The following is a 113101-nucleotide window of genomic DNA, read 5'->3' on the forward strand; positions in this document are numbered from 1 at the left end:
GGTCTCGAGAATGCAACGACGGGGGTTATCTTCACTCGGCTTTGAAAGATCGCGTATTCCGACGGTCCGGTGAGAACAAATTCGACCTTCCCGGCTCGTAGCGCCTCGCCTGCCACGGTTCTGTTGTTAACCGGAAAAAATTGCACGTCGAGACCAGTCACCTCGGAGAGGGTTTCCCGGAACTTACCGAACTGTCTCTGCAGTTCCTCCAGTCCGTCAATGTCGGTGGCCGCCAACCGGACGGTTTGTGCGTCGGCAGGGCTCGCAACGGCGGCTAGACCAAGCAAATTGAGGCCGATCGCGATCGCGAGATTTCGGAGAGTGTTGGCTTTCATAACGGGACCTCTGTTGGTCTGGGTAAGTGAGCAGTAATTTGTTCGAGGCAGAAGAAACGCTGTTGGTGTTACAGGTTTGCGTACTGTTGATGACAGGCCATCGACGAATTCGGTACAAGTTCGGAATACGTACGCCTGGCACAGTAAAGTCTGGTGGCCCGGCAGTCGTCGCCTCGAGCGAGAATTGAGTAACTCCAGGGCAGCGAGATGACTCCGGATATTACCGTCTGTCGCCGTCACCTGCGGCATAGCCGAGGAATTCTCGCTCGCCGGCGAACTTTGCGTACATATCGATATTGCCGCCGCGCATCCATCCGCTGATATCGGTATTTAAAAGCTCTGGCGGCTCGATCGTCCGAGCAGACCACCGCTCACCTGAAATCCTCAATTCGGTCAGTCCAACCCTGCGCCGCCCGTTGAATAGGTTGGGCCTCCAGTCGAAGGTCATGTCAGTCGCGAAGGAGAGCGAGGGCACCCATATGTTTGCAACGCCTTCGATGGTTTTCAACCGGCTCTCATGCAGGTGGCCCGAAATCTGCAAATCGATTTGCCCGGCTTGTAGATACGAGAGGAGGAGATGCCGAGTCTCCGGGAACCAGAAGTGCTGCCCGATCGGAGCTTCACCCCATGCGTCATGGCAAAATGGCTTATGGTATATAGTAGCAACACGACGTGATCCTCTGGTCTCAATAGCGGATCTGAGAAACCGCTTCTGTGTCTCCTCTTCTGCAAGGCCGGAGCCGCAAAGCAGGCTGTTCAGACCGATGAAGCGCCATCCGCCAACATCGTGAGACCAAAAATCATCGCCGAGAATATCCTTATAGATTTTCAGCCGCTCCGCGGTGATAACGGCTTCGCCTCGAAGATCAGGAAGATTGTTGCCGACGTCGTGGTTGCCGGGGACGGCCAGCCACTGGCAAGGAAGACGATCTAGTTGCTTCTTTGCAAATGCTAGGTCATCGCGGTGATGCGACCCATCTAGTGCGATGTCACCCGCCACCAGGATCAACGCCGGAGGCTTTTCACCCAGACGTTCAAGGGTGACTTCCCAGTTAAAATGGAAAAACGGTCGCGCACGAGATAAGTGCATGTCCGATATTAAGACGATTTCGGTGGCTTCTGTCACGTTTGGAGGCTTCCTGTATTAACGTTCTACCCGCGCGTCCCGGCAAGAAAGCTAACCCCCGGCGCGGTTCTTAAATTCCGCGGCCGCCAGCTCGGGCTTATCGGTTATCACACCGTCAATCCCGAGCTCGTAAATCTGCTGAAGTGCTTGCGTGTCGCTCGCCGTTTTGAAACTCGACAGAGGGGCCGCAACCGCGAGCGTTCCGAAACCGGCATTGCGGATGGCCTGAATTATCTTTGGGCTATAGTCTTTCGGAAGAACCCGGATCCACATCGCGCCCAGTCCTTTCGCGACGTCCAAACAATCGCCGCCTTCGGGAAAGAACGTGCCGATCGCCGCCTCCCCCGAGCGCTGCCTGATCAGCTGCCCTATCTCGGGGGTGTAGGCCGAGAACAGGGATCGATTGAGGGCGCCCCGCCGAATGACTTGCGGAACAATGACATCGAGATCGGAGGCGGAAGCCTGTTTGACATCAGCGATGACCGGGACACCACGCGTCAGATCCAGAAAATCCGAAAAGCGCAAGAGCGCGGGAAACAGGGTTCGGGCCTCTTCCAAAGTGAGCTCTGCTATACTGGATTCAGCACCTGCAACGCGGAGCAGATTGTCGTCATGGAGACAGACCGCCTGCCCATCCGCGGTAACATGAATGTCGGTCTCGAGCGCATCCGCGCCGCCAGCCATCGCTCGCCGAAAAGACTCGCGCGTATTTTCCAGGGCGACGTTCGGCGTTCCACGATGCCCGATGACAAGGGGTCGACCCAGGGAAGCGAAACGACTGGTGCTCCACAACGACATCGAAATTCTCCTGATTAGGCCACCGCTGACTCGGGATGACGATTGCGCAACGAGAAAGCCGCTACATTGACCAGTCGATCGGCAACAGCATCACGGACGTCCGGATCGTGGAAGATACCCAGTATCGCGACGCCCGCTTCTTTCTTCTCCCGGATCAGATCGATGACGACTTGCCGATTCCGTGCATCCAGAGATGCGCTCGGTTCATCGAGCAAGAGCAAGGGATGGTCGGTGATGAAACCGCGCGCGATATTGATCCGCTGTTGCTCACCGCCGGAAAAGGTCGCGGGAGGCAGCCCCCACAGAGAGTCTGGAACATTCAATCGCAATAGGAGAGTTTCGGCGCGCTCTGCTGCGGCCCTCGAACCAACTCCATTGGCGATAAGTGGCTCGGCAACGAGATCTCGGGCCGAGACCCGCGGCACCACGCGAAGAAATTGGCTGACATAGCCAATTGTCCGGCGCCGAACCTGCTTCATCGTCATTGGATCGGCCGTGGCGATGTCGATAGCCGTCTCACCGTGCTCAACGACGATATGGCCCATCTCGGTACCATAGGTGCCATATATCATCTTTAGAACGGAACTCTTGCCGGCGCCCGAGGGGCCGTTCAGCACTACGCATTCACCCTTGGCAACGCGGAAGGACAGATCGGAGATGACCGGAATGCGGATGCCACCCCGCAGGTGCATGACGAACTGCTTGCCGATGTTTGTAACATTGAGAACGGCCATTGGATCAAACCTGCAAGACGGACGAAACGAGAAGTTGCGTATAGGCCTGACGGGGATCCTCGAGGACACGATCCGTCAGGCCAGTTTCGATCACGCGGCCGGATTGCATCACCATCAGGCGATCCGACAGCAATCGAGCGACGCCGAGATCGTGCGTCACAATCACAGCGGCCAGATTGAACTCGCGGACGAGGCGACGGAGAAGATCGAGCAGCTTTGCCTGAACCGAGACATCGAGACCGCCCGTGGGCTCGTCCATCAGAACGAGTTGTGGATGGGTCACAAGACCCCGGGCAATCTGCAAGCGTTGCTGCATGCCGCCCGAGAATGTTTGCGGCAGATCATCGACGCGTATTGGGTCAATCTCAACGTTCCTGAGCCACTCCAGCGCGACGGTGCGCAAGGACCCGTAATGGCGGTTACCGCTCGTCATCAGCGGCTCCGAAATATTGCCGCCCGCGCTGACATCAAGCCGCAAGCCATCCCTTGGATTTTGGTGGATCAGGGATAATATCGAAGGAAGAAGCTGCTCACGCTCCGCCTCTTCCATGCGCCAGAGATCACGGTGGCCCAAGCCGGGTACTGCAACGGTGACGGTTCCGGTGTCGGGCGGCAGCGTTCCCGCAAGACATTTGAGCAGCGTCGATTTGCCGGATCCACTCTCGCCGACAATCCCCAGCACCTCGCCTCGGTGCAAGGAGAAGGAGATGTTCCGGCAGGCCGCCATACGGCCGAAGGTCTTGCTGAGACCTTCAACTTTCAAAATTTGCTCGGCAAAACCGGTCATCGGGACGCCCTCCCTGAACGGCGGTCGTTGCAATAGGACGTATCGGAGCAGATAAACTGGGTGCTGCCCTGATCATCGAGGAGAACTTCGTCCAGGTAACTGTCTCCGGCACCGCAGAGTGCGCAGCGTTCCTGCCACGTCTGCACCTCGAAGGGGTAATCCTCGAAATCCAGGCTACGGACATCCGTAAAGGGCGGAATCGCGTAGATACGTCGTTCCCGGCCAGCGCCGAAAAGGGCCAGCGCCCGGCTGCGGTGTAGCTTGGGATTGTCGAATTTCGGAATCGGTGAGGGCGAGGCGAGATAGCGGCCATGAACGCGCACGGGGTAATCGTGCGACATCGCGATGTGGCCATAGCGCGCGATGTCTTCATAAAGCCGCACCTGCATGAGCCCGTAGCGCGCAAAGGCGTGCAGCTTGCGGGCCTGTGCCTCCGAGGGAGTCAAGCGCCGCAATGGTTCCGGCTGCGGCACCTGCATGACCAGGATCTGATCGTCGCTGAGGGGATGCTCGGGAATTCGATGTCGGCTTTGAATGATCGTGGCCTCGGTAGTATGTTCCGTGGTGGCGACGCTGGATACCCGCGCAAAAAAGCGCCGGATGGAGACCGCATTGGTTGTGTCGTCGGCACCCTGGTCGATGACCTTGAGACGGTCGGAGAGGCCGATGATGCTCGCGGTCACCTGGATGCCGCCGGTGCCCCAGCCGGGTGGGAGGGGCACCTCACGGTCGCCGAAGGGCACCTGATAGCCGGGAATGGAAACGGCTTTCAGGATCGCGCGACGGATCATCCGCTTCGTCTGTTCGTCCAGGAAACCGAAGCTGTAATCTTCGTCCTCGTCGTTGAGTGCAAGATCATCGAGCATCTTCGTTCTCCATCCCTGCCGCCCGTTCTGCGCGCGTGTTGTAATCTTCGCGAAGTTGCCGAAGCAGTTGGAGCTCGGCTTGGAAATCCACGTAGTGTGGAAGTTTAAGGTGTTGGACCAGTCCTGAGGCTGCGACGCAATCCGAATGCGACAGGACGAACTCCTCATCCTGGGCGGGGAAGCGCCGTTCCTCGCCGAATTCTGCGCCGCGAAGCGCCCGGTCTACGACAGCGACCGACAGAGCCTTGCGTTCGCAATGCCCGAACAGCAATCCGTAGCCGCGGGTGTAATGCGGAAGGGTATCAGGCTTACCGACGGTCATATGGATCGTCCGGCACTCCGTGACCCGCACAGTGCCGATGCCGATGTCGAGATCGATTTCGGGTATCTCCATCACGACCGAAACGTCTCCGTGCCTCATTTCGGCGACGTAGGGATGGTTTCTGCCGTAGCCACGCATCGTCGAGTAGCAGAGGGCCATCAAGAAGCCTTCATCGCCGCGGACCAGGTTTTGAAGCCTCTGGTCGCGCGTTGAGGGAAATTTCAACGGCTCGCGCGTGAGATCGGCCACTCCGGAGCTATCGTCTGGAAGTTCCTCTTCGACGACATCCGTCCGGGACAGGAAGCCCGCATCATGGCGCAGATGCATGTCGTCCGATGTAAAGTCGGTCGACAGAGGCAGGCCATCCTCGTCTTCGGCTTCCTGCAGCAGCGAAAAGTCGAGCAGCCTATGGGTATAGTCGTACGTTGGCCCGAGGAATTGTCCGCCAGGAATATCCTTATGCGTGGTCGAAATGCGCCGCCGAACGATCATCGCCGCTGTGTCGAGCGGTCGAGTATAACCGAAGCGACGCATCGTCGTGCGGTACGCCCGCAGCAGATAGATCGCTTCGATAAGGTCGCCTTCCGCTTGCTTTATGGCGAGGGCAGCAAGCGTCGGGTCGTAAAGTGAGCCCTCATTCATCACCCGGTCGACCGCCAGGGAGAGTTGCTCGCGAATCTGGTCGACGGACAGTTCGGCAATCCTAGGGTCGCCGCGACGCCGCTTCGACAGGAGACGATGTGAGGCATCGATCGCCTTCTCTCCGCCTTTGATAGAGGTCATCATGAGAAAGTCGCCTTAATCGTACGGGGAAGACCGATGACAGATCGATCGTCGGCCAGGATGACATCGACACCGATCGGGTAGCTTGCCGCATTCTCGTTCCAGCGATGCCAGAACCAGCTCGGCAGACCAGCTGGTGTGACGGAGATGCTGGTTTCGATACCCGGGCCCGCCAAGGACACGGTGCTTCCGCCGGTGAGGGACGGCACTTGAAGAACCAGGGTCGCCGAGCGATCTGGATAAGCCGCATCGCCGTATGAAAACAGACGAAAATCGGTGAGGTTCTGCGGGCTTCCAATGATACCGAAGGCCGCCTGCTTGGGATCGGAGACGACGCGCGCGCCGGTGTGGAATCGCAAATAGCGCAATACAGCTTCTGTCGCGAGCGTAGCATCGAGCCAAACCGGAGTGGTATCGTCGAGAAGCGTGAGCGCAATTGCGCTCAGCGTCGGGCCTAATGGCTGAGGAGATGCCGGGGGCACAGGCAGCTCTACGATGGTCCCAGGCCGCGAGGTCGCGGAGAGCAGAGCCCGAAAGGCTTGCTGAGCCTCGTGAATCGGATTGCGGAACGGCGCGGAAATGACTTCGGAGTTCATTGGTCGTCTCCGCCGCGTGACAGCATGGTGAATTCGACCTTGCTGCTTCGGGTTTCCCTGACGATGTCCTGATGGCGGCGCCTTTTCCCTTCGGCAAGGCTGGCGATGCAGTGCGCGACGACATCCTGCCCGGTCGTTTTCTCATGCTGAAGCATCGCATCAAACAAAGCTGCCAAGGCGGCATGACGTTTGTTGCGTCCCATGACGTATGAAATGCCGATCTCGCCGGTGCCAATCTGCACGGTGCAGCGCGTCACAGTGACGTCGCCGAGATTGAACTGGGCCCCCGTACCGCTTGCCCTCCCGCGGATCATCGCCGAACCATATTCAGGCCGGCGGATCCACTGGAATGGCGGATGGGGAAGAGCCCGCCAATGGCTCTCGATCTCTGTCACGGGCGATTCAGCGAGCAGGGTCATCCATTCCGCTCTGGAGAAAGAGAGCTCGACGGCCGCAGCGGATTGGTCGTGCCGGGGAACGGAGCCGACGGTCATAGGATCTGACCTCCCGCCACCCAGACACTGCGAACGACCGGCGCCGCATTGACCTCGGCGACACGCAACAGATCCGCCCGTCGGCCAACGGCCACCTCTCCACGATCGGCCAAGCCGAAGAGTTCGGCTGGTCGCTTGCTGCCCATCGCAACTGCGTTGGCGAGACCGGGGCCATGCGGATCAGAGGCAAGCCGCCACAAGGCGTGGAGCAAGCTCGACGGGATATAGTCGGAGCAAACGATATCGATGAGACCCTCTTCGGCAAGGAGCTTGCCCGAGACATTGCCGATATGGGAGCGCCCTGCAACAATGTTTGGCGCGCCGATAATAGTCACCATTCCAGCCGCACGAGCCGCCTTGGCCGCTTCCAAAGTGATCGGAAATTCCGAAATCGAGAGTCCGAATTCTTTACTCTCGGCAATATGCGCTGCCGTAGTGTCGTCGTGGCTGGCAAGCGGGATCCTGTGCAGCCTGCAGAGCTCCACGAGCCTCCTGCGATTGTCTTCTGTGCAGTCGCTCGTGGTCGGAACGGCCGCGATTTCGGCCTCAATCACGGCATCGGCTACGCCTTTGCGGCGTTCCAGGCGCCGAAAGCGCTCGGCGTCTCGGCGGGCGCTGTCGTCCATGATCGTCACGAACCGCAACCGTGTATCATTGATATAGTCGGTGAACAGGTCAATCAGATCATTCTCGCGCGCATCACAGCGCAAGTGCAGCAAATGGTCGATCTTCAGCAGTCCCGCCTTGCGTGCTTCGCGCAGCCCGTCGATCATTAGCGGTAAGAGCTTGCGGCGGTCCGGATTGCCGACGGCGCCAACGATGAGCGAATCGAATACGGTCGTTGTGCCACTGGCGCAAAGGACGACGTCATGCGTCATCACGGCATTGACCGGATTCCAGAAGACGCCGCCACGCGGCATGATCTGCTTTTCCAGATGATCCGTGTGGACATCGACGAGACCGGGGAGTAGGTAGTCTCCGTCAAAATCGATCGAGCCCGGCGCGTGCGAGTGGGTGCGATCTAAGTCGGAGATGGTCCCGTTCTGAATGCAGACTGTCCCGAGAAACACCTCATGTCCCGTCACGATCCGGGCATTCGTGATCACTGTCTCCACGTTTGTACGCCGCATAGACGTCTGTTTCGGCGCCCGCTCTTTGAGCTGAAGTTCTGTCATTTTGGCTACCCTCGGTTCGGCTGAGCGACAGCTATGGGCGCTGAATGATGGTTCGGCGACAGTATCATGACAGTTGAGCAACGAAATCTGGACGTTTCTCCGATTCGTCCCTTGAGGACCCTTCCTATCCGGCTTCGATGCCTTGACACGGATCTCGCGACTGGCGCTCATTAGCCGTTGTGAATGTGTTTCACCCGATGCTCCGACAGGCAGGCTACGATGGCGTCCCCCGTTTCGGAAAAACCCACTCTGCACGACAGGCGAGGCGCTATTACCCTTTGGCAGATCGTTGCTAACGTGATCGAGAAAGATATCAAGGCGGGGCGATATAAGCCGGGAGATCGCTTGCCAACCGAGTTTGAACTTGCGGCACTATTCAATGTGCATCGCAACACGGTGAGACGCGCCATGACTGTGTTGCGCGAACGAGAGTTGTTACGGATCGAGCAAGGCCGCGGAACCTTTGTCAAGGAACGACTGGTCCGCCATCACTTGGGACCCAAAACCCGTCTGAGTGCTGCCTTACGGGATATCGAAAGGGTGGGAGAGCGTCGCTTCATCGGTACTCAGCGTGTGCGGGTCACCAAGGATCTCGCACGCGACCTGCGAGTTGCGCGGAACCGCTTTGCCCGCCGTGTCGATACGCTGACCGTCGTCGACAACATCGTGGTAGCAGCTGCGTCGAGCTATTTTCCCCTGCCGCGTTTTGAAGGGATTGAGAAGCTCATCGCAGAAACAGGAAGTTTCAGCGAGTCCTGGAAGCAGCTCGGCGTCCCCGATTACCATCGTTGTGAATCGCGGATTTCCGCCATAGCCTTGTCCAAGGCCGACGCAGAGTTGCTTGCGATGCCCCGGTCCCATCCAGCGATTTTCATCACGAACATCAACGTTGATGGCGATGGCGTGCCTATCGGCGTCTCACACACACGGATTGCGCCTCAGCATATGGAGCTCGTCGTTCGTTTCGATTGATGCATGTACGTTTGGACGAAATGTACAATATCCGTCAGGGTATCGTCGTCATCGTGACACCGATCCTTTGCAAGTTCGCGGTGCAGCCATCAACACAATTTGATGGTTCCGGCTGCCGGTTGGCACTCCATCACATCGGAGATTCCATGATGCGCAAATGGCCATATCTCGCGGCTGCAGCACTAATTCCCTTCGGAGCGCGCGCGGGTTCGGGAAGCCCTCTATATGGGTCAGTCCTACGACGTTAGGGGCCGGTTGAACGAAATCACCGTACCTTTGCCTCGTCATTTCAGGTGAAGATGACTGGATCTGCCCGCCGCATCTCTCTAGGGAACTTGCCAACGGGATGTCGGATGCGACCCTGCTTCTGATCCCGGGCTGCGATCATTATCCCATTATGCGAAACGCGAGATCGTTTTGGGTGCGATCCGCAATTTCCTGTCACAGGTGGAGGCGTAGGTACGAATCCCAGATTTGTACCGCTTCTGTCGCCGAATTGTCACCCAGCTGACGCGGATCTGTAGCGCTCAAGCCTTCTTGGTTATCCGCAAATTGGTTGGGCGGGGCTCAACCGCGCCGACAGGCAAAGTCAGAATATAGGGTTAGAACATGAGTGGAATTTCGATCGACCACATCAGGAAATCCTTCGGCCCGACATCTGTTCTGCGCGATGTCTCGTTGACGGTTGCGGATGGTGAGTTCCTGACGCTGCTCGGCCCCTCCGGCTGCGGGAAGTCGACGCTGCTGCGGATCCTGGCCGGGCTCGAGGTGCAGACCGGCGGCTCAGTGGCCATCGGCGAGCGGGCGGTGGACGGCCTCCGGCCGAAGCAGCGCGACGTGGCGATGGTGTTCCAGTCCTACGCCCTCTACCCGCATCTGACGGTGGCTGCCAACATGGCGCTGCCGCTGACGATGCGCCGGCTCTCGGCCCTCCAGAGGCTGCCGGGGCTCGGCCGCCTCGTGCCCGGAACCGCCCGGATCGCCGCCGAGATCGACCGCGAGGTCACCCGCACGGCCAAGTCCCTCGGCATCGGCCACCTGCTCGCGCGCAAGCCCGGCCAGCTCTCCGGCGGCCAGCGCCAGCGCGTCGCGGTCGGCCGCGCCATGGTGCGCCATCCGGCCGTGTTCCTGATGGACGAGCCGCTGTCCAACCTCGACGCCAAGCTGCGGGTGCAGATGCGGGCCGAGATCAAGGAGCTGCACCAGCGCCTCGGCGTCACCTTCGTCTACGTCACCCATGACCAGGCCGAGGCCATGACGCTGTCGGACCGGGTCGCGGTGATGCTCGACGGCGAGCTGCTGCAGGTCGCCCCACCGCAGCAGATCTACGCCGATCCGGAAGACCGGCGCGTGGCCGAGTTCATCGGCTCGCCCAAGATCAACCTGCTCGAGGCGGTGGTGCGGGAGAAGGGCCTGGTCGACGTGGCCGGCACGGTGCTGGCCGTCGACGGCAGCCGCGAACCCGGCTCGGCGCTGACCCTGGGCATCCGCCCGGAAGCCTTCCATCTCGCCGATCACGGCGGGCCCGGGGTGATCACCGGGGCGGTTCGGCTGGTCGAGCATATGGGCTCCGACCTTTACGTGCATCTCGACGTGCCAGGGACTGATCATCCCGTCATTGCACGTCTGCTCGCCGAACGGGCGCCGCAGATCGCGCCCGGCCAGACGCTGCATGTCGGCATCCGGCCGGACCGGATCCTGCTCTTCACCCGCAGCGGCCAGCGCGTGCGCGGCGAAGCGGCGTCCAGCGGGGCGTCCGTCACGCCGATCCGGGAGCGCGCCCGATGAGCAAGCCTCTTGCCCTCTCCGGCGCTTCCAACGAGCCGCCCGCGACCGGTGGCGCTCGATCGGTCCTATCTCCAGTCATCTCAGCCGCCCGCAGGCGTGCACTTATGGAAGCCCTGGCGGCCTGGATGCTGGCCGGCCCGGCGCTGGTGCTGCTGGTCGGCCTGTTCTTCCTGCCGGTCTTCGCCGTCGTGGGCATCGCGCTCACCGACTGGCAGTTCGGCGCCAGGACCTTGTCCTTCGTCGGCTTGGCCAACTTCCACGAGGTCTTCGGCGACGCGGGCTTTCGCGCCTCCTTCCTCAACACCCTCGTCTATGTCGCCCTCGTGGTGCCCGGCACCATCGTCCTCGGGCTTATGTGTCGCGCTGCTGATCGAAAGCGGCCAGTCCTGCCGCGCCTTCTACCGCGCCATCCATTTCCTGCCCTTCATGGCGACGCTCACCGCCATGGCGATCGCCTGGGAGGCGCTGCTGCATCCCACCATCGGCCTCGTCAACCAGAGCTTGGCCAGCCTCGGGATCCCGACCGCCAACTGGCTGCGTGACGAGACCACCGTGCTGCCGGTGCTGGCCGTGATCGGCATCTGGCAGAACCTCGGCTATGCCATGGTGCTGTTCCTCGCCGGGCTGAAGGCGATCCCGCAGGACCTCTACGACGCCGCCGACATCGACGGCGCCGATCGCTGGCTCGACCGGCTCACCACCGTCACCCTGCCGATGCTGGGACCCGTGTCGATGTTCGTGTTCATCGTCGTGGCGCTCAGAGCCTTCGAGACCTTCGACACGGTGCAGATCCTCACCCAGGGCGGGCCGGGCCATGCCTCCGAGATGCTGCTGTTCACGCTCTACCGCGAGAGCTTTGAGTATCTGCGCACCGGCTATGGTGCTGCGGTGGCCGTGGTCTTCCTCGTCATTGTCGTCGCCCTGACGCTGATCCAGGCTCGGGTCATGGACAAGAAGGTGCACTACCAATGAGCCGCCTCTCACCGCCCTCGGCCATCCTGCGCCATGCCGTGCTGCTCGTCACCGGTGCGCTGATCCTGATCCCGTTCGTCTGGATGGTGTCGCTCTCGCTCAAGCCGCCGGGCGAGATCTTCCGCGCCTCGTTCAGCGTCTGGCCCGAGCAGTTCTTCGGGCTCGAGAACTACACCAAGGCGCTGACCACGGCGCCGCTGCCGCGCTACATGCTCAACGGGGTGTTTGTCTGTGCCCTGATCGTGGCGCTGCAGGTGCTGGTCTGCGCGCCGGCGGCCTATGCCCTGGCCAAGCTCGACTTTCCCGGCCGGAGCCTGCTGTTTGCCCTGGTGCTGGTGGCCCTCATCCTGCCGCATGAGGTGTTGTCGCTGCCGCTGTTCATCCTCGGCTACCAGATCGGCATCCTCAACACCTATGCGGCATTGATCTTCCCGTATGTGGTGTCGCCGTTTGGCATCTTCCTGTTCCGGCAGTTCTTCAAGACCATTCCCGACGACGTGGTCCATGCCGCCCGCCTCGACGGGCTCTCCGAGCTGGCGATCGTGTGGCGGATCATGGTGCCGATGGCGCTTCCCGCCATCATCGCGTTTGCGATCTTCTCGGTGGTGGGCCACTGGAACAGCCTGTTCTGGCCGCTGATCGCGGTGCGCGAGCAAAAGCTCATGCCGCCGCCGCTCGGCATCATGGCGTTCAAGAACGAGGAGGCCGGCAACGATTACGGCCCGCTGATGGCCGCCTCCACCCTGGTGGTCGCGCCCCTCATCGTCGCCTTCCTCTCCGCCCAGCGCTGGTTCGTCGAAGGCCTCACCGGCGGAGCGGTCAAATGAGAAACGCCGAACAATCCGATCCGGGACCGGTCGCAACGGTCTCCCTATGTCAGTCTGGCGAGCCTCGCTACGCGATCTACTACAGCCCACCCGCAGAGCATCCCTTGACGCAAGCGGCTGAAGCTTGGCTGGGACGGAGCGCTTTCCGGTCTAACGATGATGTCCCCATTCGCATCGAGGACGAGATCAAGTTTGCCACGAGCGAGCCGCGCCGCTATGGTTTCCACGCGACCTTGAAGCCGCCGTTCCGCCTGGCCAAGGGCCGGAAGGTCGAAGAGCTTGAGCAGGCTCTCTCACGCTTCGCCAAGGATCGCGGGCCATGTCCGCTCGGCCGGCTTCAGCTTAGCGTGATGCGAGGCTTTTTTGCCCTTGTGCCGATGGATCCGATCCCGAGACTCCAGGCCTTCGCGTCCTCGATCGTCGAGACCTTCGATCCTTTCCGGGCGCCATTCAACGAGGCGGAGCTGCAGCGCCGCTTGACCGATCGGCTCGACGACGCCGAGACGACATATCTGGTGCGCTGGGGCTATCCTTATGTGTTTGATTGCTTCCGTTTCCATATGACGCTCACCAACAGGATTGCGCCCGACCGGCAGGCCGATGTCCGCGCGCGGCTACAAAAGCGGTTCGGCGCTCTGCTGGCCGAAGATTATCGCATCGACGCGTTGACGCTGTTCGAGCAGGCGCGACCGGATGCGGACTTCGTCGTCCGCGCGCGCTTCGCAATAGGGCAGGGGACTGTCACATGAGCGTGACAACACAGCGAAGAGGCCGGCTTGTCTTGGTCGTCGGGGCGAGCGGCGCGGGAAAGGACAGTCTGATCGATTACGCCAGGCAGCGCCTGAGCCATGAGAGCCGGATCCAGTTCGTCCGTCGAACCATCACCCGTCCGCCGTCGGTCGGCGAAGACCACGTGCCGATGGACGCCGATGGGTTTCGAAACAGCGTCGAGCATGGCGCATTCGCGCTCCATTGGGACGCGCATGGACTGCATTACGGACTGCCCGTCGTGATCAATGACTGGCTTTCGCAAGGTCATGTGGTCGTCGCCAACGGATCTCGCGCCATCTTACCGGAAGCACGCCGCCACTATCCGGATCTGCAGATCATCAACATCGTCGCATCACCAGAGATCCTCGCAAAACGCCTGGAAGCTCGGGGCCGCGAGGAAAGCGCATCCAGGCAGGCCCGCCTGGCGCGAAGCGTCCAGATCGACGCCAACGTCAAAGATGCGATCACAATCGATAACTCCGGAGAACTCTCCATCGCCGGAGATCAGCTGGTCAGCACTCTCGCGCCCGGTGTCAGTTCATTTGTAGGTTGAGGACACGTTAGATATGGCACTGAACGCCACCTTCGACCTGAATATTGATCTCGATCAAGATGGTCGTTTCGATGGTTATCTCCATGTAAAGACCGCGACCGAGCGTTCGCCGTTCGGTTGGTCGATGATCCCCGTGACCTCGGTGCGCAATGGAGCGGGACCATGCGCAATCATCATGGGCGGATGTCACGGCGATGAGTACGAGGGGCAGCTGGTATCCCGCTCCCTTCTTGCGGACATCCGACCTGAAGATGTGACGGGTCAACTCATCATTCTTCCTGCGGCAAATGCTCCAGCCGTCCAAGCCGGAACAAGGTTCTCCCCGGTCGATGGGAGCAACCTCAATGGTGTTTTTCCAGGCCGGGTCGATGGCACGCCGACGGAACGCATTGCGTGCTTTATTGAAACGGTATTGCTGCCTCGCGCAAGTGTCATGGTCGACATTCACTCAGGCGGGAAGCCGGTGGATTATGTCCCATCGACAATGATTTCCGGAGTGCTTGACGGTGAGAGAAAGCGCGAGCTGGTCGAATTGGTAAAGTCGTTCGGACTGCCGGTCGCGTTCTTCGTCGATAAGGCCGACTATTCACCATCGAGTGTCCTCGGCGCTTGCGACCGTGCAGGAGTCTTCAACATTTCAGTAGAGGTGGGCGGTGGAGGTTCAGTGAGCTGGCCGGCATTGGATATGGTTCGCAATGCTCTGCTCCGCCTGCTCAACCACCTGGGAATCATCCAGCAACAGTCGCATCAACAACCGCAACAGGTTTGCTTCTTGCGCAGGCTGCCGGTCAGCGCGACGGTCTGCTCGCCAGCAACCGGGTTGTTCGAGCCGCGCGTCGAACTGGGAAGCTACGTTGAAGCAAACCAATTAGCCGGATTCGTGCACAGCATAGAGATGCCGTGGTCCAAACCAATTCCTGTCAATTTCAAAGACGCCGGGTTCGTGTTGTGTCGCCGTTTTCCGGTCGAGACACGCGCTGGAGATGGCCTGTTTAAATTGGCGGTACCGGCCGAACTATGAGCATTTCGGGAAGCATCGTGATGGATAGCGCCAAATGCGTTTCGGGTGATTCTCTGATGCTTGGTGCCAGATCGAGAGACTCGCGCATTGCGGTCAAACAACCCCGGCGCATCTCTGGCGGGGCCGGTTCGGAAAATCTTCTAACATACACGGAGCGGCGTATCGATGCATATCACTCGTAGAAAACTACTCATGGCGGGAACAGCCTCGACCGTCGCCCTCGCGGCGCCCGGAATTCTCAGGGCCTCCGACAAGCTTACCGTCACACTTAGCCAGGGTGTGCCATCCTACCAGACGCTGCTTGCCGAACTGAGCGCGCAGTTCAAAGCCGAAAACCCGTCCATGGCTGTCAAATTCGTAGCCGACGGCGAGAACTGGGATCCGCTTCTCAACAACACGCTTCGCGCCTCGATGGTGGGCGCTCTTCCGGATGGCACCTGGCAGTCGCTGACTTACGCTGGCATTCTTGCCAATCGCAAGATTGCCCAACCGCTCAACGAGGTTTTTGGCAACGATAGCAAAAATCTCGAGGCCATGGGGCTGTCGAAGCCAATGATCGACGCGACAACGGTGGCTGGCAATGTCTATTGCCTGCCCTATGGTACGACCGTTCCGATCGTCTATTGCAACATGGATCTGCTCCGTAAGGCCGGCTATGCCAAGCCGCAACCGCCGAGCACCTGGGAAGAGATCTACGAGATCGGCACCAAGGTCGCCGAGATGGGCGACAACGTCAACGGCGGCTATATCGAATATACCTCGACCAACGCGTGGATCTTCCAAAACCTGTTGGCGTCCTATGGCGGATCCATGATGAATGACGCCAAGACCGCAATCGCCTTCGACGGAGCGGAAGGGCGGCAGGCGCTCGAAACGCTTTATCGGTTCGGCGACATCAACAAAACCGATATGACGATGGAGCAGGCGCGACAGGCATTTAAAGCCGGCGCAACAGCCATGCATATCCAGTCTGCGAGCGGTACGACGTCAGCGGCTAAAGCGGCGGCCGGTCGCTTCGAACTCGCCGTTTCGCAGTTTCCGGTAGCGAACCCGAACGGTCGCCTGGTTGGCGCTGGTCACGGTTTCTTCATGTTCACGAAGGATCCGGCGAAGCAAAAGGTCGTCTGGGAATTCATGAAGTTCGCAGTCCGCCAACAGGGTCAGATGATCCTCGCCAAGAACTCGGGCTATATGCCGATCAACTTGCTGGCCCTCAACGATCCAGCCTTTTTCGACGAGTATTTCAAAATCAATCCCTTCCATCGACCAGCTGTTGAGCGTCTGGCGATCACCGGAGATCAATTCTCATTCCCGAGCGACAATACGGTTAAGATCGTTCAGATGATGGCCGACGAGATGCGCGATGTCGTCACGCGCCGAACCAAACCTGAAGCGGCCTTGGAGCGGATGGCCACGCAGACCCACAAATTGCTTGGAAGGACTTCGAAATGAACAGGCGCCTCCTGTTGATCGTTGGTGCCGTCGGCTTTCTGGCTTGCGCCACCTCATCCGATGCCGAACCGATCACACTCCATCTGACCCACGCTTTTCCCAGCCGGGACAGCCTTTTCCTGAGACCCATCGCCGAGCGGTTCATGCAGGACAATCCCGACATCAAGATCGAACTGGAAGCCAATGCCACAGACTGTCCGGCTCTTTTGCAGCAGTTGCTCCGCGATGCCGTCACGGGTGCATTGCCCGATGTCGTTTCCTCGGTCTGCTACACGGACATGCCTGCTCTAGCCGAGCGCGGCATTCTGACGCCGCTCGACAACCTCATCTCAGGTGACTCGGGCTGGAAGGATGTGGGTGTTGAACCGGGCTCTCTGGCTACCACCACCTGGAAGGGGCATGTCGTCGCGATCCCGCAGTCCGTGTCCGCCAGCATCGCCTACTACAACATGAGCCTGATCCGGAAGGTGCGACCGGACCTGAACAGCCTCGAGCTGTCGTGGGATGACATTCTCTCCATCGCGGCCGATCTGCGCAGGACTGAACCTGGGATCATACCGCTGTTCTTCGAATACTATGCGGACAGCTACAACTGGTCGTTCAACTCCCTTGTCGCCAGTCATGACGGGGACGTGTTCACCGCGGACGGCAAGATCGGCTTCGATTCCCAGGCGGGTCGAGACGCCCTGAAGCTGATGCAGCGGTTCGGTCAGGCCGGCATGGTCGATATGACGGCCGAGCAGGCCCGACAGGCATTTGCCTCCGGGAGGATTGGAATCTATTTCGCCTCGAATTCGAGATTGAACACATTGACGGCCAACGCAGGTCCGACGCTGGATATTCGGACCGGTCCATTTCCGCAGTCCGCCAAGGATGGTCGATTGGCATCGGGAGGTGGCGGCATGGCGATCACGACCAAGGACCCGGCCAAGATCGCGGCCGCCTGGAAATTCCTGAAGTTTGCTTCTGGCCCGGAAGCACAGACTCTGATCGTCAAGGCCACCGGCTTGACGCCGGTCAATACCGTCGCCGTACAGGACCTCTCCTATCTTGGCGAGTACTATAATGCCAATCCGAACGCTCGTCCTGCCATCGAGCAGCTGCCGCGGATCAAGATTCAAAACCTCTATCCGGGTCAGAACGGTCCCCGGATCACCACCGTCATCCGCGATTACCTGCAGAGTGTCGTAAATCTCAAGCAGACCCCAGAAGAGGTGATGCCCGAGATGGTACGCGACGTCACGAAACTCCTCCCGAAATCCTAACGCTCGCCATCCGCGTCGTCGCGCCGCTGGCACCGCGGGAGGGCGCGGCAACACCTCAATGAAAGAAAGAAATCTATCATGGTTCTGGAAACCTATTCCCGCCAGGAGCTTCTGCAGTCGATCGATGGCGCGGACGAGGGTCACTTCGTTGCCGAACTCGAAACCGGTTATCTTTCGCTCAGCCGCAACCGCCAGTACTTCAAGGGCTATTGCTTCTTCGCCGCCAAATGCAAGGCGCGCGAGCTGCACGACATGCCTATGGATATTCGCGCGCGTCATCTCGTCGAAATGGCGATGGTCACGGAAGCCGTACAGCTTGCGTTCAACGCCAAGAAGATGAATGTCGCCTTCTTCGGGAATTCCTTTGCTCACGTTCACTGGAATATCGTGCCGCGTTACGGCACCGATCCGCTTCCGGAAGACTCGATCTGGACCATCGACCGAGCGCTGATTGAATCGCATTTCCTCTCGGAGGAAGAGTTGTCGAACGTGAAAGCCACTCTGCGGGCGGCTCTGTCAAAACTTTCTGAGCGCGATCAGATTCCGGTCTCCTTCGCTTAAATCGGCAATTCCAAAGAAGCAGCGGGCCGTCGTCAAATGGCGGAGACAGCGAGATGAGCAGCGAGGAGCGACCGAAGCTGACGCTCTGGCGGCGCGTCCAGCAGGACATCGAACAACAAATCCGCGACGGACACCTGCCGCCGGGGACGCGTCTGCCCACCGAGGGCCAGCTTGCTGCCTCCTTTGATGTGCACCGGCATACGGTCCGGCGCGCCATGGCCCGGCTCAAGGAGAAAGAACTCGTCACCGTCGTCCACGGCAAGGGCGCCTATGTGGCGGATTACCAGATCTGCTACCGCGTCGGCCGCGCAACACGCATGACCAACGCGATCCTGCGCACGGGTCGGAGCGCGCAACGGCGGGTATTGTCGAGCACCGAAATGCAGGCCGGCAAGCGGCTGGCGGCCCTGCTCTCGCTGCCCGTGGGGCATCCGATCTGCCGTGTCCGAACCTTGCGGGTGATCGATGAGCAGCCGGTCTCCTTGACCACCTATTTCTATCCGCTGCCGCGCTTCTCCGGCATCGGCCGCTCGATCGCCGAGACCGGATCGGTGTCCGAGGCGTTGAGCCGCTACGGCGTCACCCAGATGCTGCGCAACGACATGCAGATCCGCGCGTCACTGCCGTCGGTGCAGGAAGCGAGGACCTTGCGGATCGGGCGCAGCAAGCCGCTGGTCGAGCTGCTCAGCGTCAGCCTTGATGCCAGCGGCGTGCCGGTCCAGCACGTCCACGGCAAGATCGTGTCGGAACGCCTCGATGTCGTGGTCTCACTGAATGACTAGGGGGTGACGCCCGCGGCATCGCCCCTTTCCAACAGGCTCAGGTCTGTCGGTCGACCCCTTACTCCATGGTGACGATCACCGGATAGTGGTCGGAGCCCTCGGCGTCGTAGCGCACCTCGGCGGCGGCGACGCGTTCGGCGAGGCTTTCGCTGATGAAGCAATAGTCGATGCGGCGGGACCGGTCACCGCTGGTCGCGCCTTCCACCTCGCCTCGACCGATGCCGGCCTGCTCGTCATGGCCGGCGGCGACCCAGGCGTCGACGAAGCCACCGAGCCGCGGCACGCGGGTCCAGCGGTTGCCGGTGGCGCCGGCGATGGCACTGTACGCCTCCCCGCTCGGTAGCAGATTGAGGTCCCCTAGCAGCACCGCATTCTCGGGCACTGGTGCGAGCGCCGGCTCGGAGGCGAAGCTCGCATCCTTGGGGTGCGTGCCGCTGAGCGGTGTGCCTTCGCGTTGCGCGCGGTGGTGGATGTCGAGCATGAACTCCAGCTGCAATTTGCGCTGCGGCTCGGACAGATGGCACAGATGAGTGTTGTAGACACGGAGCGGCCCGAGCGGCGTGTCGAGGCTCACCTCGATGAGCGCCTTCTGGATGTCGAGCTTGGGATCCGACGCGCCATATTTCGGCAGCGGGAAGTTGCGCACCGTCAGGATCGGATAGCGCGACAGGATGATGTTGCCGGAGCGGCGGCGCCGGCCGCGCACCACCGCGCCTGTCACGGCATCGCGCTTGACCACCTCGACGCCGGGACCATAGGCAAGGTCATGCTCGGGCATCAGCTCGCGGATCAGCTCGACCTGGTCGACATTGCCGGAGCGGTCCCAGTAGCTGTCCACCTCCTGCAGGCCGATGATGTCGACCTCGCGCACGGCGTCAAGCGCGCGGACGAGATCGCAGCGGCCGTCGCGTCCGACCCCGAAATGAATGTTGTAGGTCGCTAATTTCATGGGCGTTGCTCCTCATGCAGGTGTCCGGAAAGGCGTGTCGGTTTCAGTGGCCAGCGGGCTCGGCGTCGGGCCGGCCGGGAAGGCGCCGGTGGCCGGTGACGGCCTCGCAACGGCGGAGCGCGTCCAGCCCGATCTGTCGGTGTGAGGAGTTCGCCCGGCTCCTCGCGAAGGCGTTTGATCTCCTCCCAGCCGCAGGCGCAGCCAGCCGACGCGCCGCCAGCCGCGCAGGTTCGGGCGTCCTTCGCCGAGCATGTCGGAGACGAGAATGGTCGTCGACACCATCGGAATCTCCCTGCTTGGAGGCTTGCCTTCAGAAGACCCGGCGGCCTTCGGACCAGACGCCGCGCAGCGCCGGCTGCCCGTCGATCATCGCGACGTGGAGCAGATCGGCGCGGCGGCCGGGCGCGAGGGCACCACGGTCCTCAAGCCCGAAGGTCTCGGCCGGCCGGGCGCTGACCAGCGCCGTCGCCTCGGGCAGGGGCATGCCGGCCTCCGCGAGCAGGAAGACGGCGCGCAGGAGGCTGGAGGGGATGTAGTCCGAGCACAGGATCTGCACCGCGCCGGCCCTGGTGCGCTCGCGCATCGACAGGAAGCCCTTGTGCGAACGGCCGAACACCACGTTCGGCGCCCCGGCGATCAGCGTCATGCGCGCGGCGCTCGCCGCGTCCATGGCCTCCGGCGTCACCGGGAACTCGGAGATGGTCATGCCGAGCTCCTGCGCCTCGTCAATGTGCCAGGCGCGGGTGTCGTCATGGCTGGCGCAGGCGATGCCGCGCGCGCCGAAGGCCTCCACCAGCGCCCGCCGCCGCGCGCGCAGATTGGCGGCGCCGTCGGCGTTGCTCTCCTCTTCGAGGGCCGCCAGGCGGGCCCCGTCCTCGACGCCGCGCGTGCCCATCACGAAGCGGAAGCGCTCGCGGTCGCGCGGTGCGCTGTCTTCCATGAGGGTGCCGAAGACGAGCTGGGGATCGTCGAGATAAGGCGCGATCACGTCGACGATGTCGGTGCGCGGCACTTCGCAGCGTAGATGCAGCCGATGGTCGGCGCGCAGCAGCCCGTACTGGCGTGCCGCGTCGAGGCCCTCGATCATCATCGGCAGTGCCTTGAGCCGGTCCGGCTTGCCCATGGCGCCGACCACCAGCGAGTCGAACACCGTGGTGATGCCGGCGGCGATGACGAGCGCATCATGCGCCAGCACCGCCGAGACCGGATCCCAGAACACGCCCGGCCGGGCTACGATATGCTTCTCCAGATTGTCGGTGTGGACGTCGATGAAGCCGGGCAGCAGGTAGTCGCCATCGAGGTCGAGGCCAGCCCCGGCCTCCGCCCGCGTGCCCTCGGCGATCACCGCGATCCGCCCCTCTTCCACCGTGAGCGCGCCGGCGACGACGGTCTCGCGCGTCACGATGCGGGCGTTGCGGATCGTCCAGCGTGGAGCGATGGCAAAGGACGAGAAGCGGTCTTCGATGGAAGTCTCAAGCATGGTGCAGCAACCGAAGAGAGGGAGTGGAGGAGAAGCGAGGCGCCGGATCAGCGGGCGCAGTCATAGCTGCTGGCAGGGATCCAGAAGGACATCTTGATCCCGGGACGGGCGGCTTCGAACTCCCCGGCGATGCGCTCCAGGACCGGCTTGCAGTTGTTCGGATAGGCGTAGAACACCTGAAGCGTGGTCTGCGCCCAGGCTGCCGGTCCGAAGACCGCCGTGCCAATCAGCCACGCGGCGACGGCCAGCGCCGTTCTGAGACCCGGAATGCACATGCGCTTTCTCCTCATCGTTGAATGTCGGCGTCCGTTGGATGCCCACCGGATGTGACAATTGAGTGAAGACATGCACGGCGACGCGCAGATCACTGCGCGAGTGGTTGGTGTTTCGCGCATCGGAGCCGAAGGTGAACGGTGGGCGCGAAGGTTTGGCGGCTCGGGCCGCTTGCTTCCATGGCGCAACACGGCGTGGATGATGCGCGCAGTCATCCTCAGCCGCAGGCGAAACTGTCAAGCGACTGTCATCGCCGCGGTGCCAACTGCCCGACGACAGCCCATGCCTTTCGGGGGACAGGGTACCCTTTGGCGAGCCCGATGCCGGGCCGCGTAGTCGCGGGAGAGTGGAGATGACATCCTTGAACCTGAAGGGAGCCGGCAGGGCTCTGGTGGCGGGCGCGCTGCTCGGCTCGCTCGGGGCGGGGCCGGGCCATGCCGAAGACGTCAAGCTCGAGGTCGCCTTCGCGGTACCCCATCACCGGCAGATGTATGACGAGTCGACGCCGCTGTTCGAGACAGCCCATCCCGGCATCAAGCTGCGCTTCCTCACACCGGCGGTCGACTACGACGCGCTGGCGCAGGACACGCTGCGCCAGTCCATCGCCGGCTCCCTGCCGGACGTGATGTTCCACGGCTATGCCCGCGTGAAGCTGATGGCCGAGCGTGGCCTCGCCGTGCCGCTCGACGACATGCTCGCCGCCGATGGCGGCCCCGAGGCTCTGGGCTATGCGCCCGCCAGCCTCGATGCCTGCCGCTATCAGGGCAAGCTCTATGGCATTCCGTTCACCACCTCGATGCCGATCGTCTATTTCAACGCTGATCTGGTACGCAAGGCGGGCAGCGATCCCGACCATCTGCCGTCCGACTGGGCGGGCATCCTCGAACTCGGGCGCAAGATCGACGGGCTCGACGGGCCGATCCAGGGCGCGGTGTTCGACTACAAGGGCAATGGCAACTGGTCCTTCCTGGCCCTGCTCTCGAGCCTCGGTACGGAGCCGATGAACGCCCAGGAGACCCGGCTCAACTTCGACAATGCCCAGACGCTGCGCGCGCTCCAGATTATCCACGACTTCGGGCGGAGCGGACAGGTCGACATGACTCGCAACCAGTGGCGCCAAGCCTATGCATCCGGCACGCTCGGCATCTTCGTCAACACCAGCAGCATCCTGACCGAATATCAAAAGCAGATCGGCGATCGCTTGGAGATCCGCACCATGCCCTTCCCGCTGGAAAGCAAGGATGGCCGGGTGCCGGTCGGCGGGGCCTGCGTAATGATGTTTGCCAAGGCCCCGGCCCACCAGCGCGCGGCCTGGAACTACCTCAAATTCATGACCGGCCCCGTGGCCCAGACCATCGTGGTCAAGTTCACCGGCTACATGCCGAACAACCTCAAGGCGCTCGAGGATCCGACGCTGCTGGGCGAGTACTACCGCGACAATCCCTTGCAGCTGACCGCCGTGAAGCAGCTTCCCGTCGCCACCGCCTGGTACTCGTTCCCGGGCGACAACGGCGTGCGCATCTCGAAGGAGATCGAGGAGGTCCTCAACCGGCTCGGCACGCTGAAGATCACCCCGGCGCAGGCGCAGCAGGAGCTGATCGACCGCGTCTCGCCGCTGCTGCCGCATTGAGGCCCGGACCCATGTCGCACACCACGCGCATCTGCTTCGGCTGGCGGCCAGGAAATTCCCTGCCGCGGCCGGAAATTGCCGGCCTCCCCGCCGGCGGCCTGCCGCGCTCCGCCGATCCGACCTACGGCGCCCTGGCGCGCGATTTCCGTCGTACCGGCAATAAGGGCTACATTGTCGTCGGCGAGGCGACGGCGCGGCTGTTCGCCTGCGATCGCGAGGCGAGCGCCTTCGTCGACCTGCCCGCGCTGGCAGGCCAGCGCGGCATCCCGGCGCTGGCCGAGGCTGTCAGCCGCGCCTTCGACATGATCGTGCTGCCCACCGCCTACGAGATCGCGCCCGGCCGGGATTTCGAGCCGCTGGTGAGATTGTTGGAACGGCTCGACGTGCCGGTCGTGACGCTGGGTCTCGGCATGAACGATGATGGGCTAGCGATGGAGGATCTTCATCCGAGCCTGCGCCAATTGCTGAGCTGGCTCAATACTCATGCGGCCCTCTTTGGCGTGAGAGCCGACAGGACGGCGGCATGGCTGCATGACAACGGATTGCGGCGCGCGGTCGCGCTGGGCTGTCCGAGCTTGCATCTCTATCCCGACGCGATCGCACGGTTGCAACCGCTCCAATCCTCGCCGGCACAGCTGCGCATCGCCACTGGCGGCTATGTCCTGCGTGACCACGACCGCGCCGCTGCGCTCAGCGCCCTGCTGGACGGGCAGAACGTCAGCTATTTCGTGCAGGATGAGATTTTTCATCCCGGATTGTTCGCCGAGGACGATATCATCAGTGACGACACACGCGGCATCCTGCGGAAGGAAAAGGTCGAGCAGGCGATAACGGATTGGGGTGGCTTTTCGCCGAGCTTCAACCGCTATTTCTATTTCGACGCGCTCGATACCTGGCGCCAAGCCATGGCGGGCCATGACGTCTTCATCGGCGACCGCTTCCATGGTGGCACCGTGGCGCTGCAGGTCGGGTTGCCGACAGTGATGTTCACGCGCGATGTGCGCGCCGACGAACTCTCGCGCTTTTACGGCATTCCGCAGGCTGGACTTGGTGTGGATGGCTCGAAGGCTCTAGCGACACTGATCGCCGAGGCGCTGAGCGCGGAATCGCTCGCCAGGTTCAAGGCGACCTTCGCGCAGCGTGATGTGGCGTTCTGGGACGCGATGGCCAGCGTTGGCCTCATTCAGGCGGCTCCGCGGGCAGCGGCCGCATAAAGCTCGTACCAGTCTCCACCTCGTCTGCAGATCTGGCGCACGCCCGCGCGTAGAACCGTGGGCAGGCCCCGTGCGGCGCGCATTTGCCGCCAGTGAGGTGAAGCAACCGCAGGAAGTCGACGATCGTGTCCGAGACGACCTCCGTATCCCAAACCAGCAGCCGACGTGACCCGGCCTTCGTCCCGAGTGGCTGGACCGCCGGAGCTGGATCTCCACCTTGGCGCTTGCCCTTTCGCCTAAATCGACGCGCTATGGGAGGCGCTCCCTGGCAAGTCAACCATCACCTGGCTAAAGGGGCCGCAGCACGGCGCCGCCATGGTGCGCGGGCGCCCCGGTGGCACGGCTGCGAAGTTCAATCTGGAGGAGATGACGGTCACACGCTGCGTCGCGGAGTTCTCAACCGGCGAGATCGGCGTCGCCTATGTGGTGGGGCGCAGCCGCCGACACGCCGCGCTCGCTGCGGTGTTCGACGCGATGCTGCAGCGGTAAGAAAAGACGAACGGTCCGATCCGCCGAGGCATCGAGCGTCTCGGCTACGGGATCGTCGAACGTCGCCGCCGTGCCGCCGCCGAAGCGGCGCGAGCAAGGTCGACTTCAACATGCTGGTGCAGGGAGCGGGGGCATTACGGCAGCCGATGCCCTGCTGGCAGCGCCATTCTGCAGGCTCTCTGGCATTGTCACAGCAACGGCTGACGGGTCAGATCGATGTGCAGTAGGGTCGGGGCGTGCAGCCCATCTCATATGTGCGCCACCAGTTCCCGCCCGAGATCACCCGGCACGCGATCTGGCTCTATCTGCGGTTCACCCTCAGCGGGCTCCCCTCCACGTTATAGCCCCAGGCCGACAAAGTCGCTCAGAACCAACTTGTTAAAAAAGGTGGGGAGTCCCATCAGCTCTTGTTCCGCCCCAACTTAGAATGTAGTGATAGCGGTCCCTTAGCGCTTTAAGACACCCGATCTATTCCAATCAGATTGCGCCCAACCGCGCATCGCAGCGGGGCCTGTGTGACGTTTACTCTGGTTCGAGAGCGACGCTAGCCATGTCGCGAAAACAGCGTTGCACATGATGGCGTCGTCCATCCCCGTTGACGGATGGCAACCTCTCGTAGCCGATGTACATAGGCATCCATCGGAATGCCTCCGCCGCTGGCGAAGTGCCGGGTGCCGGATCCTTGTGGCATCGGCTGCTGCAACGACGGGACGCACGCCGCCTCCGGGGAGACTGGCAGGATGGCCTGCTCACCGTGGAACGGGTTCTCACAGCCTGCAACCCGACCACTGATACACCTGATCCTCAATGCATGGTGCGAGGCCAGTGGCCGCCGCGCCGGTGGCCCGCGCGGGACAGAAGCCGACCCGCACAAAAGCGGTCGGACGCAAGACAGTTCGGTCCCGCCTGGCCCCCGCTGCGCCAAAAGCGAACACGCCTGCGGCACCGCCGGTACGGCAGATACGGGAACCGGCACGGCCGGCAAGACGTCCCTTTCCGGTGAGCCGATTGCGCAAACTCAGCCCCTCGACGATTCCACGCCTCAACAGGCGTCGAGGCGAATCCGGGGTCCCAAGGCCGTGAACGGCCAGCATCAGTGGCCAACGCGCAAGCCTGAGATCGAACTGACCCCGGACGGATTCGTAAAGTGGTAGAAATGATCCCGAAGCACCGGAACCAGGAGTGCCTGGAGCCTCTGAACACGGTGAGACAAACTCCTCCAAGCTTGGATGGGAGCGGCCAGATCCCCATATTATTGATCCGGCTTGGGCGATCTTGAACTACGCGGCATAACGGAAAGATGGATGCCCGAAGTAGCTGCGGATCCGGTCGGGCAACTTGGCGAGCCGGCGCATGTTGCTGATGACGGTGCATTTGAGTTCGGGCTTGCTGCGAGCGGGCGGCTTGCGGGTCACGGCTTGCTTCAGGTCGGCGTTCAGACCCTCGTCCGGGTTGAGCTCGGGGCTGTAGGGAGGCAGCTAGAAGACCTCGATCTGCTCCGTGCGCTCAGCCAACCAATCCTGCACCGCCCGGGCCCGATGGACCGGCAGATTGTCCCAGATCAGAAACACCTTGCCGTTGGCCTCCTGGATGAGCCGGCCGAGAAAGCGGATCAGGCTCGCGGCCTTGAGCGCACCATCGAGCACCATCCAGCGTAGCTCGCCCTTGTTGGTCAGAGCCGAGATCAGGCCCAGTCCTGCGCGCTTGTGACAGGGATGCACGACAGGCGTTCGGCCGCGTGGGGCGAAGCTGCGGCCGCGAACATCGTCGGAGCGCAGGCCGGTCTCGTCACCCCAGAAGATCATACCCTTCTCCTTTCTGGCTTGCGCTGCAATGGCCGGATAGTCCTGCCGCAGCCAGCGCCGCACGGCTTTCGATGACTGCTCGTAGGCGCGTCGGAGCGGCTTCTGGGCCGTGAAGCCCCAACGCGCCAGATAGGTGCCGATGGTGCGCACCGCCAGCCGGACCCCACAATGCCGCTCGATCAGCATCCGCACCGCCGCCCGGCTCCACAAGGCGAAGGGCAGACCGAGTTCGTCGGGCGTGTGCCGGCTGATCAGAGCGCGAACCTGCGCTTCCTGCTGAGGCTCGAGAAACCGTCCCGTGCCGGGTGCCGGGCCCCGCGGCCCACTGGCCAATCCCGCCAGGCCCTGCTCGGTGAAGCGGCGGCAGATATCGAACACGCCGGTCCGGGTCAGGCCCACCTGCGCGGCAATGGCCTTATAAGTCAGGCCGCTCTCACGCAGGCCGACGACCTGCCGGCGACGCTCCTCTTGCGCGGCTGCTGGCAACTTGCGCATGTCCACATGTTTCATCCCGCCGAACTGGATCGAATGGCCCTCGATTTCAAGACCACCCAAGCCGGATCAATAAGCCTATGTCGCACAAGGGATCTTCGCCGCGCACCCTCAACCTGTTCGAGTGCACGCTGACGGTACCGACACCTCGGTCCGAACCGGCGCCTGGCTCGGCCGAGCTGGGGGAGCTTGCCGATCTGTCTGATGCCCAACTGGCCAAGCAACTTGGCCAACTCATGGATGAACTGCAGCGCCGGATGAAGGCGGGCAGGGGAAGCCGGCCTGAGTTGAAGGCGGCGGTCAGAAATGCTCGCGTATTCCTTGAGCGCCACAATCCACACCGATCAAAACAACGGGTCAAGTCTTCACGATCCGGCACGATCTCATCCCCATTGCAGGAGGGGCAACGCAAAGCGGTGCGGGCCGCTCTTCTGGCGGGGGTGCGCCGGCACAAGTCGCGAAGCACTTCGGCCTGCCGCTTGCCGCCATCCGCAAGGTGCTCGCGGAGACCGTGTAGGCTTCCGGGTCGAGTGGGCGCGCTAACCTGCGTCACATCCGAGCATCCGTTCCTCAGCCTCATTGAGAGCCGCTGACTTCTCATCAGAAAGGCCAAGAGAAGGGCCCAGGTTCGAATCCTTCCGTACCCACAAGATTTGACGATAAAATCAATAGCGTTGCAGGTTTGACGCTGGCGGCCTTTAGCCTCTTCAGGGTTGCAGTAACGGCTAGGGTAACGCGCGAGCTGACTCTTCGATGGCGCTGTCGGCGACCGACGCCCGCATTGAGGACGAGGGAAAGAACTACTACGGCACCGACGACGAGGAGAACGGCAATGGCAATCATAGTCGGCCAGCCAATTCGGGCTTTCCGAGCCAAGTGCTCTGCCGCCTCGCGTCGCTTCTGATCGAGCGCCACATCCGTCTCGTTGTGTTCGTAGACCATTGCCGCCCCATCAGGATGAGGCATCTCCAGCCAGCTTCGCCAAGTGCGCTCCTATCTCCAGTTTACGGCCGGCTCGGACTAAGGGGGCGGCCCTAGGACTTAAGACCTGGGCTTTATCGAGGTACGTCATGCGGCTGATCTTGGAGTCGCCGGAGCGAACACCCTCGCGTTGCATAAGCGTCATCAGATGCTGGTACCCTCCTCCCGTGGCTTGGACCGCAGCACACTCCAATCGACTTAGCCGCTCACATTGCGTTTGCGCGAGGGGCTTTTTCATCGGTGTGGTCTCCATTCTCCTCTGGAAGAGACGCCGGAGAAGAGCCGAGATCGGTATCGGAGAAAATCGATGGCCCCGCGCCTCAAGAACGCCTGTGAGTAACGACGTTCAATTTGTAGCGGGTGATACTCATCTCTCCAGGCCGACGAGGTGACGAGGGTGTCGCGCCAAAGAGGATCTCCGCACAGAATGCGGCGCCAGCCACAATGATTGCAGCAAACAAGTACGGTTACCAATCGGGAAAAGGGCGATCATGCCCACTGTAGCCGCTCATCATGAGCGGGCCAAGGCTCCCACTCTGAAGCTTATCCGCACAACACCTCAATCTCCAGCGCCACCTCATCTCCCGCAGGACCTCCGTCTCTTCAGAGCGGAGGCGGCGGAGCAACGGCAGACGGCCACCGGTGCCGCCCAACTGACACCGCTCTTCAGCCCATTTGCTGCTCTGCCTTCCATTCCCGCGACAACGCCCGCTCATTTATGCAACAAGGCCATTGACAGCATCTCCTTGCTCTTTTCTTGTTCCAACTTATCTCTTGATGCTGGTACGATGTACCGTTTGCACGCTGAGCAGGACTGATTTTTCTACATGAACAAGCAATCGAAGCTGGATGTGGATCATCAAAGAGATGTTCTTCTGCTCATTAATGCACGGATGCCATCGCTGCCGAGTGCCCTACAGCGCATAGGCAAATACGTGATCGAAAACTCAGATATCGTCGTCCGGGAGACGATCAACGATCTGAGCGCTGTTACGGAGACCGGGCCCGCGACCATCATACGCTTTTGTCGGGTGTTAGGATTTTCAGGCTTGAAGGAATTCAAGCTCGCGCTTGCGGCAAATCTTGCACGTCAAAATATCTACTCAGAAGAAGGCAAGATACCTCCTAAGCAGTTCTCCGACGTGCTTGCGGACAACATCGTTCAAGCAACACGAGAGACACAATCAGTTCTGGATGAGGCATCTGTTCGGCGTTTGGCGGATGCCATGGTGAGTGCGCGACGCATCGACATCTACGGTGCTGGTGCATCTGGATTCGTGGCGAGCTATCTCTCATTCCGTCTGTTACGGATCGGCCTCCCTGCGCATGCCGTGAGTGATCCAACTCTTGCAGCGTATGTATCTACCGGTCTCTCACACGATGCCGTCGTTATCGCGATTTCGGAATCTGGTCTTACAAAAGACACCGTCCAATCGCTCCGCATGGCCAAAGTTGCTGGTGCGACTACGGCAGCCATCACCAATCACAAAGATGCTCCGATCTCTAAATGGGCGGATGTCCTGATTCTCACCTCGGCAGTGAGGTCGCCCTTGACTGGCTCAAAACTAACGATCGCCTTTACTCATTTGATGGCAATCGAGACGCTCGTTGCCATTCTAACAGACAAACTAGGCTTGCTTCATATTGAGGCCGACGGGGCTTAGACACCGAAACCATCGCCTGGTTTGACTTCACCGCCCCTCGGGTCAGTCCCTCGAGGAACCCGCGCTGGCCCGCGGGCGGCGATGCTGCGGGGCGCGACCACGACAGTTGAAGTGGCCACCAGTGGGCCATTGTCGTTGCCGGCCTCCCCGTTCTTGAACCCATGATGCCGAGCGGCGGCGGCATCAGCGCCTAGTCGCGCACCGCCATCAGCGGCCAGAACAGGCTGTTCCAGTGAGAAACCACCGAAAAGATGCCGAAGGCGATGATCGCCGGCAGCGCCATCGGCAACATGATCTTCGGCCTTTTCCGATGCACCGCGATCCCTCTCCCTGATCGCTGGCGGCTGTCGCGAAATGGACTTTTATTCCACTTCTATGTCACATGCCTGAAACAAAAATCCTCTATCAATCAGGCATCCGCCGTTAGCGGCAGCCGTCCGGCCCCCACGTTCACTTGGAAGGATCTTCAATGCGCATGCGACCAATTGTTCTGATTGTAGGCTTGTCCGCCTGCCTCTTTGGATCTGTCGCCCATGCCGAAACAACACTAAACGTGCTCTACGCGATCCCGAGCAACTTCAAAGACATCCAAGAGAAGATCGCCGCCAAGTTTCAGGAGGAGCATCCTGACATCAAAATTGTATTTCGGGCTCCTCCGAACACCTATGACGAAGCCACCGCACAGGTTCTCCGTTCCTCTCTGATCGGGGATCAGCCTGATGTGTATTTCAATGGAATCAATCAGGTTAGGATCGTCGCGGATCGTGGAAAGGCGGTCCCGATTAGCGCGTTTGCAGACAAGACGGAGCTCGATAATCTTGGTTACCTAGCGTCCATGACATCGCTCGGTGACGTTGAAGGGAAATCCTATGGTCTTCCTTTCGCGATCTCGACACCTGTCCTTTATGTCAATGAGGATTTGCTCACAGCCGCGGGTCGAACCATTAACGATTTCCCCACGAACTGGGAAGGGATCATTGACCTGGGTAGGCGGATTGCCTCTACGTCCCCCGGCAAAACGGGTTTCCTTTTCGGTTACAACACCTCCGGAAACTGGCTTTATCAGGCGCTTGTCACCAGCCATGGTGGCCGGATGGGTGCAGAAAACGGATGTAAGGCGATCTTCGACGACGAGCACGGAACATGGGCCCTCGCCATGCTCGAGCGCTTCACCAAAGCGGGAATGCCCGACATGGGTTGGCAACAGGGCCGACAGGCCTTCGCCGCGGGAGAGATCGGCATCTACGCGGAATCCAGTGCGTCGGTAGCGCTCATGGAGCGGAACGTCGCCGGAAAATTCAAGATGCGTACGATGCCCTTTCCGCTCGCATCCGGTCAAGGCTCGCTTCCCGCCGGCGGCAGTATCGCGATGATATTGGCAGTCAATAAGGACAAGCAAAGAGCCGCTTGGGAGTATGTGAAATTCGCGACTGGGCCGATCGGACAGACAATCATGGCGAACGGCACTGGATATGCACCCGGCAACCGAAAGGCGACGGATGATCCCGCCCTTTTGGGAGGATTTTATGACGCAAGGCCAAACCTCGCTACCGGCGTCAAGCAACTACCGCTGATGACCGGATGGTATAACTGGGCCGGTTCAAACGCCGTCAAAATCGTTGATGTCATCCAGAACCACATCAATGACGTCGCCGCGGGACGAAAGACCGCAGCGGAAACCATGCCTCGCATGAAGCGCGATGTCGATGCTCTGCTCCAAAACTGCCCCTGATCGAAGGCAGCAACGCTTCTGTGCTTGATCTCCGAAGCCGATAAGGGAAGGTCCTCGTCGGCTGTTCCAATTTCTCTTACGCGCTTCGTTCGAATTCGGTCGATGGAGAGTGCGAGCGCAAGCTGATGAGTAAATGCAATTCCACGACACCCAAACCATTCCAAAATTTGCCCAGTAACCCCGAACTGATTGTATGGGACTGCGACGGCGTGCTGATCGATTCAGAATATCTCGCCGCTACCGTGTACTGCCATTATCTCCGTGACCTGGGTCTGGAAATCGAGCCTCACAAGCTGTTTGAGCGATTTCCAGGTGCTGCCGATCGCGCTTTGCTAGCAGGATTGGAACAAGTACTTGGTGTGGCACTCCCACGCGATTTTCTCCGAAACGTTCATAGGGGCGTGGTCACTCGATACATGGCGGATCTGCAACCAATGCCAGGCGCTCTCGATGCGTTGAGGAATGTTTCCAAACAGAGGCGAATGTGTGTCGCGTCAAATAGCGCACCGGCGCTTCTGTATACCGGATTGCTGGCGATTGACGCATTCGAGCTTTTCTACCCAGCCATCTTCAGTGCGGCCGACGTGCAAAGAGGCAAGCCTGCTCCTGATCTTTTTCTTTTTGCTGCCCAACGCATGGCAGTCGCACCCTCAAGTTGTCTCGTGATTGAAGATAGCGCTACGGGCGTCGAGGCAGCAGTAAAAGCCGGCATGTCGGTAATCGGCTATTGCCGGCCGGAAAGACGAAGCTCTGATCATCAAAACAGGCTGCTCAACGCCGGAGCGCATGCAATCGTCTATGACCTGCGAGAAATTCCGCTTTTCTTGTCCTGAGATAGGTTCTGTCACCAGTTGCGCGATCGGTTCAAGGGCAGCGACATCTCACTCACAGTAAAGGACCATCACCATGTCTGTGTTACGTATTGCCGTCATTGCCGACATTCATGCTGGAGAGACGCGCTCGAACATTCAAAGCGAACAGGCTCCCCAGCTTCTCGAGAATTTTGTGAGCGAAGCCAATGCGCGGTCGGTTGAGCTTATAGTTTCGCTCGGAGACAACATAAACGCTGCTAGCGCTGATGAAGACCGGAGGTATTTACAGAGGGTTGCGAAGATCTTTTCGAGATCTGCGGCGCCAGTTGTTTCCGTCTTTGGGAACAACGAGCTGAAGTTCCTTGGACGAAGCGAAACTGCTCGAATATTGGATTGTACACTGGACTCCGAGATCAGAGACGCCAGTGGCTGGAGCTTGATATTTTGGCGACCCGACTGCGAGCTGTCGCTAACCAAGGGGCTTATTCTGTCTGATGACGATCTTGCTTGGCTCGATGATGCTCTAAGCAAGGCCAAGTTCCCTGCTGTACTGTTTGTGCATGCCCCCATTGACGACCATTCGATGGTTGGGAACTATTACTTTGAAAATCATAAGGACCTCGCAACTTACACGAACGGTCGTGCAGCTCGGGCTCTGCTTGAGCAGAGCGGCAAAGTTGTCCTGGTTCTGTCCGGCCATACCCATTGGCACGCATGCTCCACCATCGGCGGGATTCACTATCGGACGATTCCGTCGCTCACGGATACGTTCGAACATTCGGGAGAGGCATCGGAAGCCTGGGCGATACTTGACCTCACTACTCAAACTATCGCGCTTGAGGTGTTTGGTCGCGAACCCATGCGTTGGTCGGTGCCAGTGAGAGCCCAAGAAGCGCGTTGGCGCGCTCCCATGAGCCGCTCCGATTTCGACAATCGGATGCAGACGCTTTGGTCCAAATCGAAGGATCCGCAATGATGGAGTCGCTCTCGATCAAACAAGTTGCAAAGTCGTTTGGCGCGACTCCTGTGTTGCGTGACGTGTCCCTTGAGATTGCGGACGGGGAGTTTCTGACGCTGCTTGGACCATCAGGTTGCGGGAAGTCCACACTCTTGCGAATAATTGCCGGACTGGAAACGCAGGACAGCGGTTCGGTCGCAATTGGCGTGCGGGCGGTGGACGGCCTGCGGCCGAAGCAGCGCGACGTGGCGATGGTGTTCCAGTCCTACGCGCTCTATCCGCACATGACGGTTGCCGCCAACATGGCGCTGCCGCTGCGGATGCGCCGGCTCTCGGCCGTCCAGAGGCTGCCGCTGCTCGGCCGCTGGCTGCCGGGCACGAAGACAACGGCCGCGGAGATCGACGCGGAGGTCACCCGCACCGCCAAGTCCCTCGGCATCGGCCACCTGCTGGCGAGAAAGCCCGGCCAGCTCTCCGGCGGCCAGCGCCAGCGTGTTGCCGTCGGCCGCGCCATGGTGCGCCATCCGGCCGTGTTCCTGATGGACGAGCCCCTGTCCAATCTCGACGCCAAGCTCCGGGTGCAGATGCGGGCCGAGATCAAGGAGCTGCACCAGCGGCTCGGCGTCACCTTCGTCTATGTCACCCACGACCAGGCCGAGGCCATGACGCTGTCCGACCGGGTCGCGGTGATGCTCGACGGCGAGCTGCTGCAGGTTGCGCCGCCGCAGCAGATCTACACCGATCCGGACGACCGGCGGGTGGCCGAGTTCATCGGCTCGCCGAAGATCAACCTGCTCGAGGCGGTGGTGCGGGAACGAGGCCTGGTCGACGTGGCAGGCACGGTGCTCGCCGTCGACCTCACCCGGGAACCAGGATCGCCGCTCACGCTCGGCATCCGTCCGGAAGCCTTCCATCTCACTGACCACGGCGGGCCGGGGGCGCTCACCGGGGCGGTCCGGCTGGTCGAGCACATGGGCTCCGACCTGTACGTGCATCTCGATGTTCCAGGGACTGATCATCCGGTGATCGCCCGGCTGCTCACTGAGCGGGCGCCGCAGATCGCGCCCGGCCAGACGCTGCATGTCGGCATCCGGCCGGAGCGCGTGCTCCTGTTCACGCGCACTGGGCAACGGCTGCGGGGGGAAGCGGCGTCCAGCGGGGCCTCCGTCACGCCGATCCGGGAGTGGGCCCGATGAGCAAGCCTCTTGCCCTTTCCGGCCCGTCCGGCGAGCCGCCCGCGACCAGTGGCGTTCGATCATTCCCCTCCGCCGCCACCTCACCGGCCCGCCGGCGGGCCATGATGGAAGCGCTGGCGGCGTGGATGCTGGCTGGCCCGGCGCTGGTCCTGCTCGTGGGCCTGTTCTTCCTGCCGGTCTTCGCCGTCTTGGGCATCGCGCTCACCGACTGGCAGTTCGGTGCAAGCTCGCTCGCCTTCGTCGGATTCGGCAACTTCCGCGAGGTCTTCGTCGATGAGGGCTTCCGGGCCTCGCTGGTCAACACCGTCGGCTATGTCGCCCTCGTCGTGCCTGGCACCATCCTCCTCGGCTTAGGCGTCGCGCTGCTGATCGAAAGCGGCCAGTCGTGCCGCGCCTTCTACCGCGCCATCCACTTCCTGCCCTTCATGGCCACGCTGACCGCCATGGCGATCGCCTGGGAGGCGCTGCTGCATCCGACCATCGGCCTCGTCAACCAGAGCTTGGCCAGCCTCGGGATCCCGACCGCCAACTGGCTGCGTGACGAGACCACCGTGCTGCCGGTGCTGGCGGTGATCGGCATCTGGCAGAACCTCGGCTACGCCATGGTGCTGTTTCTCGCCGGGCTGAAGGCGATCCCGCAGGACCTCTATGACGCCGCCGCCATCGACGGCGCCGATCTCTGGCTCGACCGGCTGCGCACGGTCACGCTGCCGATGCTCGGACCCGTCACCATGTTCGTCTTCATCGTCGTGGCGCTGCGCGCCTTCGAGACCTTCGACACGGTGCAGATCCTCACGCAAGGCGGGCCGGGGCATGCCTCCGAGATGCTGCTCTACACCCTCTACCGCGAGAGCTTCGAATACCTGCGCACCGGCTATGGCGCCTCAGTTGCCGTGGTCTTCCTCGTCATCGTCGTCGCGCTGACGCTGATCCAGGCCCGCGTCATGGACAAGAAGGTTCACTACCAATGAGCATATCCAAACTTGCACCGCCATCCGCCATCTTCCGCCACGCAGCCCTTCTGATCACCGGCGCGCTGATCCTGATCCCCTTCGTCTGGATGGTGAGCCTGTCGATCAAGCCGCCGGGCGAGATCTTCCGCGCCTCCTTCTCGTTCTGGCCGCAGCAGTTCTACGGCATCGAGAACTACACCAAGGCGCTGACGAGTTCGCCGCTGCCGCGGTTTATGCTGAACGGCGTCATCGTCTGCGCCGCAATTCTGGCGCTGCAGATCGCCGTTTGCGCGCCGGCCGCCTATGCGCTGGCCAAGCTCAACTTTCCCAGTCGCAATCTCCTCTTCGCACTCGTGCTGATCGCGCTCCTCCTGCCGCACGAAGTGCTGGCGCTCCCGCTCTTTATCGTCGGCTATAAACTGGGGATTCTCAACACTTATGCGGCGCTGGTCTTTCCCTATGTCGTCTCGCCGTTTGGCATCTTCCTGTTCCGGCAGTTCTTCAAGACCATTCCCGACGATGTCGTGCACGCCGCCCGCCTCGACGGCTTATCGGAACTGGCGATCGTCTGGAAGATCATGGTGCCGATGGCGCTGCCGGCCACCATCGCCTTCGGGATCTTCTCGGTCGTATCCCACTGGAACAGCCTGTTCTGGCCGCTGATTGCGGTGCGCGACCCGTCCCTGATGCCGCCGCCGCTCGGCATCCTGATCTTCAAGAACGAGGAGGCCGGCAACGACTATGGCCCGCTCATGGCCGCCGCCACACTCGTGGTCGCGCCGCTCATCATCGCCTTCCTCGCCGCCCAACGCTGGTTCGTCGAAGGCCTCACAGGTGGAGCCGTCAAATGAGGTGCGCCGAAGTCGCAGGATTGCAGTTCCAGCCAGTCCCGAATGCGCGTCCGCAGCCGGGCCCGCAAGTCCGCTATGTAATCTATCGTACGCCACTGGCAAGTCGTCCGCTCAAACAGGCCGCCGAAGCCTGGTTGGTCAATGCCCAATGTTGTGCGCGCGGCTACTTGGAGAAAAAATGCAACCGTATCGACCGGTACGCAAGATCGAACTTGAACCGCGAGTGACAGGCCAGACTCGCAAAAATCTTCAGGTGATTTCGTGGAAATGGTGAGCCGGAGTTCGTTACTATCTACTGACGCCGTGGTCGTAACCGGAGCCGCTCAAGGTTTGGGACGAGGCATCGCGCTTCATCTAGCCGGAAGGTGTGCCGGACTTATTCTGTGGGATGTCCTGGCTAGCCCTCTAGAGAAAACCGCAGAGGATTGCCGCGCGCGGGGGGCGCGAGTCCTCACACGCGTTGTTGATATAGGTGAAGAGAAACAGATTCACACTGCTGTAGAAGCTATCTCGGCAGAGTTAGGCGATGTTTTCGGCCTTGTTAACAACGCTGGTATCTTTCCTCGTATTTCAGTCCTTAATAGCACCACGGAGTTGTGGGAAAAAGTTCTACGGGTCAACCTGTTGGGTTACTACCTAACCGCAAGGATGCTCGCGCCGGGCATGCTGCGCGCGGGTCGTGGGGCGATAGTAAATGTTGGTTCCACTGCCGCCTTCCGTGGGCATCCACAAGGTGCGCATTACGCAGCGTCGAAGGCGGGAGTAGTTTCTTTTACCAAGACCCTCGCGTTAGAACTCGCACCGACGGTGCGCGTGAACTGCGTGAATCCCGGCTTGTCGGATACCGCTCAGCCCCGCATCGCAATGAGTGAGGATGACATTTGCGAAGCCATTCAAAACATACCAATGGGACGTATTGGTCAGCCGGACGATGTCGCGCGGGTGGTGGGCTTTTTTCTAGGTCCAGATGCTTCCTTCATAACCGGTCAATCCATAGGGGTGAACGGGGGCGCTTGGATGATGCCATAAATGGACGGTCATTGACCACCATCATTGCAACGCGCAGAATTATACACTTCGTTGCAGCGCTGTTTCGATCTCGCGAGTACTTGGTCGACGAGCTACGGACAAGCAGACGCCGGCTCGACACTTGTATAAAGGGCCAGACATCTTTGGTTGCCGAGTGGGCTGGAACGGTCACGTGTGAAGGCTCATCTGTACGTCTCAATTAAGAATTTAATCGCTAACAACGGAATGCGATGAGCCTGCTATGCACCAAAGGACCAATTAGGGGACGAACGGTAATATCGCCGACGTTAAGGACCAGTGATACTCGACATGGAGCTCGCGAAACGGATGGCAGAGGAGCGGTTTGTGCCGTCCGGGATCGCCTCAATGGCCGATCGCGTAGCCTTGTCGGCGCGGTCCTGCAAAGCCGCGGATACGAATGAAAGATCTTGAAAGCCGGAAACCTCGAGAAATTCAGAGAGCTTCCGCGCATAGACCGCATGGGCGGCCACTTGAGTGTAAAAATCACCCAGTACTTGCTGGAGCTTGGTCGGGGGGATCCGTATCCCCTCTTCGAAGACTTCCCGGCAATCAGCCGAGAAAAGTGCGCCGCCGATATCGGGAAGATGGGCCATGGAGCCCGAAAATCCGACCAGACGATCGCCGTGGAAGATGGGGGCGAGCATGGCCAGGTCGATAAGATGCCCAGCCGTCAACCAAGGGTCGTTGGTAACGGTGCAGTCGCCAGGCTCCCACTCATCGAGCGGTATTTCCGCAAGGCAGGCCTGGAGGGTTCTTGGAAGAATACCGACGAACGAGGGAGTGCCGACATTGGTATCAGCGATGTTTGCTCCCGTGGGATCCATGAGAACGACCGTGAAGGCGTTGGACTCGCGCACGACCGTGGAGAAAGCGGTCCGAAGAAACGCGACGGCCGCCTCATCTACCACCGAAACCAGACGGTTCCACAGAATTTCGAGTTCGATTGGATCGAAGTCGCTGGGAACTTTCATGGGGAACTCCTGGAGCACCTGAGCGCGCCGAAAAAGGCTTCAAGGCGTTGCACCTCGTCACGAAGCTCGACGAGATGAGCCACAGTGGCTCTCGCGCCGCGGGCTCCGAGAAAGAAGTAATGCCCCCCTGGCAAATGTCTGGTCAGCCGCCGCGGAGCACCGACAACGCAGTCGCGCAGCCGTACCCAATCATGGGCAGAGAGACGCAACGGCGCTAACTTGGGCAGGACGTTGTGTAAAAGGCCCTTGACCGTGATGCTTCCCCAGACCACCTCATCCGAGAATGCGTGTATATAGTCCCGCGCATCCACTGGAATGATTGCCGCGCATATCGGATAGTCGTCGCCCGAAAAGACGCGTGCCACGCGAAGCGCATGAGAAAGGTCTTGCGGCGGCTCGCCATCGAAATACGGGTCAAGCTCGGGCCCCCACAGTCTCGGGGGGGCGTTCGTGCGATAAAGATCCCGGAAGACTTCCGGCTCGATGATGGTTTGCCCTTCCACTTCCGCAATCGCGCGAAGCTCTTCCAGCCAGCGCTCGTCTCGCGTGGACCCATCCCGGGTTCCAACCGAAAGATTCCAGAGCCCATTCGCCAGAAGGCTCTCGGGTGGCTTCCCCACGCCGTCGAGGCGCGGAAAAGGTGGAGTTGCGCTGAGCGAGACGAAACATTCGAGCGCGTGGTTGCGACGGTGCAACGCGTGGGTGAGGGCGAAAACCAGCTTGCCGCCCATGCTCCAGCCACAGGCGATAATTGGACGCCTGCCAGCTTCGCCGACTGCCTCCGCAACAAGCTCCGCGAGCGCCGATGCCCATTCCTCCAGCTTGAGGTCTGGCTTTGGTGCGGGAAACACTGGGTGATCCCCAGGATAACTCGCGGTGAGTAGACCCCATCCCTGCTCCTCGAGCCAGTAGTCAAGAAAGTCGCTTCTACGGCCTTGTGGATGACCATAAACAATACGAGCGAGCACCCCCCCGCCGGTCAGGAAGACAACGAGTGGCTTCATCGGATCGCCGAGGCGAGCATAAGAGAGGACAGGAATACCTAAGCAATCGTGTCGATGCTCTCTGGGAAACAGTTGTTGCAGTTCAGATTGGGAAACCATGGCGTCGTCCGTTGGTGCTTTCTAAATATCGATTGAAGTGGGTGTGGTCAGACAGGAATGCATCGAACCGTCAGCTGCGATGCGGAGCCACTCGCCAGGCTCGAGGAGCAGAACCTCGGGTACGGTCTCCCCTTTTACCCTGGCGTCGTCCACGCAACGCATGAATGCCCGCACCAATTCATCGTCCAGGCTTGTGTAATGACACGGCAAAACGGTGTTCAACCCCAACCATTGAGCCGCAAGGACTCCTTCGCGGGGAGAAAGGTCTGTCGTGAGTTTTTTGCCGGGAGCGTTGGAAGGTATACCTGCCGGGTTCGCGATCCCGAGGGATCCGATCGTCGGACGGTACAACTTGCCCTGCAATTTCATCTCATAGAACAGGGATGTGTCGCCCGGATGATACCACCGGATGTTTTCATTCAGGTCGAGGAGAAAGGCCAATGGAATGCCAGAGACAAAGGAGCCGTCGGGCAGGGTTGTAAAAGAGCAATGGCGGCATTCGAGGGTTTGCACTTCGAAACCGGCGACCTCCAGTCGCATACCCCATGCTGTCACGCGGATCTGCGATGCCGGAACTCCATGGGCTTCAAGATATGCGCGAACCTCGCCCCCGCAAATCACGGGGGCTCCGGACTTGAGCGCAATCCGGGCCGTGTCGCCAAGATGGTCCTTGGCGGCATGGGTCACCATGATGAGATCGACCCGATCGAATTCCTCGGGTACGACAGGGCACGCCGGATTGCCGGTCAAAAATGGATCGAGCAGCACCCGACGGCCGTCTTGAGTAATCATTTCGTAGGCCGCGACACCCAGGAAACGCACCTGTAGGAAAGGACCTTCCGTCATTTCAATCACCTCGGCAGGAGATTCTGAACATCGCGTTGCATCTTCGGGAGAGCCTCCTCCGGGGGCAGACGCTGAGTTACGACATCCTGAAGAATTGACTTGATCACTTCAGTAATCCGCAACGCGTTCTCGCCGGGGAATGAGTACCATTCCGCAGCTCGAGCCGAAGCGTTCACGGAGACGAGCCTCGGGTCGTCGGGTTTAGCCTCTTTGAGGGGACCAGCGGCGCCCAATCGATTGCCCGGCAAGTAACCTGTTGCTTCGAATACTTCCGCCTGCACCTGCGGGCTCGCCATGTATTTCATGAACGCCAAGGCCGCTTCTTGCCGTTCCGGATCCTTGCTGAGCAACATCATGCAATTGCCACCTGCGGGGAGGCGGCCGTTTTCGGAGACCGGAAACGGCGCCGTCCGCACCTGGAAGTTGGCCTGCTTCATCAAATTCTTCAGGAAGCCGCTCGACGTCACGAGTATCCCGACGGAACCGGCAGAAAAGCCCTGGGAAGCTTGCGTGCGCGGCATATCGACCTGACCAGCCTTGCCGAACATCTGGATGACTTTGAGAGCTCGTTTGCCTTCCGCGCCGTCGAACTCAATCTTTCGATCATCGGCCGACATCATGTGCCCGCCCTGGGCATTGACCAAAGCCATGAAGGTCCAGTTGCCGGCCGACGTATAGTCGAAGAACCCGCCGATCCGGTTGTTGCCGGTGGCGGTGATTTTCCCTGCAAGTTCGGCGATCTTTTCCCATGTGTCAGGGAAATGGTCCGGGTCTCCCCCCGCGGCTTTCACCAAGTCCGGGTTATAGTAGATGATCGGGACCGATACGACAAAAGGGAGACCGTATGATTTACCGTCATGTCGGCAGAGGTCATTCGAGGTCGGTTTGTAGTTTTGCTGAATCCAGTCAGTGTCTCCTGCAAGAACCGGTTCAAGTGGGATTGGCAGACCGCGCTGCACCGTCAACCTGGAGCGATTGTATCCTTGGAAGATGATGTCCGGTGCACGGCCTACAATGCTGTCCTGAAGCAGACGCTTTGTAAGGTCGTCGTAGTCTGTGGCCGGGGATTGAAGGACCAGATTGATATCCGGATGTGCCTTTTCGAAGGGCTCGATAATTTGCTCGGGAAATGAGCCTTTGACATAGAGGATGTTTATGGACGCTGCCTCAGCAGTGGTCGCTGTGAGGGCCAACAGGGGAAGGAGGAAACGTAGGGCTCGATAGGACATTTCATTAACTCCGGGTTGAATGAAGTAGGGAAGCAGGCTCATTTACGCGCCTCATTTCCCAGAATGGGTTTTACGAGAGGTTCAGGCGAGCATTGTCTCCTTGACGAACTTCGCGGCATCGGCAATTGCCGTGACAGCGCGGGGCACCATTCGCGTCCGTCCGCCGAAGCCGTGGACCAAACCATAGTATCGGCGCACCAGGGCCCGCCCGCCTTCTGCGGTAACACGTTCTGCAAGCGCCAGCTGTTCGTCCCTGAGGACATCGAGTTCAGCGACACCGAGCCACATTGGCGGAAGGCCGGCGAGAGACGCCGCTCTGAGCGGAGAGATGTACGGATCGGAGGGTTGGGCACCATTGGCGACGTAGTGAGCGGCATAGCCAAGAAGCCGCTGTGTGGAATTGCCGTAACGGCCATCACCAAAGGCCCGGTGGCTTGGCGTGTCGAAGTCCGTGCACTGAAACCAGCCGTAAAACAGCACAAGCCCGCTCGGCCCAGGCAAGCCGTCGTCACGACATTTGAGGGCGGCGGCAAGAGAAAGATTTGCGCCCGCCGACCCTCCCCCTAAAAAGACATGTTCCGCGTCGAGATTCCACGTGGCCGCTGACTTTCGGCACCACTGCATTGCCGTGAGCACGTCAGAAAGGGCGGCCGGATACGGATTTTCCGGTGCCAGTCGATAGTCCAGCGACAGGACCGCGAAGCCGGACTTTTCTGCTAGATGACGACACGTGCAGGCGTCAGAAGCGATAGACCCCCGGCACCAGCCGCCACCATGAAGATAGATGAGCACAGGAGTATTCTGCTGCGCTGGGCGATATAGCCGTGCCGCTATCGTGCGATCGGAAGAGGGAATCTCCAGATCATCGACATGGGCGATGTCGGGCGATCCCTCGCTCCAAAATCCGGCGAGCTGCGTTTGCTGCCGGCGATTGTCCTCGAGTGTTTTAGCGGGGCCGCCGGCGCAACGCTGCAATTCCTCCTGCTTGGCCATGGCCGCCGCCATGTCGGCATCGAGCGCGGGATCGTTCGCGTCTGGCACAAAATCAAAGTCCGGCCAATTTCGCTGGTCTCGTTCGTCGTGGTTGGATTTTCGGCTGGTCATGACGTCCAATCCTTCCCAAGCACGAAGACGCAGTCGCCGAGGCCCGTCCTTGCGGGAATCCGCCGGCACAGGATGACGCCACCGGATTTGGCGATCACCGGCTGCGGCTCACGCCAAGGCGCTGTCGTGAAATGAATGAGGCCAGTCGTCTGGCCCGCCTCGACCCGGTCGCCAAGGCCAACAAAAGGCTCAAACAGGCCGCGCTCGCTGGTTTCGGCGTAGATGTAATCCCAGCTTGGAACACGCTTGAGCAACCTGCAGTCGAGCGGCGGCCGCTCCGTCAGCGGCCTCCTCGTTACGCCGACGTGATGAAGGAGCCGCATCACCCCATGCTCCGCGATATCGATGGCCGCGCGGGATACGCCGCCGCCGCCGCCGAGCTCTGTCGAAAGATGCTGCACGTTTTGGCGCCGGCAGGCGCCGATCAGTGCGCGGTTACCGCCGGTAGAATGCTCGATGATCATCCCGGTTGGCATGCCGAATGCGCGAAGGAGATCGAGAGCATCGCCCATGCGATCGGGATCGGACGGGCGTGCGACCACTGCGCAGGGTAAGTACTCGATGCTGAGACTGCCAGAATGCAGGTCGAATGCGTAGTCAACGCGCGTCAGCAATTCGCTTTCGATCAGATGGGCAATCATCGAGGTGGGGTCGCCATCCGGATCACCGGGAAATTTGCGGTTCAGGTTTCCATCATCGAGAGGTGAATTGCGGCGGTCGGCGCGAACGGCCGGAGCATTGGCTCCTGGAAGAATGATGATCCGGCCACGAACGTCCTCGGCTCGCAACTCGCGGATCAGCTTCATCAGGATGATTTGGCCTTCGTATTCGTTGCCATGGCTGCCTGCCATCAGCAGGACACCGGGGCCTTCGCCATTGCGAATGGTGACCACGGGGATGGCCTCGAAACTGTAGCCGACATCGTCTCCGGATCGGTCGTGTACGGCGAGAGGCAGCCGGAAATATCCAATCTGCTTGCCTTCGGCGTCCAGGTCGAGGTCAGTCCAGATCTTCGTGTTTGGCGTTGTATCCATGTCCGCTACTCAGCAATTGTAGGCTTGGGTGATCGCATCCAAGCCGCGTTCAAAGGTGGCCCGATCACGGGCGGTGCCTGTCCCGAAACGGATCGCATTTGGCGGTGTGACATCACCAAAGGCATAGGTGGCGCTGGGACTGATATTGACCCCCAGGGAGCCCAGCATTTCAACGAACTTTTCCGCCGGGCGTTCTTCCGGAAGATTAAGCCAGACATGCAGGCATTCAGGCATGGTACGGAGATCGGCACCCGTAAAGCGGGCTGAAACAAGGGCCTGTCGTTCGCGCGTTTCTGTGCGCACAGCATCGATAATGCGGGTAGCTCCGTCGCCCTCGATCAGTCTGGATGCAACGGCTGCGTTAATCGGCGCGCACATCCAGTAGGTCGCGCGTACCCCGGGCCAGAACAGCTTAGGTACATCCTCTGCTTTGGGCGCAACGAGATAGGCAACCTTCAGTGCGGCTGCCATGGATTTGGCAGTGCCGAGAATGTACCAGGAAAGTTCCGGTGCGAAAGACGAGAGCGGCGGGGGAATGTCACGCGGCAAGAGACTATAGATGTCGTCCTCAATGATCGCGACGTTGTAGCGACGGCAGATATCAGCAATTGCTTGTCGCCGTTCGACGCTCATTATTGCTGTTGTAGGGTTCTGGAGGGTGGGAAGGGCATAATAGGCGGAAGGCGCATCCTTACGGCAGATCGCCTCGAAGGCCTCCAGTTCAATCCCCTCATGGTCCATCGGCACTGCGCTCAGGCGAAAGCCGAACATATCGGCGAACTGGTGCATCGTCGGATAGCTCAACGCTTCAATAGCAAGGCAGCCGCCTTTACCGACGAGGCTATACAGAAGCATGGACAAGATGCTTTGCGTCCCATTGGCGACAACCACCCGATCCGCAGGCGGAATCTCCGGGAGCCGCAGAGCCGCAAATCTCGCGCCGGCGGTCCGGTCGCGTTCCGAACCGCAGAATTGGTGAGCGCCTATCAGAGAATTTGGGGATCCCTCAGCCAGAACTTGGGCGATCGCGGCGCGGTAGATATCGTCGAAAACATGGGGCACGTGCGGGGGCAGGTTTCCACTCATATTGATTGGATTCATGTCAATCGTCCTAGCGATTCTAATCATTGGCGTTGTCTGGAGGATGAAGCAGCTGACTCTCTGAAAGATAACGGCAGTACTGCAGTTGTATTGCAGACTGTTCCGCTTCTCACTGTCGCGTCTACTGAAGACACGGGGGGCAATCGCGCCTCCCCCGAATGAGGTTACCGACGAAGTAGCTTTTTTGTTTCGTCGACCATATAGGCCATAGCCTTTTCTGGAGTGGTCTGGCCGGTGATGAGCTGACGCTGAACTTCGATCATTGAGTCGAAAATCTTGACCGAGTTATTTTCGGGGAATGCATACCAGTCGACCACGCGATCAAGCTGTTCGAGCGAGGCTTTCTGCAACGGATGCGCGTCAAAGAAATCGCTGAGTTCGCCGCCGGCTTTCACCACCTTCTTGTTGACGGGCATATATCCGGAGTTCTCGACCAGAATCTTCTGGCCAGCCCCGCTCGCCATGAACTTGAAGAACTGCCAGACTTGCTTCTGCTTCTCGGGGTCGTCGGTCAGCATCATCAGCCCGATACCGGCTCCTGGAATCACACCGCTATCGGTCAAGACTGGTAGAGGCTTGATGTCGAAGTCGAAGTTTCCAGCGGCCTCCTTCACGACCCCGGGAATACCAGAAGCGGTGCGGACATTGATGCCAAGGGTGCCGGCACTGAACGCCTGTCTTGCCTGTGCAAACGACATATTGGCGGAACCGGAGCGACCAAATTCGGCGATAAGCTCGAGGGCTTTCATGCCCGCTTCGCTATCGAACATAATCGTTGAGTCATCGGGGCTCATCATGCGCCCGCCATACCCCATCAGGAAAGTCTGGAACATCCAGGCCGAGGTGGCATCATATTCAAGGTTGATTCCTACGATGTCCTTCCTTAGCCCGTGAATGGCTTTGGAAATTTTGAATATTTCTGGCCATGTATTCGGAAAGTTGTCTGGATCATAACCGGCAGCCTTAACGAGATCACGGTTGATGTACAGCACCGGGATTGTAGTTGCAAATGGGATAGCGTAAATATTCCCGTTTACAGAGACGGTTTCCTTCATCGCGGCAGGAAGACCGAGAGCTTCCCATCCGCCATCCGCTTCGATGAATTTGTCGAGCGGCTGCGCCAACTTTCTGCTGGTAAGAAGCTTGGTGTAGTTCACGGCCTGCTGAACGAAATCGGGCTTTTCTCCGACGATTGCCTGGCGCAGCAAACTTTGAATGGCGGGCTCCCAATTGTCGCCCTGCGGGACTTGCTGTACATCGACGCTCGGGAAACGAGCTTCGAATTCGGCTTCCGCGGAATTGTTGACGCCTCTGATTGCCGCAGATGACACGCTTCCAAAATGGATAACCTTGCCCTTTGCGTAGCTTGGCTGTCCCGCAACTCCAACTAGCGTCAGAGCCGTCAAGCCTGAGAGGAGTTCTCTTCTGTTAAGTTCCATGACCAGCTCCTTGGTTCATCTGTTCGTTCGCTTCGATCCGCATCAATTAAGGGGTCGCTATAAGGTCACTTCACGGCTCCACCTGTGAGGCCTTCGACGAACCAGCGTTGGGCGGCGAGGAAGGCGATGATGAGCGGCGCGACCACGAGTGTGGCGGCGGCCATGAGCGGGCCATAGTCGTTGCCGGCCTCCTCGTTCTTGAAGATCAGGATGCCGAGCGGCGGCGGCATCAGGGACGGGTCGCGCACCGCAATCAGCGGCCAGAACAGGCTGTTCCAGTGGGATACGACCGAGAAGATCCCGAAGGCGATGGTGGCCGGCAGCGCCATCGGCACCATGATCTTCCAGACGATCGCCAGTTCCGATAAGCCGTCGAGGCGGGCGGCGTGCACGACATCGTCGGGAATGGTCTTGAAGAACTGCCGGAACAGGAAGATGCCAAACGGCGAGACGACATAGGGAAAGACCAGCGCCGCATAAGTGTTGAGAATCCCCAGTTTATAGCCGACGATAAAGAGCGGGAGCGCCAGCACTTCGTGCGGCAGGAGGAGCGCGATCAGCACGAGTGCGAAGAGGAGATTGCGACTGGGAAAGTTGAGCTTGGCCAGCGCATAGGCGGCCGGCGCGCAAACGGCGATCTGCAGCGCCAGAATTGCGGCGCAGACGATGACGCCGTTCAGCATAAACCGCGGCAGCGGCGAACTCGTCAGCGCCTTGGTGTAGTTCTCGATGCCGTAGAACTGCTGCGGCCAGAACGAGAAGGAGGCGCGGAAGATCTCGCCCGGCGGCTTGATCGACAGGCTCACCATCCAGACGAAGGGGATCAGGATCAGCGCGCCGGTGATCAGAAGGGCTGCGTGGCGGAAGATGGCGGATGGCGGTGCAAGTTTGGATATGCTCATTGGTAGTGAACCTTCTTGTCCATGACGCGGGCCTGGATCAGCGTCAGCGCGACGACGATGACGAGGAAGACCACGGCAACTGAGGCGCCATAGCCGGTGCGCAGGTATTCGAAGCTCTCGCGGTAGAGGGTGTAGAGCAGCATCTCGGAGGCATGCCCCGGCCCGCCTTGCGTGAGGATCTGCACCGTGTCGAAGGTCTCGAAGGCGCGCAGCGCCACGACGATGAAGACGAACATGGTGACGGGTCCGAGCATCGGCAGCGTGACCGTGCGCAGCCGGTCGAGCCAGAGATCGGCGCCGTCGATGGCGGCGGCGTCATAGAGGTCCTGCGGGATCGCCTTCAGCCCGGCGAGAAACAGCACCATGGCGTAGCCGAGGTTCTGCCAGATGCCGATCACCGCCAGCACCGGCAGCACGGTGGTCTCGTCACGCAGCCAGTTGGCGGTCGGGATCCCGAGGCTGGCCAAGCTCTGGTTGACGAGGCCGATGGTCGGATGCAGCAGCGCCTCCCAGGCGATCGCCATGGCGGTCAGCGTGGCCATGAAGGGCAGGAAGTGGATGGCGCGGTAGAAGGCGCGGCACGACTGGCCGCTTTCGATCAGCAGCGCGACGCCTAAGCCGAGGAGGATGGTGCCAGGCACGACGAGGGCGACATAGCCGACGGTGTTGACCAGCGAGGCCCGGAAGCCCTCATCGACGAAGACCTCGCGGAAGTTGCCGAATCCGACGAAGGCGAGCGAGCTTGCACCGAACTGCCAGTCGGTGAGCGCGATGCCCAAGACGGCGAAGACCGGCAGGAAGAACAGGCCCACGAGCAGGACCAGCGCCGGGCCAGCCAGCATCCACGCCGCCAGCGCTTCCATCATGGCCCGCCGGCGGGCCGGTGAGGTGGCGGCGGAGGGGAATGATCGAACGCCACTGGTCGCGGGCGGCTCGCCGGACGGGCCGGAAAGGGCAAGAGGCTTGCTCATCGGGCCCACTCCCGGATCGGCGTGACGGAGGCCCCGCTGGACGCCGCTTCCCCCCGCAGCCGTTGCCCAGTGCGCGTGAACAGGAGCACGCGCTCCGGCCGGATGCCGACATGCAGCGTCTGGCCGGGCGCGATCTGCGGCGCCCGCTCAGTGAGCAGCCGGGCGATCACCGGATGATCAGTCCCTGGAACATCGAGATGCACGTACAGGTCGGAGCCCATGTGCTCGACCAGCCGGACCGCCCCGGTGAGCGCCCCCGGCCCGCCGTGGTCAGTGAGATGGAAGGCTTCCGGACGGATGCCGAGCGTGAGCGGCGATCCTGGTTCCCGGGTGAGGTCGACGGCGAGCACCGTGCCTGCCACGTCGACCAGGCCTCGTTCCCGCACCACCGCCTCGAGCAGGTTGATCTTCGGCGAGCCGATGAACTCGGCCACCCGCCGGTCGTCCGGATCGGTGTAGATCTGCTGCGGCGGCGCAACCTGCAGCAGCTCGCCGTCGAGCATCACCGCGACCCGGTCGGACAGCGTCATGGCCTCGGCCTGGTCGTGGGTGACATAGACGAAGGTGACGCCGAGCCGCTGGTGCAGCTCCTTGATCTCGGCCCGCATCTGCACCCGGAGCTTGGCGTCGAGATTGGACAGGGGCTCGTCCATCAGGAACACGGCCGGATGGCGCACCATGGCGCGGCCGACGGCAACACGCTGGCGCTGGCCGCCGGAGAGCTGGCCGGGCTTTCTCGCCAGCAGGTGGCCGATGCCGAGGGACTTGGCGGTGCGGGTGACCTCCGCGTCGATCTCCGCGGCCGTTGTCTTCGTGCCCGGCAGCCAGCGGCCGAGCAGCGGCAGCCTCTGGACGGCCGAGAGCCGGCGCATCCGCAGCGGCAGCGCCATGTTGGCGGCAACCGTCATGTGCGGATAGAGCGCGTAGGACTGGAACACCATCGCCACGTCGCGCTGCTTCGGCCGCAGGCCGTCCACCGCCCGCACGCCAATTGCGACCGAACCGCTGTCCTGCGTTTCCAGTCCGGCAATTATTCGCAAGAGTGTGGACTTCCCGCAACCTGATGGTCCAAGCAGCGTCAGAAACTCCCCGTCCGCAATCTCAAGGGACACGTCACGCAACACAGGAGTCGCGCCAAAATTTTTGATGATACGATCAAGGGTAATGCTGGCCATATCGGATCCTCACGCCTGCATCTGTCTGGCGGCGACTGCTGCCTGGGACCCGGCCCAGCCACCATCTAGGTAACTTGTGGATCCCACCTGCACACGCCGCAGGGCCTGCGAATAGCCACCGATAGTTGCCTCGAAAATTTCCGTTTTGATCTCGGTTACGATCGGCCACTCGCCGTCCATCGCTTCGAACAGAACCCGACCGCTCATGGTGGCAGGAGGGATGATGCCAAGGAGATGAAGGATGGTTGGGGCAAAGTCGCAGATATTAGTCGGTGTTAGCGAAACGAATCCTGATCCGCGGAACGCCGGGCCTGCCACAATGCCCACTGCAGCAAGTTCCTTGGGATGCAGCCCGCCGTGGACGCCGAGACCCGGCCGGCGGTCATTGTCGTAAAAGGTGCCGCCAACGAGACCAAACGGGTCGACGCTGTCGTCTGCGCGGAAAGCAAAATAGACATCCGGGGTGCGGGCGTGGTCGGCGAAGACGAGATGAGTGCCGAGGCTGCCAGGTGCAATACCCTCGACCTCGTTCCTGGGAGCGGTGAACACCGGCCCGCACCACGGCTGTGCGGTGACAACTTCAACAAGCTGCGCCAATCTCACTGGCGACCGCTCTGACAGATAGAGTGCACCAACTTGGCCGGGGACGACGACCACGTCGATACCGACATCCGGCGCAGTTCCAGGCGAGAAGCCGGCACGGCACAAACTGTCGGCCACGGACACGCGGGTGTGGGCGGTGATGTGGCCGTGGTCGGAAGCGATGATGATCTGGACGCCAGCATCCTTGCCTTCTGCTTCCCACCAGTCGATCAATCGTCCGAGTTGGCGATCGCAGAACGCGATGACCTCACGCGTCTTGGAAGCACCGGTGCCGTTGAGGTGAGAGCAGGTGTCCGGCTCGCCGTAGGACAGGATCGTCACGTCAGGCTTAAGCCTCGGCCATAAGAGGTCCAAGAAGGTGGACGTAATCAATGCCTGGGCCTCGATATCCGGCTCGCCCTTGGGAGGAACAGGCGGGAGAACGCCGAAACGCGCTTCGACCTCGGCCAGCATATCATTGGGTGTGCACGCTTCCCTGAAATGACCGGAAAGCCGGACGTGGCCAAATTGCTCCGCTTTGTGGTGGAAAAGACGTGTTGTGCCGGGCGTGTTCGTGGCGAGCACCGCGAGGCTTCGACCGTTCGCCGCAAGGATCTCGCCCAGTGTTGGGGCCGACATCAGTCGCCCGCCGCTTTCGCGGTTCAACTCATCCAAAAGCACGGCATTGGAAGTATCGATATAGCGCGGCGGGGTCGTGGCGCGGTCGACATATTTGTTGCCTACCATGCCGTGACGGCTCGCTGTAGTGCCGGTCACTAGGCTTGGAAAGGCCGATCGCGTCTCACTCGGATAGATCGTCCGATGCTGCGCCAGCGTCACGCCGGCATTCTGCAATCGGCAGATATTGGGCGTCAGTTTCCGGTCAATGAGGTCTGGTCGGAGCCCATCAAAGCTGACCAGCAAAAATCGAGGCATGATATCTCCCTTCAATGGTTCACTCGGTTGCCTGCGTCGGCAATCTGTTGTAGTAGACTAGACTAGTCGTAGCGTAGAGGCAGTGACGTTTTTATGACAAGAGAAAAAGCATCGTTCGTGGCTCCTAAAGGCGAGAAAGGTTGAGAATGGCAAACGCAGGAGTGACGCTATGGCGCCAAATCAGCGAAGCTTTGGCCTCCGAGATCGAGGAAGAGGTGCTCATGCCGGGGGACAGATTGCCCTCCAGCGCTGAGTTGGGCACGCGGTTCGGCGTCAACAGACTTACGGTTCTGAAAGCCATCAGCCATCTCCAAAGTGAGGGACTTGTACGAACCGAACGCGGCGGCGGTATCTATGTTGAGAAGATTATTCCCTACCGCATGGGTGCACGCACCCGATTTGAGGAAAATCTTCTTGAACAAAATCGCAGCCCAAGCCGCGAGATCCTGTCCGTCGAGCAAAGGCGCGCGTCGAAGCGCATCGCCTCGGCGCTGCAAATCAAGACCGGAGATCCGGTGGTGCTCGTCGTACTCGTGACTGCAGCAGATGGTCTTCCTGTGAGTTATAATCAAAACTTCTTCCCCCAGTCCCGTTTGCCCGAGATCTATGACAGCTTTCATCGGCTATCCGGCACCAGCCGGACCGATATCTCCACCAGAGCAATCCTGGCCTCCCACGGTGTCAGCGACTTCCGCCGCCGGTCGATCCGTATCAGAGGTCGAACACCGACTCCGAGTGAGGTCGCACATTTGCGAATGGCTCCATCCGAGACAGTATTTGAAGTAGAAGTGAACAATGTTGACGCCCAAAACGTCCCCGTTGTTCACGGCATCACGGCGTTCTGTAGCACACGGGTGGAGTTCGTGATGGAACTCGACGAGTGACTGGAACTGTGACCTTGATCAGGATTCACGCTTCAAACTGAAACGTAAAGCACATTATTCTAACATAACCGTCGGTCATGCTAACATGCGTCGCTTGCCGCCTCTACATGCCCTCCGCGCCTTCGAAGCTGCCGCCCGCCATCAGAGCGTGACGAAAGCTGCCGAGGAACTTGGCGTTTCTCACAGTGCGGTGAGTCAGCACATTCGGACACTGGAAGATCACTTCGGGCAGCTCCTGTTCAAACGGGATGGGCGCCGGCTTGAGCTCACAGACAGTGCAAGGCTGTTTCTCGAGGACGTGAGTTCAGCCTTCGATCGGATTTGTTTATCGGCAGAACATCTGCGGACAGGAGGCGTATCAACGATCACAGTGAATGCGACGCCGTCGTTCGCAATGCGCTGGCTGATACCGAGATCCTCAAGATACCAAATCGAGAATCCGCATGTCCGAGTGGTTGTCGAAACGTCCCAAGATGACGGCATAGACCATCTGACGAAATCCTATGACTTCGTATTCCGTCGCGGACCTATGCAGAAGATCGACCATGATTGCCGCAAGGTGATCGACGACGCCGCCACAGCATTGCTTTCTCCAAGCACTGCACCGAGTCCAGCTTCTCCCGAAGAACTACGCCACTCGATCCTACTGCACATTAAATCGCGGCCGCACGCTTGGCGGCAGTGGTTCGGCGTATGTGGGATCGTAATCGACGCGCCCTCTGTTGGACCATTTTATGATCATTTTTTCTTATCTCTTCAGGCTGCTATAAACGGTCTGGGAGTGGCTCTAGGGCCGCTGTGCCTCGTCGAGGACGACATTCGCGACAATCGTCTAGTCGCTCCGTTTCGGGAGTGGGTCCTTTCTGGGCCAGGCTTTCACGTCATGTACCCCCAGGCCGTAGTTCGTAGCCGGCATCACCGAGCGTTCCTTGAGGCATTGGTTGAGGAAGGCAGGCGGCAGACGGAAATCGTCGCGGCCGCTTCGTTAGCTTGAGTTACATGAATGTAAGGATTTCATACTGGTCTGAAACCGATCCGCTGACCAATATGCGGACAGCAAGTGCGCGGAATTCACTGAGCGACGAAGTTGTCCAGCGGAGTCCGGAGTTTCATTCAGAGAGCCAGTATGAAAATTGTAGCCATCATACCCGTGGAGGAAATTTCCGCCTTCAGAAGATGGATCAGGTCAAGACCGACGAAAAGCCATTCCCGAAATAGGAGATGCCATGCGGCTGACACCCGCTGCCAATAGGGTAGCTGTCGTCTTCGCAGCCATGCCCTGCGGACTGAGTGCTTTTCTTATGGCCCAAAATATAACCGTTCGGTGGAGCTCTCCGCGCTCGGTCACCTTATCAACTGCGCTGGGAATACCCACGGTTTTGGCATGGCTGACGCTCGTTAAGACCTAAGCAAGGTAACACGTGCTGCGACTCAGGGACGAAGAAATGGATGAACCTCGACAGTCAGAAACGAACCCGGTGAACAACGACGCCGAGATAGTGGCTGTTCTCGCTCGTCTCGGTTTGTATGCCGCGTGGGAGAGAAGTCCCGATCGTTGGCGGGAGGCTTACCAGTTCGGTCGCATGCATGCGGAGCGGCTGGACACGCGCCCCTCTACCACCCACGAATTAATGAGGGGAAAGTAATGAGCGCGCGCCAAGACGAGTTGGCATTCATGCCGATGATTGCTGTTCGAGATGCAATCGCAAACGGCGACTTATGCCCCCTGAACTACGTGGATCATCTTCTTGTTCGGATCGAGGAGCTAGACCAGTCGATCCATTCGTTCGTAGCCTGTGACGCCGACCGGGCTCGAGAACGAGCACGGCATCTTCGAGATACGCGTAAGCGTTCTGAAGGGCATTCGTCAATCGGGCGACTGTTTGGCGTTCCGTATGCCGTCAAGGATATCATCGATGTGAAAGGATACCCGACCACGGCCCAGTCGCGGATTATGCCCGCGGTACCAGCTTCTACCAACGCCCCCGTGATCGATAGGCTGGACGCCTCCGGCGGCGTTTGTCTCGGCAAACTTACCTTGTACGAATTTGCGATAGGAGGCAGTCCGGAGTTCGATCTTCCATGGCCCCCCGCCAGAAACCCGTGGAATCTGGAATATATGGCTGGCTCATCATCGAGCGGTTCCGGCGCGGCTCTTGCTGCAGGCCTCGTTCCACTCACCATCGGAACCGACACGGGCGGCTCAATTCGCAGTCCTTCGATGATGAACGGAGTTGTTGGTCTAAAACCCACGCATGGAAGTCTCGACATGAGCGGTGTGTTTCCGCTTGCGCCATCAATGGACACTGTCGGGCCGATGGCCAGATCTGTTGCGGATATATTCGAAGCGTTTGCCGTCATGACGAATACGAGCGCAAAAGGCGAAAAGCTCCGCATTCTAGAAAAGTTCAACCTTGGTATAGTGCGCCATTTCCACGAAACAGACCTTACGTGCGACATATCGGTTTCTGATGCGATAGAAAAATGCGCTGATGCTGCCAACTCAGCTGGTTGGACTATCAATGACGTCAACCTGTCGCCGTTACGCAGTTTTGACTCTGCGGGTAGGGTGACGATGATCTCTGAAGCGTTCACGATTCATAAGGATTGGCTCTCAGAGAAGCCCGACCTTTACGGCGTGAATGCGGCAGAGTTTCTAATGAGCGGCGCGTTCATTTCAGCGGAAGAGTACCTGCGTGCTCAAAATGTCCGTCGCCGTTTGACGCAAGAGGTTGAAGAGGCACTTGAACAGCATGACGCCCTGCTAACAGCCGTAAGTACACTTCCACCTTGCCGAATAGACGATCCGAACGCATTGCAGCGATTGGCCGCGGCGGCAGTGCGCATACCCGCCAACGTTACAGGACATCCGGCCGTCGCTATACCGACCGGATTGTCAGGCGATGGTCTCCCCATCGGCGTACAGCTTATCGGTCGCAAACACGACGAGCGGAAACTTTTGCGCATCGCAGCCGACATGGAGCAAATGCTGGGTTTCACCTCAACACACCCTTATCCGAACAGAAGACGACGCTGACTTGAAATCAACATGGCAAGAACCGCTCTCTGGACGTGCTGAGGCCGAACGGATCGTAAACCTTCGTCCCTGACGCGCATGATGGTCTGGCGGCTGGTTGCGAACTTTCTCGCGGTGGCCGAAATGCTCATCCCCGTAGACAGATTCTCGCGCCCTTCCTGTTTTTGTTTTCACTAGGGGCTGAAGTGATCTTCCCCCGAATGTGTGATACTGCTGGCGAATTGATCATGCTGGGATGGGCGCCATCATGAGCCTGGTGAATGCGGATTGCCGTGTTCGTGCGAGCGGCGTGCCAGCGAACCAAGCCCCTAGCCGGATGAGGTTCATGGCTGCCGCCGTCAGCACGTGTTGCAGATGCGTTTTGGCGAGACCGATGTAGCGGGCGCGGCGCAGGTGCAGAGATCGAACTCCTGCCGAGATCGTTCCCTCAATCCCGGCGCGCTGCTGGTAGTCCCGTGCGAAGGTTGACTGGGCTTCACGGGTCCGAGCGGCTTCGAGCGCCTCGTGTTCCTCTCGCAGTCGTAGTGTGAGAAGGCGCCGGGCACTGCGGGTGCACTGCCGTTTTAACGGACACGGCCGACAATCGCTTGTCGAGAAGCGAACTTTGGGTGCGGTCCGCCCCTGGTGGTAATCGGGCCCCCAACTTCGGCTCTCGTGTCCGGCCGGGCAGATGGCCATCTCCCGATCCCAGTCGAGGAGGAAGTCCTGCACCGTGAACCCCTCGCCTGACCGGGCCTGCCACCGGTAGTCCTTGGGAGCCGGCCCGAGAAGCGTGACGCCCTTCTTCCGGCTGGCGACAAGTTGGTCGGCCGCGACATAGCCGGCATCGGCCAGATGGGTCTCGGGCAGCAGGCCCTTGGCTTCGAGCGCCGCATGGATGTCGTCGAGAGCGTCGCGATCAACGACGGGTGCCGGCGTGGTCTCCACATGCGTGATCAAGTATGGTCCGCCATCGTCACACGTCTCAGTCAGGTGCACCTTGTAACCGATCCAGATCGTCGACTGCTTCTTGGCGTAGTGCACCTCCGGATCATACGGTGAAGCGACCATCAGTAGCGAGGGTGGAAACCCCTCCTGTTCCGTCCGCCATCGCACCAGGGGAGGAGCCTTAGGTTCGGCGGTCAGGGCATCGCCCATGATGGAGAAATTCTGGACCCAGGCCTGCCGCAGCAACTCAACCGCCGGGATTTGCCGCAGCCATATCGGCGCATGAGGAGCCATGATGGCAGCAAGCAAGTGATGACCATCGCGACCGATCTGCTCGGCATGGGCTCGCCGCTTCGCCTCGCCTTGCGGCACTTCATGATCGCCAGCCCGCCGGTCATATCGCTCCAGCCAAGCAGGATCGGCCTCAGCGCGCAGCCACTCGGGGGCCGCTATCGCCTAGGCATTCAGGGCAGCCCGCATCGTCTCGGTCACGCATTCGAGACGGTTCAGGAAGCGGACGGCTCCGAGCACATGGGTGGAGTCGGTGCGCTGCCGGCCCCGGGCGTTCAGTAGCTTCAGGTCACGGCACAGCGCTAACAGCGTGTCGAGCAGATGCTCCTCCGCGCCTCCTGCCACGAGACGGCCGCGGAACTCGCTTAGAACCGAAGCGTCGAAGCCAGGATTGCTCAGTTCCAGGCCGAGCAGATACTTCCAGTCGATGCGCCCTCGGACAGCATCGGCCGCCCGCCGGTCAGACAGGTTCTCGGCGAACTGGAGCAGGGTCACCAGCGCCAGCCGCCACGGGCATTCCGCCGGTTGCCCGCAACGGGCGAAGAGGGGTGCGAACTGGGCGTCGGTAAAAATCGTCCCAAGTTGGTCGCGCAAGCGTAGATAGGCATTGCCCTGGGGAAAGGCCGCATGGGCGACGGTTGCGGTCGATGCTGGGACATCACCACTCAATGTCGGGTGGAGCGACATGGAAACCTCCAGATCTGGACCCAAGCCCCTTACAGCCTGAACGCGGAGCCCACCTCACCCGCTCCAACGCATTCGCCAGCAGTATCGAATGTGTGGCTCTCCCGCACTTTGCGTGGGAGAGTCGCAGTAATGTGGCCTGATCCGTCCGATTTCTATCTGCAAAGCGGCGCATGAACTCGCTTTCGCTCATTCCCGGTTGCCGGATTCGCCACGTCGCTCCTTTTGGCCAGGTTGCCCTTGTTGTCGCAGTCGAGAGGCGTGCTCCCCATGATCGCTGCCCTGCATGCCGGCACATAAGTGGGAGCGTCCACAGCTCCTATGTCCGCCTGCATGTCCATGTGCTGCGTTTCTACTGCCGCAATCAGGCTTGCTCGAAGCAAACCTTCACGGAGCCTCTGCCGCGTCTTCTCAAGCCTTATGCCCGACGCACCCAGCGACTGGCGAAGGCACAGGGGCGGATCGGCATCGCGTTGGGAGGTGAACATGGCGCCAGGCTCCTCGTGCATCTCGCCATGCCAGCCATTGCCGACACCCTCCTGCGCCTCGTTCGCGACCAATCGCTTCACGCGCGCCGACCGCGCATTGTCGGCGTCGACGACTGGGTGATGAAGAAAGGCTGCACCTACGGCTCCATTCTGATCGACCTGGAGCGCCGGAGACCGATTGAGCTCCTGCCAAACCGAACCGCAGCAACATTCTCAGCCTGGCCCCGGCGCTACCCTGATATCGAGATCATCGCCCGCGACCGCTCCAGTGAATACGCCCGTGGCGCGGCCACGGCCTCTAAGGCCATCCAGGTGGCGGACCGTTGGCATCTCCTGTTGAATGCTCGATACTAGCTGGTCGAGCGCTGGCTGGCGGGAGCCATGTCCGGTTGCGGCGTCTGCCCGTCATCGAGCAACCACCTGTCGCCTCGGCAGGAAGAGTCCGTGCCTACCCCCGTACTTGAGCTGAGGAGGCCGCCAGTGTCGATAGCCGAGCCGGTTGGCAGACTCTCTACGAAAAGGTCCGGCAGCGACATGCTGGTGGAGAGAGGCTGTTGGCGATCAGCCGCACGATGGGCTTGGCGCGCAGCACGGTGAGGAAGTTCGCCCAGGCCGAGAGCTTTCCCGAGCGTGCCGTGCGACAACCGGGGCCGAGTATCCTTGACCCGTTTCTCCCTCACCTCCATGCTCGCTTGGCCGCGGGACACGAGAATGCCACCGCCGTCTGGCGCGAGCTACGGGATCTCGGCTTCGCCGGGTTACCCAAGCAGGTCTATCGCTGGATGGCCGAGCATTGCTCCCTCGCTCCAAAATCCGGCGAGCTGCGTTTGCTGCCGGCGATTGTCCTCGAGTGTTTTAGCGGGGCCGCCGGCGCAACGCTGCAATTCCTCCTGCTTGGCCATGGCCGCCGCCATGTCGGCATCGAGCGCGGGATCGTTCGCGTCTGGCACAAAATCAAAGTCCGGCCAATTTCGCTGGTCTCGTTCGTCGTGGTTGGATTTTCGGCTGGTCATGACGTCCAATCCTTCCCAAGCACGAAGACGCAGTCGCCGAGGCCCGTCCTTGCGGGAATCCGCCGGCACAGGATGACGCCACCGGATTTGGCGATCACCGGCTGCGGCTCACGCCAAGGCGCTGTCGTGAAATGAATGAGGCCAGTCGTCTGGCCCGCCTCGACCCGGTCGCCAAGGCCAACAAAAGGCTCAAACAGGCCGCGCTCGCTGGTTTCGGCGTAGATGTAATCCCAGCTTGGAACACGCTTGAGCAACCTGCAGTCGAGCGGCGGCCGCTCCGTCAGCGGCCTCCTCGTTACGCCGACGTGATGAAGGAGCCGCATCACCCCATGCTCCGCGATATCGATGGCCGCGCGGGATACGCCGCCGCCGCCGCCGAGCTCTGTCGAAAGATGCTGCACGTTTTGGCGCCGGCAGGCGCCGATCAGTGCGCGGTTACCGCCGGTAGAATGCTCGATGATCATCCCGGTTGGCATGCCGAATGCGCGAAGGAGATCGAGAGCATCGCCCATGCGATCGGGATCGGACGGGCGTGCGACCACTGCGCAGGGTAAGTACTCGATGCTGAGACTGCCAGAATGCAGGTCGAATGCGTAGTCAACGCGCGTCAGCAATTCGCTTTCGATCAGATGGGCAATCATCGAGGTGGGGTCGCCATCCGGATCACCGGGAAATTTGCGGTTCAGGTTTCCATCATCGAGAGGTGAATTGCGGCGGTCGGCGCGAACGGCCGGAGCATTGGCTCCTGGAAGAATGATGATCCGGCCACGAACGTCCTCGGCTCGCAACTCGCGGATCAGCTTCATCAGGATGATTTGGCCTTCGTATTCGTTGCCATGGCTGCCTGCCATCAGCAGGACACCGGGGCCTTCGCCATTGCGAATGGTGACCACGGGGATGGCCTCGAAACTGTAGCCGACATCGTCTCCGGATCGGTCGTGTACGGCGAGAGGCAGCCGGAAATATCCAATCTGCTTGCCTTCGGCGTCCAGGTCGAGGTCAGTCCAGATCTTCGTGTTTGGCGTTGTATCCATGTCCGCTACTCAGCAATTGTAGGCTTGGGTGATCGCATCCAAGCCGCGTTCAAAGGTGGCCCGATCGCGGGCGGTGCCTGTCCCGAAACGGATCGCATTGGAAGTATCGATATAGCGCGGCGGGGTCGTGGCGCGGTCGACATATTTGTTGCCTACCATGCCGTGACGGCTCGCTGTAGTGCCGGTCACTAGGCTTGGAAAGGCCGATCGCGTCTCACTCGGATAGATCGTCCGATGCTGCGCCAGCGTCACGCCGGCATTCTGCAATCGGCAGATATTGGGCGTCAGTTTCCGGTCAATGAGGTCTGGTCGGAGCCCATCAAAGCTGACCAGCAAAAATCGAGGCATGATATCTCCCTTCAATGGTTCACTCGGTTGCCTGCGTCGGCAATCTGTTGTAGTAGACTAGACTAGTCGTAGCGTAGAGGCAGTGACGTTTTTATGACAAGAGAAAAAGCATCGTTCGTGGCTCCTAAAGGCGAGAAAGGTTGAGAATGGCAAACGCAGGAGTGACGCTATGGCGCCAAATCAGCGAAGCTTTGGCCTCCGAGGACGACATTCGCGACAATCGTCTAGTCGCTCCGTTTCGGGAGTGGGTCCTTTCTGGGCCAGGCTTTCACGTCATGTACCCCCAGGCCGTAGTTCGTAGCCGGCATCACCGAGCGTTCCTTGAGGCATTGGTTGAGGAAGGCAGGCGGCAGACGGAAATCGTCGCGGCCGCTTCGTTAGCTTGAGTTACATGAATGTAAGGATTTCATACTGGTCTGAAACCGATCCGCTGACCAATATGCGGACAGCAAGTGCGCGGAATTCACTGAGCGACGAAGTTGTCCAGCGGAGTCCGGAGTTTCATTCAGAGAGCCAGTATGAAAATTGTAGCCGAACATCTTTCTCAGATCCGCCCATCCGAAACGAAAGCCATGACTGCCCGCGCCGCCGCATTGAAAGCGCAAGGCAAGGAGGTGATCACGCTCAGTCAGGGGGAGCCGGATTTTGCCACGCCTGAGAATATTGGAGAGGCTGGCGTTCGGGCAATCCGGGAGGGCCGGACCCGCTACACGGCCGTCGCTGGCGTTATCCCTCTGCGCGAGGCGATCCGCGACAAGCTGCTGCGCGAGAACGATCTCGGCTACGCACTCGACCAGATCACCGTCGGATGCGGTGCCAAGCAGGTCGTCTTCAACGCGCTCTTCGCCAGCCTTAATCCCGGCGAGCAGGTCGTCATCCCGGCTCCCTGCTGGGTTTCCTATCCCGACATGGTGCGTCTCGCCGGCGGCAAGCCGGTAGTCGTTGACTGCAGCGAAACTGACGGCTTCAAGTTGAAGCCAGAAGCTCTGGAACGGGCGATTACGTCGCGCACCAAGTGGCTGATGCTCAACTCGCCCTGCAATCCAACTGGCGCCGTCTACAGCGAGGTCGATCTGATCGGGCTCGCCGAGGTGCTGCGCAAGCATCCGCATGTCTGGGTGCTCGCCGACGACATCTACGAGAAGCTCGTTTACGGCGATGCCCGCTTCGCCACTATAGCGCGCGCAGCGCCCGACCTGTTCAACCGCACGCTCACCGTGAACGGGGTGTCCAAGACCAACGCCATGACCGGCTGGCGAGTGGGCTACGGCGCAGGGCCGATCGAACTGATCAAGGTCATGAACGTCATCCAGGGGCAGATAACCTCACACACCAGTTCAATCTCGCAATATGCGGCGGTCGAGGCGATCGCCGGAGACCAGAGCTATGTACCGCGCTTCGTGGCGGAGTTCGAGAAGCGTCGGGATCTTGTGGTCGAGAAGCTCAACCAGGCGCCGGGGCTGACATGCAGCGTCCCGGACGGAGCTTTCTACGTCTTCCCGTCTTGCGCCGGCGTGCTCGGCCGGAAGACAGCTTCGGGCCGGGTCATCGAGACCGATACTGATTTTGCGATGTACCTGCTGGAGGAGGCCGGCGTTGCCGTCGTGCCGGGTTCAGGCTTTCTGGCTTCACCCTACATCCGTATCTCCTATGCTTCCTCCGTCGAGGAACTCACCAAGGCATGCGACCGCATCATCGGAGCATGCGCGAAACTTTCTCGGGAGAAAGCAGCATGAGCCAGGGCAAAATACTTAAGAACAGGATTGCCGAACGCGGCCTCGCTCATGTCATGGCCGCCCACAGTCCGCTCTCGGCGCGACTAGCCGAGGAAGCCGGCTTCGATGGTTTGTGGGCTTCCGGCTTCGAATTATCGGCGCTTTTTGGATTGGCCGACGTCAGCTTGGTGTCGATGACGCAGCACCTTGACATGGTCCGCGCCATGGCCGAACAGTCGTCCCTGCCGATCGTCGCTGACATCGACACCGGCTTCGGCAATGCCATCAACGTCATCTACGCAACCCAGCAGTATGAGCGCGCGGGCGCTGCCGCCGTCGTCATCGAAGACAAGACCTTTCCGAAGGTCACCAGTCTCGTTGCCGACGGCCGACAGGAACTGCTGCGTGTTGAGGAATTCGCGGGCAAGGTCCGCGCCGCGATTGCGGCGCGCTCCGATCCTGACTTCCTCATTATCGCCCGTACCGAAGCCTTAATCGCCGGTCTCGGCGAGGAAGAGGCGCTCAGGCGCGCCGCGGCTTACGAAGCCGCCGGCGCTGACATGATCCTTGTTCATTCCAAGCAGAAGACACCGGACGAGGTGGAAAGCTTTGTCCGCGCCTGGAATGGAAGGGCGCCGGTCGTCATTGTGCCCACTGCCTATCCGGAAATGAATGAGACACGTATCAAGGCCCTCGGCAAGATTGCTATGGTCATTTACGGTAACCATGCCGTGCGCGCTTCGATCACCGCCATGAAGGATGTGTTTTCACGCATCCTCAAAGATCGCGGAATCCACAACGTCGACCGTGACATCGTCTCCGTCGAGGAGGTGTTCCGCCTCCAGAAGATGGATCAGGTCAAGGCTGACGAAAAGCGCTTCTTGGCCTAATCCAGCATGGTTAGCCGCGGAACGAACGCTATGCCAAACGTATTGCCCAGCGACCTCGGGATTGAGATTAGCGACGTATCGGGCCGGTGGTCTATCACCTTCGATTTCGAGAAGGTTGGTCAATTCAAAGCCACCAACGGATCTGATACGTTTGTCGAGATGGCAACCCGCTATGTCGAGAATGAGTGCAATCGGCTGGGCCTTCTTGACGATCTATGGCTTTGGCGCGACGCCGTTACAGCTCTCGGGAAACGATTGGACATATAGATGCTCGATCTAGCCGGCGCCGTGGCTCTGCTTATATGGGGTCTTCGTATGGTGAAGACAGGCGTCGGTCGCGCCTTTGGCCCACGGCTGCGCCATTGGATTGCTTCCGGCACGCAAAACAGGATCATTGCGCTCTGCCTTGGTCTGGCAGCCACACTGGCATTGCAGAGCAGCACCGCAACGGCGCTGATGACGGCGGGCTTTGCCGGCAGCGGTTACATGAGTTCGGCGATGGCACAGGCCATCATGCTCGGCGCCAATGTCGGTACAAGCCTCGTCACTCGCTTCCTTGCCTTCGACATCCACTGGCTGGGGCCACTGCTGATCGCAGCAGGCGTTGCCGGCTTCACCTGCAGCGCGACGAAACCCAACAAAAGCATCGCCCGCGCCGTGCTGGGGCTAGGGCTGATGCTGCTGTCCCTGAAACTGCTGGGTCAGTCCACCGAACCGATGCGGCAGTCGCATGTCCTGCAGGCCTTAATGGCCTCCCTCGACGCCGTCCCAGCGCTCGCCGTCGTCGTCGCTGCCGCTCTCGCACTTGCCGCCTCATCCAGCCTGGTCGTGGTACTGCTCGTCATGTCGTTGGCCGCGACGGGAACAGTGGATTCCGAACTCAGCGTCGTCCTGGTGCTCGGGGCCAATGTCGGCGGCGCCATTCCGCCAGTGCTCGCCACGATGGCCGACGGCCCGCTCGCTCGACGCGTCACCATCGGCAATCTGCTCGTTCGCCTCGTTGGATGCGTGATCGTGCTGCCCTTGGCGACAGAGGCCACAGGCTTGCTCTCGGGATTGACCGACGATCCAGCGGCCCTGGTCATCGATGCGCACCTCCTCGTGAACATCGTGCTCGCTGGTCTCATGCTGCCGCTGCTGGACCCGCTTTCCGCTTTGATGCACCGGCTTCTGCCTCTCGGGCAACCCACCGACGACGGACCGCGTCATCTCGATCCCGGCATTCTGGACAAGCCAGCCATGGCCCTGGCAGCCGCTGCGCGGGAGACGCTGCGCATGGGCGACCGCGTCTCCGCCATGCTCAAGAGTAATCTCGAAGCCTTGCAAAAGAACGACAGCAAACGCTGCGACTCGCTCGGTGCCATGGACGACGAGGTCGACCGGCTCAACCACGCCATTAAGCTGTATATTGCCACGCTCGGAGGCGACGCGCTCGCGCAGAAGGACGAACGGCGCGCTACCGAAATCGTTGCTTATGCCACAAATCTGGAACACATCGGTGACATCATCGACAAAAATCTGCGCGAACTGGTCGAGAAGAAGATCAAGAACCAACTCTCATTCTCGCCAGAAGGCGCGGGTGAGATCGAAGCTCTCTACAGAGCTACGCTCGAGAATCTGAGGCTTGCCCAGAGCATCCTGGTGTCTCATGACGATATGCTCGCGCGGCAACTGGTCGAAGCCAAAGTGGAAATCCGCCGGGTTGAGGAACGCTCTGTCGCCAATCATCTCAACCGTCTTCGCAATGGTTACCTTGCCAGCGTCCAGACTTCGTCACTCCATCTCGACATTCTACGCGATTTGAAGCGTATCAACGCTCACATCGCGGCAATTGCTTACCCGATCCTGAGCGAAGGCGGATCGCTCCTGGAAACGCGGCTGGTCGACGAACAAGCGTTGAACCAGACTCATGCCTGACGAATGAATACACGGCGCAGATAGCGATGGGTCGGCAGAGAATATTGCCGTTCCATTCGATTAGAGGACAAGAAGTCAATGATCGTGTCGACCAACGAAGCGCGGAGTCTGGCAACGTCGATCCTTCGCGTCAGCGGCGCTTCAGAGTGCAATGCCGAGGTCCAGGCAGACCTCCTGATTGAAGCAGAACTTAGGGGTTACGCCTCCCATGGATTGCTTCGCCTTGCCCGGATCGTGGAGCGCATCGATAACGGCGTTGTAGATCCGTTAACATCGGGAAAGCTCGAATGGGTTTCTTCCGGGGTTTTGCGTGTCGATGGAGAAATGGGGCTTGGCCCGGTGGTCGCTCTGGGCGCCCTCGCGGAGGTCACAAAGCGGGCGTCAGAAACGGGCATCGCCATCGCCGCTGTCCAGAACAATAACCATATCGGTATGCTCGGTTGGTATGCCGAGCAGGTTGCACAGGCGGGACAGATTGCCCTTTGCTTCTCGACCAGTGAGGCGCTTGTCCATCCATGGGGCGGACGAAAGGCGATGATCGGCACGAACCCAATCGCCATCGGCATTCCTGCGAAGCCATTTCCGTTTGTGCTCGATATGGCAACCAGCCTTGTTGCCATGGGAAAGATTTACGACCACGCCAACCGCAGCAAGCCCATTCCTGCAAACTGGGCGCTTGACGCGGACGGCCAACCGACGACCGACGCCGAGGCGGCCAAACGTGGAGCGATCGCACCCTTCGGCGAAGCGAAAGGCTACGCGCTCGGCCTCGCTTTCGAATTACTGGTCTCGGTTCTGGCCAGAAGCGCAATCGGAACGGACGTTCGGGGTACGCTCGACTCGACCGAGGTTTGCAACAAAGGCGACATCTTCATCGTCATATCGCCGGACACCAGCCCGGACTATCTCTCCTACCTCTCCGACTATCTGGAGGCGATCCGAAGATGTGAGCCTATGGCGGGCTTCCGCAACGTCGCCGTTCCGGGGGATAGGTCGCGGCGGGAGCGGCAGAGCGGTCTAGACACGGGCCTGACGCTTCCCGACCAAGTGTGGGAGCAGTTGCTCAATTTGGCAGGCAAAGTCTCACCTCACAACGATCACGGAGCTCAACAGTGACCTCATTCGGCCTCTTGCGGGCGCCTCGCGAGATACTTTTTGGCGTCGGACAGCGGCGCGCGGTGGGCGGTGCGGCCGCAAAGCTTGGAAAACGCGCACTCATCTGCACCGACAAGCGCCTGTCTGGCCTTCCGGAACTCGCGGATCTTATTGCAGATCTCACATCCGCCGGCGTCGAAAGCATGGTGTTCGATGATACCCAGCCGGATGTTCCGCGCGAGTGCATCGATCTCTGCCTCGAAAAGGCCAAACCATTCAGACCGGAACTGGTGATCGGGTTCGGTGGTGGCAGTTGTCTCGATCTCGCCAAAGTGTCAGGGCTGCTTCTCACACACGGCGGTGACGTGAGCAACTACTACGGCGAGTTCAAGGTTCCGGGACCTGTGCTCCCTCTCATCGCCATTCCGACAACATCCGGCACGGGATCGGAGGCAACGCCCGTCGCCGTCATCAGCGATGCCGAGCGTGTCCTCAAGGTGGGCATATCCAGCCCGTACCTGATTGCCCACACCGCAATTTGCGATCCAGAACTCACCTATGCCTGCCCGCCCGCGCTTACAGCCATAGTCGGCGCCGACGCGCTCACCCACGCTATTGAGGCGTTTACGGCGCTCCGTCGGCCCCCTCAAAGCGATCTTGCCGACACCCACGTCTTCGTTGGAAAGAACGAACTCAGCGACCAACTGGCTCTGCGGGCCATTTCCTGTATTGCGCTCAACCTCGAGACCGCCGTGCGCGACGGCCAGAACGCCGAAGCCAGGTCTCAACTCATGCTAGGGTCGCTTCTCGCCGGAATGGCGTTTGGAACGGCAGGAACCGCTGCTGCCCATGCGATCCAGTATCCCGTCGGCGCGCTGACGCACACCCCGCATGGGGTTGGTGTCGCTGTCCTGATGCCTTATGTCATGGAGTACAACCGCAAAGTTTGCGGGCACGAGCTGGCTGCCATTGCGGAGACGTTCGGCGTCTCGACAGCCGAAACGTGCTCTTCTGCAAAGGCGGACGCTGCCATCGAGGCCGTCGCCTCCCTCTTCGCGAAAATCGGCATCCCTGCAACGCTCGCCGAGTTGGGGATTCCCGAAACGGAGATGCGATGGACTGCGGAGCAGGCAATGAGCGCCGCACGCCTCATCAAAAACAATCCGCGGCCGCTCGACGTCGAGGCGCTCTTCCAGATCGTCACCGCCGCATTTGCAGGTGATCGAAGCGCTCTGCGGAACTGTTGAAAAGTAAGCTACAGCTGATGGATACTCTCATGCGCCACACTCCAATTCCGAATCTTCCGACCAAACTCTACATCAATGGCGAATGGCTTGAGGCGTCGGATAAAGCCACCTTCGACGTCACCAATCCTGCTACAGAGGAGCTGGTTGCGACGGTTGCGAGCGCCACGCCAGAAGACGGACTGCTCGCGCTCGATGCAGCGCAGATTGCCTTTCATGACTGGGCCCACCGAAAGCCGCGCGAACGGGCCGAAATCCTTCGCAAAGCCTTTGAATTGATCATCGATCAGAAGGAAGAGTTGGCGCGGCTGGTGACGATCGAGAACGGCAAAGCGCTGCCCGACTCCAGAGCTGAGATTGCCTATGCTGCGGAATTCTTCCGGTGGAATGCCGAAGAGGCTGTTCGCAACATAGGCGAAGTTTCGCGGGCGCCGTCGAGTGGCGCACGCATGCTCGTTCATCACAAGCCGGCCGGCATTGCCGTATTGGTAACACCTTGGAATTATCCTGCGGCTATGGGTACGCGCAAAATTGCCCCGGCACTTGCTGCCGGTTGCCCAGTTGTTATCAAGCCCGCGTCGGAGACGCCGCTGACGATGCTAGCGCTCATGCCCATCCTGGAAGCAGCCGGCGTCCCGCCTGGTGTGGTAAATGTCCTGCCCTCGCGACGCTCCGGGCTGTTGGTTGACACTATGCTCCGCGACCCGCGTGTCCGGGTCGTTTCGTTCACGGGGTCAACGGAGGTTGGACGCAAACTCCTGCGTTCTGCTGCGGATAGTGTCATCAATCCGGCCATGGAGCTTGGCGGAAATGCGCCTTTCGTCGTTCTTGCTGACGCCAACGTCGATATAGCTGTCGAGGGTGCTCTCGTCGCGAAAATGCGCAATCTCGGTGAAGCTTGCACGGCGGCGAACCGCTTCTTCGTCCATGACAGCCTCTATGACGAGTTTAGCCGAAAGCTCGCCCATCGAATGGGCGCGATGAGGGTAGGAAACGGTCTGGAGGAGGGGGTTGAGGTAGGCTCGCTCGTCAATTCAGAAACCCGCACCAAGGTCGTTGAGCTGGTCGAGGATGCCATATCGCGCGGCGCACGAGTCCTGACGGGTGGAACCGTCATCGAAGGACCGGGTTACTTCTGTCCGCCAACCGTCCTGGTTGATGTTCCAGCTTCGGCAGAGTGCTTCAAAGAAGAGATTTTTGGGCCCGTTGCTGCCTTAACTCGGTTCACCGATGAAGACGAACTGGCGACGCGCTGCAACGATACCGAGTATGGTCTTGTCGCCTATATCTTCACCGAAGATCTGCGCAGGGGATTGGCCTTCGCTGAAAAGCTGGACTTTGGGATGATCGGCCTGAACCGCGGCTTGGTATCTGACCCCGCAGCTCCTTTCGGCGGCATGAAGCAGAGCGGCATTGGCCGCGAAGGCGCCCATGAAGGGATTATGGAGTTTCTCGAGACGCAGTATATCTCGGTCGAGTGGTGATCTATCATCCACGCGAGTGGCGTTTGCTAGTCGCCAGAAATGGTATTGTCACACAAACTGACACGAGGCGCACTGAGGCAAACCCGGTCGCCTAACGGGTTCACGCGGCAACGCCTATCCCTGCCGCGCGTAAACCCGCACATTGGGCACTGGATCGGCAGTGTTACCCGATAAGCTCAGAGCAAGGGAACAGTGCCGGTAGCAATCTTGGTTTACAGCGGTCTTCCTTGACGACATCGGAAAATCATCGGCTCTGGTAGGGAAGATCTATTCCCCCGGTCTTGTACAACTGGCAATCACGAACTCTGCTTCGAGCCGTCACGACCCTAAGGGAACACGAGAAAGGGTAACCTGATGAGTCATTTGCCGCCGCCTGACAAGCAAGCGATCACTATCCCTTTGCTGCAGCAGTGGGCTCGGGACGGTCGGTGGCTTGTGAGGACGACCGCCTATGACGCGGTTACCGCACGTTTGGTTGATCCCGTTGTTGACGTGATCCTGGTCGGCGACAGCGTCGGCAATGTCTGTCTCGGCTTCGACAATACCCTGCCGGCCAGCCGGGCCAGGATGCCCCATCATCTGAAGGCCGTGGCGCGTACCAAGCCACGTGCCTTGGTCGGCGCCGGCATGACCCTGATTGAACTCGCTGATGACGTGACGCTCGATGAGATCAAAGCGAAGACCGAAGCCGAGTTCCGTGTAGCCCTCGACGGCAGCCAATCCAACGCGGCGTAACGGAGGCTTTGATGGCACAGCGCAAATCGTTCTCTCCAAGCCTCTCCGATGCCATGCTCCTTGAGCCCAATCAGCTCGAACACAACATTCTTCGCGCTTACGTGCAGCTCGCCGCTATGCCGGACCAGGCCAACGGCGCGAGAACGGCAACGGTGGCGAACTTCGGATCGGTCGAGGTGCGCCTGACGGAGCTGACGCAGCTGGAAGATACGGCGGCTCACATCCCGTCATTTTGGCTCGAGGTCTACTCCCATGCCACCCACGCCATCCTCGATAGCTGCGGGTGCTTCGAGTTTGATGAGCCCGAACTGGCCGCTGCGGCCGACCTCATCTGCAATGCCAAAACGATCGCTGCGGCAATGCCTGAGGCGCATGCCTTGGCTGCCGCGACACCCCTCAGACCTCACGGCAACGGAGGGATGCGCCCTTGAGCCTGTCGGGCGGACTTGTCTTCGATCTTGTGAATCGCAGGCCCTGGGCCTGCGCCGGTCTCCCTGTCGGCAGCGCCGGCAGCGGAGGAGGTGACTTCCGTCCAGGCCACCTTGTCGCCCTCTGGCAGGGAGATGTCCTCTGGGACGGTCCTCCCCAACTCGGGCTCGCTCGGCATCGCCGTAGCGAGCCCCCCTTTCGGACGCAGAGGAGGGGCTCGCATCGCGGCATACAACTCCAGGCGCAGGCTGCTCCTGGCATGAGGTCGGCCACGTGAGTTTCCTGACCAACCTCCTTCCGGACCAGATCAGTTAGCACCACCTTCACATTGTGATGCCGTCAGGAGGGGCATCCACTCCATCACATTCCGCCATAGCTCGAAGCAACTCAGGCTCTGGGAGATCTCGCCAAGACTAAGGCTCCCGTTTTAGGTATCATCCTTTTTGCTCTCATCACGTTCATGTCGAACAGCAAAATCACAACCGCGCATGCGGACATCAACGCCGCGAGAAACATCCTCGCGCTGGGCCGCCATCGCTGGGCGGCATCAAAGACGACCGCCGGTGGAGCGCCGGTGGCAGCCTGTCGAGACCTCTGTACGAGGCGCGCCGTTGAAGCAGGAACGAAAGATCGAGGGATCAAGCGGCTTGCCGCCTAGCCCAAGATGCCTCGTCCTTCAGCGCGAGGAGCCTCACGTCAATACCTCGCAATCTGCGTTAGGACACGTCGAGCCCCAGGTCTAGGATCGGGGCACTATGGGTAATCCAGCCTGTTGAAATCAGATCCACGCCTGTTGCAGCAATTGCCGGCGCTGTCGCCACTGTAATCCGACCGGATGCTTCGGTGATGGTTCTCCCGTTTACCCGCCTCACTGCTTCTGAGAGCGTGTCCGGGTTCATGTTGTCGAGAAGAATTGCATCGGCTCCAACATCCAGCACCTCATCCAGCTGATCAAGGGTATCCACCTCGATCTCGACCTTGACGAGATGGCCAATGGCCGCACGTGCCCTCTCAAGCGCCGGCCGGACACCTCCGGCAATGGTGATATGGTTGTCCTTGATCAAAACGGCATCATCAAGCCCGAAGCGATGGTTGGCTCCCCCTCCGGCCCGGACGGCATGCTTCTCAAGTACGCGCAGTCCCGGGGTGGTCTTGCGCGTGCAGACGATCCGAGCGTTCCCCTGAGGCCGTATGGCTTCAACAAGAGCCGCCGTCGCTGTGGCAATGCCCGACATCCGGCAGACGAGATTCAGAGCCACGCGCTCGGCCGAAAGGATGCTTCGGGCTGGGCCCTCCAGCCGGAGAACGGTCTCTCCTCGCTCAACCCGACTGCCATCTGGGCGGTCGACGACAACCATGACGGCAGGATCGATCAGGGTGAATGCGAGATGCGCCGCGTCGATGCCGGCGACCACGCCTGGCTCTCGCGCCACAATGGCCCCGCGCAGTCTAGCCTCTGCGGGAATGACAACATCGGTCGTGATGTCACCAGCCCGGCCCAGATCCTCAAGCAGGGCTGCGCGCACGATAGGCTCCACCAGCAGGCGCGGGAGCGGAGCGAGAGTGTCTTGCGTGGCGAGGATCGGTCTCATGCAACTCTCCTGACAGGCACGGCTGTCTCGTTATCGATTTCGGCCGCAATGCGCAGCGCCTGATCGAGGGTTGTCTCGGTGTGCTGCTCTGGCATCAGGGCAGGGTGATCCTGCCGCTGATGGGAGCCGCGGCTCTCCTGTCGGGTGTAAGCCGCTGTTGCGATCAGGAGACCGACCAGGATGGTGTCACGAAGACCCATCGCGTGTCCTTCACGCATCAGCGTGCGGAAGTGTCGGATGGCCTTGTTCAATCCGACCGCATCGCGAAGAACGCCAACCTGTTGATCCATGATCGACCGGATCTGCCGTAGAGGCAGAGACTGCTGATCACCAGAACTGGGCAGATGCAGAGCGGGGGGAGGTGAGGGGGGCTTCGCCAGCGAGAGCCGACGTTCCATTCCCCTAATGTCATCTGCAATCCAAGCCGCATAGGCGAGCGCCTCAAGAAGAGAGTTGCTTGCCAAGCGATTCGCCCCGTGGAGGCCGGTCGAGGATACTTCACCGCAAGCCCAGAGTCCTTCGACAGAACTGCGGCCCTGATGGTCTACTTTAATCCCACCCATGTGGAAATGGGTGGCTGGGCGCACGGGGATCGGATTGCGAACCGGATCAAGACCGGCGGCTCGGCACAGTGCTGTTACACCGGGGAATCTTTTGGTGATGTGTTCACCAAGTACGGGACGCGTGTCGAGAAACACGCGCTCACCGGCGCAGACCTGGGCAAAGATCGCCCGGGCCACCACATCACGCGGCGCCAGTTCCGCTCCGGGAATATCTTGCATGAAGCGCTCGCCACGGCTGTTGAGGAGCACGGCTCCTTCGCCGCGCAGGGCTTCGGTTGCCAGCGGCATCGGATCACGTCCAGCCGCAATGGCTGTGGGATGGAACTGAACGAACTCGAGATCGCGCAGCACGGCACCAGCACGGGCCGCCAACACCAGTCCGCCCCCTACCGCACTCAGGGGATTGGTGGTGTGCGCGTAGAGACCGCCGATCCCGCCTGTCGCCAGCACCACGGCCCGGCCCGGGATCAGGGTAGGTTCACCGCCGCCTTCTCCTCGCGGCATGCAGGACACACCGACCACTGCGCCGTTGGCATCGCGCACCAGATCCGTAGCGCGATGGTTCTCCAGGACCTGAACGGAGGGCGCCTTCCTGACGGCATGGATGAGGGCCTCCAGAACGCATCGGCCGGTTCCGTCCCCATCCGCGTGAACGATCCTTCGGCGCGAGTGCGCCGCTTCCAACCCCAGGATCAACTCGTCACCAGAGGCGGTTCGATCGAAGGCTGCGCCTTGAGCAACCAGCCACTCGATACACGAGGGCGCGGCGGCAGCCACACGAGTGGCAACATCGCGATCGCTGAGCCCAGCCCCCGCCTGCAGGGTATCGGCGGCGTGCAGGGCAGGGTGGTCATCGTCCCCAATGGCCGCCGCAATTCCGCCCTGCGCCAGAGGTGTGGAGGCTTGTTGCCCCAGTGGAGAGGCCACAAGCAGGGTTACCGGCAACGGCGCCAGGTGCAGGGCTGCCGCCAGTCCTGCGATGCCGCCGCCCACGACCACGACACGGTCGCGCGGATGAGCTGTTGTCATGGCAGACTCTCACCGAACCGCGAGCATACGCTCGACGGCCAACCGGGCGCGTTCGGCCACGGCCGGATCGATGGTGACCTCGTGCTGATGCAACTCCAGCGCCCGCCGGATCTTCGGCAGGGTGATGCGCTTCATGTGCGGGCACAGGTTGCAGGGCCGCACGAACTCGACCTCCGGATAGAGAGCCGCCACGTTGTCGCTCATCGAGCACTCTGTCACGAGAGCCACACGGGCCGGGCGCTTCTCACCCACGAAGTCGGCCATGCCGGCCGTCGATCCGGCATAGTCTGCTTCGGCCACCACCTCGGGCGGCGCCTCCGGATGGGCCAGCACCACGACGTCCGGGTAGCTCTCGCGCACCTCACGGATGTCCTCGGCGGTGAAGCGTTCGTGCACCTCGCAGTGGCCGGCCCAGGTGATGATCTCAACGCCAGGTACCTGAGCGGCCGTGTTCTGGGCCAGGAACTCGTCCGGCAGCATGATCACACGGTCGACGCCCAGCGACTCGATCACCTTCTTGGCGTTGCCGGAGGTGCAGCAGATGTCCGACTCGGCCTTCACGGCGGCAGAGGTGTTGACATAGGTGACCACAGGAACGCCCGGGTAGCGCGCGCGCAGCTGGCGCACATCCTCGGCCGTGATCGACTCGGCCAGCGAACAGCCGGCCTCAGCATCCGGAATGAGCACGGTCTTACCCGGATTGAGGAGTTTGGCCGTCTCGGCCATGAAGTGCACGCCGGCCAACACGATCACGTCAGCATCGGTGTTCACGGCTTCACGGGCCAGGGCCAGGCTGTCGCCGACAATATCCGCTACGGTGTGGAAGATCTCAGGCGTCTGATAATTATGGGCCAGAATGACCGCATTGTGTTGGCGCTTGAGGGCAAGGATCGCTTCAATGTCGCTGGCGTAGAAGGGCCATTCCATCGCTGGGACGTGGTGCCGCACGCGAGCGTAGAGCTCGGGCAGGGGCAGGGACGCAGACATCATTGGAGCAGCAGCGGACATAGCGGCCTCCTATGCTCAGGCCGAGCATTTACGAGTCATGGGTATGCTCATGCTGAGCATTAGCGGATCACAAGAAAGCCGGCTGCATAGCCGGCATATGTCTTATGCTAGACACGAGTATAAGGCGGCGTCAACCCACAAACTGCCGCAACGCGGTTCACCTTAAGCGGGGCAATCGCACGCCAGGAGCCGGCCGTTCGACCAGCACTTCACGCCGGAAGCGCGCGAGCCGGGCAGGACGGCCGCCTGTCTCAGCTGAGATCTCGCCCGTTTCTTCGACCAGACCCTGCACTTCGACGAGACGGCGGAAATTCTGCTTGTGGAGGCGCACGCCTGACAAGGCCTCGACCGTCCTTTGGAGGCCCAGCAGGGTGAACGAGGCTGGCATGAGCTCAAAAATGACGGGGCGGTACTTGATCTTGCCGCGAAGGCGGCCAATCCCTGTCGCCAGGATGCGGCGGTGGTCAAGCGCCATTGGCTGCCCAGGGACCAGCCGCCCTTTAGAGTGCTCTTGTGGCTGAACCTCGCGCAGAGCCTCCGGCACGAGGCCCGCCTCGAACAGGAGCTCATAGCGTTCCAGCACACGCTCGTCGGTCCACGTCCCGGAGCCGAACCCGAATGTGAGCTCGATCCGCTCCTCACGAAACTGCCTCAAGGGTTTGCCGCCCGACCGTGCCCACGCCTTCAGGGCGGGTTCAATGACCTCAAGAGCCTTGGGCCGGCCGTCGCGCCAGTCCTCCCACGGCAGATAGGCATACCAGCTCCGCCACGCCGCATGGGCCAACCCGGCCGGACGGGCCTCCCGCACGAGAGCGAGATAGGCAATCGATAGGGCATGCCCTGTACGCTGAAGATCCCCCTCCGCGCGATCGCGATCCCCAAACGTGTACAGCTGTTCGACATAGCCGAGGGTCAGCTTGGTCTGTTCAGCCACCCACGTGCGCAGTCCCACCTCCAGAGTCCGGTGCTCGGATCGCAACGGCCCGGAGGGGAGACCGTCACGCTGATCAACCCGAACGGTGAGAACCCGTGGCTCATTGGGTGTGGCGGCCATGATCACGGCACTGAGATCGACAGTCGGGGCCGCATGGGACTGCACGCGGGTCTTTGGTCGACGAGCGGAGGAGGAAGACGCCATGGGTACTCAGAATGACAACGATAGGAGAGGGGCCACGATAGGTCGCTTGGCTCCCTCGGTCGAGACGAACTTTGGATGTGTTGGGATGGTCCACCTTCAGGCATCTGGGGATGCACAAGGAGCTGACCGTGTGACGGCCTCGTAGAGAGTCAGTTGAAACGGCAGCCCCGCCTTCAGCGGATCAGGACGCGAGGCGCCCTGCGCGCGACGGCAACGGGCGGCCGGCCTGCCGCAAACCAGGCTTGGGCCAGCGGGCGACTGGAAAGGCGGAGCCTGATGGGTGTCGCCTTCAGGATCGCGGCTCTGATATCCGCCTCCGGCAAGCCCTTCAGTAAAAAATGGCCAAAAGCCCTCCTCCTTTGGCGAACGGAGGGATAGGCCTTCCTCAAGGTTATTCAACCGGGTCGGGAAAAGTCCGTCGACAGTAGCAGGCCCTGGGTCAGGTTCTATCTGATCTTTCGACGATACCAGAGAGCCTGCCAAGTCGGATCATGTCGACAAGATGTTTGAACTTGTTGCTTCATCGGAGATGATATTATCCACATAGGATCGCCACGATCCCGCAAAGTGCTTCCTCACGTTTGCATCAGCCCGTCAACAGGTGACGTGGGCGTTTTTGTGATGGATTGTGGGTCGCAAAACATCGAGGTGGTCACTCGCACCCGCGTGCCCTCCTCCATCATCTTTCGTCTCACGATTATGGTCCCTGATGACGCAGGAGTTCGATCGCTGTGAAGATCCCGGGGGGTTGCCATCGCGGGCAACATGGGGCACCGGGACCTATCTCAATGCAGGGTCTTGGTGCGAGGATAGGAGTAAAGAAGCGCTCCTTCGGGACCAACGATTTCCAGCCGTCACCCGGCCCAATCCTCGATTGCCCATCACATTCCCATCGCAACGCACTGATGGCCTCGTGCGCTTCCGCCTTTGCGGTCTTACGGTTCGGCACTTCAACAGCCGTATCGTCGGGGGACGGTCTCTTGACCGTTCACGAGGTGGAAGGAGCAGCGCATCACGAGCCCTTTGAGACAGGTCGTTGACTGCTGGCCTCGATGTCATTGGGGTGGGTGCCACGATTACGGTTCGCAGCACCCGTTCGCGGTTATTGGACGGAGAAGTAATCGCCCGGGTTGTTGTGGACGTCGTCGGCGTTGACGTTCACGAGCGTGATGCTGTCGCCGTTGCCAAGGTCGACCACCGTGTTGTGTCCGACCTGCTGAACGCGGCTCGAAAGATCGTCGGCCGATGCGATATCGGTTCCGTTGATTCCCTTGGAGATCTGCAGGATATCCTGGCCGGCCTTGAAGTCGAGAACGACATCGTTGCCGCCGCCGCCGGTAAACACGAAGGTATCGCTGCCGGCCCCGCCGTGAAGCACGTCATCTCCCGCGCCGCCATCCAGGATGTCGTCTCCGGACCCACCACGCAGGATGTCGCTGCCAACACCGCCCTGCATCAGGTCCGCTCCGGAATCACCTTCGACGATGTCATTCCCGTCGCCACCGAGCTCAATATCGTTGCCATTTCCGCCGCGGAGGTTGTCGTCGCCAGCACCGCCGAGTTGAACGTCATCGTCGTTGCCGCCAAACAGAACGTCATTGCCGTCGTTGCCGTCCTGGACGTCAGCTCCCGCACCGCCAGTCAGCCAGTCGTCTCCAGAGCCGCCGGACGTCCAGTCATCTCCGCTCCCGCCAAAGATTACGTCCTGGCCGTCGTTGCCGGCGAGAGCGTCGCCACCTCCTCCGCCGAAGATCAGGTCATTACCGCCGTGCCCAAGCACCACGTCCGCGGTGGCCGTGCCGTGCAGCGAGTCGTTGAACGCCCCGCCTCCTAGAGTTGCCATGTCTCGTCTCCTTGTTGTGCGCGCCTCGTGAGAGGACGCGTCGGGTCACAAGTATCAACGTGAAGCAGGGTGCAGTAGTGAGCGCTCCACACGGCAATACTAAATCAAATTCTACGACCAGTAAATATTCATGCTAAATTTATTAGTATTGCCAACTACAGCACAGGCTTTACGACTAGATTTATTTCGAATAAGCGCAAGAGTAATTTCGCAATGAAAAGAGAATACAACGAGCTTCGATCTATTTTACGGTTGGGCCCGACGGACTACCCAGCGCTTCGGACGAGGACGACATTCCTCAGGAAAGGGGGCTAGAAATGAGGATCGAGGCGCAGTTGAAGGATTGGCGCACGCCATAATTATCATAATGCTCTGGAAGACCGCCTCCTTCAGGTGGAGGATGAAAAGAGCCAGAGCGACTCTTGAACAGCTTGAATGTTCTCGCTATGTTCTGGCCAATGAAGGTCAGAAAAGCCTATCGCTTTCAGGTGTACCCGACACCAGAGCAGGTCATGCAGTTGAGCATGACGATAGGCTGCTGCCGCCTGGTCTACAACCTGGCGCTGGAACAGCGGCGGCTGTTCAGTCGGAACGGGCGGAATCTGAACTACTACACGGGTGCCGATGATCTTCCGGCGTTGAAAAAGGAATTTCCTTTTTTCGCTGAGCCTCCGAGCCAGTGCCTGCAGCAGGCGCTGCGGGATCTCGAGGAGGCGTTCCAGCGCTTTTTCCGGAAGGACGCCGGTTATCCCAAGCCACGCCGCAAATTCGTGCACGAGAGCTGCCGTTTTCCGCAGGGCTTCACGGTCGAGCGGCATCGCCTGAAGCTGCCGAAATTCGGCTGGCTGAAGATGACTGCCCAACGCAAGGTGAAAGGTCGGCCAACCTCGGCGACAATCGCCCGGGAGGGCGATCGTTGGTTCGCCTCGATTGCGTGCGAACTCGACATGCCGAACCCGCAACGGCGAGAGGTTTCTGAGGTTGGTGTCGATCTCAACGTAATCACCGGGGCGGTGACCTCGGACGAGCAGATCCTGCCGATGCCACGGACCTCGCCTGAGGAGATGCGCCAGCTGGCGCGGCTGCAGAAGAGCTTGGCCCGCAAGAAGAAGGGATCGCTCAACCGGGCCAAGGCGCGCCGGGCATTGGCCCGGTTTCATGCCAAGCTCGCCAGGCGCCGACGAAATGCAGCGCATGTGATCTCCTCGCAGATCGCGAAACAGCACACGCACATCGCGTTCGAGGACCTTCGCCTGAAGAATATGACGGCGAGTGCCAGAGGCACGCTGGAAACGCCCGGCCGGAACGTGGCCGCCAAAGCAGGTCTGAATCGCTCGATCCTCGACGTGTCGCCGGGTCAGGTCCAGTCGATGACGAAGTACAAGGCTGCTTGGAGCGGCGGCGAGTGCGTCGAGGTCGACGCTCGCCATACCTCGCAGCGCTGCTCGGAGTGCGGTCAGCACCCGCAGGACGACGAGGCGACCGACCATCTGCCGCATGGGCGCGTGACACGCGATCGCTTCATCTGCCCACTGTGCGGGTACGAAGCCCATGCCGACATCAACGCCGCGAGGAACATCCTCGCGCTGGGCCGCCATCGCTGGGCGGCATCATCTAAGACCGCCGGTGGCAGCCTGTGGAGGCCTCCGCTCTAAGCGCGCCCGTGAAGCAGCAACCAAAGATCAAGGGATCAAGCGGCTTGCCGCCTAGCCCAAGATGCCTCGTCCTTCAGGACGGGGAGTCTCACACGGTCCGCACCCACACGGACAAATCCGCACGCCCGACCGACGGTTCCGGTCGGCATCTGTACTGGGTCGAAGTCGTGCGAATCCGCGGGCATATCGCGAACCATGACGTCCGCCACTATCAGATCGTGCTCAAGGCCAACTTTTCCCTCGAAGGTGGCTACCCATAACACAGAGCGTCGGCTCTCCAAGCGCTTCAATGACCCAGCGGTGGAGGGGCTATAAGTCTGCGGCGCGCAAGACACTTGGAAAAATGGTCGGGAGATCGCCTACGCTTCGGCGACTTCCATGCTACTGGTGCAGGATCTCTCTTCCCGAACAATTTTGCCTTCTACGTCAGGCTCTGCCTGAGATGGATCTGTAACGCAAGCGAGCATCTCTCAGCAAAAAGGCCGATACTTCATGGGTTGCCTCCCAGAGAAGAGATGTCCATAGCCAGCGTGTGTTGGAGGATCTTGACGCGGATCCTTCGCTTCACATTTCCGACCATTCGGGCCATTTCGTAAACCTTGTCGTGGAGAGCATGGGCCTCTGACAAAACATGATAGGGCGGCCCAGATGGGAGAGGCTGTGCAAGATGCTTTTCCAGCCTATCCAACAGTCCAGCAATTCGCGTGTTGTCGTCGCGAAGCTGCGCCAATTCAGCGTCGAGCATAATCTACACCTCCCATGGCCTTCCGGATGAAGCGACCGTCGAATTCTCAATCCTCGCTGCGAATCCGTCGCCTCAATGGCTACCGTGTGAGGACGACATACGACCTAGCCTTTAACCCGAGCCGGGATCTCAGCACGAGGCGGACACCAGAACTCTGCTGTCGCTCAGCCAGTAGGCTCTCGACATTCCTGCCACAGGCTTTGCCCGGCATGAGGGCTCGATGGCGGTCGAGCGCTTCGATCGCCATGCGGGTCCGCTCCCGATACCGCCCCGCGATCGGCGTCAACGGGCCGCGCTCCCGTCCAGGAAACCATGGTATGCCGCCAGCCCGCGCAAGTTCCGCAGCAACCACTTCGATTTCGTCGCGAGACATCAGTTCATTCCCAAACTGTAAGAAAATCTCACATCCGTTGCTTCATGCTGCAATGGAGACAGCCCCCTTCACACAAGCCCTACAGCAAATGTTGGCTCGCCTAGTGCCTTCTCTTGAACCTCTTGAACCAACGTCTGAGAAACGAAGTGGTGGCGAACAGGAGGGCGCCGCCGAAAGCTCCCGCGGTCACCTCGGTAAAGACATGGGTGTAGACATCCTCCGGGATGGTGTTGGTGACCGCATGGTGAATCTGGTGCAGCGCGACAGCAGCGATACCAATCAGGCAGCCGAAGAGAGCAATGCTTGCCATGCTCATCTCCTGCTCCGGTCCAGATCCCTTTTTCATGCCGTGTCACCCTTTTCAAGATCTTGTGAGACGAGCGCGCCTGCGGCGGAGGAAGCCCGGTTCATGCGGGCTTCGAGGAGAGCCGAGGCGCTGAACGAGAGAACCTGGCGCGGTTCAATAGGCACTTCCACGTTGGTCTTGGGATTGCGGCCGATGCGCTTACCCTTCTGGCGCACGGTAAAAACCCCGAACGACGACAGCTTCACGCTCTCGCCTCGTTCGAGAGTGGCGCAGATTGTCTCCAGAACCTGATCGACCAAGTCTGACGCGTAGTCCTTGGTGACGGAAACCCGTTGGTACACAGCCTCGGCCAGGTCTGCGCGCGTGACACTCTTGCCTGCCATCAGGACAACCCTCCTCGAAGAAAAAGGGCTGCCGTTGCCAGCAGCCTGAGTTTGGGAGGAACGACTTCCTCAGAGGAACAGCCCGCAAGGTAGGGCGGGCTGCGCAACGGAATTATCGTAGCCAGCAGAATATTGGAGTCTCATTGCGCCGATGTAATCGTTTACGCAATTTTCTTGATGAACTTTCCTATAGGTTGTGACCAGGAAGACACAAATCCACGATGCCGATGCTGCAAAGGAGCGACTGATGCTGGAACAGGTGCAGGCAGTTTGAGGGACCGAGGACCTGAATCTGGCAACGATCACAGATGAGAGGGATTTTGGATCAAGGGCTTGGCCGAGAATACGGTTGGGCAACCATCATCCTGGAATGATCCTATCTCAATAAAGCTTCAGTGAGTTCAGCACACCTCTCCACCAGCCTCATTGCAGACTCCTGCGCCATCACGGTCGGATGGATCCACTCAGGCGCTCCGGGCGATCGCGCTGCGCCCGAAGTTGCTCTTGACCTGTGGATCTCCGAGCCAGTCACAGAGTGGCTCCAGAGTGAGAAAGGTGTGTTCGACCTCCACAAAAGGGGCGGGCCGCTGACCGTGCGGCAGATTCTCAAGCAGTTCCGCCGTCCAGACGGTGTTGTTGCTGCGCTCGCCCGTTCGCACGACACTGCCTATCACTTCACCGTTCAGGAGGAGGTCATAGGCGCCAGGGGCGAGTTGGATCAGGCTGTAGGTCATATGACGGAAGCGAAGATGATGGTTGGATGCTACCAAAGCTGTGCAAAAGGGCAGAGGTCGCGGCTGGCAGCTTTGTTATCGACGTAACTGTCCAGTTAACATGAAATCTCATGCTGGGACGTATGTGAGCAATGCATGAATGTCTGCTGCACGACAGAAGAACTTCTTGAGTTCGATTCAGATCGTGTCGTGGCACCGACATGAGGGAATGTCTCCTCGGGACACGCTCATGAGAAGCGGCCATGGATGGCGAAAAGGATCTGCTTATCACTCGCCCGTTGACATCATCCGATGATGTCCTGGGAGTTCTGTGTCGATGGGGCAGTTTGCTTACTGCTGTGGGCCTGCTGGCATACGCTGGTCACCTCATCGGCTCATAGGCCTGTATCCTATGATACCTATGGCGAAGAGACGATTGCCGCTGTCGATTCCGATGTTCACGAGGACAATCGCCGCGTGTCCCCCCGTGTGATGCACAACTAATGCGCCGAGCGAGCATCAAGCGGGATCATCTGCACCGCTCGGCCGGATGCGTCGACAATCTCCAGCCGCCATCCCTGCCACTCGTCTGAATTTGTCGGATCCTGGGCCCGAAGCTCTTCGACGGCCTCCATCGCCGAGAGCACGGCCGTCTGAATACTGGCCGTCTCAATACCCTCCTGATCGCGGATCATGGTCTCGCCATCAGTGAGATTGAAGTAGTAGCGTGCTAGTCCGGAATGAGCTGGTCCGGGCTCGTTCAAAGAACCAGCCAGCGGGCCGGCTTCGATGAAGCCGTCAGTAGGCCTCGCTTTGCCCTTGGTAAGACTTGTCACGGGATGAATGCCTTACCAATGATCGCGCGAAAGGCCCCGCTGTTCATGGCGGGGATGGACAGCGCAGGCGTCGCGAGGCGCCTTGCTTTCGTTCCCGGTCCGTTCTACAGCGAGGTCATGCAACGGCTCCAGGCCTACACGTTCGCACTGCTGAACCCGACGGGTGCCGATGAGCGGGCCATGCGCCGCTCCTGCGGCTCGCGCCGGTTCGTGTTCAACAAGGGCCTGGCGTTGCAGAAGGAGAGGCACGCCGCGGGGCTGAAGCACCTCTACTACGCTGACCTGTGCAAGCACCTCACGGCCTGGAAGGCCGATCCGGCCACGACCTGGCTGATGGTGGCCGACTCGCAGGTGCTGCAACAGTCCCTCAAGGACCTGTGCCGCGCCTACGACAACTTCTTCAAGGGACGCGCGGAGGTCCCGCGGTTCAAGAGGAAGGGCCACCATGAATCATTCCGCTACCCGCAGCGCTTCAAGCTCGACCAGGCGAACGGCAGGATCTTCCTGCCCAAGATCGGCTGGCTGCGCTACCGCGCCTCGCGCCCTGTGGAGGGGGACATCTCGCAGGTCACCGTCTCGCACAGGGTCGACAGGTGGTTTGTCGCGATCCAGACTGAGCGAGCGGCGGAACGGCCCGCCCATCCATCGACCTCCATGGTCGCGATCGACCTGGGCGTGGCCCGCTTCGTCACGCTCTCGGACGGGTCGTTCGTGGAACCCGTGAACGCGTTCCGCAGGTCCGAGGCCCAGCTCGCCAAGGCGCAGAGGCGGATGAGCCGCAAGATCAAGCACAGCAGCAACTGGAAGAAGGCCAAGGTGAAGGTCCAGTCCATTCAGGCCCGCATCGCCCGCATCCGGCAGGATTTCCTGCACCAGACCTCGACGCAGATCAGCAAGAGCCACGCGATTGTGTGCGTCGAGGATTTGAAGGTCAGGAACATGACGGCATCGGCGGCGGGGACCGTGGAGCATCCGGGGACCAACGTGCGGGCCAAGGCGGGGCTGGACAAGGCGATCCTCGATCAGGGCTGGGGCATGTTCGTGCGTCAGCTCGGGTACAAGCTCGAGTGGCGCGGCGGGATGCTGGTCGAGGTCGACCCGCGCAACACCAGCCACCGCTGCCCCGAGTGCGGCCACGTGGCCGCGGAGAACCGCCGGAGCCAGGCGCGCTTCGCCTGCGTGTCGTGCGGGCACGAGGCGCACGCCGACCATGTCGGCGCGATCAACGTTCTAACGGCGGGACACGCCCGGCTAGCCTGCGGAGAGACTTCGTCCGAAGGGGCGTCGGCCCAGGAACCCACTGAGGCGAGGTCGCGCCTCGCGGCGTGACACGCGGCAGGAATCCCCTCCGTTCACGGAGGGGAGGATGTCAATGAATGGCCGACAATGATAGAGGGGCAATATCCACCCAGCCGGTGCAGGTTGGGATCTCAGGGACAAGGAAGACGCGGCTTCCGTCGGTCCGCTGAACCCGGCAGGGATAGGCTCGCTTATCTCCTGGAGGGCGGTACAAAACCATGCTCCCAACAGCGACCTTCTCGTGCGAAGCAAGATCAAGGTTAGCCTGAAGGTCCTGGCTAACCTGCTCGATGTCGATCGGATCAGGAGAGTTCGCATGCTTGGCTGCCCTGAGGCGCTCAAGAGCAGCAAGGGCGACGCGCGCTCGGTTTCGGTAACGATCCATGACCAGCTTCAGAGGACCGCGCTCCTCACCTGAGTGCCAGGAGAGCCCACCCGCTTTGGCCAATTCGGCCGCCGCAGCCTCTCCTTCATTGTCAGTCATCATCGGTCCTTCCCAAACCTAACGAGAGTTCGTGTCTGCTAGAATACCGAGGATAGAAGGAACGCAGGTGCGGGACACTCTGCCGTCAGACCCTTACATTGTTGGCTGCCACGGCTGAAGGGTGAGGGGCCGGGACGGTCACCTCGAGTGACAAGCCTCGCCTGTTCCACAAGCTGGTCACCTGACGAACTGCATAAACCTGCCCAACCCTCTGATTAAGAACTGGATCTGATGCTGTCTGGAGAAAGCAGTAGCACAGAATATATTCTGAAGTCCACCGGATTCACGAAGAGTTCCGATGAAAAGCAACGTGTGCTCCTGGTGTTGACGTCATGCACGCAAGCTCATAGGTCATCATTTTTCAAGGTCATAGCCAGCATATAAGATGAAGCGAAATTCAAAGCCTTTCTCCGTTGAGATCAAGAAGTCCCGTGTGCAAGGTCAGCGTAGCCATCTTCCGCCAGGGCGTTCGTTCGCAACCGTTCCAGATGAGCCTACGAGGGTCCTCCAGAAGAAAGAACCTCACGTTGCCGCTGACCCTGTGGTGGTCCCTCGCATTCTGCCGAGCATCCTTGCGCCCGTACCAAACGCTTCTGAGCCCGTTCAGTCTGTTCGCCGCAAACGCTCTTCAGCGGAGGCTCATCAGGGACAGATCGAGTTCGATCTGATGGCCACAGCCTCTGAGAATGTGAAGGACGCGCACGCGCGAGCGCTGGAACCCGCGGGTGCCATGACGCTGACTGAGGTTACTCCTGTCGCTGAAGAGGACGCAGCGCCCGTCCATGACGTTCAGCCGGCACGGGGTGCAAGTGTGAAGGCCAATTCGCGGAAGCCTCGGAAGAAGAGTTCCGGAGCCGTTGAACCGATGATGACGTCCAGCCCCACCCCAGGAGCAGAGCGCATACCAGAGGCCGAGATGCTTTGGCCACCGGTGGTGACATCGTCGCAGACGGTCGAGCTTAGGCTGATCAAGCGTCTGGCTGAGGCTGCGCAACTTCCAAGACACGAGCGTTGGAAGCGGCGCCTCCATCCGACTGCTTGGTGAGGCTACCAGCACAAGAGGCAAGTTGGCGTGGCCGCTGATTCCACAACATAGCAGCTGCTTCGGACTGTCTACCTCACTCTCGTGCAGTTGCGACCATCTGCTTTAGCCGCATACAAGGCGCGATCCGCGCGTTGCAGAATGGAGTTCCTGTTGTCCTGGGGCAGGGCTTCCGTGAGACCGGCGCTGAACGTGTAGGCAAGGTCAACAGTATCCTCTCCACTGCGGACTAGAGCAGCGGCGGTTCTGATTGAATCGGAGGCTATGCGCCGTGGCGGCTTCGTGATTCACTTGTCTCGGCCCTCTTGGGAGGAGATGAGCGATGACCAAGTCCTACTCGCTGGATCTGCGGCAACGGGTGGTGCGCTTCGTCGAGGCGGGGCATTCCTGCCATGAGGCAGCGCGCCACTTCGAGGTCTCGGTCGCCTTCGTGGTCCGACTGATGGCGGCGTATCGGGCCACCGGCAGCCTGGCGCCCAAGCCGGAGGGCGGCTGGCGCTACTCCAAGCTCGACCCGCATCGCGACTTCCTCATCCGCCGCGTGACCGAGAAGGGCGACATCACCATGCCGCAACTCGCCGCAGAACTGGCGGCCCTCGGCACGAAGGTCACGCCCGCTTCGATCTCGCACTGGTTCCGCCGCAACGGCTACCGCTTCAAAAAAAACGCTGCGGGCCAGCGAACAAGGACGCGCCGACGTGCGGCAAGCGCGCGAGCACTGGCACACCAAGCGCCAGCCGCGCATGCGCCAAGAGCCGCACCGGCTGGTGTTTCTCGATGAGACCGGCACATCCACCAAGATGACCCGGTTGCGTGGCCGCTGTCTGAAAGGGCAGCGCCTATATGCCAAGGCGCCGTTCGGGCACTGGCTGACCCAAACCTTCGTGGCGGGGCTGCGCTACTGTGGTCTGACGGCCCCTTGGGTGATTGATGGGCCGATGACCCGGCCGATCTTTGAGACTTATGTGGAGACCCAACTCGCCCCGACCTTGTCCAAGGGCGACGTGGTGATCCTCGACAACCTGTCGGCACACAAGAGTGAGAGGGCAGCAGACTGCCTGAAGCAACGCGGCGCCTGGTTCCTGTTTCTGCCCCCGTACAGTCCGGATTTGAACCCGATTGAGCAACTCTTCGCCAAGATCAAGGCGCACCTGCGCAAGGCCGAAGCCCGCACCTTTGACGCGCTCTGGCGGGCCATCGGCGACATCTGCGATGGGGTCGAGGCTGAGGAATGCCGCAACTACTTCACCGCGGCCGGATATGGATTCGTCTGAACCGCCGTTGCTCTAGCGGGAAATCTGTCCTGAGATGGCGCAAGGTTCGGACAGCGGCCTCAAGGCTGACAGACGGTAGCAAGAGCAGAAACTCTTCGCCACCGGTTCGACCAATAGAGGTTTCAGGGTCCAGTCTCTCACGGCATACCGCTGAAAAGTGCTGCAGCACCGCATCGCCGACTTCGTGGCCATAGCGGTCATTGATCGACTTGAACCAGTCGATGTCGATCAGCGCTGCACACAGGCTGGAGCCTTCGTGCTTGTGGTCTCTGAGACGCTCGTCAAGGATCTCAAGAATATAGCGGCGGTTCGGCAGACCGGTGAGCACATCGGTCCTGGAGGCCAAGAGCGCCGCGTCATGCGCCTGTCGCAGAGACCTTTCATCGTGTTTGAGAGCCGTGATGTCAGCCCCACCGTGAGCAACCAGCCATTCGGCAGGATGGTATGATCCATCCAGAACCAGCAGCCATTGACGAGGTCGGTCTGGAATGACTTGCGCACGACCATCCGGCGACGGGCGAGGGTCCTGGCGATGAAAGCCTCCACATCCCCATCATCAATCCTTACCCCACATCCGTGCGCGTGAGCGTAGCGTAGGATCTCGGGGAACGTGAACCGGCCCTGGTCATCGCCCAGGAACATGTCCTGGTAGGTCCTGTTCGCATACCGAAGCCGATCTTCGGCATCATAGAGGCAAATCGCCTGTCCGCTTTCGGTCAGTGTCTCCACCAGATGGCGAAGCGTTTCGTCGTTCGGATCAGCTACAAACCCAGGCATGCCATCAACCGTTACAGACTTGGATCAGATCCATATCCGCTCATGGGTACTCGTCTATCCGTAGACACCCTCATGCCAGCAGGTCCGAGGGCCGTCGTTCACGTGTCATTTAATGCAAAAGGCCGCGTCTGGTTCTTATGATGAACCAAGACGCGGCCCCGGCCCGCAGTTGCCCCTACGGGAAGCTGTTAACCTAAGGTTAACCTTGGCGGGAATACGGCCCAGCTTCGAAGATTATGGGGTCGTTCTGTGGAAGCGCACGGTCCAATTGGCGTTGCTGACGCTCTGGTCCTGATTGGCTCCGGACCGGATGCGCTGAAGCGCTTCAAACGGGCGCTTTTCCTTTTGTCCACGATGCGTCGTATCCGAGCGCATAGTCGGCCAACGACCCAAATGCGGCCCAGAATAGAGTTCTGATCCTCTCAGGCGCGTTGTTTTTGGCCTGGATCTTGATGCGAGCGCCGTACTCTTCCGCTGGCAGCTTTAGAAATTTCAACTCTGCGCGTCAGAAAATAGAGAATGTTCATGCATTGAGTTTAGCTGCAGAAGCATATATTTCTAAATTTCGTTTGAAGCGATGAGATTGCTGGAACGATCTCTGCTCGCGGTTATAATACCCAAAGTGCAGGGCTAATTGACTTTCAGAAATATGGTACGTTGTCATTCGCGTTCATCGCGCAAGATGATTTTTGGTATCCTTCTTTTCTGGCTCATCGTCGGAGCGGCTGTCGCAGGCAGGATCGCTTATTTCGATCAGATTTCCGCGCCTGCAACGGCAGAGCCGTTCTGAAGGAAGCTTCAATCCTTCTCAATGATCCAGCAGAGCGGGGGCAGCCTGCTCATTCTTTGGCACGACCTGATCTGCCTCATTGAGAGCGTTGATTGCGCGGTTCTTTTGATGCGCAACTTCGCATGCAGTGCCAACGGATGCTCCGATCGCAATGATCAATGGTCCATCTTCAGGCAGCCGAACGCCACGTGCAACATTGCCGATGGTTGTATGCGAGCTCTTCTGATCGTCCCTCGAAACATTGCTGAGAGCGACGACCGGCGTCTCGGGAGGCAGGCCATTCTCAATCAGGCGCGTCGCCAGCTTGGATGCCGTGCGCCGGCCCATGTAGATCACCGTCGTTGCCTGCGGATCGGCCAAAGCGCCGATATTCAAGTTTTCCGGAAGACCGCCATGCCGGTCATGAGCGGTGACGAACTGGACCCGTTGGGCATGATCGCGGTGGGTCAGCGAGGCATTGAGCGAGGCAGCCGCGGCGCTTGCGGTCGTGATGCCAGGAACGATGCGAACTGGAACACCGGCGTCGCGGCAGGCAGCGACTTCCTCGCCGGTGCGACCGAAGATGGCCGGATCCCCACCTTTGAGGCGAACGACACGTTCACCCGCAAGCGCCAGATCGACAATCAAGGCATTGATGTCGTCCTGGCGGCAGGATGCGCCATGGCCCTCCTTGCCGACATGGACCCGGCGGGCCTCTCGCCGGGCCAACTCGAGAATGCCAGGCGTGACAAGGCGATCATAGACGATCACATCGGCCGCCTGAAGTTCGCGCATCGCTTTCAGCGTCAGAAGTTCCGGATCCCCGGGACCCGCGCCGACAATGACGACCTCGCCGAGCGCCCGCCTCTCCAAAGCGTCTTCACGAGCCTCATGCGCGAGTTGATCCAGAGAGCCGTTCAATCCACGCTCGTGGGTTCTGTTCGCGAATGCGGCATCCACGAACTGTTCCCAGAACCTGCGCCGACCTTGTTTTGAGGGCACAATGCCCCGCAGGCGCTCCCGGAAGCCTTTGGCAGCCTGAGCCCAAGCACCGAGGGGGGACGGAAGGACTGCTTCGATCCGCCGGCGAATAGCCTGGCCCAGAATAGGAGAGGCTCCGTCGGTCGATATGGATACGATGACGGGAGCGCGATTGACGATGGTGCCAAACTGGAAATCACAGAAGGTAGGCTGATCGACGATGTTGACGAGGGCACCGTGCTGGCGTGCCGTGTCGGCAAAGACTGCGGCTTCCTGCCGATCCTCGATAGCCGCGACGACAATTGAGATCCCAACGAGGTCGGATTTTCGCCAGGGCCGGTGGAGCAGGGTGAGCCGCTCCGGGTCGCTCTGGACGAGAGCGAGCAGTTCAGGCGAGGGATCCTCGGCAAGGATTTTGACCGTGCCGCCGGCGGCCGCGAGAAGTTCGGCTTTCCAGGCGATCCCGTCGGATCCGCCCACGACGAGGATCGAGCGCCCGGCGAGGTCGACGAAGACCGGCAGCTTCGGCAGGGCGTTGAGGCGCGCCGGGCGCCGATCCTCAGGCCGAAGGAGCGCATTCATTCCGCCGCCTCGGCAAGAGGGCCCGTATTGACGTGAAAGTCCGGCCCATTAGCTGTCGCGGCGACAATGCCTGAGCGGATGACGAAATCCCCGAACCGCTCGGCAGGCTTGCGGTCACCGGCATACGCCGCAAAGAGCGGATCGAGAGCAGTGATGATCTCGTCGTGCTGCAGGTCGGCGGCATAGAGCTTGGAGAGACGCGAGCCGTCGAACGCCGCGCCAAGATACAGATTATAGCGGCCAGGGCCTTTGCCCACGAGCCCGATCTCGGCGATGTAGGGGCGGGCACAGCCATTGGGGCAACCGGTCATGCGGATCGTGATCTCATCCTCCGCCAGACCGCGCAGGCTGAGACGCTCCTCGAGAGCTGTCACGAGCGACGGCAGATAGCGCTCGCTCTCAGCCAGCGCCAGGCCGCAGGTCGGCAGGGCCACGCAGGCCATCGCATTGCGGCGCAGCGCCGTAGCATGACTGGTCAAGGCATGCTCCTCCACGAGTGCTTCGATTTCAGGACGCTTCTCGGGCGAGACATTGGCCACGATGACATTTTGATTCGCCGTGAGACGGAATTCGCCGTCGTGAACTTCCGCAATCCGGCGGAAGCCGGTCATGAGCGAGGGACCGTCCGGGATGTCGCGCAGGCGGCCGTTCTCGATGAACAGCGTCAGGTGGGAGCGGCCGTCCTCGCCTTCGACCCATCCGTAGCGGTCACCATTCCCGTCGAACCGGAAAGGCTTCGGCTTGCCCAAGGCTTTGCCGATGCGCCGTTCGACCTCGGCGCGGAAAGCCTCAAGGCCGCGATCCTCGATGGTGTATTTGAGACGGGCATGCTTGCGCAGCGTGCGGTCGCCCCAATCACGCTGCACCGTCACCACCGCTTCGGCCACGGCGAGCGCGTCCTCGGGCTGGCAGAAGCCCATCACGTCGGCCGTGCGCGGATAGGTGTCGTCCTCGCCATGGGTCATGCCCATGCCGCCGCCGACCGTCACGTTCCAGCCCTTGACCGCACCCTTCTTGTCGAGGATCGCGATGAAGCCAAGATCCTGCGCGAAGATGTCGACCTCGTTTGACGGCGGGACGGCCACGACGGTCTTGAACTTGCGCGGCAGGTAGGTCCGGCCGTAGACGGGCTCAGTCACCTCTTCCTCACCACCGGCAATCTTCTCGCCGTCGAGCCAAATCTCGCGATAGGCCGGTGTCTGCGGCAGGAGATGTTCGGAGATCGACCGGGCGAGATCGAGGGCTGCCTTGTGAGCGCGGGACTGATGCGGATTGGTCGAGGCCAGCACATTGCGGTTGACATCGCCGCAGGCGGCCAGAGTGTCGAGAAGGGCCGTGTCGATGGCCTTCATCGTCGTCTTCAGGTTTGTCTTGATCACGCCATGGAACTGGAAGGTCTGCCGGGTCGTCAGCCGCAGCGTGCCATTGGCATAATCCCGGGCGATCCGGTCGAGCTGGAGCCATTGCGCCGGCGTGCAGACGCCGCCGGGGATGCGCAGGCGGATCATGAAGGAATAGGCTTTTTCGAGCTTCTTCTTCGTCCGCTCGGCCCGCAGATCCCGGTCGTCCTGCAGGTACATGCCGTGGAACTTGACCAGCTGCTGATCGTCCTCGGTGATCGCACCGGTCACGATGTCGGTGAGGCCTTCCGCGAGCGTGCCGCGCAAATAGCCGCTCGCCTCCTTGATGCGCTCGTTGCGCGAGAGTTCCTTGGACATCGTTCGTGCTTCTCAATAAACGTCTTGGTGATAGCGGCGACCACGCTCGAGCTCGGTGACGGCAAGCTCGGCGGCGTCGGGAGAAAGGACCTTCACGTCGGCGAAGGCGGCGACGAGCGCCGCGCGGATATCCTTCGCCATGGCCGTGGCGTCACCACAAACGTAGAGCTGCGCGCCATTGTCCAGCCAGTCGATCACGTCCCGGCGCTGCTCCCAGAGACGATGCTGCACGTAGACCTTTTGCGGTGTGTCGCGCGAGAAGGCGAGATCGATCCGGGAGAGCGAACCGTCCTTCAGGGCATCCTGCCATTCGAGCTGATACAGGAAGTCGTGCGTGTAGTGGCGGTCGCCGAAGAACAGCCAGGACCTGCCGCTCGCTCCGACGGCGCGTCGTTCCTGCACGAAGGCGCGGAAGGGTGCGATGCCGGTTCCCGGGCCGATCATGATGATGTCGGTTGACGGATCGGGCAGCCGGAAATGCTTGTTGGGCTTCAGGCGAACGCGGGCTGATGCCCCGGCCTTGAGGCGGTCGGCCACGAAGGTCGAGGCAACACCGCCGCGCACGCGGCCGTGGGTTTCATAGCGCACGGCGGCAATCAGCAGATGCGCTTCGTCACCGACCTCCTTGCGCGAAGAGGCAATGGAATAGGCGCGCGGCGGTAGAGGACGCGTGAGAGCCGTGATCTGCTGAGCCGTCAGCGCCGCGGGAAAGGCTTCGACCAGATCGATCAGCTGGCGTCCTTCGATCCAGGACCGGGCCTGCCCCTCGTCCAGCAGCCGGCGCACCTCCGCGTGGCCCGTCTCGGCGGCAAAGGTTTCGAGCGTCTTGAGGGAAAGGGTCGTGATGTCCCGCTCACTCCTCAAGGCAGCGTGCAGGGCATCCTCCGCATGGAGTCCTGTGGCCGCAAGAACGCCCTCGACAAGGGCCGGGTCGTTTTCCGGGAAGAGTTCGAGCGAGTCGCCGGGCTCATAGGCCGGAGCCCTGCTCTCAAAGCCGAGCGCCAGGTGAACGGTTTCCTTGTCCGAGCGCGAGGAGTTCAGATTGACGTGCTCGATGATTTCGGCGGCCACCGGCTCGCGGCTGATCTCGGCGCCGGCACGGATGCCGAAATCGACGGCCACCACATTGCCCGAGTTCTCCAGAGCTGGTGCAAGCGTTTCGAGAGTGCTCTTGATCCAGGCCGCCGCGGGAGCCTCGAAATCGAGGTCGCAATCGACCCGGTCGACCGCGCGCACCGCGCCCAGCTCCGCGAGCCGTACATCAAGGGCTTTGCCGACGCCGCAGAACTCGGCATAGGCGGTGTCGCCCAAGGCCAGGACGGCGAAGCTCGTGCCCTCAAGACGCGGCGCCGATCCCCCCATGAGCTCCGCATAAGCGCGGGTGGCCCGCGCCGGCGGCTCGCCTTCACCCCAGGTGGCGGCGATCACCACCAGCCGTTCATACTTAGGCAGATCGACGATATCGAGATCGGCGAAATCGATGATCTTCGGCTTGAAGCCGCCCTTGCGGGCGAGCTTCGCCACGTCCTGAGCCAAGCGCTCCGCATTGCCGGACTCGCTGGCGAAGAGGATCGTGAGAGGCTCTGCCGCGCGGGCGGGCGCATCCACCCGCGGGGAGGGCGCCTGGCCTGCATCGATCCCGGCGAGAAAGCCGGCGAGCCACGCGCGCTGGATCGGAGAGGCACCGCTCAGGACACGATCGAGGCTGAGCCGGTCGTCGTCTCCGAAGGGCGCTGTTTGGGGCAGAAGGGCAAATGCTGACATGCCCTGAGTTTCGCGCGGGGCTGTAGGATAAGTCAATGGAATGTTCTTTTTAAAGAACGCCACTTGATGGAAACTTCTTTTCTCAGCTCGCTTAAAGAGAGAAGAGAATTCTGTTCACCTCTGAACGATAGGAACCCACGCCAAGGGTCGGACCTTCTTTACGCCGTCGTCTCGATCGGTAGTGCCGTGGTGGACTTCACCCGCTCGACGCTGAAGCGCGAGCTGACCTTCTTGAGCGGAACAATTCCGATCAAACGCTTATAGAACAAGTCATAAGCCTTCACGTCGGGAACGATGACGCGGAGGATGTAGTCCACGTCTCCCGCCATCCGATGGAACTCGACCACCTCGCTCATGGTCGCGATCGCATCGATGAACTGGTCGATGGCCTCTTGGGTATGATCCCCGGCTTCGATGCATACGAAGACCGTCAGGCCAAGTCCCAGCTTGTCCGGGTCGAGAAGCGCGACCCGTCGCTGGATCACGCCCTCGGCTTCAAGACGCTGAATCCGTTTCCAGCATGGCGTTTGAGACAAACCGACCCGATGGCCGATGTCTGCGACAGACAATGTGCCATCCTGCTGAAGAAGGTCCAAAATTTTTCGGTCGATGCGATCCATCTCTGCATCCAGCCTTTTGTCGAACAGAAATTCTCTCGTTCTGATCCCCGGTGAATAAATCTTCTCTACTTGGGATAACTTGCCCTATTGGCCGATCAGCCATCCCTCCGGCTCAGAACGACGCGACCTTGACACCGTTCGTTATTAAGAACAAGTTCGATTTTGCGCTGTGGAGGTTTTTACGATGAATTTGGGCTCAGGAGGCGGAGGAGCCGACGCTTTGGCCCGCGCCATGACGGATGCCAGCCTTGCGGAAAGGCTTGCTCTCGCCTCGCGTTCGATTGCGGGCCGGCTGGTCTTTACGACGAGCTTCGGTCTCGAGGATCAGGCGGTGACCCATGCGATCTTCAGAGCCGGTCTCGACATTCACATCGAGGTCGTGACCCTCGATACCGGTCGGCTGTTCCCTGAGACCTACGATCTGTGGGCGCAGCCGGAGGAGCGTTACGGGCGCCGCATCAACGCGGTTAGTCCGGATCGCTCCGATCTGGAGGCTTTGGTGGCTCGCCAGGGCATCAACGGTTTCCGTCAGTCCGTCGAGGCGCGGAAAGCCTGTTGCGATGTTCGTAAAGTGGAGCCCCTGGGGCGGGCTCTGGTCGGGGCGGCGGGCTGGATCACGGGGCTCCGCGCCGAACAATCGTCCTTTCGCGCCGCCGTGCCGTTGGCGTCTCAGGACGATGGTTATGGCCTGATCAAGGTCAATCCTCTGGCGGATTGGAGCCAGCAGGACCTCGTCCGGTATGTGACCGACAATGCCGTTCCCTACAACCCGCTGCACGACCGGGGATACCCGTCCATCGGTTGCGCTCCCTGCACCCGAGCGGTCCGTCTCGGTGAGCCCGAGCGAGCCGGTCGCTGGTGGTGGGAGCAGGAGGCCAAGAAGGAATGCGGCCTGCACCTCGTGCCAACCCATCAAATTCAGGAGCATTCCCATGATCAGCGGGCGTGAAGCAAGCGGCGTGCGCCCCGCAAAGCGGCCGGAGTCTCAAGGGGTCTCATCCAAGGGAAAGTTGCTTCGGCCTGGCCTGACCCATCTCGACCGCCTCGAGGCGGAGAGCATCTACATCATGCGCGAGGCGGTGGCTGAGAGCGACAACCCGGTCATGCTGTACTCGATCGGCAAGGACTCCTCGGTCCTGCTGCACCTGGCGCTCAAGGCCTTCTACCCGGCCAAGCCGCCGTTTCCGCTGCTGCATGTCGACACCACCTGGAAGTTTCGCGAGATGATCGCCTTCCGCGATCGTCGGGCGAAGGAGCTGGGTCTTGACCTGCTGGTGCACACCAACCCGGACGGGCTTGCCCGCAATATCGGCCCGATCAGCCACGGCTCCGAGGTGCACACCGACGTCATGAAGACCCAGGCGCTCAAGCAGGCACTCGAGCGGTACGGGTTCGACGCCGCGTTCGGCGGCGCCCGCCGGGACGAGGAGAAGTCACGGGCGAAGGAACGGGTGTTCTCGTTGCGCAACGCCCATCATCGCTGGGATCCCAAGCGCCAGCGGCCGGAGCCCTGGCAGCTCTACAACGGACGCAAGCGTCGCGGCGAGAGCCTGCGCGTCTTTCCGCTCTCGAACTGGACCGAGCTCGACATCTGGCTCTACATCCACCGCGAGAACATCCCGATCGTTCCATTGTATTTCGCCACCGAGCGGCCGGTGGTGGAGCGGGACGGCATGCTGGTCATGGTCGATGACAACAGGCTGCCGCTGCATCCCGGCGAGCAGCCGCAGTTGCGATCGGTCCGCTTCAGGACGCTCGGCTGCTATCCGTTGACAGGAGCCGTGGAGAGCACGGCCGCCACTCTCCCGGACATCATCCGCGAGACGCTCGAGGCGCGCACATCCGAGCGCCACGGGCGCGCCATCGACAAGGACATGGCTGCGTCCATGGAACGCAAGAAGCAAGAGGGCTACTTCTGATGACGGTTCATCCCGCACCCGAGAGTTTCAAGCTGGAGGACTATCTCGCGGCCCATGAGCGCAAGAGTTTGTTGCGCTTCATCACCTGCGGCTCCGTCGATGATGGCAAGTCCACGCTGATTGGGCGTTTGCTGTACGAGTCCAAGCGTCTGTTCGATGACCAACTCGCAACGCTGGAGCGCGACTCGCGCAAGCATGGAACGCAGGGCGGCGGGATCGATTTTGCCCTCCTGGTGGACGGGCTCGCCAGCGAGCGCGAGCAGGGCATCACCATCGATGTCGCCTATCGGTTTTTCTCGACCGACCGGCGGACCTTCATCGTCGCCGATACCCCCGGCCATGAGCAATACACGCGCAACATGGCAACAGGCGCCTCGACCGCGGATGTCGCCATCCTGCTCATCGATGCGCGCAAGGGCATCACGCGCCAAACCCGCCGGCATGCGCTTCTCGTGTCGATGCTCGGCATCCGCCATGTCGCCCTGGCGATCAACAAGATGGATCTGGTGAACTGGTCTGAGGAGAGATTCCGGCAGATCGCGGCGGAGTTCGAGACATTCTCAGCCGATCTGGGATTCGCGCAGGTTAGCCCCATTCCCTTGTCTGCCCTGCATGGCGACAATGTCGTTGCACCGACCTCCCAGGCACCTTGGTACCGAGGGCCAGCGCTCCTCTCATACCTGGAAACCGTCGAGATTGAGCGGACCGCCGAGGAAGAGCCATTCCGCATGCCGGTGCAGTGGGTCAATCGGCCCAGCCCGGATTTTCGCGGCTTTGCCGGCCTCGTCGCGAGCGGCAGGATCAGGCCGGGAGACCCTGTGCGGATCCTGCCCTCGAGGCTGGAGACATCCGTCGCGCAGATCGTGACGATGGACGGAGAGCTGAAGGAGGCCGTCGCGGGCCAATCCGTCACGCTCACCTTGTCCGATGAGGTGGACATCTCCCGGGGCGACATCATTACGTCCGTGGAGCGGCAGCCCCAGGTTTCCGACCGGTTCGAAGCTCGCCTATTCTGGATGGCAACCGAACACCTGAAGGAGGGCGACCAATTTCTCCTGAAGCTCGGGGCGGCGACCGTGCCTGCACGGGTCGTCACGGTGCGCCAGAGAATCGACCTTTCCTCGCTCGCATCCGTGCCCGTTTCTTCCCTGGCAGCGAACGACGTCGGCCATGTTGGTCTCGTCCTGGATCAGCCCATCGCCTTCGATCCTTATTTGCAAAGCCGCCGCACGGGCGGGTTCATTCTCATCGACCGCGAGAGCTTCGACACGGTCGCGATCGGTCTCGTGGACACCGTGGTATCAGGTCGGGATGCCGACACTCAACTGACCCGGCCCGATGGCCAGGTGACTTGGCTGAAATCAATCCGCGAACAGAAACGACGGAGTGTGCTCAAGGCCATGTCATGGCGGGTCATCGGCTCCGTTGCCACGGTGGCCGCCGCCTTTGTGCTCACCCAGGACGCCCGTCTCGCCGCGGCCATTGGAGCGACCGAGGTGGTGACCAAGCTCGCGCTTTACTACGGCCATGAGCGATTGTGGACCCGCATCAGGTTCGGCCTGTCCGTTGCCGCAAAGCAGCACGGCTCGGATCCCCAGAGTTCAGGGGCCCGCTAAGCGACTGATCCGCCATCCGAGCCACAAGCATCATGATTGAGGCCGCCCGAGCCACCATGCGCAGGCAGCCACCGCCAGTTTAAAGGAAGAGAAATGAGTGAGCGTTCAAGCCGGGACCGGCGCCTGCATGCGGATACCCGCCTTGTCCATGACGGCACGCTGCGGTCAGAGTTCGGCGAAACCTCCGAAGCGCTGTTTCTGACCCAGGGCCATGTTTATGCCAGCGCAGAGGAGTGCGAGGCCCGCTTCAAGGGAGAGAGCTCCGGTTTTCTCTATGCCCGGTTCTCGAACCCAACCGTCTCGATGTTTGAGCAGCGCATCGCATCCTTCGAAGGAGCCGAGGCCGCGCGGGCAACGGCGACCGGCATGGCCGCCGTGACGGCGGCCCTCATGGGCCTGTTGCAGGCGGGCGACCACATCGTCGCCGCCCGCGCCCTGTTCGGCTCCTGCCGCTATGTCATCGCCGAACTCCTGCCGCGGTTCGGCGTGGCAGCCACCCTGGTCGATGGAACGAACCCTGACGCCTGGCGCGAGGCCGTGCGGCCGGAAACCAAGGTGTTCTTCCTGGAAAGTCCGGCCAATCCCACCCTGGAGGTGATCGACATCGCAGCGGTCGCGCAGATCGCCCGCGAGGTTGGCGCAAAGCTGGTGGTGGACAACGTGTTCTCGTCGCCGCTCTGGCAGAAGCCGCTAGAGCTGGGTGCCGATTGCGTCGTCTATTCGGCCACGAAACATATCGACGGGCAGGGGCGCTGTCTCGGCGGGGTCATCCTCGGTTCGGAGGAGTTCATCCAGACCCACATTCATACGCTGCTGCGGCAGACCGGTCCGTCGATGTCGCCGTTCAACGCCTGGGTGCTGCTGAAGAGCCTGGAGACGCTTCCCTTGCGGGTCGAGCGCCAGACCCGGACGGCAGCAATCGTCGCCGATGCCCTGGCGGGACATTCCGAGATCAGGCGTCTGATCTATCCGGGCCGTGCCGATCATCCGCAGGCAGCCATCATCGCCCGGCAGATGAAGGGGGGCTCGACGCTGATCGCGCTCGAGATCGAAGGAGGCAAGGCCGGCGCCTTTCGCTTCCTGAACGCCCTCGAACTGATCCGGATCTCGAACAATCTCGGCGACGCCAAGAGCCTCATCACCCATCCGGCCACGACGACACATCAGCGCTTCACACCGGAGCAGTGCGCTGAAATGGGCGTGTCGGAGGGTCTGGTCCGACTCTCGGTCGGCCTTGAGCATCCTGATGATCTGATCGAGGATCTGATGCAGGCTCTCGAACGCGTTTGAGGGGGCCGCCTGTCTCAGCCTGTGGTCGTGGCGACGGGCCTGCCAGGATCCTGGGTCCACTCTGACATCGAGCCATCATAGAGCGTCACTTCGGGACGCTTGAGCACTTCCGAGAGGACGAACCAGTTCGTGGAGGCGAGGTGGCCGGTGTTGCAATAACTGACCACAGGCCCTGGCACAATCTGCTCGAACAATTGCTCGAGTTCCTTGACAGGGCGCAGGCGTCCCGTTCCCGGCTGGATGGCTCTGCTATGGTCCAAATGGATGGCGCCTGGCAGATGACCGGCGCGCACGACCTGCGGGCTCTTCTCACGGCCGTCGAACTGAGCCTGGGAGCGCCCATCGAGAAGCGCTACGTTGGCATGGGCAACAGCCTTCTCGACGGCATGGATCTCGGCTCGCAGACTCCCTGTGAGCCGCACAGGATAAGGCTGGCGCGCCACCGGCGCAGACACGCCGACTTCCTCGAGACCGCCGGTTTCCCGCCACGCTTTGAATCCCCCGTCGAGGATCGACACCTGGCTGTGGCCGATGGTTTTGAGCGTCCAATAGACCCGGGCGGCTGCGCTGAAATCGGACGCGGCGTCCCCCGCCGAGACAATGACCACATGGTGCCCGGGCGTCATTCCGATGCGACTCAGCAGGGCGGACAAATGGACGGCCTTGGGCAGCACGCCGCCGGCGCCCCCTTCAGTGACCCGCCAGCCATCGGCGGCGTAGTCGCTGTGAACGGCGCCAGGGATGTGCGCGGCCTCGAAGGCTTCTCGGCTCCCACTCTCAGTCGAACGAATGTCAACGACCAGGACCGAAGCTTCTCCGAGATGGTCGGCAAGCCATTTGGTCGAAACAAGGGGTGAGGCAGTCATGACGAGGGTCCTGACCACTTATGCGGCGAGACGAGGATCGACGATCCAGGAATGCGTGATCTCCGCAACCTGACCGAGCATGATCGAGGCAGAGCAATACTTCTCCTTGGACAGCTGGATGGCACGCTCCACTTTCTCGGCGGATAATCCGTGTCCGGAGAGGCGGTACCTGAGGTGGATTGTCGTAAACACTTTTGGATCCGTCGGAGCACGCTCGGCGTCCACCTCGACCACGCAATCAGTGACAAGCTCACGACCGCGTTTCAGGATAAGCACCACGTCGAAGGCCGTGCAGCCGGCCAACCCTAGCAGCATGAGCTCCATCGGGCGGATACCGACATTGCGGCCGCCGCTCTCCGGCGCACCATCCAGCACGATCGCGTGCCCGCTCCCGGATTCGCCCGTAAACATCATGCCCTCGACCCAGGACACGCGCGCTTTCATGCTGGTCATTTCGTTTCCTTGGACATGCGCATCGGCCAACCTGGGCGCTAGCGCAGTTGGACGCCGTGCGCAATTAAGCTGACGGCGCCCCTTTACCGGTAAAGGGTTTTCGCCCCTCGCTGGGGGTGGAGATATCGGATCAGTTCACCTTCGCGGGCTGCGGCACGATGCGCAGATAGGGCTTCGGTGCTTTCCAGCCGCCCGGATACAGGTTCTTGGCTTCCTCGTCCGAAACCGAGCCGGCGATGATGACATCGTCACCCTGCTGCCAGTTCGCAGGCGTGGCGACCCGATGCTGGGCCGTCAGCTGGAGGGAATCGATGACGCGCAGCACTTCATCGAAGTTGCGGCCTGTGGTCATGGGATAGACCAGGACCAGCTTGATCTTCTTGTCGGGACCGATGATGAAGACATTGCGAACCGTCTGGTTGTCGGCGGCCGTCCGCCCTTCCGACGTTTCGCCCGCCTGGGCCGGGAGCATGCCATAGAGCTTGGAGATCTTGAGGTCCGGATCGCCGATAATCGGGTAGTTGACGGCGGCTCCCTGTGTCTCCTCGATGTCACGGGCCCAAGCCTCGTGCTTCTCGACGGGATCGACGGAAAAGCCGATGACGTTCACACCGCGGCGATCGAATTCGGGCTTGAGCCGCGCCACCTCGCCGAGTTCCGTCGTGCAGACGGGCGTGAAATTCTTCGGATGCGAGAACAGCACCGCCCAGGAATCGCCGATCCATTCATGGAAGCGAATGGGGCCTTCGGTTGTTGCCGTTTCGAAATCAGGGGCGATCTGGCCGATTTGAAGTGTCATGGCAGGGATCTTTCTCCGTTACGCGTGGGTTGGTCTCTGCGTCTGCAAGGCAGTGTGCAATCGAGTGGCCCGATCACGTGTGTTTCATCGCTTCGCTACCAGTCACAAGGCGCATGTTACAGATCCTCATCCCGACTTCAGCCGTTTGATGCGCCTGAAATCGTGCCGGAAGCTCACTTGAAGCGGAGGAATGCACCTGCTGGCAGGAGTGGAGTGTCCGGCAGGAGGGGCACCAAGTCAATAAAAATGTTCTTTTTACAGAACAACATAGGATAGAAAAGTTTGCCAGCCAGGCCTTGTTTTGGAGAAGAATATTCTAAATGGTCCTCGTGTAGGCCTACTTTAAGCCCTTAAACCGCCTCTGCCGCAAATGCTCGAACGAATAAAAATTTATCATTCGCGACGAGGCCCGGTTTCAGAACAAACATACTGCAGCAATAGGGATGTGATAGAAGTTAATTCTATGAACCTGCGCCTACGTACTACGAAAGAACACAATACAGGCGGAAAACAACGAAGCAAGCGGCCGAGGTCATTTGACACTTGTTCTTTTTAGCGGATATTTCTCAGCTCTGTCTGGGAGTATCGGTAGCTTGCTGCCCGCTCTCGCCTCGATTACAACCCGGGAGGGTAGAATGCAGGGCAATCCTCGAGACATCGCTGGAGTGAAAAAACATTCTCCGTTGCGGTCCGTTCTACCGGCTATCGGTTTGGCTTTCATGGGGTACACGGGTCTTCTGACGCTCCCTAGCACTGCATCGGCCCAGTCGCAGCTGCTGAACGTGTCCTACGATCCGACGCGGGAACTCTACCGTGAGATCAATCGGGCCTTTGCAGATGACTGGAAGGCACGGACGGGTGAGACCGTCTCGATCCGGACATCCCATGGCGGATCCGGCGCTCAGGCTCGTACGGTCATCGACGGCATCGACGCCGATGTGGTAACGCTTGGCATTCCGTCCGACATTGATGCGATCGCAAAAGCGACAAAGAAGATCCCGTCCGACTGGCGCGGCAAGCTGCCCAACAACTCGCTGCCTTACACCTCGACCGTCGTCTTTCTCGTGCGCAAGGGCAATCCGAAAGGGATCAAGGACTGGGATGACCTTGTAAAGCCAGGCGTCCAGGTGATCACGCCCAATCCGAAAACGTCCGCGGGCGGGCGCTGGAATTTCCTGGCCGCCTGGGGCTATTCGCAGACCAAGAATGGCAATGCCGACAAGGCAAAGGAGTTCGTCACCGCCCTCTACAAGAACGTGCCGGTGCTCGATACGGGCGCCCGCGGATCGACCGTGACCTTCGCCCAGCGCGGTCTCGGGGATGTTCTGCCGGCTTGGGAGAACGAAGCGTTCCTGGTGCTCGACGAATTCGGGCGCGACAAGTTCGAGATCGTGGTGCCGACGCTGTCGATCCTGGCCGAGCCGCCGGTCGCACTCGTCGAGGGCAATGTGGATGGCAAGGGCACGCGCAAGGTCGCTGAGGCCTTCCTCGGCTTCCTCTACACCGACAAGGCGCAGGCGATCTTTGCCAAGCATCATTACCGACCGATCAAGACCGAGGCTGCCAAGCCGGAGGATCTCGCGGCTCTACCGAACCTGAAGCTGTTCACGATCGCGTCGCTCCAGGGCAACTGGGACGACATTCAGAAAAACAATTTCGATTCCGGCGGGCTCTTCGATCAGATCAGCAAGCGCTGACCATGAGTTCAGCCTTCTCTCTGCGTCTCAAGCAATCGAGCGTGCTGCCGGGCTTCGGCGTCACGCTCGGCTACACGCTGCTTTACCTTGGCTTGCTGGTGCTGCTGCCGCTCGGCGCGCTGGTGGTCAAGGCCTCAGGGATCGGGATCGCCGGGATTGCGGCAACTGCCACTGAACCCCGGGTCGCGGCTGCCCTTAAGACGAGTTTCAGCATCTCCTTCCTCGCCGCCGGCGTCGCGTCTCTCTTCGGGCTCCTGGTCGCGTGGGTTCTCACCCGCTACGATTTTCCGGGCCGCAAGCTCATCGATGCCATTGTCGATCTGCCTTTTGCCCTCCCGACGGCTGTCGCAGGCATTGCACTGGCCGCTCTTTACGCACCGAATGGCTGGGTGGGATCGCTTCTGGAGCCTCTGGGCCTCAAGGTGGCCTATACGCCCTTAGGGATCTTCATTGCACTGGTGTTCATCGGGCTCCCTTTTGCCGTCCGCACCGTCCAGCCGCTGATTGCGGAAATCGAGCACGAGCTGGAGGAGGCCTCGGCCACCCTCGGCGCTTCGCGCTGGCACACCCTTTGGAAGGTTCTCCTGCCTCCGCTCTTTCCCGGCGTGCTGACCGGCTTCGCTCTGGCGTTCGCCCGCGCGGTCGGAGAATACGGATCGGTCATCTTCATTGCTGGGAACTTGCCGTATGTCTCTGAGATCGCCCCGCTGCTGATCGTGATCAAGCTGTCCGAGTATGACTATACCGGCGCGACGGTGATTGCGACGATCATGCTGGCGATCTCGTTCTCAGTGCTGCTGCTGATCAACCTGATCCAGGCCTGGAGCCGCAGGAGGTTCGGTCATGTCTGATCTCAGCGCTGTTCTCGCTCCACCGGTTTCAGCGCAGCGGAGCGTCGTGACCGAGCATAAGCTGGTGCGACGGCTCGCCATCACGGTGGCCGTCGTCTTCCTGCTGCTGTTCCTGGTGTTGCCGCTCGTCGTCGTCTTCGTGGAAGCCTTCAGGCGAGGGCTCGGGGGCTTTCTTGCCGCCTTTCAGGAGGCGGATGCGCTGGCAGCAATCCAGCTGACCTTGACGGTTGCGGCCATCGCGGTGCCGGCGAACCTCGTCTTCGGCCTTGCGGCCTCCTGGGCCATCGCCAAGTTCGAGTTCAAGGGCAAGAGCCTGCTGATCACCCTGATCGATCTGCCGTTTTCGGTCTCACCGGTCGTATCAGGCCTGATCTATCTGCTTCTCTTCGGCGCCCAGGGCTTGTTCGGACCTTGGCTCATGGCCCATGGCATCAAGATTGCCTTTGCGCTGCCGGGCATCGTGCTCGCCACGATCTTCGTGACCTTTCCCTTCGTGGCGCGCCAGCTCATCCCGCTCATGCAGGAGCAGGGCACGGCGGAGGAAGAGGCTGCCTTGACGCTGGGTGCGAGCGGCTGGCGCACATTCCTCACCGTAACGCTGCCCAACATCAAATGGGGGCTGCTGTATGGCGTCCTTCTCTGCAATGCCCGCGCCATGGGAGAGTTCGGCGCCGTCTCCGTCGTTTCGGGACACATCCGCGGCCTGACCAACACCATCCCGCTTCACGTGGAGATTCTCTACAATGAGTACAACTTCGTTGCGGCCTTTGCCGTCGCCTCGCTCCTCGCGGGTCTCGCCCTCGTCACATTGGCGCTCAAGTCAAGTCTCGAATGGCGTCATGGCGCCGATCTCGCCAGTGGCTCATCCCACTGAGCGAAGCCAGGCGGTTGATATCCGCGTCGCCGGCGTGACGAAGGCGTTCGCAGGGTCGGCTGCTCTTCACGATGTGCACCTCGATGTCCGGCCCGGAGAACTCCTGGCGCTGCTTGGTCCCTCGGGTTCCGGCAAGACGACGCTCCTGCGCATCATTGCCGGGTTGGTGGAGGCTGATAACGGGCAAGTGTTTTTCGGAGGCGTGGATGCCACGTCTCTTTCCGTGCAGAAGCGTCAGGTGGGCTTTGTCTTTCAGCATTACGCGCTGTTCAAGCATATGAGCGTTGCCGACAACATCGGTTATGGGCTGCGGGTGCGCGAGCGGGCGAATCGCCCGTCCAAGGCCGAGATCCGGCGCCGCACCTCGGAGCTGCTCGATCTGGTCCAGCTCTCCGGCTATGAGAGCCGATTTCCGGCTCAGCTCTCCGGCGGGCAGCGCCAGCGGGTCGCCCTGGCGCGGGCGCTCGCCGTCGAGCCGCGCGTCCTGCTGCTCGACGAGCCCTTCGGAGCCCTCGACGCCAAGGTCCGCAAGGATCTGCGCGCCTGGTTGCGTGACATCCACGAGCGCACCGGCAAGACGACCGTCTTCGTCACACATGATCAGGATGAGGCTCTGGAATTGGCGGACCGGGTGGCGGTTCTTGATCGCGGGCATCTCGAGCAAGTTGGCAGCCCCGATGACGTGCAGGATCACCCCGCAACGCCGTTCGTGATGACCTTTCTCGGGCAGGCTGCTCGCTTCAATGCCGACATCCGCGATGGGCGGGCGCTGGTGAATGGAAAGCTAGTTCCCGTGGCTGCGCCGAAAGATACCATCGGACAAGCGAGCCTCTATTGCCGTCCATGGCATCTGAAGCCGGTACACGCCGGCCATGGACACCATCAGGGCATCATCAGTGGCGTTCGGCGCCTGGGATCCATGCGCCGGATCGAGGTGTTGCAAGTGGATGGAACGAAGCTCGAGGTCGAGGTTCCACTTGTGACGAACCTGAGGGTCGGCGAGCAGATCGGCCTCGACATCCTGGACGGTGTGATCTTCCGGGACGGCTGAATACGACGGCATCAGGCACGGACCGTGACCGTGCTGACAGGACAACGGGATTGTGTCGCAACTATTGCCGCAGCTGAAAGGATCTCAGACCATGGAATACTCTGTAGAAGCCATCCCTGTATCAAGCATTGCGGGCATCTCACCGACAGCGGATGGGGCCTACATTGTCGTCAAACTTGTGGTTGATGGCGGCCAAGAGCTTGCGCTTGCCCTGCCCTACGATACAGGGATCGATCTTCTCCAGGCGTCATCTGCAGCCCTAGGCGAGGCCCTGCGGAGAAAGAGCACGGATCCGACCTCGATCCTCGTCACTCCTCTCGAATGGTGGTCATTTCAACCTATCCACGACAACCGGGTTCTCCTATCCCTCCGGCAACCCGGAGGCCTTGAGGTCAACCATATTCTCCATAAGGACGCGATCACTCACATGAGAGAAGTACTGGATTCAGTTTTGGAGGACGTAGCTATCGGGACTCCACGCCAATTGAAAAACTAGTGACGAACCTGAGGGTTGGCGGGCAGATCGGCCTGGACATCCTGGACGGTATGATCTTCCGCGAAGGCTGATATCTGATGAGCACCGCCCGCATCTTTTTGCTTGCCCCCTCCCTGGCTCGTCTGATCGAGAAGGAGAGGGAAGGCCACCGCATCCGGCAGGGCTATTTCCCGGACCGCCCGGGCCGGGGCACTCATGTGCAGGTCGAGGGCGAGACGGGCCAGCTCATCCTGGCCGCCCATCAACCAACCGGCCCAGTCGAGCAGGCCACGGACATCCCCCGCTCCCACGCAGAGGCTCTGCTGGAGCTGACGGCCGGACGCGTGGAGTACCTGAGGGTCAGCCTGACCATTGACTCCCAACCGGTCACGATGCGCCGTTTCCTCACACCCGGACCGCTGGATTTGATCACCGTCCCCGTCGAGCCGAGCCAGCAGACCCGTACGTTTCAGCCCATGGCCTGGTTTGGTCCGGAGGTCACGGAAGACCCTGCTTACCAGGCCCGCTCCATGGCCCTGGCCGGGCGGCCGTCCGCGCCTGAGGTTGAGGTTACAGACGCGGCGCTCCACAGCCTGCTCGATAGCCTGGAGGGCCGCGTGGGGACTCATCAGCCACAAGCGGCTCCTCAACCGGTTGCAGCCTCGAAGTCAGCGGAGGCTGAGACCGAAGCGGACGATGAGCAGGATCTGACCGATCTTGAGATCGAGGATAGTGTCATCCGGGAACTCGCCCGATCCCTGAGCCCTCGCCGGCGCTGATACGTCCGATGTGCGTTCAAATTCTCGGTGGGGCAAACGGCCCTGCGGAGCGGGCCGATTGAGCGCTTGCGACCCTGATTAGCAAATGTGCGCCGAAAGCCCGCTTGCTTCAGGGAGAGGATGGACAGGCGCATGCGGCGCCAGCCGCATGAAGGATTGTCTTGCCCTTGGCCATGGCGACCACATATCGGAAGCCATGGCCGCAACAGACAGAGAACGCGCTTACCTGACGTTCAGCTTTCGCGTCAAGGACGCGACGAGCGGCAAGCCGCTGGTTTCGCTCGGCACTGCCACCAACACGGTCTGGAACGACGTCAACGAGATCAGCGAGCGGTCGGCGCGCCGGGACCCGCAATGGGCGACGACAAAGCAGCTGCGCGATCTGACCAAGGGGGCGAGCAAAGAACTCGGTCTGCCCTCCCAGATGATCCAGGAGATCATCGACGCGTTTATCGCCAAGCGGAAGCAGGCCCACCGGCCAAAGCTTCGATGGCGGGTCAGCCGAGGCCCCCGCCGATCGCTGGGCTGGATCCCGTTCACCCATCAGGACGTCAAAATCAACGGTTCGATCGCCTTCTTCCGCGGCCGCAAGATCCGGTTGTGGAAGCACCGGGACATCCAGGGCCGGTTCAAGTCTGGCAACTTCTCGCAGGACGCACGGGGCCGCTGGTATTGCAACATCGTCTGCGAGGTTGAGCGCCAGACCATCAACCGGACGCACATTGTCGGCATCGATCTTGGACATAAGACAGCAGCGAAGTGCTCCGACGGACAGGAGTTGCTTCAGGCGCGGTTCTACCGCGACCTGGAGGACAAGCTGGCCGAGGCGCAGCGTGCTGGTCGCAAGCGGCAGGTCCAGGCGATTCATGCCAAGATTGCCAACCGGAGAAAGGACACGCTCCACAAGTTCTCCCGGGCGGTGGTGAACCGATCTGGCGCCGTGTTTGTCGGCAACATCTCATCCACTTGGCAGATCGCATCGGGCGCCGCAAAGGCGACGCACGATGTGAGCTGGTCGATGCTGCGCAACTTCCTTAACTACAAATGCGATCACGCAGGAGTTGCTTTTGCCGAGGTGGATGAGTCCTACACAACGCAAGCCTGTTCTGGGTGCGATGCACGCAGCGGCCCACAAGGTCGAGAAGGTCTTGCGGTCAGGCTAGGGGTATGCAGCGAGTGTGGCGCGGTTCATGACCGCGATCAGAACGCGGCGCTGACCATTGCCCGTCTCGGGTGCGAGACGCTGGGTCTGAAGGGATCAGGAAGCCTCGTCCTTTAGGTCGAGGAGGCATCACGCCGTCTTCAGATCCACGGCCGATTCTTTGCCGGTGCGGCGATCCGCCTGAACCTCATAGGAGATCTTCTGACCTTCCGCCAGGCCGCGCAGACCGGAGCGTTCGACCGCACTGATATGCACGAACACGTCCTTGCCCCCACTATCCGGCTGAATGAAGCCGTAACCCTTCTGCTCGTTGAACCACTTCACCGTCCCTGTCGCCACGAAAATTCTTCCTTCTGTTGTGCAGAACTGTGAGAGTCCACATCCAATACCCTTGCCGCTTTCGCGTCGGGCGGTGCAGCGTCTCATAGCAGGAGCATTCTAGCTGCTCAGCAGATGCGATCAAGTCAGCTCGGTTCGAAAATGGGAAAACGCAGCCCATCGAGACAATCCATGTGCGGCGCAGAGGCACACTCGCAAATCCTGCGCTCGCGTATGTGGCTGCATCAGCTGCTCGCGATCCTCTGAATGCGCTCACAGCTGAAGCACCTTCAGAAACTGTTGCAATCGCTGCCCGTCTTTGCATTGCCACCCTACGAAGCGCCTAATCACCGAAACCACTGGCTCCCAGCCGCGACGATCTTCTGCTGGTGGTGAGATCATCGGGAGCATAGTGCGGAGTGGCGCGCGCACCGCTCAGGCGATACGAGCGCCCGACAAGACGGGCTGCATTCTCGAGGTGCAGAACGCTCTACTGCTCCGAACAAGATCCTGCTTCCACCCTTGTCGACAGGGAGTTTTTTCTCGTCCTAATCGGGGCCTGAGAGCTAAATGGCTTCGAATGTCACGTTCCTCTAAAAAAACATTCTCGTTGACAGCTTGAGAGAGCACGGGCACCATGACCGCGCTGTTTGAACAAATTTAGTACTCGAGCAGCCGCGGTGATTTGAAGTGAGCAGCTTGCGCCGCGATACCAAACGCTAAAGCGTCACGATGCGCACCATGTGCCTCGTGATCCAATCAAAGGATTACGGTCATGATTGTCCCGCTGCTAAACCTCATCCTGCGGTGCCTGGCCTGTCGGCTTTGCGACACCCGGGACGGGTGTCGTCTCTGAAATTCTGTCCCTGATTCCTCGATAAGAAACTCGCATCACTGCCAGCGGCATGCTGGCAGCAGGAGACCTGCATCATGTCGCATACCACGCATGTCATCGAAGTCGGTGACGTTACCGCGGGGATCGTTGTTGCCATTGATGGCGGCTTCCGCTTCTTCGCCGCCGGTCTGACATTCAAGCCCCTCGATCTGGTGATCTTTCCCTCAATTGAGGATGCCAGCCGGGCCGCACGCGCAAAGTTCAGCAAACATCGTCGCTAAGCAATCCGAGGTCAACATGAACAACAAGGCTCTATTGATTACGGTCGTCGCCATTGTCACCACGCTCTTTGTCTCGGCATTCCGTGTGCAGGCCGCCAATGAAAGTCCTCTTGTGACCATGGAGCGGCTCAAATGGAATCTTGTTGATCAGAGGCATTGCGAACCGATCCTGATCGTCTCGGGCCTGGCCACGGATCCGACGAAGAGACCGATGACGCAATTCGGTGCCTCGAGCTGCCCTGCCTGAGCCAGTTTAACATCCCGACTGAACAGGCGTCCACGAGGGCGGGTCATAGTTGGAACGTATATGGAGACTGTGGGGGATTGCGGCCCGAAACATCACCCATGTCCACGTTGGTTTCCATTTTCCTTATTTGCCATAGGCGTTCCCTGTGGGGTTGCCGCTGAGATTGGTCCTTGACGTATTCAAAGTTCAATCGCAATTCATGTTACCGTTTGTCTGCCACTGCGTTTGAAGTCTCGATGGCGGGGGCAACGTGGTTAAGGGCAGGCATTTCGATCGGGCATTGGCCTGCTCTGCGTGCGCTGGGAGTTGGCCTGAAATCGGAATCTGCAGAACGTCGTTGAGATAATGGCAGAGCGAGGCGTCGCTGTCCCGAGCGACACGGCATCGATGGCAGCCAGATCAACCGAGAAACGATCCTATCCTGCGCTAGAGCAATCCGGCTGCAGGATAGGTCGCGGCGCAAGCTGAGGCCGATCCGGATCCGACAAAGCCGGTATCTGAATGATTGAATTGTGCAGGTCCACCGGCGGATCAAACACCACATTCATCCCATGCTCGGCTTCAAATCTTCGGCTAGCGCTTGGGTGATCGTGAGCGAGATGGATCAGATGATGCGCGGATGACAGGCGAAGTACGCCTGTCATCCGCACCTTTCACTTGCGGAGCAGATCGCGGCATAAAGGCGTACCAAAGTTCACTTCCATCACATCAGCTCGCGTCCAGATGTACGAGAGCACCCTGGCGGCTAGGGTCTGATCTGCCAGACTAGGGCAGGCGGACTTATCTCAATCCATCACATTGGGGATGGTCATTTTCTCACCCTTGCTCCGAGCTGAGAACATAACTAAGCGGAAGGGGTATCTATGGCGCAGGCTGTCTAGAACGCAACCGCCCGCCAAAGAGCGGGCGAGAACTTTGCTGCAGTGTGGTTAGATATTAGCCCCTTTGACTTGGCGAGCGATGGTGTCGATCTGAAAGCGCCTGATGCCGAGGTCATTGAGCTCACGATCGGAGAGCTTCGACAACTCGTTGACTGTCTCGCGATAGCGCCGGTAGGCCCGGAACTTGGCAAGGATCTGGGACACGAACATGAGGAACTCCTGTCAGTTCGCTAGTGTGAGGGTTGATAGTTGCTGTCGTTGCGTGTGCGGTGCAACATACATACCCGTGCAGCGCACAAATGTGCAGGGATGCTAAAATTGAGGCAGGCATGCTCACGATGCATGCTGCTGTCATAAATCGTTAATTGGATTGCATACGGGATATCGCGGGGGCGTTCCGTAGAAGGATTCTTCTGCCTGCGCTCCCTTTCCTGACCGTGAGCAAGGAGATGAGGCGCATTGAATCTGTTCGAGCAGACCCTGTGCGGAGCATGAGATTTTGTGCGGCAGCCAGTCAGAGGTTCCCCTCAGGAAAGCTGCGACGAAACCCAATCGACGGCAATGCACGTCGAGCCGAGACCACGAGCGACATCATTAACCCCCATCTCGTCATGCTCTACGGCTCGATCACGGGTGGGAAAGCATGTCGAGGTCATCCGGAGGACGTCGTCCAACCGCGCCTGTGAGGGTCGCCGAGGCGCCTTCACGAAGGTCACGACAAAACCGATTGAAGGACCAGCGATGGCTCCCATTGTCCTGGGCGTGAAGGAGACTGATACCTTGCGTATCGACCAGGATATGCTCGCGTACTTCCAGGATGACACCCTTGGCTCGCACGAGCGCATCAACACAGTCATCGGACTTTCCGCCGGCAAGTTCGATAACTGTGGCCCGTGTGACAGCAGAGGCTGAAGTCTTGCAGCACCGCGACTACCAGATCCACCTTCTGAGAACGCTCATCCGCTGATCCAGTCAACACGGTCTCAGCCGGCTGGCAGCATTGCAGTCAGCGCCGGGAACAAGAGGTGCGAGATCCCCGTCGGATTGAACCCAGGACCAAGTAGGATCGGCTCGCATTGCTCAGCGCTCCAGCACAACACGTCCCTTGGCTGTGCGGGCCTCCCAACCAAGGCGCTCAAGCTCTGGTACATCGTGAACGTCGTCGGGCCAGCCGAGGCAGAGATAGGCAACGAACCTCCATGAGAGCGCCACGTTTAATGCACTCGTCACCTCGTCAGGGTCGAGGATCGAAACCCATCCGAGGCCGAGGCCATGGACGCGCGCGGAAAGCCATAGGATGTGGATCGCACCCACGACGGACCAGGTCAGTGTCTCGGGTATGGTCGCGCGACCAAGCCCATGCCCCTGCTCGGTGCTGATATCACAGAAGACAGCAAGTTGCAGTGGAGCACGATCCAGACCTGATAACTTCAGTCCGGCATAGGCTTTCGCGCGCTCGCCCCTATAGCCCGCGAGTGCATCCCGGTTGCACCTTTCAAAGCTGGAGCGGATGGCGTCGCGGGTGCTCGCACTTCCCACGCGCACGAACCGCCAAGGCTGACTATTGCCAACAGACGGCGCAAACTGAACAAGATCCAGAAGGCGCTCGAGCAAATCGTCGGGAACAGGGTCAGATCTGAACTGGCGAACATCCCTGCGCCAGATGAGGAGCTTCTCAAAGCGATCACAGAAGTGATCATCAAACGCAGGAGGTTGTGAGGGGCTGCTAAGTCCTATCATGTTTTCCCCTGGATCTCTCATCGCGTGTGGGTTCATACATCCTTCGCCTCAGTGGAACAGACTTGGGTGAATGGCAATCCGGTGATCTGCGGGCACCTCGCGAGAGCCTGATTTTGTTAAAAGGACCATGGCGGCCGAGGCTGCCCGGAAAATTGAGAGATGAAGATTGCCGGCCGGTTTCGCAGCGTGTATCCCCGCGGCCAACTGGCTGATCGGCGGGGAGGAATGCCGCCTTTCTGGCTTTTCAGTGAGAGCATTGCTAGAACAAATCTATGCAGTTCCAGCGCGGCTTCGTTTCCCGGCTCTATCCCGATTCAGGCCAGGAGGTTCTTCTCCGGCAGGGCATCGGCGTGTGCCGGCTGGTCGATAATGTGGGTCTGAAACAACGGCGCGATCACGACCGTAAATTGGAGCGCTCCTCAGGGGGCAAGCTCAATGACGTGGCGCAGGCGCGGAAGTTGACGGCCTTGCGCCGGGAATTCGCCTGATCGCCGCCGTCTCGCAGACGGCGCAGCAGCAGGCTCTGCGGGATCTCGACAGGGCCTTTCAGAACTTCTTCGCTGGTCGGGCGAAGGAACCGACACCGCGCAAGCGCGGCGTGAGCGATGCGATCCGTTTCAGGGTCGGGAGTGCGAGGTCAGGACGCTCAACGCGAAATGGTCGGCTGTGAAACTGTCGAAAATCGGCTGGGTCAAGTTCCGACGGACACGGGATCTTCCGGGAGTCCAGAAAAACGCCACTGTTTCACTGAAAGCGGGCCGCTGGCAGGTGGCGTTCTGCTGCGAGTACGAGCAGGCCGTGGGCAACCATCTCGGTCCTGCCGTAGGGGTTGATCTCGGCATCGCCAACACAATCACGCTCTCGACCGGCGATCACCTGTCACTGCCGATGGAGCGCATCAACGTGCTCAAGCGGCAGCGCAAGCGCGTGCAGAGGGTGATGGCCCGCGGCCAGCGGGGATCGAACCAGAACCGGCGAGCAAAGCTGAAGGCGGCGCAGATCTTGGCCCGGATCGGACGGATCCGGCACCACTGGCAGCACGAGACGTCGACGGAACTGGCGGAGAGATTCTCGGCGGTCGTGTTCGAGGCTCTGAAGATCCGCAACATGACGGCGAGCGCCAAAGGGCACGGTTGAAGAGCCAGGTCGCAACGTCCGGCAGAAGGCCGGGTTGAACGAGGCCATCCTCGATCGGGGCTGGGGCGAGCTCGTGCGCCAGACCACTTACAAGCTGGAAGAACGCGGCGGCCACGCCGCGTTCTCCGATCCGAGACGATCCTCGTAGGAATGCTCCTCCTGCGAGCAGAGCGATCCCGAAAGCCGCACGAGCCAAGCGGTGTTTCGGTGTGTCGCCTGTGGCGATGAGCTCCACGCCGATGTGAACGCGGCACGGACTATCTTACGGCGGTAGAACACACCGTTGCGGGACGTGGACGGTTCTTGCACTCAGCACCCGGACGAAGCGTCAACGCGAAAGGTGGCGGCCTAGGTCATCACCCTGAAAATCCCCGGCTTTCGAGGCTGGGGAAGATGTTAATCTGGGACGCCAGCATAGGATCCTGTCGCCGATTGCGGATCGGCGTTTGGCCGCTTGGCGGGAGAGGATGGGGTGGCAACCAAAACTGCATCTGTGCTGCCGACCATTGCGCCCGCAGCGGGAGCCTAAGACCCGCCCTATGACAGAGCGATGACTTCCTGGAAGCCGGCGTCGTGGTTTGGTACCGCGTTCATGCCAGCCGTCACAGCAGTACCCGATCTGGACGACCGATAGCATCACTGCCGAAGCGGGGTCAGGAGACAGCATGAAAGGGGACGGACTCTCTGAACGGTTCTGCCGCGAATGTGACAGGGAAGATATGCAATTTCCGGCCATCAACAAGGCGTGGTTCTGATCACAACTCCTGTGCTAGCTCGCCCAATCCAGGGGTCGGAGAAGCTACCGCAAAACCGTGCATGACGCTGGAAAACTCTAATATTCAGGATCACAATGCAGGAAATGCGCGTCCTATGCCTCATCATTGCAGGGCATATTCACCAAAACTCCCTAAGATCATTGCTCATTCAGAGATTGCTCAAGCGCGTTTGACCGGAACTTGAATCTGATGCGCGGTGTTGGCGGGTCGCCGCTGTGCCAGGAGCATCTGCGGGCGGCGACACCGATTGGTCCCGTGGCGGCCATCCAAGTTGGACGGCCCACCACCACTCAACACGGACCAGAGCGTAGGCCCCATTGGCCCCTGGATCGTACCAGCGACCTTTACCCAAAGTATAGGTCGCCTGAACCTCCCGAGTATCGACACATCTGCCAGTGTCATGGAGACTGGACAAGGGGGTGGCAAGTTTCGATTGCGGACA

106 protein-coding genes and 7 pseudogenes (1 of these 113 cut by a window edge) are annotated in these 113101 nt (G+C 60.6%); 57 read left to right on the plus strand and 56 right to left on the minus strand.

The genetic code is table 11. From position 1 onward, the window contains the following. The 10 genes from JO965_RS30040 to JO965_RS30080 all read right to left on the minus strand — a co-directional run. Positions 1–335, minus strand: partial view of a PhnD/SsuA/transferrin family substrate-binding protein gene (locus tag JO965_RS30040; RefSeq protein ID WP_203444561.1) — the 5' portion only. It extends 565 nt beyond the left edge of the window; the window shows 335 of its 900 coding nt (coding positions 1–335); it begins with the start codon at positions 333–335; its stop codon lies off the left edge, out of view. 220 nt (positions 336–555) lie between these two features. Further along, the gene (locus tag JO965_RS30045; protein WP_203444562.1) at positions 556–1461 is read right to left on the minus strand and encodes a metallophosphoesterase; all 906 of its coding nucleotides are present in this window, start codon (positions 1459–1461) and stop codon (positions 556–558) included. Between the two features lie 51 nt (positions 1462–1512). After that, positions 1513–2259 (minus strand): glycerophosphodiester phosphodiesterase family protein, encoded by a 747-nt coding sequence (locus tag JO965_RS30050; RefSeq protein WP_203444563.1) that lies wholly within the window; start codon positions 2257–2259, stop codon positions 1513–1515. A gap of 14 nt (positions 2260–2273) precedes the next feature. After that, positions 2274–2993 carry a phosphonate C-P lyase system protein PhnL gene (gene phnL, locus JO965_RS30055; RefSeq protein WP_203444564.1) on the minus strand — a complete coding sequence of 240 codons (720 nt, stop codon included), beginning with the start codon at positions 2991–2993 and terminating at the stop codon, positions 2274–2276. 4 nt (positions 2994–2997) lie between these two features. After that, positions 2998–3780, minus strand: coding sequence for a phosphonate C-P lyase system protein PhnK (gene phnK, locus JO965_RS30060; RefSeq protein WP_203444565.1), 783 nt, complete (start codon positions 3778–3780; stop codon positions 2998–3000). Further along, positions 3777–4646: an alpha-D-ribose 1-methylphosphonate 5-phosphate C-P-lyase PhnJ gene (locus JO965_RS30065; RefSeq protein ID WP_246776959.1), complete on the minus strand. Its 870-nt coding sequence runs from the start codon at positions 4644–4646 to the stop codon at positions 3777–3779. The genes phnK and JO965_RS30065 overlap by 4 nt, the downstream gene beginning before the upstream one ends. Beyond that, a complete protein-coding gene (locus JO965_RS48320; protein WP_246776960.1) occupies positions 4636–5754 on the minus strand; it encodes a carbon-phosphorus lyase complex subunit PhnI in 1119 nt (372 codons plus the stop codon). Before JO965_RS48320 ends, JO965_RS30065 begins: the two co-directional genes overlap by 11 nt. Further along, positions 5751–6347 carry a phosphonate C-P lyase system protein PhnH gene (gene phnH / locus JO965_RS30070; protein ID WP_203444567.1) on the minus strand — a complete coding sequence of 199 codons (597 nt, stop codon included), beginning with the start codon at positions 6345–6347 and terminating at the stop codon, positions 5751–5753. Before phnH ends, JO965_RS48320 begins: the two co-directional genes overlap by 4 nt. Next, positions 6344–6841 (minus strand): phosphonate C-P lyase system protein PhnG, encoded by a 498-nt coding sequence (phnG, locus tag JO965_RS30075; protein ID WP_203444568.1) that lies wholly within the window; start codon positions 6839–6841, stop codon positions 6344–6346. The genes phnH and phnG overlap by 4 nt, the downstream gene beginning before the upstream one ends. Continuing rightward, a complete protein-coding gene (locus JO965_RS30080) occupies positions 6838–7971 on the minus strand; it encodes an alpha-D-ribose 1-methylphosphonate 5-triphosphate diphosphatase (RefSeq protein WP_203444569.1) in 1134 nt (377 codons plus the stop codon). The genes phnG and JO965_RS30080 overlap by 4 nt, the downstream gene beginning before the upstream one ends. Positions 7972–8235: 264 nt before the next feature. Here JO965_RS30080 and phnF (JO965_RS30085) point away from each other — a divergent pair, with 264 nt between their 5' ends. From phnF (JO965_RS30085) to phnF (JO965_RS30135), 11 genes and pseudogenes are all read left to right on the plus strand, one after another. Next, positions 8236–8988 carry a phosphonate metabolism transcriptional regulator PhnF gene (gene phnF, locus JO965_RS30085; RefSeq protein ID WP_203444570.1) on the plus strand — a complete coding sequence of 251 codons (753 nt, stop codon included), beginning with the start codon at positions 8236–8238 and terminating at the stop codon, positions 8986–8988. 609 nt (positions 8989–9597) lie between these two features. Further along, positions 9598–10776, plus strand: coding sequence for an ABC transporter ATP-binding protein (locus JO965_RS30090; protein WP_203444571.1), 1179 nt, complete (start codon positions 9598–9600; stop codon positions 10774–10776). 104 nt (positions 10777–10880) lie between these two features. Beyond that, positions 10881–11748 (plus strand): annotated as a pseudogene (locus JO965_RS30095) (carbohydrate ABC transporter permease). Continuing rightward, positions 11745–12575: a carbohydrate ABC transporter permease gene (locus JO965_RS30100; protein ID WP_203444572.1), complete on the plus strand. Its 831-nt coding sequence runs from the start codon at positions 11745–11747 to the stop codon at positions 12573–12575. The pseudogene JO965_RS30095 and the gene JO965_RS30100 overlap by 4 nt, the downstream one beginning before the upstream one ends. After that, complete coding sequence (locus JO965_RS30105) at positions 12572–13324, plus strand: DUF1045 domain-containing protein (protein WP_203444573.1); 753 nt, start codon at positions 12572–12574, stop codon at positions 13322–13324. Before JO965_RS30100 ends, JO965_RS30105 begins: the two co-directional genes overlap by 4 nt. A 32-nt stretch (positions 13325–13356) precedes the next feature. Beyond that, positions 13357–13899, plus strand: coding sequence for a phosphonate metabolism protein/1,5-bisphosphokinase (PRPP-forming) PhnN (phnN, locus tag JO965_RS30110; RefSeq protein WP_246776961.1), 543 nt, complete (start codon positions 13357–13359; stop codon positions 13897–13899). Between the two features lie 13 nt (positions 13900–13912). Beyond that, the gene (locus JO965_RS30115; RefSeq protein ID WP_203444575.1) at positions 13913–14920 is read left to right on the plus strand and encodes a succinylglutamate desuccinylase/aspartoacylase family protein; all 1008 of its coding nucleotides are present in this window, start codon (positions 13913–13915) and stop codon (positions 14918–14920) included. 192 nt (positions 14921–15112) lie between these two features. After that, on the plus strand, positions 15113–16372 hold the full coding sequence (locus JO965_RS30120; protein ID WP_203444576.1) for an extracellular solute-binding protein: 1260 nt from the start codon (positions 15113–15115) through the stop codon (positions 16370–16372). After that, entirely contained in the window at positions 16369–17637 is a 1269-nt protein-coding gene (locus tag JO965_RS30125) for an extracellular solute-binding protein (protein ID WP_203444577.1), read from the plus strand. The genes JO965_RS30120 and JO965_RS30125 overlap by 4 nt, the downstream gene beginning before the upstream one ends. A 78-nt stretch (positions 17638–17715) precedes the next feature. Then, positions 17716–18198 (plus strand): HIT family protein, encoded by a 483-nt coding sequence (locus JO965_RS30130; RefSeq protein WP_203444578.1) that lies wholly within the window; start codon positions 17716–17718, stop codon positions 18196–18198. A 53-nt stretch (positions 18199–18251) separates the two neighbouring features. Further along, a complete protein-coding gene (gene phnF, locus JO965_RS30135; RefSeq protein ID WP_203444579.1) occupies positions 18252–18980 on the plus strand; it encodes a phosphonate metabolism transcriptional regulator PhnF in 729 nt (242 codons plus the stop codon). A gap of 58 nt (positions 18981–19038) precedes the next feature. Here the strand turns inward: phnF (JO965_RS30135) and JO965_RS30140 are convergent, their stop codons facing one another. Genes JO965_RS30140 through JO965_RS30155 form a run of 4 tightly spaced genes read right to left on the minus strand, consistent with a single transcriptional unit; the run spans position 19039 to position 21684 of the window. Continuing rightward, positions 19039–19929 (minus strand): endonuclease/exonuclease/phosphatase family protein, encoded by an 891-nt coding sequence (locus tag JO965_RS30140; RefSeq protein WP_203444580.1) that lies wholly within the window; start codon positions 19927–19929, stop codon positions 19039–19041. 12 nt (positions 19930–19941) lie between these two features. Beyond that, positions 19942–20211, minus strand: coding sequence for a hypothetical protein (locus tag JO965_RS30145; RefSeq protein WP_203444581.1), 270 nt, complete (start codon positions 20209–20211; stop codon positions 19942–19944). Between the two features lie 28 nt (positions 20212–20239). Beyond that, entirely contained in the window at positions 20240–21409 is a 1170-nt protein-coding gene (locus JO965_RS30150; protein ID WP_203444582.1) for an alpha-D-ribose 1-methylphosphonate 5-triphosphate diphosphatase, read from the minus strand. A gap of 47 nt (positions 21410–21456) precedes the next feature. Then, the gene (locus JO965_RS30155) at positions 21457–21684 is read right to left on the minus strand and encodes a hypothetical protein (protein ID WP_203444583.1); all 228 of its coding nucleotides are present in this window, start codon (positions 21682–21684) and stop codon (positions 21457–21459) included. A 350-nt stretch (positions 21685–22034) separates the two neighbouring features. Here JO965_RS30155 and JO965_RS30160 point away from each other — a divergent pair, with 350 nt between their 5' ends. The 3 genes from JO965_RS30160 to JO965_RS30170 all read left to right on the plus strand — a co-directional run bounded on the left by JO965_RS30160 (position 22035) and on the right by JO965_RS30170 (position 25015). Beyond that, complete coding sequence (locus JO965_RS30160; RefSeq protein WP_203444584.1) at positions 22035–23312, plus strand: ABC transporter substrate-binding protein; 1278 nt, start codon at positions 22035–22037, stop codon at positions 23310–23312. 11 nt (positions 23313–23323) lie between these two features. Beyond that, on the plus strand, positions 23324–24526 hold the full coding sequence (locus JO965_RS30165; RefSeq protein WP_203444585.1) for a polysaccharide pyruvyl transferase family protein: 1203 nt from the start codon (positions 23324–23326) through the stop codon (positions 24524–24526). 279 nt (positions 24527–24805) lie between these two features. Further along, positions 24806–25015 (plus strand): phosphonate C-P lyase system protein PhnG, encoded by a 210-nt coding sequence (locus JO965_RS30170; protein WP_246777062.1) that lies wholly within the window; start codon positions 24806–24808, stop codon positions 25013–25015. Positions 25016–26295: 1280 nt separating this feature from the next. Here JO965_RS30170 and JO965_RS30175 read toward each other — a convergent pair. Beyond that, positions 26296–27330 (minus strand): annotated as a pseudogene (locus JO965_RS30175) (IS630 family transposase). A gap of 735 nt (positions 27331–28065) precedes the next feature. Between JO965_RS30175 and JO965_RS30180 the strand changes: the two are divergent. The 9 genes from JO965_RS30180 (at position 28066) to JO965_RS30225 (ending at position 37488) form a co-directional block, all read left to right on the plus strand. Further along, entirely contained in the window at positions 28066–28350 is a 285-nt protein-coding gene (locus JO965_RS30180; RefSeq protein ID WP_203444586.1) for a hypothetical protein, read from the plus strand. A gap of 770 nt (positions 28351–29120) precedes the next feature. Further along, positions 29121–29957 carry a MurR/RpiR family transcriptional regulator gene (locus JO965_RS30185; RefSeq protein ID WP_203444587.1) on the plus strand — a complete coding sequence of 279 codons (837 nt, stop codon included), beginning with the start codon at positions 29121–29123 and terminating at the stop codon, positions 29955–29957. Between the two features lie 469 nt (positions 29958–30426). Further along, positions 30427–31689 (plus strand): ABC transporter substrate-binding protein, encoded by a 1263-nt coding sequence (locus JO965_RS30195; RefSeq protein WP_203444588.1) that lies wholly within the window; start codon positions 30427–30429, stop codon positions 31687–31689. Positions 31690–31814: 125 nt separating this feature from the next. Next, positions 31815–32522, plus strand: a complete 708-nt coding sequence (locus JO965_RS30200) for an HAD family phosphatase (protein ID WP_203444589.1) — start codon at positions 31815–31817, stop codon at positions 32520–32522. A 73-nt stretch (positions 32523–32595) separates the two neighbouring features. Then, positions 32596–33477: a metallophosphoesterase gene (locus JO965_RS30205; RefSeq protein WP_203444590.1), complete on the plus strand. Its 882-nt coding sequence runs from the start codon at positions 32596–32598 to the stop codon at positions 33475–33477. Continuing rightward, positions 33477–34655, plus strand: coding sequence for an ABC transporter ATP-binding protein (locus tag JO965_RS30210; RefSeq protein WP_203445556.1), 1179 nt, complete (start codon positions 33477–33479; stop codon positions 34653–34655). Before JO965_RS30205 ends, JO965_RS30210 begins: the two co-directional genes overlap by 1 nt. A gap of 101 nt (positions 34656–34756) precedes the next feature. Further along, positions 34757–35626 carry a carbohydrate ABC transporter permease gene (locus tag JO965_RS30215; protein WP_203445557.1) on the plus strand — a complete coding sequence of 290 codons (870 nt, stop codon included), beginning with the start codon at positions 34757–34759 and terminating at the stop codon, positions 35624–35626. Further along, the gene (locus tag JO965_RS30220) at positions 35623–36459 is read left to right on the plus strand and encodes a carbohydrate ABC transporter permease (protein WP_203444591.1); all 837 of its coding nucleotides are present in this window, start codon (positions 35623–35625) and stop codon (positions 36457–36459) included. The genes JO965_RS30215 and JO965_RS30220 overlap by 4 nt, the downstream gene beginning before the upstream one ends. Before the next feature lie 267 nt (positions 36460–36726). After that, a complete protein-coding gene (locus JO965_RS30225; protein ID WP_246777063.1) occupies positions 36727–37488 on the plus strand; it encodes an SDR family NAD(P)-dependent oxidoreductase in 762 nt (253 codons plus the stop codon). Positions 37489–37775: 287 nt separating this feature from the next. Here JO965_RS30225 and JO965_RS30230 read toward each other — a convergent pair whose 3' ends face one another. From JO965_RS30230 to JO965_RS30285, 12 genes are all read right to left on the minus strand, one after another. Then, positions 37776–38498: a hydantoinase B/oxoprolinase family protein gene (locus JO965_RS30230; protein WP_203444593.1), complete on the minus strand. Its 723-nt coding sequence runs from the start codon at positions 38496–38498 to the stop codon at positions 37776–37778. Continuing rightward, positions 38477–39484 (minus strand): hypothetical protein, encoded by a 1008-nt coding sequence (locus tag JO965_RS30235; RefSeq protein WP_203444594.1) that lies wholly within the window; start codon positions 39482–39484, stop codon positions 38477–38479. Before JO965_RS30235 ends, JO965_RS30230 begins: the two co-directional genes overlap by 22 nt. A 120-nt stretch (positions 39485–39604) precedes the next feature. Beyond that, a complete protein-coding gene (locus tag JO965_RS30240) occupies positions 39605–40429 on the minus strand; it encodes an MBL fold metallo-hydrolase (protein ID WP_203444595.1) in 825 nt (274 codons plus the stop codon). A gap of 5 nt (positions 40430–40434) precedes the next feature. Next, positions 40435–41700: an ABC transporter substrate-binding protein gene (locus JO965_RS30245; RefSeq protein ID WP_203444596.1), complete on the minus strand. Its 1266-nt coding sequence runs from the start codon at positions 41698–41700 to the stop codon at positions 40435–40437. A gap of 39 nt (positions 41701–41739) precedes the next feature. Further along, positions 41740–42762 (minus strand): alpha/beta hydrolase, encoded by a 1023-nt coding sequence (locus tag JO965_RS30250; RefSeq protein ID WP_203444597.1) that lies wholly within the window; start codon positions 42760–42762, stop codon positions 41740–41742. Next, the gene (locus JO965_RS30255) at positions 42759–43796 is read right to left on the minus strand and encodes a succinylglutamate desuccinylase/aspartoacylase family protein (protein WP_203444598.1); all 1038 of its coding nucleotides are present in this window, start codon (positions 43794–43796) and stop codon (positions 42759–42761) included. Before JO965_RS30255 ends, JO965_RS30250 begins: the two co-directional genes overlap by 4 nt. A gap of 9 nt (positions 43797–43805) precedes the next feature. Continuing rightward, the gene (locus JO965_RS30260; RefSeq protein WP_203444599.1) at positions 43806–44897 is read right to left on the minus strand and encodes a PLP-dependent aminotransferase family protein; all 1092 of its coding nucleotides are present in this window, start codon (positions 44895–44897) and stop codon (positions 43806–43808) included. A gap of 164 nt (positions 44898–45061) precedes the next feature. Continuing rightward, complete coding sequence (locus tag JO965_RS30265; RefSeq protein WP_203444600.1) at positions 45062–46336, minus strand: extracellular solute-binding protein; 1275 nt, start codon at positions 46334–46336, stop codon at positions 45062–45064. A 65-nt stretch (positions 46337–46401) separates the two neighbouring features. Beyond that, positions 46402–47238 (minus strand): carbohydrate ABC transporter permease, encoded by an 837-nt coding sequence (locus tag JO965_RS30270; RefSeq protein ID WP_203444591.1) that lies wholly within the window; start codon positions 47236–47238, stop codon positions 46402–46404. Further along, positions 47235–48104 (minus strand): carbohydrate ABC transporter permease, encoded by an 870-nt coding sequence (locus tag JO965_RS30275; protein ID WP_203445557.1) that lies wholly within the window; start codon positions 48102–48104, stop codon positions 47235–47237. The genes JO965_RS30270 and JO965_RS30275 overlap by 4 nt, the downstream gene beginning before the upstream one ends. Before the next feature lie 101 nt (positions 48105–48205). Beyond that, the gene (locus JO965_RS30280) at positions 48206–49384 is read right to left on the minus strand and encodes an ABC transporter ATP-binding protein (RefSeq protein ID WP_203444601.1); all 1179 of its coding nucleotides are present in this window, start codon (positions 49382–49384) and stop codon (positions 48206–48208) included. Positions 49385–49393: 9 nt separating this feature from the next. Then, a complete protein-coding gene (locus tag JO965_RS30285; protein WP_203444602.1) occupies positions 49394–50902 on the minus strand; it encodes an alkaline phosphatase family protein in 1509 nt (502 codons plus the stop codon). Between the two features lie 146 nt (positions 50903–51048). Between JO965_RS30285 and phnF (JO965_RS30290) the strand changes: the two genes are divergently transcribed. The 3 genes from phnF (JO965_RS30290) to JO965_RS30300 all read left to right on the plus strand — a co-directional run bounded on the left by phnF (JO965_RS30290) (position 51049) and on the right by JO965_RS30300 (position 54823). Then, the gene (phnF, locus tag JO965_RS30290) at positions 51049–51786 is read left to right on the plus strand and encodes a phosphonate metabolism transcriptional regulator PhnF (RefSeq protein ID WP_203444603.1); all 738 of its coding nucleotides are present in this window, start codon (positions 51049–51051) and stop codon (positions 51784–51786) included. An 85-nt stretch (positions 51787–51871) separates the two neighbouring features. Continuing rightward, positions 51872–52780, plus strand: a complete 909-nt coding sequence (locus JO965_RS30295; RefSeq protein ID WP_203444604.1) for a LysR substrate-binding domain-containing protein — start codon at positions 51872–51874, stop codon at positions 52778–52780. Positions 52781–53431: 651 nt separating this feature from the next. Beyond that, positions 53432–54823 (plus strand): amidase, encoded by a 1392-nt coding sequence (locus JO965_RS30300; protein ID WP_203444605.1) that lies wholly within the window; start codon positions 53432–53434, stop codon positions 54821–54823. 44 nt (positions 54824–54867) lie between these two features. Here JO965_RS30300 and JO965_RS49580 read toward each other — a convergent pair. After that, positions 54868–54993: pseudogene (locus JO965_RS49580) on the minus strand (recombinase family protein); the annotation flags it as partial. A 55-nt stretch (positions 54994–55048) separates the two neighbouring features. Then, positions 55049–56728, minus strand: a pseudogene (locus JO965_RS30305) (IS1182 family transposase). Positions 56729–57066: 338 nt separating this feature from the next. Between JO965_RS30305 and JO965_RS30310 the strand changes: the two are divergent. Beyond that, positions 57067–57567 carry a transposase gene (locus JO965_RS30310; protein ID WP_203444606.1) on the plus strand — a complete coding sequence of 167 codons (501 nt, stop codon included), beginning with the start codon at positions 57067–57069 and terminating at the stop codon, positions 57565–57567. Between the two features lie 404 nt (positions 57568–57971). On the opposite strand, the gene JO965_RS30315 is transcribed toward JO965_RS30310, so the two are convergent. The 3 genes from JO965_RS30315 to JO965_RS30325 are packed head-to-tail and all read right to left on the minus strand — an operon-like array spanning position 57972 to position 59608. Beyond that, positions 57972–58226, minus strand: coding sequence for a hypothetical protein (locus tag JO965_RS30315; protein ID WP_203444607.1), 255 nt, complete (start codon positions 58224–58226; stop codon positions 57972–57974). Continuing rightward, a complete protein-coding gene (locus tag JO965_RS30320; protein ID WP_203444598.1) occupies positions 58223–59260 on the minus strand; it encodes a succinylglutamate desuccinylase/aspartoacylase family protein in 1038 nt (345 codons plus the stop codon). Before JO965_RS30320 ends, JO965_RS30315 begins: the two co-directional genes overlap by 4 nt. 9 nt (positions 59261–59269) lie before the next feature. After that, complete coding sequence (locus JO965_RS30325; RefSeq protein WP_203444608.1) at positions 59270–59608, minus strand: alkaline phosphatase family protein; 339 nt, start codon at positions 59606–59608, stop codon at positions 59270–59272. 518 nt (positions 59609–60126) lie between these two features. Between JO965_RS30325 and JO965_RS30330 the strand changes: the two genes are divergently transcribed. The 8 genes and pseudogenes from JO965_RS30330 to JO965_RS30365 all read left to right on the plus strand — a co-directional run bounded on the left by JO965_RS30330 (position 60127) and on the right by JO965_RS30365 (position 69119). Beyond that, entirely contained in the window at positions 60127–61344 is a 1218-nt protein-coding gene (locus JO965_RS30330; RefSeq protein WP_203444609.1) for a pyridoxal phosphate-dependent aminotransferase, read from the plus strand. Further along, on the plus strand, positions 61341–62213 hold the full coding sequence (locus JO965_RS30335) for a phosphonopyruvate hydrolase (protein WP_203444610.1): 873 nt from the start codon (positions 61341–61343) through the stop codon (positions 62211–62213). The genes JO965_RS30330 and JO965_RS30335 overlap by 4 nt, the downstream gene beginning before the upstream one ends. A gap of 267 nt (positions 62214–62480) precedes the next feature. After that, positions 62481–64130 carry a Na/Pi cotransporter family protein gene (locus tag JO965_RS30340; RefSeq protein ID WP_203444611.1) on the plus strand — a complete coding sequence of 550 codons (1650 nt, stop codon included), beginning with the start codon at positions 62481–62483 and terminating at the stop codon, positions 64128–64130. Between the two features lie 78 nt (positions 64131–64208). Next, the gene (locus JO965_RS30345) at positions 64209–65246 is read left to right on the plus strand and encodes an Ldh family oxidoreductase (protein ID WP_203444612.1); all 1038 of its coding nucleotides are present in this window, start codon (positions 64209–64211) and stop codon (positions 65244–65246) included. Beyond that, positions 65243–66472, plus strand: coding sequence for an iron-containing alcohol dehydrogenase (locus tag JO965_RS30350; RefSeq protein ID WP_203444613.1), 1230 nt, complete (start codon positions 65243–65245; stop codon positions 66470–66472). The genes JO965_RS30345 and JO965_RS30350 overlap by 4 nt, the downstream gene beginning before the upstream one ends. Positions 66473–66501: 29 nt before the next feature. Further along, positions 66502–67953: an NAD-dependent succinate-semialdehyde dehydrogenase gene (locus JO965_RS30355; RefSeq protein ID WP_203444614.1), complete on the plus strand. Its 1452-nt coding sequence runs from the start codon at positions 66502–66504 to the stop codon at positions 67951–67953. Positions 67954–68307: 354 nt separating this feature from the next. Next, positions 68308–68592: pseudogene (locus tag JO965_RS30360) on the plus strand (3-methyl-2-oxobutanoate hydroxymethyltransferase); the annotation flags it as partial. A 107-nt stretch (positions 68593–68699) separates the two neighbouring features. Further along, positions 68700–69119, plus strand: coding sequence for a hypothetical protein (locus JO965_RS30365; RefSeq protein ID WP_203444616.1), 420 nt, complete (start codon positions 68700–68702; stop codon positions 69117–69119). 714 nt (positions 69120–69833) lie between these two features. Here JO965_RS30365 and nadC read toward each other — a convergent pair. The 5 genes from nadC to JO965_RS30390 all read right to left on the minus strand — a co-directional run bounded on the left by nadC (position 69834) and on the right by JO965_RS30390 (position 76290). Beyond that, positions 69834–70709 (minus strand): carboxylating nicotinate-nucleotide diphosphorylase, encoded by an 876-nt coding sequence (gene nadC / locus JO965_RS30370; RefSeq protein WP_203444617.1) that lies wholly within the window; start codon positions 70707–70709, stop codon positions 69834–69836. Beyond that, positions 70706–72301, minus strand: a complete 1596-nt coding sequence (locus tag JO965_RS30375; RefSeq protein WP_203444618.1) for an L-aspartate oxidase — start codon at positions 72299–72301, stop codon at positions 70706–70708. The genes nadC and JO965_RS30375 overlap by 4 nt, the downstream gene beginning before the upstream one ends. 9 nt (positions 72302–72310) lie before the next feature. After that, on the minus strand, positions 72311–73309 hold the full coding sequence (nadA, locus tag JO965_RS30380; protein WP_203444619.1) for a quinolinate synthase NadA: 999 nt from the start codon (positions 73307–73309) through the stop codon (positions 72311–72313). 157 nt (positions 73310–73466) lie between these two features. After that, positions 73467–74447: a hypothetical protein gene (locus JO965_RS30385; protein ID WP_203444620.1), complete on the minus strand. Its 981-nt coding sequence runs from the start codon at positions 74445–74447 to the stop codon at positions 73467–73469. Positions 74448–75549: 1102 nt separating this feature from the next. Then, positions 75550–76290 carry a calcium-binding protein gene (locus JO965_RS30390; RefSeq protein WP_203444621.1) on the minus strand — a complete coding sequence of 247 codons (741 nt, stop codon included), beginning with the start codon at positions 76288–76290 and terminating at the stop codon, positions 75550–75552. 422 nt (positions 76291–76712) lie between these two features. On the opposite strand from JO965_RS30390, the gene JO965_RS30395 reads away from it, so the two are divergent. Both JO965_RS30395 and JO965_RS49585 read left to right on the plus strand, forming a co-directional pair. Beyond that, positions 76713–77945, plus strand: coding sequence for an RNA-guided endonuclease TnpB family protein (locus tag JO965_RS30395; protein ID WP_203444622.1), 1233 nt, complete (start codon positions 76713–76715; stop codon positions 77943–77945). Between the two features lie 167 nt (positions 77946–78112). Continuing rightward, positions 78113–78205, plus strand: a complete 93-nt coding sequence (locus JO965_RS49585) for a hypothetical protein (RefSeq protein ID WP_371826959.1) — start codon at positions 78113–78115, stop codon at positions 78203–78205. 230 nt (positions 78206–78435) lie between these two features. Here JO965_RS49585 and JO965_RS30405 read toward each other — a convergent pair whose 3' ends face one another. The 6 genes from JO965_RS30405 to JO965_RS30430 form a co-directional block, all read right to left on the minus strand. Continuing rightward, positions 78436–78690, minus strand: coding sequence for a hypothetical protein (locus JO965_RS30405; protein WP_203444624.1), 255 nt, complete (start codon positions 78688–78690; stop codon positions 78436–78438). Between the two features lie 79 nt (positions 78691–78769). After that, positions 78770–79063: a hypothetical protein gene (locus JO965_RS30410; protein ID WP_203444625.1), complete on the minus strand. Its 294-nt coding sequence runs from the start codon at positions 79061–79063 to the stop codon at positions 78770–78772. Between the two features lie 100 nt (positions 79064–79163). Beyond that, positions 79164–79373 (minus strand): hypothetical protein, encoded by a 210-nt coding sequence (locus JO965_RS30415; protein ID WP_203444626.1) that lies wholly within the window; start codon positions 79371–79373, stop codon positions 79164–79166. 32 nt (positions 79374–79405) lie between these two features. Beyond that, on the minus strand, positions 79406–79753 hold the full coding sequence (locus JO965_RS30420) for an integration host factor subunit alpha (RefSeq protein WP_203444627.1): 348 nt from the start codon (positions 79751–79753) through the stop codon (positions 79406–79408). Between the two features lie 464 nt (positions 79754–80217). Beyond that, positions 80218–80487 (minus strand): hypothetical protein, encoded by a 270-nt coding sequence (locus tag JO965_RS30425; protein WP_203444628.1) that lies wholly within the window; start codon positions 80485–80487, stop codon positions 80218–80220. Positions 80488–80966: 479 nt separating this feature from the next. Further along, complete coding sequence (locus tag JO965_RS30430; protein WP_203444629.1) at positions 80967–81302, minus strand: hypothetical protein; 336 nt, start codon at positions 81300–81302, stop codon at positions 80967–80969. A 117-nt stretch (positions 81303–81419) separates the two neighbouring features. Between JO965_RS30430 and JO965_RS30435 the strand changes: the two genes are divergently transcribed. After that, positions 81420–82631, plus strand: coding sequence for an RNA-guided endonuclease TnpB family protein (locus JO965_RS30435; protein ID WP_203445558.1), 1212 nt, complete (start codon positions 81420–81422; stop codon positions 82629–82631). 40 nt (positions 82632–82671) lie between these two features. Here the strand turns inward: JO965_RS30435 and JO965_RS30440 are convergent, their stop codons facing one another. Continuing rightward, the gene (locus tag JO965_RS30440) at positions 82672–83088 is read right to left on the minus strand and encodes a hypothetical protein (protein ID WP_203444630.1); all 417 of its coding nucleotides are present in this window, start codon (positions 83086–83088) and stop codon (positions 82672–82674) included. Between the two features lie 1361 nt (positions 83089–84449). Here JO965_RS30440 and JO965_RS30450 point away from each other — a divergent pair. Beyond that, positions 84450–85401, plus strand: a protein-coding gene (locus JO965_RS30450; RefSeq protein WP_203444631.1) for an IS630 family transposase whose coding sequence is annotated in 2 segments (ribosomal slippage) — positions 84450–84824 and positions 84826–85401 — 951 coding nt in all. Because the reading frame shifts where the segments join, the coding sequence is not laid out codon by codon here. On the opposite strand, the gene JO965_RS30455 is transcribed toward JO965_RS30450, so the two are convergent. The 6 genes from JO965_RS30455 to JO965_RS30480 form a co-directional block, all read right to left on the minus strand. Beyond that, positions 85373–85729 carry a GGDEF domain-containing protein gene (locus JO965_RS30455; protein WP_246776962.1) on the minus strand — a complete coding sequence of 119 codons (357 nt, stop codon included), beginning with the start codon at positions 85727–85729 and terminating at the stop codon, positions 85373–85375. The genes JO965_RS30450 and JO965_RS30455 overlap by 29 nt on opposite strands. Next, positions 85630–86178 carry a PAS-domain containing protein gene (locus JO965_RS49590; protein ID WP_371826907.1) on the minus strand — a complete coding sequence of 183 codons (549 nt, stop codon included), beginning with the start codon at positions 86176–86178 and terminating at the stop codon, positions 85630–85632. Before JO965_RS49590 ends, JO965_RS30455 begins: the two co-directional genes overlap by 100 nt. Positions 86179–86986: 808 nt before the next feature. Then, a complete protein-coding gene (gene cysG / locus JO965_RS30465; protein WP_203444632.1) occupies positions 86987–88510 on the minus strand; it encodes a siroheme synthase CysG in 1524 nt (507 codons plus the stop codon). Further along, positions 88507–90228 carry an NADPH-dependent assimilatory sulfite reductase hemoprotein subunit gene (locus JO965_RS30470; protein ID WP_203444633.1) on the minus strand — a complete coding sequence of 574 codons (1722 nt, stop codon included), beginning with the start codon at positions 90226–90228 and terminating at the stop codon, positions 88507–88509. Before JO965_RS30470 ends, cysG begins: the two co-directional genes overlap by 4 nt. Positions 90229–90240: 12 nt before the next feature. Next, a complete protein-coding gene (locus tag JO965_RS30475) occupies positions 90241–91992 on the minus strand; it encodes a sulfite reductase flavoprotein subunit alpha (RefSeq protein ID WP_203444634.1) in 1752 nt (583 codons plus the stop codon). A 158-nt stretch (positions 91993–92150) separates the two neighbouring features. Next, positions 92151–92612, minus strand: a complete 462-nt coding sequence (locus tag JO965_RS30480) for an Lrp/AsnC family transcriptional regulator (protein ID WP_203444635.1) — start codon at positions 92610–92612, stop codon at positions 92151–92153. A 184-nt stretch (positions 92613–92796) separates the two neighbouring features. On the opposite strand from JO965_RS30480, the gene JO965_RS30485 reads away from it, so the two are divergent. The 4 genes from JO965_RS30485 to JO965_RS30500 all read left to right on the plus strand — a co-directional run bounded on the left by JO965_RS30485 (position 92797) and on the right by JO965_RS30500 (position 97437). Beyond that, positions 92797–93561, plus strand: a complete 765-nt coding sequence (locus JO965_RS30485) for a phosphoadenylyl-sulfate reductase (protein ID WP_203444636.1) — start codon at positions 92797–92799, stop codon at positions 93559–93561. Between the two features lie 118 nt (positions 93562–93679). After that, positions 93680–94531, plus strand: a complete 852-nt coding sequence (gene cysD, locus JO965_RS30490; protein WP_246777065.1) for a sulfate adenylyltransferase subunit CysD — start codon at positions 93680–93682, stop codon at positions 94529–94531. Next, on the plus strand, positions 94531–96147 hold the full coding sequence (cysN, locus tag JO965_RS30495) for a sulfate adenylyltransferase subunit CysN (RefSeq protein WP_203444637.1): 1617 nt from the start codon (positions 94531–94533) through the stop codon (positions 96145–96147). Before cysD ends, cysN begins: the two co-directional genes overlap by 1 nt. A gap of 93 nt (positions 96148–96240) precedes the next feature. Next, the gene (locus JO965_RS30500) at positions 96241–97437 is read left to right on the plus strand and encodes an O-succinylhomoserine sulfhydrylase (RefSeq protein WP_203444638.1); all 1197 of its coding nucleotides are present in this window, start codon (positions 96241–96243) and stop codon (positions 97435–97437) included. A gap of 14 nt (positions 97438–97451) precedes the next feature. On the opposite strand, the gene JO965_RS30505 is transcribed toward JO965_RS30500, so the two are convergent. The 3 genes from JO965_RS30505 to JO965_RS30515 form a co-directional block, all read right to left on the minus strand. Beyond that, positions 97452–98303, minus strand: a complete 852-nt coding sequence (locus tag JO965_RS30505) for a sulfurtransferase (protein WP_203444639.1) — start codon at positions 98301–98303, stop codon at positions 97452–97454. A gap of 18 nt (positions 98304–98321) precedes the next feature. Beyond that, positions 98322–98747, minus strand: coding sequence for an OsmC family protein (locus JO965_RS30510; RefSeq protein WP_203445561.1), 426 nt, complete (start codon positions 98745–98747; stop codon positions 98322–98324). Between the two features lie 139 nt (positions 98748–98886). Beyond that, positions 98887–99555: a peroxiredoxin gene (locus JO965_RS30515; RefSeq protein ID WP_203444640.1), complete on the minus strand. Its 669-nt coding sequence runs from the start codon at positions 99553–99555 to the stop codon at positions 98887–98889. Between the two features lie 719 nt (positions 99556–100274). On the opposite strand from JO965_RS30515, the gene JO965_RS30520 reads away from it, so the two are divergent. The 7 genes from JO965_RS30520 to JO965_RS30550 all read left to right on the plus strand — a co-directional run bounded on the left by JO965_RS30520 (position 100275) and on the right by JO965_RS30550 (position 106561). After that, complete coding sequence (locus JO965_RS30520; RefSeq protein WP_203445562.1) at positions 100275–101252, plus strand: sulfate ABC transporter substrate-binding protein; 978 nt, start codon at positions 100275–100277, stop codon at positions 101250–101252. A 2-nt stretch (positions 101253–101254) separates the two neighbouring features. Next, positions 101255–102103, plus strand: coding sequence for a sulfate ABC transporter permease subunit CysT (cysT, locus tag JO965_RS30525; protein WP_203444641.1), 849 nt, complete (start codon positions 101255–101257; stop codon positions 102101–102103). Next, positions 102096–102977, plus strand: a complete 882-nt coding sequence (gene cysW, locus JO965_RS30530; protein ID WP_203444642.1) for a sulfate ABC transporter permease subunit CysW — start codon at positions 102096–102098, stop codon at positions 102975–102977. Before cysT ends, cysW begins: the two co-directional genes overlap by 8 nt. Beyond that, entirely contained in the window at positions 102943–104028 is a 1086-nt protein-coding gene (locus tag JO965_RS30535; protein ID WP_203444643.1) for a sulfate/molybdate ABC transporter ATP-binding protein, read from the plus strand. Before cysW ends, JO965_RS30535 begins: the two co-directional genes overlap by 35 nt. Positions 104029–104119: 91 nt before the next feature. Next, positions 104120–104524 (plus strand): hypothetical protein, encoded by a 405-nt coding sequence (locus JO965_RS30540; RefSeq protein WP_203444644.1) that lies wholly within the window; start codon positions 104120–104122, stop codon positions 104522–104524. A gap of 77 nt (positions 104525–104601) precedes the next feature. Further along, a complete protein-coding gene (locus JO965_RS30545) occupies positions 104602–105282 on the plus strand; it encodes a hypothetical protein (RefSeq protein WP_203444645.1) in 681 nt (226 codons plus the stop codon). A gap of 148 nt (positions 105283–105430) precedes the next feature. Then, entirely contained in the window at positions 105431–106561 is a 1131-nt protein-coding gene (locus tag JO965_RS30550; protein ID WP_203444646.1) for an RNA-guided endonuclease TnpB family protein, read from the plus strand. A gap of 12 nt (positions 106562–106573) precedes the next feature. On the opposite strand, the gene JO965_RS30555 is transcribed toward JO965_RS30550, so the two are convergent. Then, a complete protein-coding gene (locus tag JO965_RS30555; protein ID WP_203444647.1) occupies positions 106574–106783 on the minus strand; it encodes a cold-shock protein in 210 nt (69 codons plus the stop codon). A gap of 909 nt (positions 106784–107692) precedes the next feature. On the opposite strand from JO965_RS30555, the gene JO965_RS30560 reads away from it, so the two are divergent. The 3 genes and pseudogenes from JO965_RS30560 to JO965_RS48330 form a co-directional block, all read left to right on the plus strand. Further along, positions 107693–107878 carry a hypothetical protein gene (locus JO965_RS30560; protein ID WP_203444648.1) on the plus strand — a complete coding sequence of 62 codons (186 nt, stop codon included), beginning with the start codon at positions 107693–107695 and terminating at the stop codon, positions 107876–107878. A gap of 16 nt (positions 107879–107894) precedes the next feature. After that, positions 107895–108125 (plus strand): hypothetical protein, encoded by a 231-nt coding sequence (locus JO965_RS30565; RefSeq protein WP_203444649.1) that lies wholly within the window; start codon positions 107895–107897, stop codon positions 108123–108125. A gap of 368 nt (positions 108126–108493) precedes the next feature. Next, a pseudogene (locus tag JO965_RS48330) lies at positions 108494–108745 on the plus strand (IS6 family transposase); the annotation flags it as partial. Between the two features lie 309 nt (positions 108746–109054). Here JO965_RS48330 and JO965_RS30570 read toward each other — a convergent pair. Beyond that, positions 109055–109216 carry a DUF1127 domain-containing protein gene (locus tag JO965_RS30570; protein WP_203444650.1) on the minus strand — a complete coding sequence of 54 codons (162 nt, stop codon included), beginning with the start codon at positions 109214–109216 and terminating at the stop codon, positions 109055–109057. 531 nt (positions 109217–109747) lie between these two features. Here JO965_RS30570 and JO965_RS30575 point away from each other — a divergent pair. Continuing rightward, complete coding sequence (locus JO965_RS30575; protein ID WP_246776963.1) at positions 109748–109918, plus strand: hypothetical protein; 171 nt, start codon at positions 109748–109750, stop codon at positions 109916–109918. A 168-nt stretch (positions 109919–110086) separates the two neighbouring features. Here the strand turns inward: JO965_RS30575 and bluB are convergent, their stop codons facing one another. After that, positions 110087–110782: a 5,6-dimethylbenzimidazole synthase gene (gene bluB, locus JO965_RS30580; protein ID WP_371826908.1), complete on the minus strand. Its 696-nt coding sequence runs from the start codon at positions 110780–110782 to the stop codon at positions 110087–110089. 236 nt (positions 110783–111018) lie between these two features. Between bluB and JO965_RS30585 the strand changes: the two genes are divergently transcribed. From JO965_RS30585 to JO965_RS49595, 3 genes and pseudogenes are all read left to right on the plus strand, one after another. Continuing rightward, a complete protein-coding gene (locus JO965_RS30585) occupies positions 111019–111234 on the plus strand; it encodes a helix-turn-helix domain-containing protein (RefSeq protein ID WP_203444652.1) in 216 nt (71 codons plus the stop codon). Positions 111235–111409: 175 nt separating this feature from the next. Further along, positions 111410–111883: pseudogene (locus tag JO965_RS30590) on the plus strand (RNA-guided endonuclease InsQ/TnpB family protein); the annotation flags it as partial. A gap of 199 nt (positions 111884–112082) precedes the next feature. After that, positions 112083–112157, plus strand: a complete 75-nt coding sequence (locus JO965_RS49595) for a zinc ribbon domain-containing protein (protein WP_371826960.1) — start codon at positions 112083–112085, stop codon at positions 112155–112157. Positions 112158–113101: the final 944 nt, after the last annotated feature.

The sequence above is a fragment of the Microvirga sp. VF16 genome (genome assembly GCF_016864375.1).
Lineage (GTDB): Bacteria > Pseudomonadota > Alphaproteobacteria > Rhizobiales > Beijerinckiaceae > Microvirga.

Excerpts from the sequence above, each read along its gene's own strand:
- JO965_RS30050 (WP_203444563.1), bottom strand. The coding sequence starts at position 2,259 with ATGTCGTTGTGGAGCACCAGTCGTTTCGCTTCCCTGGGTCGACCCCTT.
- phnL (WP_203444564.1), bottom strand. The coding sequence starts at position 2,993 with ATGGCCGTTCTCAATGTTACAAACATCGGCAAGCAGTTCGTCATGCAC.
- phnK (WP_203444565.1), bottom strand. The coding sequence starts at position 3,780 with ATGACCGGTTTTGCCGAGCAAATTTTGAAAGTTGAAGGTCTCAGCAAG.
- JO965_RS30065 (WP_246776959.1), bottom strand. The coding sequence starts at position 4,646 with ATGCTCGATGATCTTGCACTCAACGACGAGGACGAAGATTACAGCTTC.
- JO965_RS48320 (WP_246776960.1), bottom strand. The coding sequence starts at position 5,754 with ATGATGACCTCTATCAAAGGCGGAGAGAAGGCGATCGATGCCTCACAT.
- phnH (WP_203444567.1), bottom strand. The coding sequence starts at position 6,347 with ATGAACTCCGAAGTCATTTCCGCGCCGTTCCGCAATCCGATTCACGAG.
- phnG (WP_203444568.1), bottom strand. The coding sequence starts at position 6,841 with ATGACCGTCGGCTCCGTTCCCCGGCACGACCAATCCGCTGCGGCCGTC.
- JO965_RS30080 (WP_203444569.1), bottom strand. The coding sequence starts at position 7,971 with ATGCGGCGTACAAACGTGGAGACAGTGATCACGAATGCCCGGATCGTG.
- phnF (WP_203444570.1), top strand. The coding sequence starts at position 8,236 with ATGGCGTCCCCCGTTTCGGAAAAACCCACTCTGCACGACAGGCGAGGC.
- JO965_RS30090 (WP_203444571.1), top strand. The coding sequence starts at position 9,598 with ATGAGTGGAATTTCGATCGACCACATCAGGAAATCCTTCGGCCCGACA.
- JO965_RS30100 (WP_203444572.1), top strand. The coding sequence starts at position 11,745 with ATGAGCCGCCTCTCACCGCCCTCGGCCATCCTGCGCCATGCCGTGCTG.
- JO965_RS30105 (WP_203444573.1), top strand. The coding sequence starts at position 12,572 with ATGAGAAACGCCGAACAATCCGATCCGGGACCGGTCGCAACGGTCTCC.
- JO965_RS30115 (WP_203444575.1), top strand. The coding sequence starts at position 13,913 with ATGGCACTGAACGCCACCTTCGACCTGAATATTGATCTCGATCAAGAT.
- JO965_RS30120 (WP_203444576.1), top strand. The coding sequence starts at position 15,113 with ATGGCGGGAACAGCCTCGACCGTCGCCCTCGCGGCGCCCGGAATTCTC.
- JO965_RS30125 (WP_203444577.1), top strand. The coding sequence starts at position 16,369 with ATGAACAGGCGCCTCCTGTTGATCGTTGGTGCCGTCGGCTTTCTGGCT.
- JO965_RS30130 (WP_203444578.1), top strand. The coding sequence starts at position 17,716 with ATGGTTCTGGAAACCTATTCCCGCCAGGAGCTTCTGCAGTCGATCGAT.
- phnF (WP_203444579.1), top strand. The coding sequence starts at position 18,252 with ATGAGCAGCGAGGAGCGACCGAAGCTGACGCTCTGGCGGCGCGTCCAG.
- JO965_RS30140 (WP_203444580.1), bottom strand. The coding sequence starts at position 19,929 with ATGAAATTAGCGACCTACAACATTCATTTCGGGGTCGGACGCGACGGC.
- JO965_RS30145 (WP_203444581.1), bottom strand. The coding sequence starts at position 20,211 with ATGGTGTCGACGACCATTCTCGTCTCCGACATGCTCGGCGAAGGACGC.
- JO965_RS30150 (WP_203444582.1), bottom strand. The coding sequence starts at position 21,409 with ATGCTTGAGACTTCCATCGAAGACCGCTTCTCGTCCTTTGCCATCGCT.
- JO965_RS30155 (WP_203444583.1), bottom strand. The coding sequence starts at position 21,684 with ATGTGCATTCCGGGTCTCAGAACGGCGCTGGCCGTCGCCGCGTGGCTG.
- JO965_RS30160 (WP_203444584.1), top strand. The coding sequence starts at position 22,035 with ATGACATCCTTGAACCTGAAGGGAGCCGGCAGGGCTCTGGTGGCGGGC.
- JO965_RS30165 (WP_203444585.1), top strand. The coding sequence starts at position 23,324 with ATGTCGCACACCACGCGCATCTGCTTCGGCTGGCGGCCAGGAAATTCC.
- JO965_RS30180 (WP_203444586.1), top strand. The coding sequence starts at position 28,066 with ATGGCGCTGTCGGCGACCGACGCCCGCATTGAGGACGAGGGAAAGAAC.
- JO965_RS30185 (WP_203444587.1), top strand. The coding sequence starts at position 29,121 with ATGAACAAGCAATCGAAGCTGGATGTGGATCATCAAAGAGATGTTCTT.
- JO965_RS30195 (WP_203444588.1), top strand. The coding sequence starts at position 30,427 with ATGCGCATGCGACCAATTGTTCTGATTGTAGGCTTGTCCGCCTGCCTC.
- JO965_RS30200 (WP_203444589.1), top strand. The coding sequence starts at position 31,815 with ATGAGTAAATGCAATTCCACGACACCCAAACCATTCCAAAATTTGCCC.
- JO965_RS30205 (WP_203444590.1), top strand. The coding sequence starts at position 32,596 with ATGTCTGTGTTACGTATTGCCGTCATTGCCGACATTCATGCTGGAGAG.
- JO965_RS30210 (WP_203445556.1), top strand. The coding sequence starts at position 33,477 with ATGGAGTCGCTCTCGATCAAACAAGTTGCAAAGTCGTTTGGCGCGACT.
- JO965_RS30215 (WP_203445557.1), top strand. The coding sequence starts at position 34,757 with ATGATGGAAGCGCTGGCGGCGTGGATGCTGGCTGGCCCGGCGCTGGTC.
- JO965_RS30220 (WP_203444591.1), top strand. The coding sequence starts at position 35,623 with ATGAGCATATCCAAACTTGCACCGCCATCCGCCATCTTCCGCCACGCA.
- JO965_RS30225 (WP_246777063.1), top strand. The coding sequence starts at position 36,727 with ATGGTGAGCCGGAGTTCGTTACTATCTACTGACGCCGTGGTCGTAACC.
- JO965_RS30235 (WP_203444594.1), bottom strand. The coding sequence starts at position 39,484 with ATGAAGCCACTCGTTGTCTTCCTGACCGGCGGGGGGGTGCTCGCTCGT.
- JO965_RS30240 (WP_203444595.1), bottom strand. The coding sequence starts at position 40,429 with ATGACGGAAGGTCCTTTCCTACAGGTGCGTTTCCTGGGTGTCGCGGCC.
- JO965_RS30245 (WP_203444596.1), bottom strand. The coding sequence starts at position 41,700 with ATGAGCCTGCTTCCCTACTTCATTCAACCCGGAGTTAATGAAATGTCC.
- JO965_RS30250 (WP_203444597.1), bottom strand. The coding sequence starts at position 42,762 with ATGACCAGCCGAAAATCCAACCACGACGAACGAGACCAGCGAAATTGG.
- JO965_RS30255 (WP_203444598.1), bottom strand. The coding sequence starts at position 43,796 with ATGGATACAACGCCAAACACGAAGATCTGGACTGACCTCGACCTGGAC.
- JO965_RS30260 (WP_203444599.1), bottom strand. The coding sequence starts at position 44,897 with ATGAATCCAATCAATATGAGTGGAAACCTGCCCCCGCACGTGCCCCAT.
- JO965_RS30265 (WP_203444600.1), bottom strand. The coding sequence starts at position 46,336 with ATGGAACTTAACAGAAGAGAACTCCTCTCAGGCTTGACGGCTCTGACG.
- JO965_RS30270 (WP_203444591.1), bottom strand. The coding sequence starts at position 47,238 with ATGAGCATATCCAAACTTGCACCGCCATCCGCCATCTTCCGCCACGCA.
- JO965_RS30275 (WP_203445557.1), bottom strand. The coding sequence starts at position 48,104 with ATGATGGAAGCGCTGGCGGCGTGGATGCTGGCTGGCCCGGCGCTGGTC.
- JO965_RS30280 (WP_203444601.1), bottom strand. The coding sequence starts at position 49,384 with ATGGCCAGCATTACCCTTGATCGTATCATCAAAAATTTTGGCGCGACT.
- JO965_RS30285 (WP_203444602.1), bottom strand. The coding sequence starts at position 50,902 with ATGCCTCGATTTTTGCTGGTCAGCTTTGATGGGCTCCGACCAGACCTC.
- phnF (WP_203444603.1), top strand. The coding sequence starts at position 51,049 with ATGGCAAACGCAGGAGTGACGCTATGGCGCCAAATCAGCGAAGCTTTG.
- JO965_RS30295 (WP_203444604.1), top strand. The coding sequence starts at position 51,872 with ATGCGTCGCTTGCCGCCTCTACATGCCCTCCGCGCCTTCGAAGCTGCC.
- JO965_RS30300 (WP_203444605.1), top strand. The coding sequence starts at position 53,432 with ATGAGCGCGCGCCAAGACGAGTTGGCATTCATGCCGATGATTGCTGTT.
- JO965_RS30315 (WP_203444607.1), bottom strand. The coding sequence starts at position 58,226 with ATGACCAGCCGAAAATCCAACCACGACGAACGAGACCAGCGAAATTGG.
- JO965_RS30320 (WP_203444598.1), bottom strand. The coding sequence starts at position 59,260 with ATGGATACAACGCCAAACACGAAGATCTGGACTGACCTCGACCTGGAC.
- JO965_RS30325 (WP_203444608.1), bottom strand. The coding sequence starts at position 59,608 with ATGCCTCGATTTTTGCTGGTCAGCTTTGATGGGCTCCGACCAGACCTC.
- JO965_RS30330 (WP_203444609.1), top strand. The coding sequence starts at position 60,127 with ATGAAAATTGTAGCCGAACATCTTTCTCAGATCCGCCCATCCGAAACG.
- JO965_RS30335 (WP_203444610.1), top strand. The coding sequence starts at position 61,341 with ATGAGCCAGGGCAAAATACTTAAGAACAGGATTGCCGAACGCGGCCTC.
- JO965_RS30340 (WP_203444611.1), top strand. The coding sequence starts at position 62,481 with ATGCTCGATCTAGCCGGCGCCGTGGCTCTGCTTATATGGGGTCTTCGT.
- JO965_RS30345 (WP_203444612.1), top strand. The coding sequence starts at position 64,209 with ATGATCGTGTCGACCAACGAAGCGCGGAGTCTGGCAACGTCGATCCTT.
- JO965_RS30355 (WP_203444614.1), top strand. The coding sequence starts at position 66,502 with ATGCGCCACACTCCAATTCCGAATCTTCCGACCAAACTCTACATCAAT.
- JO965_RS30365 (WP_203444616.1), top strand. The coding sequence starts at position 68,700 with ATGGCACAGCGCAAATCGTTCTCTCCAAGCCTCTCCGATGCCATGCTC.
- nadC (WP_203444617.1), bottom strand. The coding sequence starts at position 70,709 with ATGAGACCGATCCTCGCCACGCAAGACACTCTCGCTCCGCTCCCGCGC.
- JO965_RS30375 (WP_203444618.1), bottom strand. The coding sequence starts at position 72,301 with ATGACAACAGCTCATCCGCGCGACCGTGTCGTGGTCGTGGGCGGCGGC.
- nadA (WP_203444619.1), bottom strand. The coding sequence starts at position 73,309 with ATGTCCGCTGCTGCTCCAATGATGTCTGCGTCCCTGCCCCTGCCCGAG.
- JO965_RS30385 (WP_203444620.1), bottom strand. The coding sequence starts at position 74,447 with ATGGCGTCTTCCTCCTCCGCTCGTCGACCAAAGACCCGCGTGCAGTCC.
- JO965_RS30390 (WP_203444621.1), bottom strand. The coding sequence starts at position 76,290 with ATGGCAACTCTAGGAGGCGGGGCGTTCAACGACTCGCTGCACGGCACG.
- JO965_RS30405 (WP_203444624.1), bottom strand. The coding sequence starts at position 78,690 with ATGCTCGACGCTGAATTGGCGCAGCTTCGCGACGACAACACGCGAATT.
- JO965_RS30410 (WP_203444625.1), bottom strand. The coding sequence starts at position 79,063 with ATGTCTCGCGACGAAATCGAAGTGGTTGCTGCGGAACTTGCGCGGGCT.
- JO965_RS30415 (WP_203444626.1), bottom strand. The coding sequence starts at position 79,373 with ATGGCAAGCATTGCTCTCTTCGGCTGCCTGATTGGTATCGCTGCTGTC.
- JO965_RS30420 (WP_203444627.1), bottom strand. The coding sequence starts at position 79,753 with ATGGCAGGCAAGAGTGTCACGCGCGCAGACCTGGCCGAGGCTGTGTAC.
- JO965_RS30425 (WP_203444628.1), bottom strand. The coding sequence starts at position 80,487 with ATGACCTACAGCCTGATCCAACTCGCCCCTGGCGCCTATGACCTCCTC.
- JO965_RS30435 (WP_203445558.1), top strand. The coding sequence starts at position 81,420 with ATGCAACGGCTCCAGGCCTACACGTTCGCACTGCTGAACCCGACGGGT.
- JO965_RS30440 (WP_203444630.1), bottom strand. The coding sequence starts at position 83,088 with ATGATGACTGACAATGAAGGAGAGGCTGCGGCGGCCGAATTGGCCAAA.
- JO965_RS49590 (WP_371826907.1), bottom strand. The coding sequence starts at position 86,178 with ATGCCTGGGTTTGTAGCTGATCCGAACGACGAAACGCTTCGCCATCTG.
- cysG (WP_203444632.1), bottom strand. The coding sequence starts at position 88,510 with ATGAATGCGCTCCTTCGGCCTGAGGATCGGCGCCCGGCGCGCCTCAAC.
- JO965_RS30470 (WP_203444633.1), bottom strand. The coding sequence starts at position 90,228 with ATGTCCAAGGAACTCTCGCGCAACGAGCGCATCAAGGAGGCGAGCGGC.
- JO965_RS30475 (WP_203444634.1), bottom strand. The coding sequence starts at position 91,992 with ATGTCAGCATTTGCCCTTCTGCCCCAAACAGCGCCCTTCGGAGACGAC.
- JO965_RS30480 (WP_203444635.1), bottom strand. The coding sequence starts at position 92,612 with ATGGATCGCATCGACCGAAAAATTTTGGACCTTCTTCAGCAGGATGGC.
- JO965_RS30485 (WP_203444636.1), top strand. The coding sequence starts at position 92,797 with ATGAATTTGGGCTCAGGAGGCGGAGGAGCCGACGCTTTGGCCCGCGCC.
- cysD (WP_246777065.1), top strand. The coding sequence starts at position 93,680 with ATGCGCGAGGCGGTGGCTGAGAGCGACAACCCGGTCATGCTGTACTCG.
- cysN (WP_203444637.1), top strand. The coding sequence starts at position 94,531 with ATGACGGTTCATCCCGCACCCGAGAGTTTCAAGCTGGAGGACTATCTC.
- JO965_RS30500 (WP_203444638.1), top strand. The coding sequence starts at position 96,241 with ATGAGTGAGCGTTCAAGCCGGGACCGGCGCCTGCATGCGGATACCCGC.
- JO965_RS30505 (WP_203444639.1), bottom strand. The coding sequence starts at position 98,303 with ATGACTGCCTCACCCCTTGTTTCGACCAAATGGCTTGCCGACCATCTC.
- JO965_RS30510 (WP_203445561.1), bottom strand. The coding sequence starts at position 98,747 with ATGAAAGCGCGCGTGTCCTGGGTCGAGGGCATGATGTTTACGGGCGAA.
- JO965_RS30515 (WP_203444640.1), bottom strand. The coding sequence starts at position 99,555 with ATGACACTTCAAATCGGCCAGATCGCCCCTGATTTCGAAACGGCAACA.
- JO965_RS30520 (WP_203445562.1), top strand. The coding sequence starts at position 100,275 with ATGGGGTACACGGGTCTTCTGACGCTCCCTAGCACTGCATCGGCCCAG.
- cysT (WP_203444641.1), top strand. The coding sequence starts at position 101,255 with ATGAGTTCAGCCTTCTCTCTGCGTCTCAAGCAATCGAGCGTGCTGCCG.
- cysW (WP_203444642.1), top strand. The coding sequence starts at position 102,096 with ATGTCTGATCTCAGCGCTGTTCTCGCTCCACCGGTTTCAGCGCAGCGG.
- JO965_RS30535 (WP_203444643.1), top strand. The coding sequence starts at position 102,943 with ATGGCGCCGATCTCGCCAGTGGCTCATCCCACTGAGCGAAGCCAGGCG.
- JO965_RS30540 (WP_203444644.1), top strand. The coding sequence starts at position 104,120 with ATGGAATACTCTGTAGAAGCCATCCCTGTATCAAGCATTGCGGGCATC.
- JO965_RS30545 (WP_203444645.1), top strand. The coding sequence starts at position 104,602 with ATGAGCACCGCCCGCATCTTTTTGCTTGCCCCCTCCCTGGCTCGTCTG.
- JO965_RS30550 (WP_203444646.1), top strand. The coding sequence starts at position 105,431 with ATGAAGGATTGTCTTGCCCTTGGCCATGGCGACCACATATCGGAAGCC.
- JO965_RS30560 (WP_203444648.1), top strand. The coding sequence starts at position 107,693 with ATGTCGCATACCACGCATGTCATCGAAGTCGGTGACGTTACCGCGGGG.
- JO965_RS30565 (WP_203444649.1), top strand. The coding sequence starts at position 107,895 with ATGAACAACAAGGCTCTATTGATTACGGTCGTCGCCATTGTCACCACG.
- JO965_RS30570 (WP_203444650.1), bottom strand. The coding sequence starts at position 109,216 with ATGTTCGTGTCCCAGATCCTTGCCAAGTTCCGGGCCTACCGGCGCTAT.
- JO965_RS30575 (WP_246776963.1), top strand. The coding sequence starts at position 109,748 with ATGGCTCCCATTGTCCTGGGCGTGAAGGAGACTGATACCTTGCGTATC.
- bluB (WP_371826908.1), bottom strand. The coding sequence starts at position 110,782 with ATGAACCCACACGCGATGAGAGATCCAGGGGAAAACATGATAGGACTT.
- JO965_RS30585 (WP_203444652.1), top strand. The coding sequence starts at position 111,019 with ATGCAGTTCCAGCGCGGCTTCGTTTCCCGGCTCTATCCCGATTCAGGC.